120 protein-coding genes (1 of these 120 running past the window's edge) are annotated in these 109,460 nt (G+C 58.3%); 45 read left to right on the top strand and 75 right to left on the bottom strand.

The annotated features are described in order from the left end of the window. Positions 1-591: the 3' portion of a lytic transglycosylase domain-containing protein gene (locus ACR0J7_RS14385; protein WP_480914684.1), read on the top strand. Its footprint begins 1,383 nt before the window's first position; only the last 591 of its 1,974 coding nucleotides appear in the window; its start codon lies off the left edge, out of view; it ends in the stop codon at positions 589-591. Here the strand turns inward: ACR0J7_RS14385 and ACR0J7_RS14380 are convergent. Further along, positions 565-1,434 carry a DMT family transporter gene (locus ACR0J7_RS14380; RefSeq protein WP_480914682.1) on the bottom strand — a complete coding sequence of 290 codons (870 nt, stop codon included), beginning with the start codon at positions 1,432-1,434 and terminating at the stop codon, positions 565-567. The two genes, ACR0J7_RS14385 and ACR0J7_RS14380, sit on opposite strands and share 27 nt — an antisense overlap. Further along, a complete protein-coding gene (mnmC2, locus tag ACR0J7_RS14375; protein WP_480506390.1) occupies positions 1,431-2,096 on the bottom strand; it encodes a tRNA (5-methylaminomethyl-2-thiouridine)(34)-methyltransferase MnmC2 in 666 nt (221 codons plus the stop codon). Before mnmC2 ends, ACR0J7_RS14380 begins: the two co-directional genes overlap by 4 nt. 55 nt (positions 2,097-2,151) lie before the next feature. Between mnmC2 and ACR0J7_RS14370 the strand changes: the two genes are divergently transcribed. Continuing rightward, positions 2,152-3,186 (top strand): NAD(P)/FAD-dependent oxidoreductase, encoded by a 1,035-nt coding sequence (locus tag ACR0J7_RS14370; protein ID WP_480506391.1) that lies wholly within the window; start codon positions 2,152-2,154, stop codon positions 3,184-3,186. Here ACR0J7_RS14370 and ACR0J7_RS14365 read toward each other — a convergent pair. The 4 genes from ACR0J7_RS14365 to ACR0J7_RS14350 all read right to left on the bottom strand — a co-directional run bounded on the left by ACR0J7_RS14365 (position 3,178) and on the right by ACR0J7_RS14350 (position 6,139). Continuing rightward, the gene (locus tag ACR0J7_RS14365) at positions 3,178-3,969 is read right to left on the bottom strand and encodes an HTD2 family dehydratase (RefSeq protein ID WP_480506392.1); all 792 of its coding nucleotides are present in this window, start codon (positions 3,967-3,969) and stop codon (positions 3,178-3,180) included. The genes ACR0J7_RS14370 and ACR0J7_RS14365 overlap by 9 nt on opposite strands. Before the next feature lie 15 nt (positions 3,970-3,984). Further along, complete coding sequence (locus ACR0J7_RS14360; RefSeq protein WP_480914679.1) at positions 3,985-4,527, bottom strand: NADPH-dependent FMN reductase; 543 nt, start codon at positions 4,525-4,527, stop codon at positions 3,985-3,987. Positions 4,528-4,649: 122 nt separating this feature from the next. Then, entirely contained in the window at positions 4,650-5,321 is a 672-nt protein-coding gene (locus ACR0J7_RS14355) for a YiaD family glycine zipper/OmpA-like lipoprotein (RefSeq protein WP_209505259.1), read from the bottom strand. Positions 5,322-5,446: 125 nt separating this feature from the next. Continuing rightward, positions 5,447-6,139 carry a helix-turn-helix transcriptional regulator gene (locus ACR0J7_RS14350; protein WP_480774077.1) on the bottom strand — a complete coding sequence of 231 codons (693 nt, stop codon included), beginning with the start codon at positions 6,137-6,139 and terminating at the stop codon, positions 5,447-5,449. 104 nt (positions 6,140-6,243) lie between these two features. On the opposite strand from ACR0J7_RS14350, the gene ACR0J7_RS14345 reads away from it, so the two are divergent. After that, positions 6,244-6,435: a hypothetical protein gene (locus ACR0J7_RS14345; protein WP_267363584.1), complete on the top strand. Its 192-nt coding sequence runs from the start codon at positions 6,244-6,246 to the stop codon at positions 6,433-6,435. A gap of 2 nt (positions 6,436-6,437) precedes the next feature. On the opposite strand, the gene ACR0J7_RS14340 is transcribed toward ACR0J7_RS14345, so the two are convergent. After that, a complete protein-coding gene (locus tag ACR0J7_RS14340; protein ID WP_267363583.1) occupies positions 6,438-7,085 on the bottom strand; it encodes an RluA family pseudouridine synthase in 648 nt (215 codons plus the stop codon). Between the two features lie 92 nt (positions 7,086-7,177). Here ACR0J7_RS14340 and ACR0J7_RS14335 point away from each other — a divergent pair, with 92 nt between their 5' ends. Both ACR0J7_RS14335 and ACR0J7_RS14330 read left to right on the top strand, forming a co-directional pair. After that, on the top strand, positions 7,178-7,588 hold the full coding sequence (locus ACR0J7_RS14335; RefSeq protein WP_480488637.1) for a nuclear transport factor 2 family protein: 411 nt from the start codon (positions 7,178-7,180) through the stop codon (positions 7,586-7,588). Between the two features lie 4 nt (positions 7,589-7,592). Continuing rightward, positions 7,593-8,306: an SGNH/GDSL hydrolase family protein gene (locus ACR0J7_RS14330; protein ID WP_480488635.1), complete on the top strand. Its 714-nt coding sequence runs from the start codon at positions 7,593-7,595 to the stop codon at positions 8,304-8,306. On the opposite strand, the gene rarD is transcribed toward ACR0J7_RS14330, so the two are convergent. From rarD to ACR0J7_RS14280, 10 genes are all read right to left on the bottom strand, one after another. Continuing rightward, entirely contained in the window at positions 8,297-9,202 is a 906-nt protein-coding gene (gene rarD / locus ACR0J7_RS14325) for an EamA family transporter RarD (RefSeq protein WP_480914677.1), read from the bottom strand. The genes ACR0J7_RS14330 and rarD overlap by 10 nt on opposite strands. A gap of 260 nt (positions 9,203-9,462) precedes the next feature. Beyond that, positions 9,463-11,916 (bottom strand): GcvT family protein, encoded by a 2,454-nt coding sequence (locus tag ACR0J7_RS14320; RefSeq protein ID WP_480914675.1) that lies wholly within the window; start codon positions 11,914-11,916, stop codon positions 9,463-9,465. 89 nt (positions 11,917-12,005) lie between these two features. After that, on the bottom strand, positions 12,006-12,980 hold the full coding sequence (locus tag ACR0J7_RS14315; RefSeq protein ID WP_480488631.1) for a GlxA family transcriptional regulator: 975 nt from the start codon (positions 12,978-12,980) through the stop codon (positions 12,006-12,008). 10 nt (positions 12,981-12,990) lie between these two features. Then, positions 12,991-13,884: a homocysteine S-methyltransferase family protein gene (locus tag ACR0J7_RS14310; RefSeq protein ID WP_480914672.1), complete on the bottom strand. Its 894-nt coding sequence runs from the start codon at positions 13,882-13,884 to the stop codon at positions 12,991-12,993. Between the two features lie 11 nt (positions 13,885-13,895). Beyond that, entirely contained in the window at positions 13,896-14,930 is a 1,035-nt protein-coding gene (locus ACR0J7_RS14305) for an alcohol dehydrogenase family protein (RefSeq protein WP_480774083.1), read from the bottom strand. A gap of 14 nt (positions 14,931-14,944) precedes the next feature. Beyond that, complete coding sequence (locus tag ACR0J7_RS14300; RefSeq protein WP_480914670.1) at positions 14,945-17,398, bottom strand: GcvT family protein; 2,454 nt, start codon at positions 17,396-17,398, stop codon at positions 14,945-14,947. Between the two features lie 16 nt (positions 17,399-17,414). Further along, on the bottom strand, positions 17,415-17,795 hold the full coding sequence (locus ACR0J7_RS14295; RefSeq protein ID WP_480484095.1) for a GFA family protein: 381 nt from the start codon (positions 17,793-17,795) through the stop codon (positions 17,415-17,417). A gap of 4 nt (positions 17,796-17,799) precedes the next feature. Beyond that, positions 17,800-18,423, bottom strand: a complete 624-nt coding sequence (locus ACR0J7_RS14290) for a LysE family translocator (RefSeq protein WP_480484096.1) — start codon at positions 18,421-18,423, stop codon at positions 17,800-17,802. Beyond that, positions 18,423-18,992: a helix-turn-helix domain-containing protein gene (locus tag ACR0J7_RS14285; RefSeq protein ID WP_267365885.1), complete on the bottom strand. Its 570-nt coding sequence runs from the start codon at positions 18,990-18,992 to the stop codon at positions 18,423-18,425. Before ACR0J7_RS14285 ends, ACR0J7_RS14290 begins: the two co-directional genes overlap by 1 nt. 126 nt (positions 18,993-19,118) lie before the next feature. After that, complete coding sequence (locus ACR0J7_RS14280) at positions 19,119-19,493, bottom strand: GNAT family N-acetyltransferase (RefSeq protein ID WP_480492739.1); 375 nt, start codon at positions 19,491-19,493, stop codon at positions 19,119-19,121. A 12-nt stretch (positions 19,494-19,505) separates the two neighbouring features. Between ACR0J7_RS14280 and ACR0J7_RS14275 the strand changes: the two genes are divergently transcribed. Beyond that, entirely contained in the window at positions 19,506-19,643 is a 138-nt protein-coding gene (locus ACR0J7_RS14275; protein ID WP_480492740.1) for a hypothetical protein, read from the top strand. 94 nt (positions 19,644-19,737) lie between these two features. Here ACR0J7_RS14275 and ACR0J7_RS14270 read toward each other — a convergent pair whose 3' ends face one another. Both ACR0J7_RS14270 and ACR0J7_RS14265 read right to left on the bottom strand, forming a co-directional pair. After that, the gene (locus ACR0J7_RS14270) at positions 19,738-20,193 is read right to left on the bottom strand and encodes a GAF domain-containing protein (RefSeq protein ID WP_480488625.1); all 456 of its coding nucleotides are present in this window, start codon (positions 20,191-20,193) and stop codon (positions 19,738-19,740) included. A 73-nt stretch (positions 20,194-20,266) separates the two neighbouring features. Then, entirely contained in the window at positions 20,267-21,439 is a 1,173-nt protein-coding gene (locus ACR0J7_RS14265; RefSeq protein ID WP_480900444.1) for a thiolase family protein, read from the bottom strand. A 101-nt stretch (positions 21,440-21,540) separates the two neighbouring features. Here ACR0J7_RS14265 and ACR0J7_RS14260 point away from each other — a divergent pair, with 101 nt between their 5' ends. The 3 genes from ACR0J7_RS14260 to ACR0J7_RS14250 all read left to right on the top strand — a co-directional run bounded on the left by ACR0J7_RS14260 (position 21,541) and on the right by ACR0J7_RS14250 (position 24,147). Continuing rightward, positions 21,541-21,879 (top strand): STAS domain-containing protein, encoded by a 339-nt coding sequence (locus ACR0J7_RS14260; RefSeq protein ID WP_480484099.1) that lies wholly within the window; start codon positions 21,541-21,543, stop codon positions 21,877-21,879. Positions 21,880-21,900: 21 nt separating this feature from the next. Continuing rightward, positions 21,901-22,350 carry an ATP-binding protein gene (locus ACR0J7_RS14255; RefSeq protein ID WP_267365664.1) on the top strand — a complete coding sequence of 150 codons (450 nt, stop codon included), beginning with the start codon at positions 21,901-21,903 and terminating at the stop codon, positions 22,348-22,350. A gap of 219 nt (positions 22,351-22,569) precedes the next feature. After that, positions 22,570-24,147 carry a gamma-glutamyltransferase family protein gene (locus tag ACR0J7_RS14250; protein ID WP_480900446.1) on the top strand — a complete coding sequence of 526 codons (1,578 nt, stop codon included), beginning with the start codon at positions 22,570-22,572 and terminating at the stop codon, positions 24,145-24,147. A 35-nt stretch (positions 24,148-24,182) separates the two neighbouring features. On the opposite strand, the gene hspQ is transcribed toward ACR0J7_RS14250, so the two are convergent. Further along, a complete protein-coding gene (gene hspQ / locus ACR0J7_RS14245; RefSeq protein ID WP_209504966.1) occupies positions 24,183-24,509 on the bottom strand; it encodes a heat shock protein HspQ in 327 nt (108 codons plus the stop codon). An 80-nt stretch (positions 24,510-24,589) separates the two neighbouring features. On the opposite strand from hspQ, the gene ACR0J7_RS14240 reads away from it, so the two are divergent. Continuing rightward, entirely contained in the window at positions 24,590-25,471 is an 882-nt protein-coding gene (locus ACR0J7_RS14240) for an AEC family transporter (RefSeq protein ID WP_480506411.1), read from the top strand. Between the two features lie 61 nt (positions 25,472-25,532). Then, complete coding sequence (locus tag ACR0J7_RS14235; RefSeq protein WP_209504968.1) at positions 25,533-26,114, top strand: transglycosylase SLT domain-containing protein; 582 nt, start codon at positions 25,533-25,535, stop codon at positions 26,112-26,114. Positions 26,115-26,129: 15 nt separating this feature from the next. Here ACR0J7_RS14235 and ACR0J7_RS14230 read toward each other — a convergent pair whose 3' ends face one another. From ACR0J7_RS14230 to ACR0J7_RS14215, 4 genes are all read right to left on the bottom strand, one after another. After that, on the bottom strand, positions 26,130-26,726 hold the full coding sequence (locus tag ACR0J7_RS14230) for a LolA family protein (RefSeq protein ID WP_209504969.1): 597 nt from the start codon (positions 26,724-26,726) through the stop codon (positions 26,130-26,132). Positions 26,727-26,765: 39 nt separating this feature from the next. Continuing rightward, positions 26,766-29,690 carry a DNA translocase FtsK gene (locus ACR0J7_RS14225; RefSeq protein WP_480900449.1) on the bottom strand — a complete coding sequence of 975 codons (2,925 nt, stop codon included), beginning with the start codon at positions 29,688-29,690 and terminating at the stop codon, positions 26,766-26,768. A 14-nt stretch (positions 29,691-29,704) separates the two neighbouring features. Continuing rightward, positions 29,705-30,886, bottom strand: coding sequence for an aminotransferase class I/II-fold pyridoxal phosphate-dependent enzyme (locus tag ACR0J7_RS14220; RefSeq protein WP_480914667.1), 1,182 nt, complete (start codon positions 30,884-30,886; stop codon positions 29,705-29,707). Positions 30,887-30,994: 108 nt separating this feature from the next. Next, on the bottom strand, positions 30,995-32,323 hold the full coding sequence (locus ACR0J7_RS14215; RefSeq protein WP_480484104.1) for an amidase: 1,329 nt from the start codon (positions 32,321-32,323) through the stop codon (positions 30,995-30,997). Between the two features lie 88 nt (positions 32,324-32,411). On the opposite strand from ACR0J7_RS14215, the gene ACR0J7_RS14210 reads away from it, so the two are divergent. After that, positions 32,412-33,638 (top strand): FAD-dependent monooxygenase, encoded by a 1,227-nt coding sequence (locus ACR0J7_RS14210; protein WP_480914666.1) that lies wholly within the window; start codon positions 32,412-32,414, stop codon positions 33,636-33,638. Here ACR0J7_RS14210 and ACR0J7_RS14205 read toward each other — a convergent pair. From ACR0J7_RS14205 to ACR0J7_RS14180, 6 genes are all read right to left on the bottom strand, one after another. Next, positions 33,635-33,820: a Trm112 family protein gene (locus ACR0J7_RS14205; protein WP_209504973.1), complete on the bottom strand. Its 186-nt coding sequence runs from the start codon at positions 33,818-33,820 to the stop codon at positions 33,635-33,637. The genes ACR0J7_RS14210 and ACR0J7_RS14205 overlap by 4 nt on opposite strands. Next, entirely contained in the window at positions 33,817-34,458 is a 642-nt protein-coding gene (locus ACR0J7_RS14200) for an LON peptidase substrate-binding domain-containing protein (RefSeq protein WP_267364324.1), read from the bottom strand. Before ACR0J7_RS14200 ends, ACR0J7_RS14205 begins: the two co-directional genes overlap by 4 nt. 26 nt (positions 34,459-34,484) lie before the next feature. After that, a complete protein-coding gene (trxA, locus tag ACR0J7_RS14195; protein WP_480914663.1) occupies positions 34,485-35,399 on the bottom strand; it encodes a thioredoxin in 915 nt (304 codons plus the stop codon). A gap of 75 nt (positions 35,400-35,474) precedes the next feature. Then, entirely contained in the window at positions 35,475-36,263 is a 789-nt protein-coding gene (locus ACR0J7_RS14190) for an exodeoxyribonuclease III (protein WP_267364327.1), read from the bottom strand. Between the two features lie 74 nt (positions 36,264-36,337). After that, complete coding sequence (locus tag ACR0J7_RS14185) at positions 36,338-36,730, bottom strand: GFA family protein (RefSeq protein WP_267364337.1); 393 nt, start codon at positions 36,728-36,730, stop codon at positions 36,338-36,340. A 238-nt stretch (positions 36,731-36,968) separates the two neighbouring features. Next, a complete protein-coding gene (locus tag ACR0J7_RS14180) occupies positions 36,969-37,655 on the bottom strand; it encodes a response regulator transcription factor (protein WP_171724917.1) in 687 nt (228 codons plus the stop codon). 162 nt (positions 37,656-37,817) lie between these two features. On the opposite strand from ACR0J7_RS14180, the gene ribA reads away from it, so the two are divergent. Together ribA and ACR0J7_RS14170 are read left to right on the top strand one after the other, a co-directional pair. Then, positions 37,818-38,909: a GTP cyclohydrolase II gene (gene ribA, locus ACR0J7_RS14175; protein ID WP_480539617.1), complete on the top strand. Its 1,092-nt coding sequence runs from the start codon at positions 37,818-37,820 to the stop codon at positions 38,907-38,909. Next, positions 38,906-39,406, top strand: a complete 501-nt coding sequence (locus tag ACR0J7_RS14170) for a L,D-transpeptidase family protein (RefSeq protein WP_480484110.1) — start codon at positions 38,906-38,908, stop codon at positions 39,404-39,406. The genes ribA and ACR0J7_RS14170 overlap by 4 nt, the downstream gene beginning before the upstream one ends. Here the strand turns inward: ACR0J7_RS14170 and ACR0J7_RS14165 are convergent. Both ACR0J7_RS14165 and ACR0J7_RS14160 read right to left on the bottom strand, forming a co-directional pair. After that, on the bottom strand, positions 39,390-40,049 hold the full coding sequence (locus ACR0J7_RS14165; protein WP_480914661.1) for a YggS family pyridoxal phosphate-dependent enzyme: 660 nt from the start codon (positions 40,047-40,049) through the stop codon (positions 39,390-39,392). The two genes, ACR0J7_RS14170 and ACR0J7_RS14165, sit on opposite strands and share 17 nt — an antisense overlap. 99 nt (positions 40,050-40,148) lie before the next feature. Then, on the bottom strand, positions 40,149-41,168 hold the full coding sequence (locus ACR0J7_RS14160) for a porin (protein ID WP_480484112.1): 1,020 nt from the start codon (positions 41,166-41,168) through the stop codon (positions 40,149-40,151). 281 nt (positions 41,169-41,449) lie between these two features. On the opposite strand from ACR0J7_RS14160, the gene ACR0J7_RS14155 reads away from it, so the two are divergent. From ACR0J7_RS14155 to holA, 4 genes are all read left to right on the top strand, one after another. Then, positions 41,450-41,935: a DUF3576 domain-containing protein gene (locus ACR0J7_RS14155; protein ID WP_480484184.1), complete on the top strand. Its 486-nt coding sequence runs from the start codon at positions 41,450-41,452 to the stop codon at positions 41,933-41,935. A gap of 72 nt (positions 41,936-42,007) precedes the next feature. After that, positions 42,008-44,545 (top strand): leucine--tRNA ligase, encoded by a 2,538-nt coding sequence (gene leuS / locus ACR0J7_RS14150; protein WP_480914659.1) that lies wholly within the window; start codon positions 42,008-42,010, stop codon positions 44,543-44,545. Beyond that, complete coding sequence (gene lptE, locus ACR0J7_RS14145) at positions 44,532-45,023, top strand: LPS assembly lipoprotein LptE (protein WP_480484114.1); 492 nt, start codon at positions 44,532-44,534, stop codon at positions 45,021-45,023. Before leuS ends, lptE begins: the two co-directional genes overlap by 14 nt. After that, entirely contained in the window at positions 45,020-46,048 is a 1,029-nt protein-coding gene (gene holA, locus ACR0J7_RS14140) for a DNA polymerase III subunit delta (RefSeq protein WP_480914657.1), read from the top strand. Before lptE ends, holA begins: the two co-directional genes overlap by 4 nt. A 1-nt stretch (position 46,049) precedes the next feature. On the opposite strand, the gene ACR0J7_RS14135 is transcribed toward holA, so the two are convergent. Further along, positions 46,050-47,234, bottom strand: coding sequence for a TIGR03862 family flavoprotein (locus tag ACR0J7_RS14135; protein WP_480539623.1), 1,185 nt, complete (start codon positions 47,232-47,234; stop codon positions 46,050-46,052). 48 nt (positions 47,235-47,282) lie between these two features. Between ACR0J7_RS14135 and ACR0J7_RS14130 the strand changes: the two genes are divergently transcribed. Beyond that, positions 47,283-47,579: an HNH endonuclease gene (locus ACR0J7_RS14130; protein WP_209599595.1), complete on the top strand. Its 297-nt coding sequence runs from the start codon at positions 47,283-47,285 to the stop codon at positions 47,577-47,579. On the opposite strand, the gene ACR0J7_RS14125 is transcribed toward ACR0J7_RS14130, so the two are convergent. From ACR0J7_RS14125 to ACR0J7_RS14115, 3 genes are read right to left on the bottom strand one after another with little or no spacing between them, the layout of a single operon-like run. Beyond that, on the bottom strand, positions 47,580-48,317 hold the full coding sequence (locus ACR0J7_RS14125; protein ID WP_480833092.1) for a VOC family protein: 738 nt from the start codon (positions 48,315-48,317) through the stop codon (positions 47,580-47,582). It abuts the gene before it with no gap. Next, on the bottom strand, positions 48,314-48,922 hold the full coding sequence (locus tag ACR0J7_RS14120; protein ID WP_480914655.1) for an enoyl-CoA hydratase/isomerase family protein: 609 nt from the start codon (positions 48,920-48,922) through the stop codon (positions 48,314-48,316). The genes ACR0J7_RS14125 and ACR0J7_RS14120 overlap by 4 nt, the downstream gene beginning before the upstream one ends. Beyond that, positions 48,919-49,662: an SDR family oxidoreductase gene (locus ACR0J7_RS14115; protein ID WP_480914653.1), complete on the bottom strand. Its 744-nt coding sequence runs from the start codon at positions 49,660-49,662 to the stop codon at positions 48,919-48,921. The genes ACR0J7_RS14120 and ACR0J7_RS14115 overlap by 4 nt, the downstream gene beginning before the upstream one ends. Before the next feature lie 107 nt (positions 49,663-49,769). Here ACR0J7_RS14115 and ACR0J7_RS14110 point away from each other — a divergent pair, with 107 nt between their 5' ends. From ACR0J7_RS14110 to lpxK, 5 genes are all read left to right on the top strand, one after another. Beyond that, positions 49,770-51,317 (top strand): DUF2125 domain-containing protein, encoded by a 1,548-nt coding sequence (locus ACR0J7_RS14110; RefSeq protein ID WP_480914651.1) that lies wholly within the window; start codon positions 49,770-49,772, stop codon positions 51,315-51,317. Between the two features lie 168 nt (positions 51,318-51,485). After that, positions 51,486-52,832: a TldD/PmbA family protein gene (locus tag ACR0J7_RS14105; protein WP_480900463.1), complete on the top strand. Its 1,347-nt coding sequence runs from the start codon at positions 51,486-51,488 to the stop codon at positions 52,830-52,832. Next, positions 52,819-53,619: an inositol monophosphatase family protein gene (locus ACR0J7_RS14100; protein WP_480914649.1), complete on the top strand. Its 801-nt coding sequence runs from the start codon at positions 52,819-52,821 to the stop codon at positions 53,617-53,619. Before ACR0J7_RS14105 ends, ACR0J7_RS14100 begins: the two co-directional genes overlap by 14 nt. Continuing rightward, positions 53,616-54,854, top strand: coding sequence for a 3-deoxy-D-manno-octulosonic acid transferase (locus ACR0J7_RS14095; RefSeq protein ID WP_480914647.1), 1,239 nt, complete (start codon positions 53,616-53,618; stop codon positions 54,852-54,854). Before ACR0J7_RS14100 ends, ACR0J7_RS14095 begins: the two co-directional genes overlap by 4 nt. Next, positions 54,841-55,842, top strand: coding sequence for a tetraacyldisaccharide 4'-kinase (gene lpxK, locus ACR0J7_RS14090; RefSeq protein WP_480506434.1), 1,002 nt, complete (start codon positions 54,841-54,843; stop codon positions 55,840-55,842). The genes ACR0J7_RS14095 and lpxK overlap by 14 nt, the downstream gene beginning before the upstream one ends. A 37-nt stretch (positions 55,843-55,879) precedes the next feature. Here the strand turns inward: lpxK and ACR0J7_RS14085 are convergent, their stop codons facing one another. Next, positions 55,880-56,542 carry a DsbA family protein gene (locus tag ACR0J7_RS14085; protein ID WP_480506435.1) on the bottom strand — a complete coding sequence of 221 codons (663 nt, stop codon included), beginning with the start codon at positions 56,540-56,542 and terminating at the stop codon, positions 55,880-55,882. A gap of 13 nt (positions 56,543-56,555) precedes the next feature. Beyond that, positions 56,556-57,062 carry a DUF721 domain-containing protein gene (locus tag ACR0J7_RS14080; protein ID WP_480539642.1) on the bottom strand — a complete coding sequence of 169 codons (507 nt, stop codon included), beginning with the start codon at positions 57,060-57,062 and terminating at the stop codon, positions 56,556-56,558. 81 nt (positions 57,063-57,143) lie between these two features. On the opposite strand from ACR0J7_RS14080, the gene mutY reads away from it, so the two are divergent. Both mutY and ACR0J7_RS14070 read left to right on the top strand, forming a co-directional pair. Further along, positions 57,144-58,199 (top strand): A/G-specific adenine glycosylase, encoded by a 1,056-nt coding sequence (gene mutY / locus ACR0J7_RS14075; protein WP_480871133.1) that lies wholly within the window; start codon positions 57,144-57,146, stop codon positions 58,197-58,199. A gap of 61 nt (positions 58,200-58,260) precedes the next feature. Continuing rightward, positions 58,261-59,397 carry an alkane 1-monooxygenase gene (locus tag ACR0J7_RS14070; RefSeq protein WP_480871135.1) on the top strand — a complete coding sequence of 379 codons (1,137 nt, stop codon included), beginning with the start codon at positions 58,261-58,263 and terminating at the stop codon, positions 59,395-59,397. Positions 59,398-59,465: 68 nt separating this feature from the next. Here ACR0J7_RS14070 and ACR0J7_RS14065 read toward each other — a convergent pair whose 3' ends face one another. The 4 genes from ACR0J7_RS14065 to ACR0J7_RS14050 form a co-directional block, all read right to left on the bottom strand. Continuing rightward, positions 59,466-60,848, bottom strand: coding sequence for an adenylate/guanylate cyclase domain-containing protein (locus ACR0J7_RS14065; RefSeq protein ID WP_480871137.1), 1,383 nt, complete (start codon positions 60,846-60,848; stop codon positions 59,466-59,468). A gap of 139 nt (positions 60,849-60,987) precedes the next feature. Beyond that, complete coding sequence (locus tag ACR0J7_RS14060; RefSeq protein WP_480484129.1) at positions 60,988-62,091, bottom strand: DNA methyltransferase; 1,104 nt, start codon at positions 62,089-62,091, stop codon at positions 60,988-60,990. Between the two features lie 107 nt (positions 62,092-62,198). Beyond that, positions 62,199-62,816 (bottom strand): ribonuclease HII, encoded by a 618-nt coding sequence (locus ACR0J7_RS14055; RefSeq protein WP_480900471.1) that lies wholly within the window; start codon positions 62,814-62,816, stop codon positions 62,199-62,201. 110 nt (positions 62,817-62,926) lie between these two features. Next, complete coding sequence (locus tag ACR0J7_RS14050; protein WP_480914645.1) at positions 62,927-63,385, bottom strand: hypothetical protein; 459 nt, start codon at positions 63,383-63,385, stop codon at positions 62,927-62,929. Positions 63,386-63,561: 176 nt separating this feature from the next. On the opposite strand from ACR0J7_RS14050, the gene ACR0J7_RS14045 reads away from it, so the two are divergent. The 3 genes from ACR0J7_RS14045 to ACR0J7_RS14035 all read left to right on the top strand — a co-directional run bounded on the left by ACR0J7_RS14045 (position 63,562) and on the right by ACR0J7_RS14035 (position 66,201). Beyond that, positions 63,562-63,849: a hypothetical protein gene (locus ACR0J7_RS14045; RefSeq protein WP_480774108.1), complete on the top strand. Its 288-nt coding sequence runs from the start codon at positions 63,562-63,564 to the stop codon at positions 63,847-63,849. After that, entirely contained in the window at positions 63,821-64,522 is a 702-nt protein-coding gene (locus ACR0J7_RS14040; protein ID WP_267365085.1) for a winged helix-turn-helix domain-containing protein, read from the top strand. Before ACR0J7_RS14045 ends, ACR0J7_RS14040 begins: the two co-directional genes overlap by 29 nt. 104 nt (positions 64,523-64,626) lie before the next feature. Next, a complete protein-coding gene (locus ACR0J7_RS14035) occupies positions 64,627-66,201 on the top strand; it encodes a DUF427 domain-containing protein (RefSeq protein WP_480914642.1) in 1,575 nt (524 codons plus the stop codon). A 76-nt stretch (positions 66,202-66,277) separates the two neighbouring features. Here ACR0J7_RS14035 and ACR0J7_RS14030 read toward each other — a convergent pair whose 3' ends face one another. The 6 genes from ACR0J7_RS14030 to ACR0J7_RS14005 all read right to left on the bottom strand — a co-directional run bounded on the left by ACR0J7_RS14030 (position 66,278) and on the right by ACR0J7_RS14005 (position 69,967). Then, positions 66,278-66,928 carry a DUF1217 domain-containing protein gene (locus ACR0J7_RS14030; RefSeq protein WP_480914641.1) on the bottom strand — a complete coding sequence of 217 codons (651 nt, stop codon included), beginning with the start codon at positions 66,926-66,928 and terminating at the stop codon, positions 66,278-66,280. Positions 66,929-67,068: 140 nt separating this feature from the next. Continuing rightward, positions 67,069-67,470, bottom strand: a complete 402-nt coding sequence (gene flbT / locus ACR0J7_RS14025; protein ID WP_267366588.1) for a flagellar biosynthesis repressor FlbT — start codon at positions 67,468-67,470, stop codon at positions 67,069-67,071. Then, a complete protein-coding gene (gene flaF / locus ACR0J7_RS14020; RefSeq protein WP_480900475.1) occupies positions 67,470-67,844 on the bottom strand; it encodes a flagellar biosynthesis regulator FlaF in 375 nt (124 codons plus the stop codon). The genes flbT and flaF overlap by 1 nt, the downstream gene beginning before the upstream one ends. A gap of 77 nt (positions 67,845-67,921) precedes the next feature. After that, on the bottom strand, positions 67,922-69,133 hold the full coding sequence (locus ACR0J7_RS14015) for a flagellin N-terminal helical domain-containing protein (RefSeq protein WP_209505009.1): 1,212 nt from the start codon (positions 69,131-69,133) through the stop codon (positions 67,922-67,924). Positions 69,134-69,342: 209 nt separating this feature from the next. Beyond that, the gene (locus ACR0J7_RS14010) at positions 69,343-69,702 is read right to left on the bottom strand and encodes a flagellar biosynthesis protein FlgN (protein ID WP_209505010.1); all 360 of its coding nucleotides are present in this window, start codon (positions 69,700-69,702) and stop codon (positions 69,343-69,345) included. Continuing rightward, a complete protein-coding gene (locus ACR0J7_RS14005; RefSeq protein ID WP_267366596.1) occupies positions 69,692-69,967 on the bottom strand; it encodes a rod-binding protein in 276 nt (91 codons plus the stop codon). The genes ACR0J7_RS14010 and ACR0J7_RS14005 overlap by 11 nt, the downstream gene beginning before the upstream one ends. Positions 69,968-70,077: 110 nt before the next feature. Here ACR0J7_RS14005 and ACR0J7_RS14000 point away from each other — a divergent pair, with 110 nt between their 5' ends. From ACR0J7_RS14000 to ACR0J7_RS13990, 3 genes are read left to right on the top strand one after another with little or no spacing between them, the layout of a single operon-like run. After that, positions 70,078-71,322, top strand: a complete 1,245-nt coding sequence (locus ACR0J7_RS14000; RefSeq protein ID WP_480774112.1) for a flagellar hook-length control protein FliK — start codon at positions 70,078-70,080, stop codon at positions 71,320-71,322. 3 nt (positions 71,323-71,325) lie between these two features. Then, positions 71,326-71,988, top strand: coding sequence for a flagellar hook capping FlgD N-terminal domain-containing protein (locus tag ACR0J7_RS13995; protein ID WP_480506444.1), 663 nt, complete (start codon positions 71,326-71,328; stop codon positions 71,986-71,988). Positions 71,989-72,038: 50 nt separating this feature from the next. Then, positions 72,039-72,926 (top strand): phosphotransferase, encoded by an 888-nt coding sequence (locus ACR0J7_RS13990; RefSeq protein WP_480911473.1) that lies wholly within the window; start codon positions 72,039-72,041, stop codon positions 72,924-72,926. Here the strand turns inward: ACR0J7_RS13990 and ACR0J7_RS13985 are convergent. The 5 genes from ACR0J7_RS13985 to ACR0J7_RS13965 form a co-directional block, all read right to left on the bottom strand. Beyond that, positions 72,919-74,223, bottom strand: a complete 1,305-nt coding sequence (locus ACR0J7_RS13985; protein WP_480484140.1) for an NAD(P)/FAD-dependent oxidoreductase — start codon at positions 74,221-74,223, stop codon at positions 72,919-72,921. The two genes, ACR0J7_RS13990 and ACR0J7_RS13985, sit on opposite strands and share 8 nt — an antisense overlap. Next, positions 74,220-75,038 carry an ABC transporter permease gene (locus tag ACR0J7_RS13980; protein WP_480474178.1) on the bottom strand — a complete coding sequence of 273 codons (819 nt, stop codon included), beginning with the start codon at positions 75,036-75,038 and terminating at the stop codon, positions 74,220-74,222. The genes ACR0J7_RS13985 and ACR0J7_RS13980 overlap by 4 nt, the downstream gene beginning before the upstream one ends. Beyond that, positions 75,035-75,925 (bottom strand): ABC transporter permease subunit, encoded by an 891-nt coding sequence (locus tag ACR0J7_RS13975; RefSeq protein ID WP_480559986.1) that lies wholly within the window; start codon positions 75,923-75,925, stop codon positions 75,035-75,037. Before ACR0J7_RS13975 ends, ACR0J7_RS13980 begins: the two co-directional genes overlap by 4 nt. Next, positions 75,925-77,052, bottom strand: coding sequence for an ABC transporter ATP-binding protein (locus tag ACR0J7_RS13970; protein ID WP_480559984.1), 1,128 nt, complete (start codon positions 77,050-77,052; stop codon positions 75,925-75,927). Before ACR0J7_RS13970 ends, ACR0J7_RS13975 begins: the two co-directional genes overlap by 1 nt. 69 nt (positions 77,053-77,121) lie before the next feature. Then, positions 77,122-78,207: a polyamine ABC transporter substrate-binding protein gene (locus ACR0J7_RS13965; protein ID WP_480474181.1), complete on the bottom strand. Its 1,086-nt coding sequence runs from the start codon at positions 78,205-78,207 to the stop codon at positions 77,122-77,124. A gap of 140 nt (positions 78,208-78,347) precedes the next feature. Between ACR0J7_RS13965 and ACR0J7_RS13960 the strand changes: the two genes are divergently transcribed. After that, the gene (locus ACR0J7_RS13960) at positions 78,348-79,031 is read left to right on the top strand and encodes a GntR family transcriptional regulator (RefSeq protein WP_480914639.1); all 684 of its coding nucleotides are present in this window, start codon (positions 78,348-78,350) and stop codon (positions 79,029-79,031) included. Positions 79,032-79,108: 77 nt separating this feature from the next. Further along, entirely contained in the window at positions 79,109-80,506 is a 1,398-nt protein-coding gene (locus ACR0J7_RS13955) for an aspartate aminotransferase family protein (RefSeq protein WP_480488565.1), read from the top strand. A gap of 52 nt (positions 80,507-80,558) precedes the next feature. Here the strand turns inward: ACR0J7_RS13955 and ACR0J7_RS13950 are convergent, their stop codons facing one another. Together ACR0J7_RS13950 and ACR0J7_RS13945 are read right to left on the bottom strand one after the other, a co-directional pair. Further along, a complete protein-coding gene (locus ACR0J7_RS13950) occupies positions 80,559-81,851 on the bottom strand; it encodes a lytic murein transglycosylase (protein WP_480914637.1) in 1,293 nt (430 codons plus the stop codon). A gap of 87 nt (positions 81,852-81,938) precedes the next feature. Then, complete coding sequence (locus tag ACR0J7_RS13945) at positions 81,939-82,652, bottom strand: helix-turn-helix transcriptional regulator (RefSeq protein WP_480484146.1); 714 nt, start codon at positions 82,650-82,652, stop codon at positions 81,939-81,941. A gap of 84 nt (positions 82,653-82,736) precedes the next feature. Between ACR0J7_RS13945 and ACR0J7_RS13940 the strand changes: the two genes are divergently transcribed. Together ACR0J7_RS13940 and ACR0J7_RS13935 are read left to right on the top strand one after the other, a co-directional pair. Next, entirely contained in the window at positions 82,737-83,435 is a 699-nt protein-coding gene (locus ACR0J7_RS13940; protein ID WP_480914635.1) for a glutathione S-transferase family protein, read from the top strand. Further along, positions 83,432-83,818: a DUF1801 domain-containing protein gene (locus ACR0J7_RS13935; protein WP_480914633.1), complete on the top strand. Its 387-nt coding sequence runs from the start codon at positions 83,432-83,434 to the stop codon at positions 83,816-83,818. Before ACR0J7_RS13940 ends, ACR0J7_RS13935 begins: the two co-directional genes overlap by 4 nt. Here ACR0J7_RS13935 and rnr read toward each other — a convergent pair. The 3 genes from rnr to dapE are packed head-to-tail and all read right to left on the bottom strand — an operon-like array spanning position 83,809 to position 87,833. Further along, positions 83,809-86,067 (bottom strand): ribonuclease R, encoded by a 2,259-nt coding sequence (rnr, locus tag ACR0J7_RS13930; RefSeq protein WP_480914631.1) that lies wholly within the window; start codon positions 86,065-86,067, stop codon positions 83,809-83,811. The two genes, ACR0J7_RS13935 and rnr, sit on opposite strands and share 10 nt — an antisense overlap. 47 nt (positions 86,068-86,114) lie before the next feature. Continuing rightward, positions 86,115-86,690, bottom strand: coding sequence for a TIGR04282 family arsenosugar biosynthesis glycosyltransferase (locus tag ACR0J7_RS13925; RefSeq protein WP_480774118.1), 576 nt, complete (start codon positions 86,688-86,690; stop codon positions 86,115-86,117). A 3-nt stretch (positions 86,691-86,693) separates the two neighbouring features. Further along, a complete protein-coding gene (gene dapE / locus ACR0J7_RS13920; protein ID WP_480914629.1) occupies positions 86,694-87,833 on the bottom strand; it encodes a succinyl-diaminopimelate desuccinylase in 1,140 nt (379 codons plus the stop codon). A gap of 209 nt (positions 87,834-88,042) precedes the next feature. Between dapE and ACR0J7_RS13915 the strand changes: the two genes are divergently transcribed. Next, a complete protein-coding gene (locus ACR0J7_RS13915) occupies positions 88,043-89,101 on the top strand; it encodes a transporter substrate-binding domain-containing protein (protein WP_480484152.1) in 1,059 nt (352 codons plus the stop codon). Here ACR0J7_RS13915 and ACR0J7_RS13910 read toward each other — a convergent pair. Continuing rightward, entirely contained in the window at positions 89,098-89,442 is a 345-nt protein-coding gene (locus ACR0J7_RS13910) for a hypothetical protein (protein WP_480914627.1), read from the bottom strand. The two genes, ACR0J7_RS13915 and ACR0J7_RS13910, sit on opposite strands and share 4 nt — an antisense overlap. 115 nt (positions 89,443-89,557) lie before the next feature. Here ACR0J7_RS13910 and ACR0J7_RS13905 point away from each other — a divergent pair, with 115 nt between their 5' ends. Together ACR0J7_RS13905 and ACR0J7_RS13900 are read left to right on the top strand one after the other, a co-directional pair. Continuing rightward, entirely contained in the window at positions 89,558-89,893 is a 336-nt protein-coding gene (locus ACR0J7_RS13905; protein WP_480914625.1) for a cupin domain-containing protein, read from the top strand. Between the two features lie 226 nt (positions 89,894-90,119). Then, positions 90,120-90,524, top strand: coding sequence for a hypothetical protein (locus ACR0J7_RS13900; protein ID WP_480774120.1), 405 nt, complete (start codon positions 90,120-90,122; stop codon positions 90,522-90,524). Between the two features lie 117 nt (positions 90,525-90,641). Here ACR0J7_RS13900 and dapD read toward each other — a convergent pair whose 3' ends face one another. The 3 genes from dapD to ACR0J7_RS13885 form a co-directional block, all read right to left on the bottom strand. After that, on the bottom strand, positions 90,642-91,469 hold the full coding sequence (gene dapD, locus ACR0J7_RS13895) for a 2,3,4,5-tetrahydropyridine-2,6-dicarboxylate N-succinyltransferase (RefSeq protein WP_480914624.1): 828 nt from the start codon (positions 91,467-91,469) through the stop codon (positions 90,642-90,644). 109 nt (positions 91,470-91,578) lie between these two features. After that, a complete protein-coding gene (locus tag ACR0J7_RS13890; protein ID WP_480914622.1) occupies positions 91,579-92,178 on the bottom strand; it encodes a GntR family transcriptional regulator in 600 nt (199 codons plus the stop codon). Positions 92,179-92,222: 44 nt separating this feature from the next. Further along, positions 92,223-93,134, bottom strand: coding sequence for a threonine/serine dehydratase (locus tag ACR0J7_RS13885; RefSeq protein WP_480506460.1), 912 nt, complete (start codon positions 93,132-93,134; stop codon positions 92,223-92,225). A gap of 79 nt (positions 93,135-93,213) precedes the next feature. Here ACR0J7_RS13885 and ACR0J7_RS13880 point away from each other — a divergent pair, with 79 nt between their 5' ends. Together ACR0J7_RS13880 and ACR0J7_RS13875 are read left to right on the top strand one after the other, a co-directional pair. Further along, a complete protein-coding gene (locus ACR0J7_RS13880) occupies positions 93,214-94,056 on the top strand; it encodes an LOG family protein (RefSeq protein ID WP_267363716.1) in 843 nt (280 codons plus the stop codon). A 3-nt stretch (positions 94,057-94,059) separates the two neighbouring features. Next, entirely contained in the window at positions 94,060-95,160 is a 1,101-nt protein-coding gene (locus ACR0J7_RS13875; protein WP_480474197.1) for a cystathionine gamma-lyase, read from the top strand. Here ACR0J7_RS13875 and ACR0J7_RS13870 read toward each other — a convergent pair whose 3' ends face one another. Beyond that, a complete protein-coding gene (locus tag ACR0J7_RS13870; protein WP_267363718.1) occupies positions 95,161-95,544 on the bottom strand; it encodes a hypothetical protein in 384 nt (127 codons plus the stop codon). It abuts the gene before it with no gap. Positions 95,545-95,704: 160 nt separating this feature from the next. Between ACR0J7_RS13870 and ACR0J7_RS13865 the strand changes: the two genes are divergently transcribed. The 3 genes from ACR0J7_RS13865 to ACR0J7_RS13855 all read left to right on the top strand — a co-directional run bounded on the left by ACR0J7_RS13865 (position 95,705) and on the right by ACR0J7_RS13855 (position 98,683). Next, entirely contained in the window at positions 95,705-96,625 is a 921-nt protein-coding gene (locus tag ACR0J7_RS13865) for a DnaJ C-terminal domain-containing protein (protein WP_480774121.1), read from the top strand. Next, positions 96,622-96,960 carry a hypothetical protein gene (locus ACR0J7_RS13860; protein ID WP_480484160.1) on the top strand — a complete coding sequence of 113 codons (339 nt, stop codon included), beginning with the start codon at positions 96,622-96,624 and terminating at the stop codon, positions 96,958-96,960. Before ACR0J7_RS13865 ends, ACR0J7_RS13860 begins: the two co-directional genes overlap by 4 nt. Before the next feature lie 64 nt (positions 96,961-97,024). Then, entirely contained in the window at positions 97,025-98,683 is a 1,659-nt protein-coding gene (locus tag ACR0J7_RS13855) for a U32 family peptidase (protein WP_480900495.1), read from the top strand. Here ACR0J7_RS13855 and ACR0J7_RS13850 read toward each other — a convergent pair. The 5 genes from ACR0J7_RS13850 to ACR0J7_RS13830 form a co-directional block, all read right to left on the bottom strand. Then, the gene (locus ACR0J7_RS13850) at positions 98,680-99,300 is read right to left on the bottom strand and encodes a cytochrome P460 family protein (protein ID WP_480900497.1); all 621 of its coding nucleotides are present in this window, start codon (positions 99,298-99,300) and stop codon (positions 98,680-98,682) included. The two genes, ACR0J7_RS13855 and ACR0J7_RS13850, sit on opposite strands and share 4 nt — an antisense overlap. Positions 99,301-99,586: 286 nt before the next feature. Continuing rightward, complete coding sequence (rlmN, locus tag ACR0J7_RS13845) at positions 99,587-100,774, bottom strand: dual-specificity RNA methyltransferase RlmN (RefSeq protein WP_267363724.1); 1,188 nt, start codon at positions 100,772-100,774, stop codon at positions 99,587-99,589. Between the two features lie 93 nt (positions 100,775-100,867). After that, positions 100,868-101,245: a lysozyme inhibitor LprI family protein gene (locus ACR0J7_RS13840; protein ID WP_480900498.1), complete on the bottom strand. Its 378-nt coding sequence runs from the start codon at positions 101,243-101,245 to the stop codon at positions 100,868-100,870. Between the two features lie 108 nt (positions 101,246-101,353). Next, positions 101,354-101,521: a hypothetical protein gene (locus ACR0J7_RS13835; RefSeq protein ID WP_209505044.1), complete on the bottom strand. Its 168-nt coding sequence runs from the start codon at positions 101,519-101,521 to the stop codon at positions 101,354-101,356. Between the two features lie 164 nt (positions 101,522-101,685). Next, positions 101,686-102,222, bottom strand: a complete 537-nt coding sequence (locus ACR0J7_RS13830) for an invasion associated locus B family protein (protein WP_209505046.1) — start codon at positions 102,220-102,222, stop codon at positions 101,686-101,688. 179 nt (positions 102,223-102,401) lie between these two features. Here ACR0J7_RS13830 and ACR0J7_RS13825 point away from each other — a divergent pair, with 179 nt between their 5' ends. Continuing rightward, a complete protein-coding gene (locus tag ACR0J7_RS13825; RefSeq protein ID WP_480914619.1) occupies positions 102,402-103,400 on the top strand; it encodes an asparaginase in 999 nt (332 codons plus the stop codon). Positions 103,401-103,405: 5 nt separating this feature from the next. Here the strand turns inward: ACR0J7_RS13825 and ACR0J7_RS13820 are convergent, their stop codons facing one another. The 7 genes from ACR0J7_RS13820 to ACR0J7_RS13790 form a co-directional block, all read right to left on the bottom strand. Beyond that, positions 103,406-103,726, bottom strand: coding sequence for a YciI family protein (locus ACR0J7_RS13820; RefSeq protein ID WP_209505048.1), 321 nt, complete (start codon positions 103,724-103,726; stop codon positions 103,406-103,408). Positions 103,727-103,748: 22 nt separating this feature from the next. Continuing rightward, positions 103,749-104,177 (bottom strand): SRPBCC family protein, encoded by a 429-nt coding sequence (locus ACR0J7_RS13815; protein ID WP_480833068.1) that lies wholly within the window; start codon positions 104,175-104,177, stop codon positions 103,749-103,751. Beyond that, positions 104,165-104,494 carry an ArsR/SmtB family transcription factor gene (locus ACR0J7_RS13810; RefSeq protein WP_480506475.1) on the bottom strand — a complete coding sequence of 110 codons (330 nt, stop codon included), beginning with the start codon at positions 104,492-104,494 and terminating at the stop codon, positions 104,165-104,167. Before ACR0J7_RS13810 ends, ACR0J7_RS13815 begins: the two co-directional genes overlap by 13 nt. 41 nt (positions 104,495-104,535) lie before the next feature. After that, positions 104,536-105,414: a phosphoserine phosphatase SerB gene (serB, locus tag ACR0J7_RS13805; RefSeq protein WP_480914617.1), complete on the bottom strand. Its 879-nt coding sequence runs from the start codon at positions 105,412-105,414 to the stop codon at positions 104,536-104,538. A 35-nt stretch (positions 105,415-105,449) separates the two neighbouring features. Then, positions 105,450-106,178: a metallophosphoesterase family protein gene (locus ACR0J7_RS13800; RefSeq protein WP_480914615.1), complete on the bottom strand. Its 729-nt coding sequence runs from the start codon at positions 106,176-106,178 to the stop codon at positions 105,450-105,452. A gap of 120 nt (positions 106,179-106,298) precedes the next feature. Beyond that, positions 106,299-107,894: a phosphoglycerate dehydrogenase gene (gene serA, locus ACR0J7_RS13795; RefSeq protein ID WP_267364308.1), complete on the bottom strand. Its 1,596-nt coding sequence runs from the start codon at positions 107,892-107,894 to the stop codon at positions 106,299-106,301. 97 nt (positions 107,895-107,991) lie between these two features. Further along, the gene (locus tag ACR0J7_RS13790) at positions 107,992-109,146 is read right to left on the bottom strand and encodes a phosphoserine transaminase (RefSeq protein ID WP_480484181.1); all 1,155 of its coding nucleotides are present in this window, start codon (positions 109,144-109,146) and stop codon (positions 107,992-107,994) included. Positions 109,147-109,460 lie beyond the last annotated feature (314 nt).

Below are 109,460 nucleotides of genomic sequence, written 5' to 3'. Positions count from 1 at the left end.
GCCGTGATGATCGCCAAGCGGGCAGCGACCACGGGCACTGTTTTGCCTGCGGCCTATTACCCGGTTCATCCGGTGGCCGACATGCGCCTGCCAATGGCCAAGGAAATGACGCTGGCCATCGCGCGGCGCGAAAGCGAATTTGATCCGGTTGTCGTCAGCGGCGCGGGGGCGCGCGGCCTGATGCAAGTGATGCCTGCAACAGCCAAGCTGGTGGCTGGAGAACTGGGGATACTCAGCGGCCATCAGACCGGTCGGTTGACGTCGGACTGGCAATACAATGCCAAGCTTGGCGCCAACTATCTTTCGGGCCTTGCAACCGAGTTCAACGGGAATGTCGTCATGATGGCGGCTGGATACAATGCCGGTCCAAAGCGCCCGATCTCGTGGATGGAACGCTATGGTGATCCGCGCACCGGTGAGGTGGATATCGTAGACTGGATTGAGACCATTCCGTTCAATGAGACGCGCAATTATGTGATGCGCGTGACCGAAAGCCTGCCGGTCTACCGCGCCCGTCTGGGGCAGCCCGCCCTGCCGGTTCCGTTTTCGCAGGAACTGATCGGATCATCGCTGGCGGCGTTCGCGCCATAAGGTAAACAGACCTGCGGCCACAACAATCGCTGCGCCCGTGACAACTTCGGGGCGCAGTTTTTCACCAAAGATCGAAATCCCCAGAATCGCGCTCCAGACAAGGTGGAAATAGGCGAAGGGTTGGACGGCGCTGGCTTCGGCCATCTCATAACATTTGATCAGCAGCCAGTGCCCCGTTGCCCCGCTGACGCACAGCAACGCCATCCACAGCCAGTCGCTGCGGGCCATTGGCTCCCAGAACCACATTCCAAAAAGGGTCATGGCGATGGCACCAACAACGCCGGTCCAGAAAAAGCTGGTGGCCGTGCTGTCCTGACGTGCGACGTAGCGCGTCAGCAGGCCGTAAATCGCAAACAAAAACGCCGAGATCAGCGGTATGACGGCCCAAGGATCAAAAACACCAACGCCCGGCTGCAGAATGATCAGAACACCAATGCAACCAACGCCGATTGCAACCCAGCGCCGCCATCCAACCTTTTCACCCAGAACCGGACCGCTCAGCGCGGCGACAAGCAGGGGATAGCATATGAAAACGGCCATACTGTCGATCAGACCGAGCACTGTGAAACCGAACACGGCGACGCAGATCTCGGTGGCCAGCAGCAGGCCCCGCAATATTTGCAACCCCATCTGGTTCGTCTGCATGGCTGCCCTTAACCCGCCTGAGGATCGCGCCGCCAGTGCAATGACAAAGGCCGCGAAGAACCAATAGCGGATCATCACCACCATGTAGGTGTTATAGGTTCCGGCCAAATGGCGTGAGATGCCGTCCTGCAAGGCAAAGACAATCGTCGCGCCCACCATCAGCGCGATACCCGCACCTGCATTGTTTTTCTGCGTCATGCCTTGAGCGCCCGCGTCATGTGCCGCTTGCGGCCATAGCCGGATGTACGGGTGACGGTGAAACCGGCATCCTGAAGCCCGCGTCGAACAAACCCGGCGGCCGTATATGTGGCTGCCGTGCCATCGGTGGCGGTGTGCGCCGCCACTTGCTGCATCAGCTCTGCCCCCCACAATTCAGGGTTCTTGGCAGGAGAGAACCCGTCTAGGAACCAGGCGTTGGCCATGCCTGCCCATTGCGGCAGGCTGTTGCGCGCATCGCCGATGATCACGTCGCATTGAAGGGTTTCAAGATTGCACGCGTGACCTGTCCAATGGGCCAGAAACCGGTTGCTCCACGGGTGTAACTCGGGGAAGGCCTCAAGCGCGCGACGCATATCATCCGTGGCCATGGGAAAGGCTTCGAAACTGGTGAACCGAAGTGGCCCTGTTTGGCCGGATCTCTCCCATTCGGACCAAACCGTCAGCAGGTTCAGACCGGTGCCAAAGCCCAACTCGGCAATATGAAACCCCGGCGCAAAGCGTTCTGGCAGACCATTGCCTGCCAGAAACACATGGCGCGTCTCTTCCAGCCCGTTCTGCAAAGAGTAATAGGGATCGTCGAAACGGTCCGAGACCGGTATCTGATCCTCGGTCCACGTCAATTCGGCATGCTGGTCTGCCATCGGGGAATCCTGTAGCTAAGCGGCGCGACACTGAACAAGGAAAAGGGAATTGGCAATGGTCGATGTGACGGTTCGCGGGGCGGGAATTTTCGGCCTGTCCATCGCTTGGGCCTGCGCCCGGCGGGGCGCGAAGGTACAGGTCGTCGACCCTTTTGGGCCGGGCTCCGGGTCCAGTGGCGGTCTGGTGGGGGCCTTGGCCCCGCATGTGCCCGAAAACTGGAATGCCAAGAAAGCTTTTCAATTCGACAGCCTGATCATGGCCGAACCCTTTTGGCAGCAGGTCGAGGGTACCGGCGGCGTTTCCCCCGGCTATGGCCGTCTGGGCCGTCTTCAACCCATTCCTGACACCCGCAGCCTTGATCTGGCCCGGCAACGCGAAGGTTCAGCCGATCAACTTTGGCAGGGGCTGGCAGAGTGGCGGGTGATCAGCACATCGCAGGCCGGATCGTGGTGCCCGCCCAGCCCCACCGGCTTTGTCATCCGCGATACACTGACAGCGCGCATGCATCCCCGGCGGGCCTGCGCCGCTCTGGTTGCAGCCCTTGAGGTGATGGGCGTTCACGTTGTCAGTAACGCTGATGATAAAGGACAGGTTGTCCACGCCACGGGCCTAGCAGGATTACTGGAACTGAACGACGCCTACGGAAAAACCGTCGGAAACGGTGTCAAAGGCCAGGCCGCCCTGTTGCGCTTTGATGCAGGAGAGATGCCACAGCTATTCGCAGATGCGGTCCATATCGTGCCACATGCGGACGGAACGCTTGCAATCGGATCAACGTCTGAACGGGATTATGACGACCCGACCAGCACAGACAGTGCTTTGGACGATGTCATAGACCGCGCCACGCGCGCGCTGCCGCTTTTGCACGGGGCCGAGGTGATCGAACGTTGGGCCGGGGTGCGTCCCCGCAGCAAAAGCCGCGCCCCGATGTTGGGCCTGCATCCATTGCACCAGGGCCAGTTCATCGCCAATGGCGGCTTCAAGATCGGCTTTGGCATGGCTCCGAAAGTTGCCGAGGTTATGGCCGATCTGATGCTGGAGGACCGGGATTCGATCCCCGATGACTTCCGCCCCGAAGTCTCACTGTAATAGGGCCACAGCCTTCATGCATTGCCGCCCGTCCGGGCCGCGCACCCACATGTCCTGACCGTTCCGGCACAGCTGGGCAGTCTCGAAATGCATCAACGGTGAGGTCGCACGGAAAGAAAACGACTTGAGTGGTCCGCCAAGATCAACTGCAAACAGCATCAGAAGCTGCGCCAGAAGTGGCCCGTGCACAACCAGCCCTGCATATCCTTCCACATCACGCGCATAGTCCAGATCGTAGTGAATGCGATGGCCGTTGAAGGTCAGCGCCGAATAGCGAAACAGCAGGGTGGAATTAAACTCGACCGCGCGGATATCCGTTTCATCCGTGCGCGATTGGGGCGGCGCCGGAGCCATCACACCCGGTGCGGGGTCTTCACGATAAACAAGATCCTGCCATTCTGTCAGACAAAGTTGGCCGCCTTGCCGTATCTCGTGCCGCAACGTGACAAAACCCAACGGGCCGGACCGCCCCGCTTTTGCGCTTTGGTTTTCAAGAACCGATGTCCTGTCAGCAGGGACACCCGCGATCAGCGGTGCATGAAATTCCAATTGCCCACCGGCCCACATTCTGCGGGGCAATCCCATATCCGGGATCAGGCCACCCACCTTGGGATGCCCATCCCGCCCCAGCGCGGCAGGTGGTTGCGGCGCCCAGAAATAGAGCTGATGGAAGAATGGCGGCAGAGTTGAGCCTTTGGCAATAGTTGGCTCAGAGCCCAACGCAACCTGAAACGACGCGGCACGGGCCGGGTCAAGAATATCGCTTTGACGCTGTTCCAACATATGGGCAGTCCAAGCTCAGAAACCGGCCTCGGCCCTGAGTTTCTGCATCAGCATGTGCAGTGAATTTTCATATCGCTCGGACAACAACCTTCCCTGATCGTCGAACTCATTCGAACTGTCGGCGAGGTGGATTTCCGGACCCTGCAAGATGCGGGGCTGAAAGGGTACCATGCAGGCGCGCAGGATCATCTGTGCCCTTTCCCCACCCGCGCGGCCACCCGCGGCCGACATCACGGCAACCGGCTTGCCCGCCCATGGATTGCCTTTCGTCCGGCTGACCCAGTCCAGTGCGTTTTTCAGAACTCCCGAAGGCCCTTTGTTGTACTCGGGCGTCGAGATGATCACCGCATCCGCCTGCCCGATCTGGTCGGCCAGCATCTGAACAGATGCCGGTATCCCTTCGGCATCCTCCAGATCGCCATCATAAAGCGGCAGGTTCAGGTCTGCTTCGGTATAGCTGACAGGGTCGAACAACCGGGCCGCTTCGCGCAGCAGTTTGCGGTTCGTCGCGCCCTTGCGCAGGGAGCCGGACAGGCCAAGCAGGGTCGGTTGAGACATCAGGGACAACTCCGTTTCAGTGTTTCCCAATAGTTAGACCGAGATTGGCCCTGACCAAACCCCCATTGACGCACAGTCATTGCGCAACAAGGGCCGGGCCCGAACGGGCCTGCGTTTCAGGATCACGCGTTTCCGCTGGGGACCACAACAATCTCAACCCGACGGTTTTGCGCTTTTCCTTGCGGCGTCAGGTTGGACGCGACCGGGTTGTTTTCACCCTGACCGTAGGTTCTGATACGGCTGTAGCTGACACCATTGGCTTGCAGGATATCCGCGACCGCGTTTGCGCGACGCTCGGACAAACCCTGATTATAAGACGCGTCACCATCGCTGTCGGTATGACCGATGATCTGCACGTTCGAGTTGGGATAGTTGACAAGGTTTTGGCCCACTTTTACCAGATCCGCCCGCAGCGCCGGGCGCACGGTCGAGCTGTCCGTGTCAAACGTAATGTCATTCGGAACAGTCACGATCAGCCGGTCACCCGCATTGACGATAGTAATCCCGTCATTTGCCAGTTGCTGACGCAATTCCGCAGCCTGCTTGTCCAACTGGTTGCCGATCAGACCGCCACCTGTGGCACCAATGGCGGCACCAGCCAGCGCCCCAAGACCCGGGTTCGAATTATTGGCGATCGCGCCGACACCCGCACCGATAAGCCCCCCCAGAACCGCACCCTGCTTGGTATTTTTATTGGGGTCGTTCTGCACGGTCAGGGTGCCCGGATCGGTACAGGCCGTCACGGCCATGATTGAACACAAGCCTGTCGCCAGGAAAAACTTTGAAATCGTCATGATATCACCTTCTGCTCCGGTACCCGTTCTTCGGGCTTGATCCATTTCACCCAGTATATCACTGCGCTTGCTCACAGGCTCAAGCAACAATGCGGTGAAATAGGCGAATACCCGCCAAAGGCCACTCATACCGGTTCCGCAAAGGTGCCCGCGTGCTGTTGCTCCTGCCAGAGATCGCGCAAAGATTTACCCTGCCCCAGAAATCCTTCGTCAGTGTATTCACTGGACCAGATGCGATCGGTTCTGAAATGGCGAAAGCCGTTTCGCATCTCGCACCACCCTGCCAGCAACGAACATTCGACGTGATAGATCAGCGCCAGTGGGCGCACCACGCGGATGGTTTGTTCGCCTTCACCATCTACGTAAGTGATGCGGATTTTCCGTTCTGCCCGAATAGCTTCGCGGTAATGCGAAACAGAAACACACCCCTTCTCGGGATCATCCGCCGGAGCCCCCCAGGGTGAAACCTGCAACCAATCAGTCGGGCTATGCAGCGCATCGATCTTCTGACAGATCCGACTGGCGGCGCGCTGCAGGTGGCTGTCGCCGGTGCGCGCCAGAAGAGACAGGCCAACCCACAGGGCTTCAACCTCTTCCGCGTCGAAATTCAGAGGCGGCAGATCGTAACCGCGCCGCATCATGTAACCGACACCGGCCTCACCTTCGATAGGTGTTCGCTGGGCCTGCAATTCGGCAATGTCACGATAGACAGTGCGGCTGGACACCTCTAGCCGGGTGGCCAGTGCTTCTGCCGTGACCGGCGCACTTGCGGCCCGCAAGATCTGGATGATTTCAAACAAACGGGTCGAACGGCGCATCGCATTCTCCTGACACTCTGCTGACACCCTAGCACACCCCACTGACAACATGCTGTCAGCAGTGACGCGCGATTATGGGGGGATATCACACAAGGAGCCAAGAAATGCCGCACCTCGACAACCACGTCATGATGACACTGAAACTTGGCCAATGGTCACAGGACCACACACTGCGTGCCTTCGAGATTGAACGTGAGATCGCGCAGGAGCGCCATCGCCGCCAATCGGTTTCGACGAAACGAACAAGACGCATTTCGCTGGGCAACCTGAAGATGCTGTGGGCCAGAATTGCCTGAGATCAGAAATCGGGCAGGGCGCGAAACTTCATCGAATGCCCGCCCTCGGGATGCTTCAGGCGCAATTCTTCGGAATGCAGCATCAATCTGGGAAACTCCCTCGCCGCACCTGTTGCATAGAACGGATCGCCCAGGATCGGGTGACCCAATGCCTGCATATGAACGCGCAGCTGATGAGACCGCCCGGTTTTAGGAAACATACGCACGCGAGAGGTCTCGCCCTCATGTTTCACAACGCGCCAATCGGTGACCGCAGGTTTGCCCGTATCATGACACACCATTTGTCTGGGTCGGTTGGGCCAGTCCACGATCAACGGCAGGTCAACCGTGCCGGTCTTTGGCTCCATCCGCCCCCAGACACGGGCAATATAGGTTTTCCGGGTCTGCCGCTTTTCGAACTGCATACTCAGATGCCGTTGCGCATGGGGTGTTTGGGCAAAAACCATGACACCTGATGTGTCCCGGTCCAGTCGATGCACAAGCAACGCCTGAGGGAAAGCCGCCTGCACGCGTGTCAGAAGGCAATCAGCCAGATGATCGCCCCGCCCCGGCACGGAAAGCAGACCCGACGGTTTGTTCACCACAATCAGCTGCGCATCTTCGTGCAGCACGTCCAGCGCGGTTTGTGGGGGGGCATAGGTTTCGCTCATGCGGGCCTGCCTATCTCAGCGCGCTTCTTCCCGCAACGTCGTCCTTGCGCGCCCGGTCATGATCGGTGAACTTCTGCGCAGGAGGACAGGACATGCACCCGACAATTGAACGACTGCAAGAGGTTGTCGCCAAGGGCGATGAGGCGCTGATCCACGATCTGCTGGCCGAAGATGTGCAGTTCCTGCCACCAACCTATTTCAGCACCTGGACCGGGCGCGCACCTGTGGCTGCCGTTCTTGGCCATGTCGGGCAGGTCTTTTCCGACTTCCGGTATCGCCGGATTATGGGCGCTGGCAACGATTGGGCGCTGGAGTTTCAATGCAAGATTGGAGATCTGGACGGCATTGGCGTTGACCTCATTACGCTGAACGAGGACGGTTTGATCAAAATCTTCGAAGTCGCCATGCGCCCTTACAAAACAGTCGGCGCTTTGCGCGAGGCGATGATGGCGCGCGTGATGACTGACGCTCGTTTTCTGGAATTCAAAAACGCCCTGACGTGACCTGATGATGCGCACCCTGATAGCACCCGACCAGGTTCTACGTGTGCCCTTGTTGCCCGTTCTGGCCACGCAAGCCCTTTTGGTGCGCCGTAACGCCCGGCTTTTGCCGGAGCCCACTGGCCCGCGAGAGGGCCGATCAGGGCGTGGCCCCCGCCTGCGTCTGCTGATCACCGGCGATAGCTCGGCGGCCGGAGTGGGCGCGGGAACTCAGGCGCAGGCCTTGTCGGGGCAGCTTGTGGACCGGCTGGCCAGACATCACACGGTCGAGTGGCAACTTGCGGCCACCACAGGGTACACGACGCTGGATACGATCGACCACCTGAGGGGCATAAAGGGCGAATTCGATGCGGTGGTCACGGCTTTGGGGGTGAATGACGTCACCCGCGCCGTCTCTTGCCGCACATTTGCGGATCGCCAGGCGCAGCTTATCAACATCCTGTCAAACGAACTGGGGGCGCGGCGTATAATCATCACCGGCGTTCCGCAAATGAACAGGTTTCCGGCCCTGCCACATCCATTGGCCTGGGTGCTTGGCCGTCAGGCTGCACGGCTGGATAATGCGTTGCAACAGGTTGTGTCCGTCCATCCCCATGTGCAGCACCTGAGGCTTGATCTGCCCGACGACCCGGCCCTGGCGGCACCGGACGGCTATCACCCAAGCCCCCGGGCCTTTGCGCTGTGGGCAGATGCCGCAGCACGCCTGTTGCTTCAGGCCTGAGCCCGCGCCTGCCGGATCAATGGGATCGAGTAAATGACCAAAGCCACCCAGATCAGGGGGAATGCGATCATACGTCCGGTGTCGATCTTCTCACCGAACAGAGTGATGGCTGTAATGAAAATCATAGTCGGCGCAATGTATTGCAGGATGCCCATGGTCGACAGGCGCACCAGCTTGGCTCCGTTCGCATAGACCAGCAATGGCACCGCCGTGACGATACCGGCGCAGGACAACAATGTGGTATCGGACATCGCTGCGCCGAAATGGCCTGTGCCTTGCACACCCAGCCAGGTGACATAGGCCAGGGCCGGGATCAAAAGGATCAGGACCTCAAGCAGAAAGCCCTGGTTGGGACCAATTGGAAGGGATCTCTTGAAGAATGCATAGAAACCCCAACTGACCATCAAACCCAGCGCCGCCCAGGGAAGTCGCCCAGCCTCAAGCACAAGCACAAGAACGCCCAGCGCGGCAAGCCCCACCGCGAACAGCTGGGTCCGCGTCAGGGGCTCACGCAGCAAAATCGCGCCTAACGCGATACTGAACAGCGGGTTTATGTAATACCCCAGCGCCGCGTCCAGCGCGTGCCCTGTCGAGATCGCCCAAACATAAATCGCCCAGTTCACGGAAATCAGCGCCGCCGTCAAAGCCGCCATGGCCAGCATCCGGGGATTGCCCAGTGCAGCTTTCAAGTCCCGGGTGCGCCCCAGCGCGACCAGCAGCAAACCTGCAACCGGAACAGACCAGATAACCCGATGCGCCACCACCTCGACAGGTCCAATGTGATCCATCGCCTTCATATAAAGCGGCAGGAATCCCCACATGACGTACGCCGTGACAGCCAAAGCCAATCCTTTGGGAGTATCCACATTCTGAGGTGGTAATGGCGTGGGTGTCACGAAGGCTCTCCGGTCGATACCGGTTCCGTTTACGGCAGAACTGAACGGATTGAAAACTCTGAAAACAGTGAAGTGTCACATAACGATTTGTGATAAGTTTGCTGACCGCAGCTGTTGCCGCCAAAATTGCGAGGCTCTGCCTCGCGCTCCGGGATATTTAGAGCCAGGTGAAGCAAGGGATCCGCACTTCATCTGGCCCAAAATATCCCGGGGGAGTCGCCCGGCACGGGCGGCGGGGGCAGCGCCCCCTCCCCTGTCTGTCAGACCTTCACCCGTTCGGATTTCGGGTCATACATCGGTTTAAGCGATGCTTCGGCTTTGACCTTCACGCCGCAAACATCGATCTCATAGGTTGAACCCAGAACGTCTGCGGCCTTTTCACCTTCGCACGGGACATAGCCCATTCCGATGGCACCACCGAGGCTATGACCGTAATTGCCGGAACTCAGGTAGCCGACATATTCGCCATCACGCACGATCGGCTCGTTGTGGAACAACAGCGGTTCAGGGTCGGTCAGACGGAACTGTACCAGACGGCTTTTCGGGCCGCTTTCTTTTCGTGCAATCACCGCCTCACGCCCGATGAAATCACAGCCTTTGTCCACCTTGACGGCAAAGCCAAGACCAGCATCAACCACGTGATCCTCACAGGTGATATCGTGGCCGAAGTGCCGGAAACCCTTTTCGATCCGGCAGCTGTCCATCATGTGCATACCACACAGCTTCAGCCCCATGTCCTGACCAGCCTCATGCAGGGTCTCAAAGACGTGGCCCGCCATGTCTGAGGAAATATAGATTTCCCACCCAAGCTCACCCACATAGGTCACGCGATGTGCACGGGCCAGGCCCATTCCGATCTCGATCTGCTGGGCAGTACCAAAGGGGTTGGTCGCGTTTGTGAAATCGTTGGGCGAGACCTTTTCCAGCAGAGCCCGGGCGTTTGGCCCCATGACAGCGAGAACGCCTTCACCCGCTGTGACATCTGTAATGACCACACTGAAATCGCCGACATGGCGCATCATCCATGTCTGATCCGCCAAGCGTGTTGCTGCGGGGGTCACGACCAGATAGGCGGTTTCGGTCAGGCGGGTCACGGTGACGTCTGCTTCGATCCCGCCTGTGCGGTTCAAAAACTGCGTATAAACGATCTTGCCGATAGGGACCGAGTAGTCACCCCCGCCGATGTAGTTCATGAACTTTTCGGCATCAGGGCCTTCCACGCGAATCTTGCCGAAGGAAGACATGTCATACATGCCCACATTCTCGCGCACGGCTCTGTGCTCGGCTGCGGAATTCTCGAACCAGTTCTGGCGCTTCCAGCTGTACTGGTATTCGCGCTCCTGCCCTTCATTCGCGTACCAATTGGCCCGTTCCCAACCAGCGATTTCACCAAAAACGGCGCCCTGTTCTTTCAGGTGATGGTGGAACGGGGTTCGGCGCACACCGCGTGCCGTAGCTTTTTGGCGATAGGGGTAGTGGTCGGCGTAGAGCAGCCCCAACGTTTCTTTTGAGCGTTCATAAAGGTATTTCTTATTGCCCTGAAACGGCTGCATCCGTCCGATATCAACATCGCCCAGATCAAAGGGCTTTTCACCGGTATCCATCCACTCGGCCAGGGACATGCCCGCGCCACCGGCGGACTGGATACCGATCGAGTTGAACCCGGCCGCGACCCAGACATTGTCCATCTCAGGCGCCAGACCCAGGTGATAGGCGTCGTCGGGAGTAAAGGATTCGGGGCCGTTGAAGAAGGTGTGAATACCCGCCTCGGACAGCATAGGCATCCGGTTGCAGGCCGCTTCGAGGATCGGCTCGAAGTGGTCGAAATCTTCGGGCAATTGGTCGAACTCGAAGCTGTCGGGAATACCGTTCATCGCCCAAGGTTTGGCATTGGGCTCGAATGCGCCCAGCATCATTTTGCCTGCATCTTCCTTGTAGTAGGCGCATTCATCTGGCACCCGCAGAACCGGCATCTGGCTCAACCCTTCAATGGGTTCAGAGACGATGTAGAAATGTTCGCAGGCATGCAGCGGCACATTCACGCCAGCCATCTTGCCTACCTCGTGTCCCCACATTCCCGCGCAGTTAACAACCATATCGCAGGCGATATGCCCTTGGGCTTGCCCATCATCACTGACCCAGTCGACACCGGTTGCACGCCGTCCGCGCCGGGAAATCCCGGTCACCTTCACCCGTTCCTTGATCACCCCACCGCGTTGACGCGCACCCTTGGCCAACGCCAAGGCAATATTAGCAGGATCCGCCTGGCCATCGGTTGGCAACCAGACGCCACCTGCCACGCCGTCGAGGTTGATGTGCTCATATCGCTCTTTGACTTCGGTCGGAGAAAGCTCTTCGACCGGCACGCCAAAGGCGCGGGCCATTGCCGCATTTCGGTGAAGCTCCTCCAACCGCTCACTGGTCAGGGCGACCGAAACGGACCCGACCTGACGCAGGCCGGTGGCGACACCGGTCTCTTCCTCAAGGCCCAGATAGAGCTCTGCGGAATAGCGCGCCAGTTTGGTCATGTTGGAAGACGCACGCAGTTGCCCGATCAGGCCCGCCGCGTGCCAGGTGGTGCCGCTGGTCAGTTGCTTGCGCTCAAGCAGAACAACATCGGTCCAGCCCTTCTTGGTCAGATGATACGCGACCGAACATCCGATGACGCCGCCACCGATGATGACCACTCGGGCCTTGCTGGGAAGATCAACCATCCTGAAATCTCCGCTGTGTCAGGTTTGGCGTAAACTGCCACGGAAGATCGACAATAAATGCACCAAAAACGTCACAAGATCCGCATTTTTCACCGATGTGTCGCGGCCCGCTTTTCCCGCCGAACGACAAAGGGAGTGACTCCGAAGAAGCTTTTGTAAACAGAGGAAAACCCGTTCGGAAAACCGCAGGCCAACCCGATTTCGCGAACGCTCATAGTGGTGTTCAAAAGCAGGTTATTGGCCTTGGCCAGCCGCATTTCGCGATAGAATCCGTTGGGTGTGGTGCCAAAGAAGGTTTTGAACTTACGCTCAAGCGAGCGGTTCGACAGTTGCAGCGAATCGACGATCTGATTGATCGGCAGAGGGTCTTCGATATTGGCCTGCATGAGCTTGATGCACTGATCCAGCTTCACATCTCCGGTCGCCGTCAACTTTACCCCCGAGAAAGGCTGCATCGAGGCGAAATCCCGGATGTTTTCATGTAACATGATGTCCGCCACGGTCATCTTTGCAGGCCCTGAGATATGGCGACCGATTACTGCCAGCGCGACGTCTGTTGTCGCCTCCATTCCGGCACAGGTCACAACTGCGCCCTGTTCGGTTGCAATCGACAGTTTGGCTTCAAACCGGGCCCCGCGTTCCCGCAGGAACGAGGCGTTTTCCCAGTGAGTTGCCAAGTCATCTGAACCCTGTTCGTCGATATACCGGCTGGCCGCTTCCGCCAGCAGAAACACCTTGGCATCGCGGAAAGTATAGTCCGACACCACCCGCCCCAAAGACAAGTCCGGGTGATCCGGGTCAGAATTGCCGATCACGAAAAGATAATTCGCCTTGGGCTGGTTCTGCACGGGTTCCGTTTGCACCACCGCGTCGCTGCTGCTGGAGATCGGGCCACCTCTGAGCGACCGATAGGCAAAAGTGAACGGCGGCTTCGGACACACACGATTTGCCAGCCTGAGAACCTCGACCAATGAGGCCAGTTCAAGCAGCACAAATCCGGGTGCGACCAGAATATCGAAATGTTGCTGTATCGCCTGCGGTGATTCAGAAGCAACTTTCCTCATCGCTGTCACCTTAGACGATCTCGTGCCCGGCAGCACGCAACCGCTTGGCCAGCGCTTCGATGTGGTCCGGGCCAATTTCGCAGCACCCGCCGACAATCGTAGCCCCCTGACCGACCCAACGCATGACGTGATCCGCATAGGCATCGGGACCAAGATCATGGCGTTGATCCAACGCATCCACTGTCGGCGCGTCCTTTAGAAACTCATCCGAAATATGTGTAAAGCCGTTGGCGTAAGCGCCATAGGGCTTGTTCATGCCGGACAGGATACCCAGAGCAGCCGGGATCGCTTCGGGGCGCGAACAATTGATCAGCAGCGCGTCAGGCGAAAACTCTTCAACCAATGGCGCGACATCCCTGAGCTGTTCGCCAGACCTGAGGCGACTGCCATCGTCGTCATTGACCGTGAATGACAGCCAGACTGGTTTGCCACATCCGGTCGTTCCACGCAGCGCGCCCTCGGCCTCCTGCACCGAAGATACTGTCTCGATCAGAAACAGATCGACGCGTGCAGCCATCAAGGCCACAAGTTCAGCGAATTTTTCCGCCGCATCTGCCGGGTCGGGATTCAGGTCGGGTCGGTAAGAAGCCAGAAGCGGCCCCAGAGACCCGGCAATCCGCCCCCCGGTCGAAGTACAGGCACGTTCGGCCTGCGTCAGGGCAGTGTCGATAAGGGCGGGCATCTGGTCCTCCATCCCCACCCGCACCAGGCGTGAGCGGTGGACTGCATAAGTATTGGTGGTGGCAATCGTGGCACCACAACGGAAATAGTCGCCATGCACCGCGCTGACCAGATCAGGGTGGTCGATCATCACACGCGTGGACCATAGCGGCGTCGCCCGATCTCCGCTGCGTTTGACCAGTTCCTGTCCGATTGAACCGTCCAACAGAGTGATCTTTGTCATGTCCTTGCTCCTTAAGGCAGCAGCACGAGTTTACCCGGAAGGGTCTTTGCCTGAAAATCAGCCTGTGCGCGGGCGATATCCTTCAACGGGTAGGTTCGGGAAACCAGTGGTTTGATCCGTCCGGTATTCATCAACTCCACAAGGCGGCAAAAGACTTCGGGCGCCTGATGCGTGCAGCCGTGGATGGTGATATCGCGCAAATAGATGTCTCGCAGATCAGCCTCGACAATCGGGCCGGCAATTGCCCCCGAAACGGCGTAGTGCCCGCCGGGTTTCAGGGCAAGGATCAGCGATGCCCATGCGGGCCCGCCCACCACATCTATAACCGCGTCGAACATATCCTGCGGCGGCAGCTCATCCCGGCCAAATGTGCCCAACGCGCCTTGGGATTTGACGACCTCTGCCTTCGCTGCCGCCGTCACACCCCAAACCGACGCTCCGCGCAGCGCAGCAAGCTGCACCGCCGCCAGACCAACGCCGCCTGACGCGCCGGTGATCAGAACCTTTTGCCCTGCCGTCACGCCCGCGCGCGTCAGCAGGTTTTCGGCAGTACCAAAGGCACATGGAATGGCCGCAATTTCCACGTCTGACAGGGGCGATGCACTTACGTCATAAAGGTCATTTGCTTCAACCAGACAGTATTGGGCAAAAGCGCCATCAATCTCAGACCCGAGCGCAATAAAGCCCTGAGGGCTGCCGGGGCGCGGACGCGGCAGGTTGATCGGGCAAGTCACGCGCTGGCCCTTTTTGAACCCCGAGTTTGGCCCAACCTTTTCAACGATCCCGCACAGATCGCCCCCCTGAATGCGGGGAAAGTTCAGTGCGCCACCCCATCCGCCGGCTTCAATATCCTGATCGACGGCATCCGTCGCACCGGTGACATCCGATGAATACCAGCCGACCCGCGTGTTGATGTCCGTGTTATTCACGCCTGCTGCAGCGACCCGAACAAGCACCTGCCCCGGCCCAGGGGCCGGGACAGGGATATCGTCGCGCCATTCCAGCGCCTCTGGCCCGCCATGGCCGGTCAGATAGACGCCAGACATGGTCGCCGGAAGCGTCACGCGCGCAACCGCTCGTTCTCGGGGTCCCAGAGCGGCTGGTCCAGCTCTACCACGGCGCGGCATTTCTGGCCGTAGATTTCGACCTCAAGCTCAGTTCCCGGATTGGCAAGCTCGGCCCGGATCATGCCCAGCGCGATGGATTTACCAACACGGTAGCCCCATGCGCCGGATGTGGTTTCGCCCACGATCTCATCGCCATGCCAGATGCAGGACATATACGGCGCGTCACAATCGCCCGCATCAACGGTCAGGGTGACGAAGGACTTTTTCACGCCTTGCTGCTTTTCGTTCAGGATTGCAGCCTTGCCCGGGAAGTCCTGCGGTTTGTCCAGCTTGACGAAACGCTCCAACCCGCCTTCAAGCAGGGAATAGTCGGTCGACAGATCGCCCTTCCAGGCGCGGTACCCCTTTTCGATCCGCAGCGAGTTCAGCGCATACATCCCGAACGGCTTGGCACCGGCATCGATGATCGCGTCGTAGATCGCAGGCATATCCGCATTTTCAGCGTGAACTTCCCAGCCCAGCTCACCAGCGAATGAGACACGCAGCAGAGCGACCCATCCGCCTTTGATTTCGCTTTCCTGAAAGCTGAGCCACGGCAAGGTCAGATCGGCCTCGGTAACTTTGCTGAGAATGTCCCGAGATCGAGGCCCGGTAACGATCAGCGTGCTCATCCGCGTTGTCCAGTCTTCCAGCGTGAACTCGGCATCGGCAGGTATGTGACGCTCAAGCCATTCACGGTCATGCCATTGCGCGGTCGCTGCAGTGACCAGAACGAACAGGTCTTCGGCCTCGCGCGTGACCGACATTTCGGTCAGGATACGCCCGCGGTCATCTGCGAAGTAAACCAGCCCAACCCGACCAATCTTGGGCAATGCCCCGGCAACCAGACCGCGCAGCCATTCATCAGCACCCGGCCCCTGTATTTTGAACCGCGAGAAGCCCGGCAGGTCCAACACGCCACAATGATCGCGCACGGCCTCACATTCTTCCTTGATCCGCTGTTCCCACGGACCGGACCGTCCCCAGGTGTGGGTCGCGTCGAGCGAGGTGTCATCACCGGGCTGTGCAAACCAGTTGGCGCGTTCCCAGCCGTTATAGGCCCCCATGACACCGCCGTGCGCGATCACCTTGTCATGCACGGGCGACAGCTTCTTGTTTCGTGCGGCAGGCCATTCATGGTGCGGGAAGTGCATGGCATATTCGTTGCCATAAACTTCCATGCCTTTCTGGTTGCAATAATCCTGATCGGTGTAATCGGTATAGCGGCGCGGATCGACGGCCCACATATCCCATTCGGTCGCGCCATCAACGACCCACTCGGCCAGAACCTTGCCTGCGCCACCGCCCTGCGCGATGCCGAAGGTGAAAGTATGCGCCTCGAACGCGTTTTTCACACCCGGCATCGGGCCGATCAGCGGCAGCCCGTCCGGCGCATAAGGGATCGGCCCGTTGATGACGCGTCCAACGCCCGAGGTTGCCATCAGCGGCACCCGCTCCATCGCATCGGTGACGATATCTTCGATGCGGTCCAGATCGTCATTCCACAGCTGAAAGCTGAAATCATCCGGCATCGGATCGTCTTCGGTCATCCAGTGGCCCTTGCAGTTGGGCTCGTAAGGACCAAGGTTGAAGCCGTTCTTTTCCTGCCGCAGGTAGTAAGAGACATCCACATCACGCAGCAGCGGCAGCTTGGCACCGCTTTGCTTGGTCCATGCTTCGATCTCGGGGATTTCATCGGTCAGCAGGTACTGGTGACTCATGACCATTGCCGGAACGGTGCGGCCACCGAAGGGCTTGAACCATTCACCCACACGCTGCGCATAATACCCGGCTGCGTTCACAACATAGTCACAGGCTATATCGCCTTTGTCCGTGTGCACGGTCCAGGTGCCGTCGCCATGCTGCGTCACGCCAGTCGCCGGGCAGAAACGGATGATCTTCTGCCCCATATCGCGTGCGCCCTTGGCCAGCGCCTGGGTCAGCTGCGCCGGATCGATATCACCATCCGTCGGGTCGTAGAGAACACCTTCAAGATCGTGCGTTTCCAGGAAGGGATAGCGCTCTTTCGCCTCTTCCGGGGTCCACATTTCCATCGGGATACCCTGATAGCGGCCCATCGCCATGGCGCGCTCGAACTCCTGCACACGTTCTTTCGAATGCGCCAGTCGGATCGAACCGGTCTGGTGGTAGTTCATCGGGTAATCGACTTCCTCGCCCAGACGCGCATACAGCTCGGTCGAATAGCGCTGCATGTTCATGATCGCCCATGAGGTCGAAAAGGTCGGAACGTTCCCTGCCGCATGCCAGGTCGACCCGGCAGTCAGTTCGTTCTTTTCCAGCAGAACACAATCGGTCCAGCCTTTCTTGGCAAGGTGATACAGCGAGGAAGCCCCCACCACACCGCCACCGATTATGACCACGCGGGCTTTTGTTGGAAAATCACTCATGCGTTTTTGATCCTTGTTACTGTGCCTCTTGAGGCAGATCGTCCGTGATGTCGTAGTAGTCGCCCTTGTCAGCCACAAAGATGTGCTTCGAGAGCGAAAGACCTGTGGGTGCGTCCAGCGCGCCCATGGAAATCGAAATCGTGTCTTCCTGGTTGTGATGCCAGAAGAGGAACGAGCCACATTTGCTGCAAAATCCGCGCCGGGCGATGTCAGACGCGCAATACCAGCTGAGTGTGTCACTGGCCGAGAAACTCAGGTTGTCCTTATGGGTCGAAGTCGAAGCCCAGACATGGCCCGACTGTCTGCGGCACTGTCCGCAATGGCAGACCGACGGCGGCGACAGGTCTCCGTCGATCGTGAACGCGACCGAGCCGCAAAGGCAGGATCCCTTATGCATCTGACTACCCCTTTGTTGCGGGTGTGGTGCTGGTTCCCAACAACACACCGTAGATGACAAAACAGGCCGCCGTGATCCGGCGCACCCAGATATTGAACACCGCGCCCAACGCTGCCTTGCCCATCAAGGCACCCAGCGCCGTAAAGCCGGTGTAGCTGAGTGTGGTGATGACCAGCGCGGTCGGCATGATAACCCCCATCTGCTGCCAGATCGGAACCTCGGGCTGAACGAACTGCGAAAACGCGGCCAGGTATCCGGCGACGCTTTTGGGATTGATCGTGGCCACCGCAAGCGCGTGCAGATAGACATGTCGCGCCGGACGCTCGGAGGCTGGTGCGGGTCTTGTCGCATTCATCCAGCCGCGAATCCCCAACCAGATTAAAAATCCCGCGCCAATCAACTTGGCGACAAAGAACCCGGTCGGCGATGCAGCGATCAGGGCGGTCACACCCAGCGCAGACAGGATCAGAAAGGCGCTGGCCTGCGTGAGAATAGCCAATACGCCTAGCATTGCCCTTGGAAACGGAAGGCTCATCCCGTTCGAGATGCAATTGACCGCGTTCGGACCCGGGGTGGTCACGAAAACCACCCAGAACAACGCGAATATGGTCCAGGCCTCGAACGACATCAATAAACCGGCGGGGCGATAACCCAGATGGCTACAGCGGGCTCATCATAAGGGTTGGCCCATTGATAGGGTTCATGTCGGAATCGAAAGCTGTCACCCGGCCCAACCGTGAACGCGCGTCCCCCGATTGTCAGGTCCAGCTTGCCCGAGATCATGTATCCGACTTCCTGTGTCGGGCGATTGGCCGGTGTCTGCATCTGCGAGTTGGGTTTGAAGGTGGAATGCACCATTTCAAAATCATCGGTCAGATCCGGCGAGAGCAGCTCTTCGATCAACCCTTCCTCGCCCGACCCCATGGGGCGGCGCGAGCCGGCACGCACGACATATCCCTGCTCGTCCGCCGGTGCCGCCGAATGCGCAAACAACATCGACATGGGGACGCCAAGGCATTCGGCGATCTGCCTCAGGTCCGAGATCGACGGCTCGGACATGTCACGCTCAACCTGGCTGAGCCAGCCCACAGACCTGTCCAACCGGATCGCGATATCACTCAGCGTCAATCCTCGCGCCTTGCGCAGCGCGCGGATATCAGCACCGAGTGTCGCACTTTGCGGGGCCTGACTGTTCAAGGATAGCTCCAACGCTCGTGAAAATTTCACCTCTTTTTTCACGATGACTCGATTCCATGAAATTTCCAAGCATTTTTTCACGTGGATCCATATTCCGGATTGGCTATGCCCTGACGGCTCGGTCACTCAGCTAATATGGTAAACATAAATATCGGCGGTGTCCGAGGCGCGCTCCGGCCAAAGCGTAAAGCCTGTTTTTTCCAGAACGCGGGCTGAACCTGGATTGTCACGCCCGACCCCGGCAATGAGACGCACGGCAGGCCCAGGCGTCAATGCGTCCTGCAAGCCTTGCAGCAACTCGGGGGCGTAACCATTCCCCCAAGCGGTTTGAGCAATCAAATAGCCGATGTGAAGGCTTGGAATTGCCTCGGTGTCAGAACTCATGGCCAACACCATGAGGCCGATCAGGTGGTTACCGCGGCTTTGGCGCGCAAGCAGAATATCGCTTTCAGCACGTCTTTCATCAATCCAGTTCGAAATCTCCCGGCCCTGCAACTGCATCGGGGGCGGCAGGTGTTTCAGGACCTCAGGGGTCAGAAGCGTGACAAGATCATCTTCAAGCCGAACCCGCAATCGCGGATCGGCGAGTTCAACCTTCCAGTTGCGAACCGAGAGGCGCGGAGTTCGGAAATGGCCTGGGACCATGGTTAATCCAATACGGTTCGGGCTTTCCTGTTTTATCAAACCCCGAGCGAAATCGAAAAGAGGAAACCGGTAGACGCACCTTGTACAGACCGAAAATCAATCAGGCTTGCGCGAAGGTCTTTGACAGGATCGCGGACAGGTTATCCGCGTCTTCGGTTGAGAACGCGTCGGGTTGATTGCTGTCGATGTCGAAAACTGCAATCAGCTCGCCCGATGCGTTCCGGACCGGCAGAACCAGTTCGGATCGGGTGGACGAGGCGCAGGCGATGTGACCCGGAAACGCGTCCACGTCGGGCACCAGTTGCACTTCGCCGGTGCGCGCTGCCGCCCCGCAGACGCCGCGTTCGAACGGGATGACGAGGCAGCCATGGCCACCTTGATACGGGCCAATTTTAAGCAAGCCCGGTTCTGTCACCCGGTAAAACCCGGTCCAGTCGAAACGATCGTCGGAATGGTGGACCTCGCAAGCAACGGTAGCCATCAGGGCAACCTGATCGTTTTCGCCTTCGGTCAATGCTGCAATTGTACTAGCCAGCGCGCTGTAATCGACGGTCATAGGTTCCAAACCCCTTGGAAAACTCGGGGGCGCCGCCCCCTAACCCCCGGAGTATTTCGAAAAAGATGAAGGGTCAAATGCGTTCGATCGCGATAGCTGTTCCTTCACCGCCGCCGATACAGATTGCAGCAACCCCCCGCTTGAGATTTCGTTTCTCGAGCGCGTTCAACAAAGTGACCAGAATACGGGCGCCAGATGCGCCAATAGGATGGCCCAAGGCGCAGGCCCCGCCATTTACGTTTACCCTGTCGCGCGGCAATCCCATTTCGTGCATGAAAGCCATCGGCACAACTGCGAAGGCTTCGTTGACCTCCCACAGGTCGACATCATCCTTGTTCCAACCGATGCGGGACAGAAGCTTTTGCGCCGCCGGAACCGGTGCAGTCGTGAAAAGTCCGGGCGCTTGAGCATGGCTGGCATGTCCCAAAATCCGGGCCCGAACTGTCAGTCCTTGCGCTTCTGCCGCCTCAGCCGATGCCAGAACAAGCGCCGCCGCGCCGTCGGATATTGACGAGGAATTGGCGGCGGTCACTGTCCCGTCCTTGCGGAAAGCCGGTTTCAGTGTCGGAATTTTCTCGGGACGGGCGGATTTGGGTTGCTCATCAGCGACCTGTACGACCTCACCCTTACGCGTGCGCACTGTGACGGGGACGATCTCGCCCTCGAAAGCACCGCTTTCTTGCGCGGAAAGTGCGTTGGACAAGGATTTCAAGGCATATTCATCCTGCGCTTCGCGGGTGAACTGATACGCCTCGGCGCAGTCTTCGGCAAAGGTTCCCATCAGGCGGCCCTTGTCATAGGCGTCTTCCAGCCCGTCAAGGAACATGTGGTCGATCACCTGACCATGACCGATGCGCGCACCGCCCCGCATTTTCGGCAGCAGGTAGGGCGCGTTGGTCATGCTCTCCATCCCTCCGGCGACCATTGTGTCCGCAAGACCCAATGCGATCTGGTCGAAGGCCATCATCGCCGCCTTCATCCCGGAACCACACATCTTGTTCAGCGTGGTGGCAGGAACCTCCTCGCCTAAACCCGCCGCGAAACCCGCCTGGCGCGCCGGTGCCTGCCCCTGACCTGCGGGCAGGACACATCCCATCAACACCTCGTCAACCGTCTGCGCCCCTGCCTGCTTTAACGCGGCACGAATCGCTGCGCCGCCAAGCTCGGATGCTGCGACACCGTCGAACATGCCCTGAAAACCACCCATTGGTGTTCTGGCAGCACCTGCAATAACAACATCTCTCATCCGGATAATCCTCCTGTCGTCCGGCCCTTGAATACCGAATGGTAAGAATTCGCGTCTAGCGTATTTCTACGACTCATTTTCAGATTGGAGGCAGCCGGACCATGGGGCTGACCAGCACATCAGACGGAACGACACAGATTATCACGGTTCACTCTGACCGGATCGACGCTGCGATGGCCATTCAGTTCAAAGAAGACATGCGCGCAGAGACCGAGGCCTGCGCCGATCGGGTTGTCCTGGACCTTTCAGGCGTCGAGTTCATCGATTCAAGCGGACTGGGCGCAATCGTAGCGTCCATGAAACAACTGGGGCTGAACCGAAGGCTTGATCTGGCAGGCCCGCAGCCCGTGGTGGAAAAGGTCTTTCGCCTGACGCGCATGGATACCGTGTTCAGGTTGTTTGCAACACTGGATGACGCCCTGTCGGAACCAGACAGGTGACAACAGCAGGAGTGCGACAACGTGGAGCCCATTTGTAACGCGACCTGCCTGGAATTGAGCTTTCCCGCAACGGAAACAGAAGCCAGTGCGGGGATTGCGAAACTCAGCGCCGGACTGGCGAAACGAGGGTTGCCGCCGCACAAGGCGGACGATGTCAAGATCGCACTGGCAGAAGCAATCAACAACGTTGTGGAACATGCCTATATGGACGTGGCCCCGGCCGGGGTTCAGGTGACATGCCGATTGGACAGAAACCGGCTGGACATTCTGATTTCGGACACGGGCCATCCATTGCCCGGCTACGAACCACCAGACGGAACGCCGGCACCACTGGGAACCCGCATTCAGGATTTGCCCGAAGGCGGGTTCGGCTGGTTCCTGATTCATCAACTGACCAGCGATATCTGTTATGAGCGTCGCGACGGGTGCAATCGGCTATCCCTGCGATTTAACTTTGACAAGAACGGGTAATCAGCCGCAATTGGCCACAATAACGCCATTTTCGAAACATTGTCGCGCCGCAAATCGCCGCCATACAGTGACTCGTAGCTCAGATAGCTTCCCTCGGCGCCAATTATCACAGCCCCCACCCAGTGAACGGCGCCGAGGATCTCCCCCCAAACTTGAATTGACTGGACAACCGGCAATCAGAGAATAGCTTTCCCCTGTTTGAAGGAGAAAGAACCCACCATGCGTGATCTGCACAAACCTGGCCGGTCGGAAGTTTTTGCAACGCGGGGGATGTGCGCAACGTCGCACCCGCTAGCCGCCAAAGTGGCAATCGATATTCTTGAGCGCGGCGGCAACGCCATGGACGCCGCGATAGCAGGTGCGGTTCTGCTTGGCATCTGCGAACCGCAGATGACCGGGTTGGGGGGCGATTGTTTCGTTTTGTTCAGCCGTGCGGGCGAAAACCGGATACGCGCATTGAACGGATCGGGTCGCGCACCGGCCGCCGCGCGGGCGCAGCCCTTGCGGGACAAAGGCCTGTCGTCTGTACCGTTGAGCGGTCCGGATGCGGTGACTGTTCCCGGTGCCGTGGACGCCTTCTGTCACCTTGCAGAAACCGAAGGGCGATTGGGGCTGGACGCGATTCTGGAACCCGCAATCCACTATGCCGAGGCTGGCGTTCCGGTGGCCCCCCGGGTTGCGTTTGACTGGAAAACCGGGGCGGCCACATTACAGGGTGCTGCGCGTGACCATTATCTGATCAAAGGGCAGATACCAGCTATCGGTCAGATCTTTCGCGCCCCCGGTCAGGCTGAGGTCTTGCGCAGGATCGCCAGTCAGGGACGCGACGCATTTTATTCAGGAGACATTGCCGAGGATATGATCCGGGCCCTGTCTGCACGCGGAGGTGTCCACACCGCCGAAGACTTTCACTGCACCAAGTGCACTGAAACGCAGCCCATGCGCGGAGCCTACAAGGGTGTTGATCTGGTCGAACACCCGCCAAACGGCCAAGGCGCGACCGCGATCCTGTTGCTGAACATTCTAAAACAATTCGATCTGGCCAGTATGGATCCATTTGGAGCAGAACGGGTTCATATCGAGGCTGAAGCCACCAAGCTGGCTTATGACGCGCGCAACCGGTTCATTGCGGATCCCGATCATGTCGCACGGGCCGAGCGGTTTCTTGATTTGGATGTTGCGGTCCGGCTGGCTGCATTGATTGACCCAAAAGGCGCAATGCCCGCAGCAGCACCTTTGACGGAAGCCATTCACAGGGACACGGTCTATATCACGGTGGTCGATCGCGACCTTATGGCTGTGTCGCTGATCTATTCGATCTTTCATGGCTTTGGATCAGGGATCGCATCCGAGAAATACGGTATCTTGCTTCAGAACAGGGGCGCGGGGTTCACGCTTCAGCCGGGTCACCCCAATGAACTGGCTGGCGGCAAGCGCCCGATGCACACGATCATACCGGGGATGTTGACCGAGAATGACCGTGTCACGATGCCATTCGGCGTCATGGGCGGTGCTTATCAACCGACCGGGCACGCGCGTTTCGTTTCGAACCTTAGGGACTTTGGGCTGGAGCTACAGGAAAGCATCAACGCGCCGCGTGCCTTTTTCGATGGGAATGTCCTGAAGCTGGAGCGGGGCTATTCCGAAGAGGTAGCGAAACAATTGTCTGAAATTGGACACAATATTGAAATTCCAGAAACGCCGCTTGGAGGAGCGCAAGCGATCCGAATCCGAAAAGACGGTGTTTTGGAAGGTGCCAGCGACCCGCGCAAAGATGGGTGCGCCCTTGGATACTGATCAGCGGCAGTGCAATGCCGACCGGTTCGCCAAACCTAGTTCAGGTGGAAATGCAGAGGGTAAGCACCGTCTTCAAACGGGCCGAACATGTTGGAGATATCCGGGTGCTCGACCGGCTCTCCAGAATAGTCTGCAACCAGATTTTGTTCTGAAACATAAGCAACATAGAAGGATTGGTCGTTCTCTGCCAGCAGGTGGTAGAACGGCTGTTCTTTCCGTGGACGGCTGTCTTCCGGAATGGCCTGGTACCATTCTTCTGTGTTCGAAAATTCCGGGTCCACGTCAAAAATCACCCCTCGAAAAGGGTGTTTCTTGTGACGGACCACCTGGCCCAATCCGTATTTCGCGCGTGTCTTTAACATTGTTTCGGCCCCCACCGCATTTACTAACGGTTTTTGGCCCGAAATGCCAATCATTGATGTGAAATTCAGGGAAACAGTCTGTGAACCTAATACTGACAGTGTTCGAAATCGTGGCCCCGGTTTTTCTCTTGGCGGCCATTGGCTTTACGTGGGTCAAACTGGGGTTCGAATACCGGCTGCAATTTGTGACACGCTTTGCAACGACGCTGGCAATGCCCAGTCTGATCTTTGTTGCACTCATGCAAACCGACATTCCGGGCGGAGATTTGTCGCGTTTCACGTCGGCAACTCTGGTCGCAAATCTTCTGCTGGCTGGGGTGTTCTGGTTGATTGTTCGCGGATTGAAACTGGATCAGCGCACGTACCTGTCACCGCTGATTTTCGGCAATACCGGCAATCTTGGCCTGCCGCTATGTATCTTTGCGTTCGGGCAGATTGGTTTGGGTTACGCGGTCATCTTTCTGTCTGTAACCGCGCTGTTTTCTTTCACCTATGGGATCTACCTAGTCGCCGGAAAAGGCGCATGGGGACAGGTCTTACGCCAGCCGATGGCTTGGGCGACCATTCTGGGTGCGGTGTTTTTGTGGCAGGGGTGGCAAACTCCGACATTTCTAACCAACACGTTAGAGCTTTTGGGGCAAATGGCTGTTCCGCTGATGTTGGTCACGGTCGGTGTGGCAATCGCCCGCCTGACCTCGCGTAGTCTGGGGCAAGCGCTCTGGCTGTCAGTCCTGAAACTTATCGTCTGCTTTGCGTTGGGCTGGGGGATTGGGGTGTTGTTTGATCTGGACACTGTCGCCTTTGGCGTTCTGGTATTGCAAATTTGTACACCGGTCGCTGTGACCTCATACTTGTTGGCAGAACGATTTGAAGCCGATTCCGATGCCGTTGCCGGCATGGTCATGGTGTCCACCGTACTTTCCGTGGCGGCGTTACCCATAATTCTTGCCATTATTTTATAGCGATTGTGATTTCCTCAGAGCTCAATCTGCGCTAGAATAAACAAAAAAAGGCATGAGGCACATGAGCAGAATTCTTATCGTACTCTTCGGGGTGCTGCTTTTGGCATCCTGTGGCGGCGGGTCAAAACAACCGCCCAGCAAACTGAACGACGCGTGCAGCATTGCGCACGAACGACCGGATTTTATCAAGGCTTTCAAAAGCACCGAGCAGAAATGGGGTGTTCCGGTTCACGTTCAGATGGCCACGATTTATCAGGAAAGCCGATATCGCCACGACGCGCGTACCCCGCACCGTTACGTGCTGGGCGTGATCCCGATGGGGCGGCAAAGCAGCGCCTATGGGTTCAGCCAGGCACTGGACGGCACCTGGGATCAATATCAGCGCGAAACCGGCAAGCGCCGGGCCAAGCGGGATCGCATCCGCGATGCCTCGGACTTCATCGGCTGGTATATGAACAAAAGCTATGAGCGCAACGGCATCCACCCCGGCGACACACGCAATCAATACCTGGCCTATCACGAAGGTCACACGGGGTACGCTCGCGGCACCCACAACAGCAAGTCGTGGTTGTTGAGCGTGGCCAATGACGTGGACGCGCGCGCGCAACTGTATCAGGCACAGTTGGCAAACTGCCGGTATTGACCAGCAAAAAGCGGGTCAGCGGTTGACTGACCCGCGTCTTTCCTTGTTCGAGAAAAGACCCTGATCAAGACCATTGCTTTCGGTCAACGCACCCAAAAGAACGGTGGTCTGGCTGCCGGCGTTGTCATGAATCACCCATTTGCGCAGCTCGACTGGATTATCGGTGAACATCAGTTCAATCCGACCTGCCTCAGGGTTCTTGGGGTCTTGCGCGGTGACCACTGTGGCCGTGCCGTCAAAGCTGTGGCCGACAACCATATTGGCCTGATCAAGATTCACGTTGCGTGCCAGCACAATGGATAGAGGCGTGCGCTTCAGCGGGTATTGCTCGGGCGGCTGGTTCGATTTCGGATCGAAGATCTGAACACTGCCCGAGCGTGCCAGCACCACAGCGCTGTTGGGCGGGTCATATTCGAAACGCATCTTGCCAGGGCGCTGCATCCACAGCTGTCCGGTGCTCAACGAGCCATCATCATTCACCTGCGTGAACGTTGTCTGAACCGTTTTCAATCCGTTCAGATAATTGGAAATCTGTGAAAGCGGCAGTTTTTCCGCCGCCCATGCGGCGGGTGCGGCCAGTGTCAAAGCAAGGGCAAAAGCAATCTGTTTCATGCTGTACAGATAGGCTGTCTGCCCTTGTTATTAAATATCCTATTGCTCGGGGACGAGGATTTCGCGTTTCCCGACATGATTTGCTGACGAAACAACACCTTCGTCTTCCATTTGTTCAACAAGACGCGCCGCCTTGTTATACCCGATGGCGAGTTTTCGCTGAATATAAGAGGTCGAGCATTTGCGATCCTTGATCACAATTGCCACCGCCTGATCGTACAGCGCGTCCTCTCCGTTCGTGTTGCCGCCAGTGTTCAGCCCCAGAACGGCGTCAATGTTGTCGACCTTGTCCTCGGCCGGGCCGTCCAGAACGCTGCCCACGTAATCGGGCGGACCGTATTGTTTGAGGTGGTTGACGATTTCCTCGACCTCTTCATCCGACACAAACGGTCCGTGGCAACGGGTAATTTTGGCGCCACCGGCCATGTAAAGCATGTCGCCCTGCCCCAGCAGTTGTTCGGCGCCCATCTCGCCCAGAATGGTGCGGCTGTCGACTTTCGACGTCACTTGGAACGAAATCCGCGTAGGGAAGTTAGCCTTGATCGTGCCGGTAATCACGTCAACCGAGGGGCGCTGCGTGGCCATGATCAGGTGAATGCCCGAGGCCCGTGCCATTTGCGCCAGACGCTGGATACAGGCTTCGATTTCCTTGCCCGCGACCATCATCAGATCGGCCATCTCATCGACGATGACGACGATATAGGGCATCGCTTCGGGCGCGAATTGTTCCGTCTCGAACGTTGGTTCACCGGTTTCATCGTCAAACCCGGTCTGCACCGTGCGGCTGAACAACTCGCCCTTGGCCAGCGCATCTTTCACCCGGCCGTTGTAGCCCGCGATGTTGCGCACACCCATCTTGGACATCTTGCGATAGCGGTCTTCCATTTCGCCCACGACCCATTTCAGGGCGACAACCGCCTTCTTTGGATCGGTCACAACGGGTGACAGCAGATGCGGGATGCCATCGTAAACCGACAGTTCCAGCATCTTGGGGTCGATCATGATCAGGCGGCATTCATCCGGCGTCAGCTTGTAGAGCAGCGACAGGATCATCGTGTTGATCGCCACCGATTTACCCGAACCCGTGGTCCCGGCAATCAACAGGTGAGGCATCTTGGCCAAGTTCGCCACAACGGATTCACCGCCGATATCTTTGCCCAGCGCCAGCGGCAGCGCCTGATTGCCATCGCCAAAATCGCGGCTGGCCAGGATTTCCCGCAGAACCACCATCTCGCGGTTTTCGTTCGGCAGTTCGATCCCGATCACCGAGCGGCCCGGTAGGGTCGAAACCCGCGCCGACAGCGCCGACATCGAGCGCGCGATATCGTCCGCCAGACCGATCACACGGCTGGCTTTCAGGCCCGGGGCGGGCTCCAGCTCGTACATGGTCACGACCGGGCCGGGGCGTACGCTGACGATCTCACCCTTGACGCCGTAATCGTCCAGAACGTTTTCTAACATCCGTGCGTTTTCTTCCAAGGCCTCATCGCTCAGGTGATGGCGCTGGATACTGGCGGGGTTGGACAACAAGCCCAGAGGCGGAAGTTCGAAGTCAGAGTGCCGTTCCTCGAAGGACAATGCTGGTTGCGCTTCAGCCTGCGCACGACGAGACGGCAACGGTGTCCGGCGCACGGGCTGCGCCACCACAGGCTTGCGCGGTTCAGCCACCGGGATCTTCATCGCTTGACGCGGTTGCGGCGCGGCGTCGGTGACATCCTCGAAAACCGACTCATCATCGATATCCAACTCGGACGCGTAGTCGTATTGTTCTGTCCCGGCCTCATAACCGAACACAGCGGACTCTTGCGCCTCTGGCGTGTCACCAGCGGACACCTGCGGCTCGGGGCGCAGCCCATACGCTGTCATCGGCGGTTCGGGGGGCAGTTCGGACGAGGGATGCTGGTTCAGGATCAGCGGATCGGGACGGCGTCCACGACCTTTGGTCAGCGGCAGGTCGGGATCCGGCTCGGGTGTCATTTCGCCCACGGCAACCTTGCGATTTCGCACGGCGGCCGAGATTTTGGAGCGGATGCGATCTTCGCCGGGCATGTCGTCAAAGCCCGCGATCGGTTCAGGATCCACCAACTCAGGCTCGGGCATTGGATCAGGGCGCCGGATAAGTGACGGCATTCGTGCCAACAGGCCTGATTTGACCGGAGGTTCAGGGCGCCCCAATTCAGGTTCTTCAAAAACAGTGTCGGCATAGACCAGTTCGTCGTCAAACATCGCCTCAGCCGCTTCAGCGCGGGCGAGCTTGCGTTCTTCCCACTGCGCCCGCCGATCCCGCGCGGCTTGCGCGGCCGAGGCCGCACCACGCCCCATTAGCGTCATCAGCATGTCATAAGACATTACAAGGCCCAGGATGAAGGCGCGGAAGCCGCGTTTCACGTCGGCCTTGGTGAAGCCCAGCACAAAAACACCCAGCGTGGTCATGCCGACGGCCATGGCCAGCGACATCATTTTGACCAGAAAATGCGAAGAGATCGGCACTAGCGTCAGCAACGCGCCCATGACCGTGTCGCCGAACAAACCGCCCAAACCGTAGCTATGCGTTGCACGCCACTCGGCACCGGGAACAAGGGTTGCGGCATAGACCGAGGCTACAGCGATCCAGATCGGGGCAAAGATCAGGCGGGCAATGGCCCGGTCTTCACCGAAATGGCCCGCAAAACGCAGACCCCATCCGACCAGAACAAGCGCGATGCCCCAGCTTCCCCAGCCCACGATCATGAACAAGGGGGCTGCAATAGACGCGCCGACCCGTCCCATCCAGTTTTGCACCGGCGCGTCGGTCGAAACCATCCAATTAGGATCATCGGGCGTATAGGACCAGATCATCGCAGCCGCGGCCAAGCCCAACAGGATCAGCGCGATACCGATCAGTTCCTTACTGCGTCGCTCCAGGGCTGCCTGTGTTGTGCTGTCCAGCAATGGGTCGCGGTTTCGCGCGTTATATGATGCCATTTTGCCCTCGTACCTCACGTATAGATGCAGTCGCGGAGTGTGATCAAACCACGCTGCAACTCTGTTTTTGGGGCTACCAATGCAACCCGGATAAAGCTTTCGCCCGGGTTATTTCCCGGATCACCTTGTGAAAGATATGCGCCCGGAAGAACCCGAACCCCGGTATCCTTCCAAACCTTCAATGCTGCGTCCTCGCCGTTCTCGACCGGCAACCACAGAAAGAACCCGGCCTCTGGCGACATGTAACCTTGCACGCCCGCAAACACCTTATCGGCAATGGCGTATTTCTCCTGATAGAGCGCGCGGTTTTGCTCGACATGTGTCTCATCCGCCCAGACGCGCGCGGCGGCGGCTTGCAAAGGCAAAGGCAGTGGGGATCCGGCATAGGTGCGCAGTTTTTTCACCTGGCTGATGGACTTTGGTCCACCGGCAATCAGGCCCGAGCGCAAACCAGCCAGGTTCGAGCGTTTTGACAGGGAGTTAAACAGCGTGATCCGTTCGGGATCAGCCCCTAGTTCCTGCGCGACAGTCAGAACCCCCGTCGGGGCTTGGTCACGGTAAATCTCGGAATAGCATTCGTCGGCAAAGATCCGGAAATCATATGCCTCTGCCAGACGGATCAGGTCAGCCCAATAGTCGCGCGACGCGACTGCACCCTGCGGGTTGGCCGGGGAACAGATATAAGCCACCGCGGTTCGGTTCAGCACATCTTCGGGCAGGCCGGAATAATCCGGCAGATGACCCGTCGCGGCGGTTGCAGGGACAAAATAGGGTTGCGCACCCACCGAAATCGACGCGACCATGTAGACCTGATAAAACGGGTTCGGGCACAGGATGATCGGTTGTTTGCCGTTCTTCTGTTCCGGGCACAGCGCCATGGCCGCATTGTACAGCCCCTCACGTGTGCCGTTCAGCGCCATGACGTTGGCGTCAGGGTCCATTTCGACCCCGTAGCGCCGCTTGATCCAGCCCGTGATTGCGCCGCGCAGGTCTTCCGAGCCTTCGTTCGGCGGATAGCCCTGAAACCCGGCCGCGTTTTCCATGATGACATCCGTCACCCAGGCCGGAAAATCATGCGTGGGCGCGCCAATCGTCATATGAACGACGTCACCGCCCGGTTGATGGTGATCCAACAGGGCGCGCAAACGCGGGAATGCATATTCCGGTAGGTTCGAAAACCGCTCGGGAAAATCCATGTTACTGCCTCAATATCGGGGTCATTTGCGCCCCGTTTTTTTGGCAGATTACAGTCCGCATACCTCTTCGTCCAGACAAAGAGGTTCCGAATCAGTGGATTGTGGTATTCAGGCCAATGCCGATTCTGCCGCTGACCCCAACCGCAACAGGGCCTCTTCCGAGTTCGGATACCCCATCATCATCAGCCCGCAACTGGGCGTTCCGGTGGGCAGAGTCAGCGCTGCAAGCCCCATCAGGTTGCCGATCCGCGTATTGCGAAGGGCCAGCAGGTTTTCTGTCACGTAATAGTCGTGATCGGTCATCAACCGGTCCAGATTGGGCGGCAAAATCGGTGCTGTAGGTGCCAGAACCGCATCGAACCCGGCAGTTGCCGCATCCCAGGCACTACGGCACGCCTTGAGCTTGGCCCAGGCCGCGACATAATCGGGGCCGGAATAGCCCTTACCAATGCGAAACCGTTCCAGGATTTCGGGATACATTGCCCCTGGGTTGGCCTCGATCACATCGCGCCACAACCCATAGGCCTCGGTCGTGTAGACGACGCTGGACAGTGGCATCGCCTCGTTCAGCTCGGGCACGTCCAAGGGAACAATCTCAGCGCCTGCATCTGCAAGTTTCTCGATGGCCTCGTCATAAGCTTCTCGCGGTGCATCGCGCAGGTCGTCCTTGGCAATGTTCTGCAAATCGGCAAAGCGACGGCCTTTCAGCGAAGCACCCCTCAGGTCCGCAGGTGCCCCGCCTTCCAACAAGGCCAGCATATGTGCTGCATCTTCAACAGATCGCGCCAGTGGCCCAACAGTGTCAAACCGCAGACAGAGCGGCACCACACCTTCAAGGCTCAGCCGCCCGGCCGTGGTTTTCAACCCCACCAGATCATTCCATGCCGCTGGAATTCGCACCGAACCGCCGGTATCGGAACCGATCCCGCAGGCTGCCAGCCCCCAGGCAACCGACGCGCCCGCGCCAGATGAAGACCCACCCGGCACCGCCGTTTCATCATGGATACAAGGGGGCGTTTCGGTGATCGGGTTCAATCCAAGGCCGGAAAAGGCCAGCTCGCTCATATGCGTCTTACCCAGACAGACCGTTCCCATCTGGGTTGCGTTGCGTACCACAAGCGCATCCGCATCCGGCACCCGGTCTTTCAGAAGCGCCGACCCGGCCTCGGTCGCGGTGCCGGCAGTGTCGAACAGGTCTTTCCAGCTGATCGGAACCCCATCCAGCAACGATCGCCGCAATCCCATTTTCGCACGTTGCTGCGCGGCTTCGGCCTCGGCGCGGGCGCGGTCATGGGTGACGCGGGCATAGATGCGGTCGCGGTGCGGATGGGCGTCTATTGCGGACAGGTAGGTTTCCGTCAATTCAACCGGATCGATCTGGCCCATCCCAATGCCACGGCCCAAATCACACGCCGTCATGGTCAACCAATCCTGCATCCCGCCCCCTCCTGCTTTTTGGCTTGAAAGAACGGTAGCGACAGGACTGCACATGGACAATCCCGAAAGGGCGCGCATATTGCAGGGCATGACACAGGCATCTGACATTCTGATCGTGGGCGGCGGGTTGAACGGCCCGGCTTTGGCATTGGCTCTGGCACAAACCGGACATTCGGTCACAGTGATTGATGCGCTTGATGTGAAGGTCCGCAAGAATGCGGCGTTCGACGGGCGAGCCTATGCGCTGGCCTTGGCATCACAGCGCTTGTTGGCTGCCATCGGCGTCTGGGACCGTGTTGCGGAACACGCCCAACCGATGCTGGAAATCAAGGTCACGGACGGCCACGCAGGTACAGGCCCGTCACCGTTTTTCATGCATTTCGACCATGCCGAAATAGAAGAAGGTCCGATGGGGTATATGGTCGAAGACCGTCACCTGCGCCGCGCCTTTCTGGACGCTATAGCCGAAGAGCCCCGCATCACTCAGCTGAGTGGCAAGACTGTTGTGTCGCAACAAGCCGGCACCACTGGAGTGACCGTGACGCTGGACGATGGTTCGACGATGAACAGCAGACTGCTGATCGGGTGCGACGGTCGCCGCAGCGGCACTGCGGACCGCGCAGGTATCAAGCGCACCGGTTGGGATTATGGCCAGACCGCACTTGTCTGCGCCATTGAACACGAGCTGCCGCATCACGGCATTGCCCATCAGTTCTTTATGCCACCGGGCCCCTTGGCGATTCTGCCGCTGACCGGCAATCGCAGTTCCATTGTATGGAGCGAACGCACCGAGGCCGCGCACCGGATCAACGCCCTGCCCGAGGATGAGTATCTGCAAGTGCTACGCCCGCGGTTTGGCGATTTCCTCGGTGACATCCACCTGGCTGGTGATCGTTTCACCTATCCTTTGAACCTGACCATCGCCAATTCCTTTATCGCTGATCGTCTGGCACTGGTCGGGGATGCTGCCCACGGGATGCACCCGATTGCCGGTCAGGGCCTGAATGCCGGTTTGCGTGACGTCGGCGCGTTGGCAGAGGTTCTGACCTTGGCAGGACGGCGCGGCGAAGACATCGGATCGCTTATGGTGCTGGAACGCTATCAGGAATGGCGCAGGTTCGACACCGCAGCTCTTGCGATGGCAACGGATGTCTTCAACAAACTGTTCTCGAACGACAACCCGTTGCTGCGCATTGGGCGCGACGTTGGTATGGGAATTGTCGGCGCACTGCCGGGGTTGCGGCGCGGTTTCGTCCGCGAAGCAGCGGGTTTGACCGGGGATTTGCCCAAGCTGTTGCAAGGGCAGCCAATTTAGTCCAGCTGCCGTGCCTCGTCGACCAACATGACCGGAATGCCGTTGCGGATGGGAAAAGCCAGACCTGCGGCCTGTGACACAAGCTCCTGCCTTTCGGCGTCATAGCGCAGGGTCGTTTGCGTCTGCGGGCAGACCAGAGCTTCGAGCATGCGGCGATCAAAGGCGTGTTCAGGGTCAGTCATTGCAGTTTTTCCTCATTCGATCCGCCTCGCATTGCGAATTCTATCAATGTCATCAGCGTCTCGCGCCGTGTGCGCAGGCAAGGGGCCTCTAACAAGGCCTGTTTATCTTCCGGGTCAAAGTCCAGCAACATGGACAGCGAGTTCACCAGCAATTCATCCTCGGCGTCTTTCAGCGAAGCCCAATCGGTGGACAATTGCCGGGACGAAAAGAAGCGTTCCAGCAAAGCCAGGAACTTGGTGCGATTGAACCTGTCGTCGTGTTCGGCCTTGCCCAGATCCCTGTCAAAGCCGTCCCACGAAACTTCGCACCGCCGGTATGGCGTGAAAGCGTCCAACTCTGACACCACGCGGAACCGGGACACACCGGTCAGCGTGATCAGATAACGGCCATCTTCCGTTTCGGAAAACTGGGTCACGCGCCCGACACATCCGATGCGGTGCAGTTTGTTCTCATCATGGGCCGAAGGATTTGGCTGGACCATCGCGATCAGCCGTTCCTTGGTCTTGAGGGCATCGTCCAGCATCTGCAAATAGCGCGGCTCGAAGATGTGAAGCGGCAAGCGCGAGCGGGGCAACAACAGCGCCCCGGGCAAGGGGAAAACGGATACGGTGTCCGGCAAGTCGGCGGGATGCATCATGTCCCAATTCTAGCTCTGATCAGAAATTAGGCAAATATCATCGAGCTGAGTTTGCGGCGACCATTCAGAACGATCGGGTCATTGGGCTTGAGCGCGTCAAAGATCGTGAAAAGCTGGGTCTTAGCGGCCCCGTCATCCCACTCACGATCCCGGCGGAACAATTCCAGCAATTGCGCCACGGCTTCTTCCACTTCGCCGTTCGCGTGCAAGGCCTGCGCCAGGTCAAACCGGGCCTGAAGATTATCGGGATCAGCATCAACGGCCGCTGTCAGATCCGCCACCGGACCTGCATCAGCCGCCTGCTTGGCCAGCTGCAATTGCGCATGCGCAGCCTCGACCTCGGCCGAGTTGGATATTTCGGCGGGTGCACCGTTCAGGATGGCCTCGGCATGTTCCAGATCGCCAGTGGCGATATGTGCCCGCACCAGCCCGCCATATGCTGCCGCGTGGTTCGGGTCTTCGCCAAGAATGGCGGCAAAAGTCTGCGCAGCATCTGCCGCGGCGCCGTCGCTCAGCATTTCTTCGGCGGCAACTACGGCGTCATCCAATTGGCCGCCCGGGCTTTCCCCACCTGACGCCTCGATCACGCGATCCACGAAAGCCTTGATCTCGGACCCCGGCAGCGCGCCCTGAAAACCGTCCACAGGTTGCCCTTTAAAAAACGCATAGACCGTTGGAATCGACTGGATGCGCATTTGCGAGGCGATCATCTGTGCCTCGTCCACGTTGATCTTGACCATCTTCACCGCGCCTTTGGCGGCGGTAACAGCGTCTTCCAGCATCGGGCCCAGCGTCTTGCACGGGCCGCACCAGGGTGCCCAGAAGTCAACAATAACAGGCGTTTCCTGCGAGGCTTCGATCACATCGACCATGAAAGTGGCCTCGGTCCCGTCCTTGATCAGATCGGTGGCTGGGGCGGTTGCGCCGTTCAGGATGTCCATGGCAATCACTCTTTCGTTCGAACTTGCGCCCTATATGCAATCGCTTGTCGCAGAAACCAAGGGCAGAGTTTCAGTTCAAATGTCGAAAGTCGCAAAGACCGGCGCATGATCGCTGGGCTTTTCCCACCCACGCGCATCCCGCAGAATGCGACTGGAATGGCCCGCATTCGAAATATCGGGCGTGGCCCAGACATGATCCAGCCGCCGCCCCTTGTCTGCCGCATCCCAGTCGCGGGCCCGGTAGGACCACCAGCTGAAAAGCTGCCCTTCGGGAATATCCTGCCGGGTGATATCGACCCAACCACCTGCGTCCTGGGTCTCGGCCAGATGTTCCACTTCAATCGGAGTGTGCGAGACGACCTTGAGCAATTGTTTGTGCGACCAGACGTCATCCTCACGCGGGGCAATGTTCAGATCGCCGACGAGGATGGATTTTTCCGGCTTTTCCGCGTGGAACCAATCGCGCATGTCCGTCAGATAGTCGAGCTTTTGGCCAAATTTCTCATTCACTTCACGATCCGGCACATCACCGCCCGCGGGGACATAGAAGTTGTGGATCGTGACACCATTCTCCAGCCGCCCGGCTATGTGGCGCGCGTGGCCGAGATCAGCGAAATCCTTGTCGCCCACCTCTTCTATCGGCAGGCGGGACAGGATGGCGACGCCATTATATCCTTTCTGGCCACGGGCAATCATGTGGGTATAGCCCAGCGCCGCGAACCCTTCGGTCGGAATCTTTTCAACCGGAGACTTGCATTCCTGCAAACACAGAACATCCGGCGCCTCTTCTTCCAACAGTTTCAGCACGATTGGTTCGCGCAGTCGGACCGAGTTGATGTTCCAGGTGGCAAGGGTGAAGGGCATGGTCAGGGAATCCTCTGTCGCGGTTGGGCGGAGGTTAACGCGGTGGGGGATGGGGTACCATCAGAAAAGAAAATCTAGGACGGGTGGCTTTCATTTTGGGGGGCATCATCGCAAATCTCGTACCAGTCCGGTTTTTCCGAAACAAATTCGTGAAACTGAACTTTCTGCTCTAACCCGGTATCCAGTGCATTTGCTGCGATTGGAAAACTATCTGCTTCTGAAATGATTTCGCCCAAAGATGTCCCGCATTTCGTGCAGAAACACCTGCCGTATTTGTAGGGCGGATCGGGCTGGTGCAGCGTTACGTTTTCCCTGCCCCGAACCCACACCAAGTCTTCTTTGTTGACAAATACGACTGTGCTGGCCCCGGCTTTTCTGCATCTTGAGCAGTGGCAGGTTCCCATCACGGATGGTTGAGACTTCAGGTTAAACTTCACCGCCCCGCACAAACAGCTTCCTTCAATCATCACGCGCTCCTCCAACCTTTCGCGAGAAATAGAACATTACAGGAACATTCAGGGTTTCGCAACGCCTGTGACGGTACAGGCGGCACATGATTTCGTCCTTCGGAAAAGAAAAAAGCCGGGCCATTCGGCCCGGCAGTCCAACAGGGAGGTGCATGTCATAACCCGGACATGCGCGGGTTGGGAGTAACCTAATTATGAGTACAGGGTATCACTTTGATCCAAGTCAATCCACACCCAGTTAAGACACCAGCCTATATCCACCGGATTCTGTGACCAAAAGGCGCGCATTTGACGGATCGGGCTCAATCTTCTGACGCAGGCGGTAGATGTGGGTTTCCAGCGTGTGCGTTGTAACACCAGCATTATATCCCCAAACTTCGTGAAGCAGCACATCCCGCGCCACCACGCCGTCGGTCGAGCGGTACAGGAATTTGAGGATGTTGGTTTCCTTCTCGGTCAGGCGGATTTTTCTGTCCTCTTCCGTGATCAGCATCTTCATCGCCGGTTTGAACGTATAGGGGCCAAGTACAAATACTGCGTCCTCGGATTGTTCATGCTGGCGAAGCTGCGCACGGATACGTGCCAGAAGCACCGGGAACTTGAATGGTTTCGAAACATAGTCATTCGCGCCGGCATCCAGGCCCAGGATCGTATCGGCATCGCTGTCATGACCGGTCAGCATCAGGATCGGGCTTTTGACACCCTGTTTGCGCATGAGGCGGCACAGTTCGCGCCCGTCGGTATCCGGCAGACCCACATCAAGAATGACCAGGTCATAGATCGCTTCGCGCGCGCGCTCCATGGCAGAGTGACCGTCTGACGCCTCAAACACGTCAAAGTCTTCGGTCATGACAAGTTGCTCGCTGAGCGCCTCGCGCAGGTCCTCGTCATCGTCCACCAGCAGGATTTTCTTGAGTTGAGCCATTTCCCGGTCCTCCAAACGCTTTTCCATCACTTGCGCGTGGAATATGCAATCAACAAGATTTGCTGCAACCGTTTCACGCCTTCGTGTCAGAGTTCGCGGAAATGTTTCACATTTCCTTTCGAAAGGGCTAGGAGAAAGATTGAGCGTTATAGGGTAACATTGATGAGTCTCATCCCCGATATCACGGAACTTCTCGCCCGGGCCCGGGCCGATCTGCGCATGGGCGTTCCCGTTGCGCTGACCGATGACAGTGGCTTCAGCGTGCTTGCGGTTTCTGCCGAAACGCTCAGCCCGCAGCGTCTGGCCGACCTGAAAAAACTAGGGAATCCGGTGGTGGCCATAACTGGGCGACGCGCTGAAACCCTGAAAGCGCGGGCGTACGACGGGGATCTGGCGCGGGTTTCGATCCCGGCGGATGCAGATATCGCGTGGGTACAGGCGGTTGCTGATCCTTCCGACGATCTGAACGCGCCCATGAAGGGCCCGTTGATGACCGAGCGGCACGGCAATGCCAATCTGCACCGTATCGCAATAGCATTGGCCAAATCCGCGCGCATCCTTCCCGCTGTGGTCGTGGTACCTGTCGAGGACGGCAGGGCATTTGCCGCTTTGCACGGTTTGACCTGCATTGATCACACGCGCGCCACGCCTCATCTGGCGGATCGCAGTACTTTGCACGAAGTCGTCGCGGCCCGCCTTCCGATGGAGGTGTCCGAAGCCGGTCGGTTACACGTCTTCCGACCTGAAGACGGTGGTGAAGAGCACTATGCCGTCGAGATCGGTCGCCCGGACCGCGACAAGCCTGTGCTGGCCCGATTGCATTCTGCCTGTTTCACCGGCGATCTGATGGGAAGCCTGAAATGTGACTGCGGCCCGCAACTCCGCGGTGCCCTGGCACAGATGGGGGCAGAAGGTGCAGGCGTTCTTCTGTATCTGAATCAGGAAGGGCGCGGTATCGGTCTGGCGAACAAGATGCGCGCTTATTTCCTTCAGGATCAGGGTTTTGACACCGTTGAGGCGAACCACAGGCTGGGTTTTGAGGATGATGAGCGTGATTTTCGGCTTGGGTCGGACATATTGAAATCGCTGGGTTTCAACTCTGTCCGCTTGCTGACCAACAACCCGGCCAAAATCGCCATGATGGAACGGACAGGTATCGCAGTAACCGAGCGTGTCCCTCTGAAGGTTGGCGAAACCTCTCACAACCGGGGATACCTGGCGACCAAGGCCAAGAAGTCAGGGCATCTGCTTTGACCCCAAACGATCTTGTTCTAACTCCACGAGGCATCCGGTTTCTTGGCAGGGTGTTCCCCTGTTCCGTGGGCAAAGGCGGGTTGAGCAACGCAAAACGCGAAGGCGATGGCGCGACCCCCACCGGATATCATCGAATCGTCGGCATGCTATACCGGGCCGACCGAATGGCCGCCCCCAGCAAATGGGCCCGTGCCATTGGCCCACGAGACTTGTGGTCTGACGACGTGTCTGAAAGCAGATACAACCACATGGTCAGCGCACCCTATGCATTCAGCCATGAAAAGTTGCGCCGCGCCGACCCCTTATACGACCTGATTCTGTTAACCGACTGGAACTGGCCAAACGCCGTTCCGGGCAGGGGATCGGCAATTTTTCTGCACCAATGGCGCAGACCCGGCTATCCAACCGAAGGCTGCGTTGCCTTTCGCCGGGACCATCTGCACTGGATATCACAGCGCATTGCCCCCGGATCATGGCTGATCATTCCTGAGGTTTAACCCGTTCGCCAAAGATGGCCGAGCCAACACGGACGTGGGTTGCGCCCAAAGCGATGGCCTGTTCGAAATCGTGACTCATCCCCATAGACAATCCATCAAGCCCGTTACGTGCAGCGATTTTGGCCAATAGCGCAAAGTGCAAAGTAGGCTCCTCATCGACCGGAGGAATGCACATCAATCCACGCACGGGCAGATCCAACGACCTGCACTCGGCAATGAAACTGTCCGCGTCCACAGGAAGGATACCGGCCTTTTGGTCTTCCTCGCCGGTGTTGACCTGAATGAACAGGTTCGGGCAGTTTCCCATTTCCTGTGCCAAACGCGCCAGTGTCTTGGCCAGTTTGGGTCGATCTACCGAATGGATCGCATTGCACAGTTCCATTGCGTGACGAGCCTTGTTGGTCTGCAACGGGCCAATGAGGTGCAGATCAATACCCTCGAACTGTTCTTTGAAAGCGGGCCACTTGCTTGCTGCTTCCTGCACGCGATTCTCGCCAAAACATCTGTGCCCTTGCTCTAGAACTGCCTGCACCCTGTCATTCGGCTGCACTTTGGACACGGCAATCAGTTTGACGGAACCTGCCGGTCGGTTCGACTTGGCTTCGGCTTTGGCGATACGTGCGGTGACGTCTTGCAACGACATGGGACCCTCATCCTGTTTTGCGCAGAAAAACACCAAGTCGACACAAAAGAAAAGGGCGAGTCCGAAGACCCGCCCTTAAACCTTGCGGTTCAGATCAGCTTAGAAGTTGAACTGAGCACCGAAGTCAGCAACGAAGGTCGAGTCTGTGCAGCTGTCACAGTCGTTGACACCGATACCACCGCGCAGCGATGCACCGCCGCCCAGGTCGTAGATCGCGCCAAGAGCAACCTGCTGAGTATCAGCAGATGCGTTACCGTCGCCGTAAGCGAAGATCAGGGTTGTTGCGGCGCCAACGTTGTAGGTTGCCGACAGACCCCATGCGGTGCCGTCAGTTGCTGCAACCTGAGTTGCGTCGTCTGCAACAAACAGAGTACCGCCGAAGTCACCCCATTCACCACCCAGGGTCAGAACGGTCAGGCTCGGATCGCTTACACCAGCAACACCAGCGTCGGTCTGGCCGTAGGCCAAAGCAGCTGTGATGTTGTTGAAGGTGTAGGTTGCGCTGATGTCCCAACGGTCTGCGTCCATAGGCACGCCGTTCAGAGCTACAGTCGCTTGGTCGTACGATGCACCAAACGAGAAGTCACCAACCGAGTACTGGAAGAACACGGCGTTCGAACCCGAACCGGTCGAAGTGTAGCCCAGGAAGTTGTAGTTAACACCCGAGTACTGACCAGCGAACAGCTCAAGACCAACTTCGTTGCCGTAGTAGTTTGCCAGGTTGTCGAAGGCACCTGCAACGTTACCGGCGTCAACACGCAGGCCACCGTAGATGACCGAGAAGCGTGCACCGTTCAGACCAGCGCGGTTTGCTTCGCCGTTGCCGCTGTTTTCGTCAGCTTGCAGACGAACGCGGCCTTCGAAACGAACGCCACCGTCGGTTTCTGCAGAACCGTCGATGTTCAGACGGAAGCGCGAAACCAGGATCGCGTCGTCAGTTTGAACAACAGCCGTACCAACGCCTGGCGCGGTACCGGTTGTCTGGACGTTTACAACGGTACCGCTACGATCTTCAACGTAACCAATACCAAAGCGGCCATAACCGCTGAAGTTAACTTCAGCTGCTGCAACGCCTGCGGTCGCAATCAGCGCCGTCGATGCGAAGAGAACTTTTTTCATCTTGTTTCCCTCGGTTTCAAAAGAGTTATCTACTCGACATATGCCTCGGCACATGTCTCAGCACGGACACCGTTTCGCTCTTTTTGCCCCCTTTGCGCAAGCTTGGCATAAAGACGTCGGCGTCATTGAGGTCAAATTGGTGCAAGGATGCCACAGTCAGTTTTCGCCCCGATGCAGCTGATACACTTACATTTCAGAAGAATGGGCTTGTTGCAGCGGGGGTCCTTGGCTAGGAGTATCCCCTGAATACTGTAGAACAAGTGAAACAGGACCTGTTTGCAATGCGCCTGCCGACGATTTTGGGAATGATCCTGCTGACCGCTGCTCTTTCGGCATGTGGGCAGAATCGAAACGCTTCGACAACATACTCCCCCAACATCGCTGGCGGCAATTCGGACGAACAAGAGCTGAATGACCCCGATCGGGCAACTATCTGGGATATCTTTGACCGCAGCACCGCCGAGCAGACCACAAACGTAAACCGGTATCTGTGGGCGGCTTCACTGGATGTACTGAGCTTCCTGCCCGTGCAGGAGGTTGATCCGTTTACTGGCGTAATCGTAACGGGTTACGGCACACCTCCGGGCGGCGGCCGATCCTACCGGGCTACCGTTCATATCAGCGATCCGGCGCTTGCCGCGCGCTCGTTGTCGGTAGCGCTTCAATCGAGCGGAGGGGCCCCGGTGAGTGCGGCAACATCCCGCGCAGTCGAGGATGCGATTCTGTCGCGCGCCCGACAGCTACGCATAGCGGACAACAAGTTCTAGCAACCCGCCGAAAATCACAATATTACCACGCCGGGTTCCTACCCGGCGTTTTCATTCACGAAGGACCGCAAAATGTCGCGCTACTCGGCCACCGAAATCGAAGCAAAATGGCAAGAGGCCTGGGACAAGGCCGGGATCTTCACCGCCAACCACAAGGCGGACAAGCCGAAATACTATGTGCTTGAGATGTTTCCCTACCCGTCTGGCCGAATCCATATGGGGCATGTGCGCAACTATACGATGGGTGACGTCATCGCGCGGCACAAGCTGGCGACGGGCCACAACGTGCTGCACCCGATGGGCTGGGACGCATTCGGGATGCCTGCGGAAAATGCCGCGATGGCCATCGGGGGTCATCCGAAGGACTGGACCTACAGCAACATCGCAGACATGCGCGATCAGATGAAACCACTTGGCCTGTCCATCGACTGGTCACGTGAGTTCGCGACCTGCGACCCTGAGTATTACGGCCAACAACAGGCGCTGTTCCTCGATATGCTTGATGCCGGGCTGGTCTATCGCAAAAACGCTGTGGTGAACTGGGACCCGGTCGATATGACCGTTCTGGCCAACGAGCAGGTTGAAAATGGTCGTGGCTGGCGTTCGGGCGCATTGGTAGAGCGGCGCGAACTGACCCAGTGGTTCTTCAAGATCTCGGACTATTCCGAAGAATTGCTGGACGCGCTGGACACTTTGGACAACTGGCCCGCCAAGGTGCGCCTGATGCAGGAGAACTGGATCGGCAAGTCGCGCGGTCTGCAATTCGGCTTTGAACGCACTGATGGCGGAGAGCCGATCACCGTTTATACAACCCGCCCCGACACGCTGCTGGGCGCATCTTTCGTTGGCATCTCGCCCGATCACCCGATCGCAAAACAGCTTGAGGCCGAAAACCCCGAAGTGGCTGAATTTGTGGCCGAATGTCGCAAAGGTGGCACCACGGAAGAAGCCATCGAAACTGGCGAAAAGCTGGGCTTTGATACAGGCATCAAGGTCAAGCACCCGCTGGACCCGAGCTGGGAACTGCCGGTCTGGATCGCCAATTTCATCCTGATGGATTACGGCACTGGCGCAATCTTTGCCTGCCCTGCACATGACCAGCGCGACCTCGACTTCTGCCGTAAGTACGGCCTGCCCGTGGTCGATACCTTCTTTGCGCTGGATGACGACACGCCGGTCGACAAAATTGCATTCGTCCCGCCGAAAACCGAGAAAGTTCGCTGGGTGAACCATTTTGCAGGTTTGACCGAGGCGACAGGTGACGAGGCGATCAACGCCACCGTCGATTTTGCTGAAAAAGCGGGCTGGGGCGAGGGTGTCACCAAATACCGTCTGCGCGACTGGGGCCTCAGCCGTCAGCGCTATTGGGGGTGTCCGATTCCCGTCGTGCATTGCGAAAGCTGCGGTGTGGTGCCCGAGAAGAAAGAAAACCTGCCGGTCCGCCTGCCCGACGATGTGACATTCGACAAGCCCGGCAACCCGCTGGATCGACACCCGACCTGGCGCGATTGCGCCTGCCCGTCTTGTGGCGCACCGGCCAAGCGCGAGACCGACACGATGGATACCTTCGTCGATTCGTCGTGGTATTTCGCCCGTTTCACCGCTCCGCGTGCGGAAACACCCACCGATCTGGACGAGGCCGAATACTGGATGAATGTCGACCAGTATATCGGCGGCATTGAACACGCGATTCTGCACCTGCTGTATTCACGCTTCTTCGCGCGGGCGATGAACCTCACCGGTCACTTGCCCCAAAAGGCCATCGAGCCGTTCGACGCGCTGTTCACACAAGGCATGGTGACGCATGAGATTTACCAGACGCGCGACGCCAACGGTCGGCCGGTCTATCACCTGCCCGAGGATGTGACCGACGGCAAACTGGCCGATGGTACTGAGGTCGAAATCATCCCTTCGGCCAAGATGTCGAAATCCAAGAAAAACGTGGTCGATCCAGTCAGCATCATTTCAGCCTTTGGGGCCGACACGGCCCGCTGGTTCGTGCTGTCCGATTCGCCACCCGAGAGAGACGTGGAATGGACGGCGGCAGGGGCCGAAGCCGCCTATAAGCATCTGAATCGCGTTTGGAACCTGTGTGACAGGATCGGTGCCATGGAGGCCAATGCAGCGGGCGAAGGCGATGAGGACCTGTTGCGCGAGATGCATAAAACCATCCGTGACGTGACATTGGGTGTTGAAAGCTTTGGCTTCAACGCCGCCATCGCCAAGCTTTACGCTTTCACTAATACGCTGGCAAAATCCAAGGCCGGTGCGGCGGCTCAGAAACAAGCGATCAAAACACTGGCCCAGTTGATGTCACCGATGACGCCACATCTGGCGGAAGATATCTGGGCGCATCAGGGCGGTGAGGGCCTAGTGGCTGTCGCCCCGTGGCCCGTCACGGATGAGGCGATGCTGGTTGATGACACTATCACCCTGCCCATCCAGATCAACGGCAAGCGTCGCGCGGAAATCAGCGTTCCGAAAGATATGGACAAAGCCGAGGTTGAAAATATCGCGCTTAGCACCGAAGCTGTCCAAAAGGCGCTGGATGGCAACGCGCCGAAGAAAGTTATCGTTGTTCCGGGCCGGATTGTGAATGTCGTTGTTTGATCGCAGAACATTGCTTGTGATGCCGCTGGTACTGGCTGCCTGCGGCTTCCAACCGGTTTATGCTCCGGGCGGGTCGGGTTCTGCCTTGTTCGGCCGGGTGGCGGTGTCTGCGCCAAATACCGTCGAAAGCTATCTTCTGGTTCAGAACCTTGAACAGCAACTGGGCCGCAGCGCGGGCTCTGTCAGCGATTACACTCTGGATGTTCAGGTCTCGACCGAAATCCGCGGCGCGGCCATAACCACGACGAACGAGACAACGCGGTACACGATTGATGGACGGGCGCAATACGCTTTGAAATCCAACCAAACCGGGCAAGTCACTGCGTCCGGCACCGTAACCGATTTTGTGGGCTATTCTGCTTCGGGTTCCACCGTGTCGACGCTGGCTGACGAACGCGATGCGAAAGAACGCCTGATGGTGATCCTGTCCGGGCATATCGTGAACCGCCTGTATTCAACACCGGGCTTGTCCAAATGAAGTTGAGCCCGCGCGAGGCTGACGGGTATTTCGCCAAGCCGGATGCGGACAAGACCGGGCTGCTGATCTATGGTGCGGATGCCATGCGGGTGGCGCTTAAGCGGCAACAGGTTCTGGCCGCACTGCTTGGTCCCGGCGCGGAAGAGGAAATGCGCCTGACCCGCCTGCCGGGTGGTGACTTGCGCGGCGATCCGGCGTCGCTGCTGGACGCGGTCAAGGCGGTTGGGTTTTTCCCCGGCCCGCGCGCGGTGTTTGTGGAAGACGCCACCGAAACCGCCGCGCCTGCGATTCTGGCCGCGCTTGAAGATTGGACCCCCGGCGACGCTCAGATCATCGTGACGGCTGGTCAGCTGAAACCAAACTCGAAAATCCGCAAAGCGTTCGAGGGGCATCCCGCCGCCTATGCAATAGGTGTTTATGACGACCCGCCATCGCGCGCAGAGGTCGAGCGGGTTCTGGCCGAAGCACATCTGAAAAACATCCCCCGCGATGTCATGTCTGCCATCAGCGAACTGGCCAACAGTCTCAGCCCCGGTGACTTCACCCAAACCGTTGAAAAACTGTCGCTTTACAAGCGTGGTGACAACTCTGAGCTGACAATGGAAGACCTCGAAGCCTGCGCCCCGCGTTCGACCGAGGCGGCGCTTGACGATGTGCTGAACGTGGTTGCCGAAGGCCGCGCCGGAGAGATCGGGCCGCTGATCCGGCGGTTGCAGGCTCAAGGCACCAACGGGGTAACTCTGTGCATTGGGGCGACCCGGCATTTCCGCACACTTTATGCCTGCGCCTCGGATCCGGGTGGTGCTGCGCAGGGTATCGGTAAGTTGCGCCCGCCGGTTTACGGCAAACGCCGTGACCGTATTCTGCGTCAGGCACAGGGCTGGGGGGCGCCCAAGTTGCAAACAGCGCTGACCGTTCTGACAGACACCGACCTGTCCCTGCGATCCGCCGGACAGACAGCCCCCTCAATGGCTCTGGTTGAGCGTGCTATGATTCGTCTGGCGATGCTTGCGCGGTCGCGCTGAGTTATCTGACCTGATCCAGCCTATCGGCAGCGGCCCGACCGGCCCAGCGACCCGTGGCAAGACAGGCCGTCAAAAGATAGCCCCCGGTTGGCGCTTCCCAATCCAGCATCTCACCTGCGCAGAATACACCCGGAATGGTTTTCAGCATCAACCCGTCATCCAACGCGGATCGTTTCACGCCGCCTGCCGTCGAAATGGCCTCATCCATCGGTCGCAGCCCCGCGTGCAGGATTGGCAGTTTCTTGAGAACCTCCACTTCGCCGGGCAGCGGCAACTGACTGCGTTTTGCCATCTCGTGAAACACGGCAATCTTCTGCGGTGACAGGTTCAACGATTTTCTCATCCATTGCGAAAACGTGGTTTTCGACTTTCTGGACGACCATCTCGCCCGCAAGGATTGCAGGTCCAGATCAGGTGCCAGATCGACATAAAGTGGCTGCCCATTGCGCAAAGCAGGGGTGAGGGTGTAAAGCCCGCCTCCCTCCAGCCCGGTTGCCGAGATTGCGGCCTCGCCGCGGCTATCCTGGTCACCGGCCATCCACCGAACCGATTTCAGCGCCGCCCCGAAATGTGGCTGCATATGAGGGCTCCAGTCCACCGACAGGGCTGAATTCGCAGGTTCGAACCGTGCCAGTTCCACGCCCCTGCTGGACAAGATTTGCGCCCACTGACCATCCGACCCAAGGCGGGCCCAGCTTGCCCCGCCCAGTGCCAGAACGGTTACAGAAGCAATCAGGTTTTGCGGCCCGTCCGGGGTCTCAAATACCAGCGCATCAGCTTCCCAACCTTTCCATCGCCAACGGGTTTTGATCTCAACCCCGGCTGCGTCCAGTCGCGCAAGCCATGCGCGCAACAAGGGCGACGCCTTCATGGTCTCGGGAAAAACCCGCCCGGTGGAGCCCGTGAATAATGTCTGGCCCAATCCACGCGCCCAGTGCTGCACGGCTTGCGCATCAAAGGCGGTGATCATCGGGCGCAACCAGTCCGCCGCATTGGCATACGACCGCATCAGTGTCTCAGGCGGTTCGTCCTTTGTCAGGTTCAGCCCCGATTTACCTGCCATCAGAAATTTGCGCGCAACCGAAGGCTTGGCTTCGGCAACCAGCACGGAATGCCCGGCCTCGGCCAGTTGCTCGGCCGCCATCAACCCTGCGGGGCCTGCTCCGATCACGACTGCCTGCGCCATTCGCACCCTCTTGCCTTCGCCGTCCATCGACGCAAGTTTCAAACCATCATGGCGAACAACGATCCGATCTGCCCGCTCTGCGACCGCCCAATCCCCAGCGGGGGTGGCAGCCTGCATCATCTGATCCCAAAACTCAAAGGAGGCAAGGGCGGACCCACCGTCCTTCTGCACCAGATTTGCCACAAAGAAGTGCATGCCACTCTGACCGAGGCCGAACTGGCGCGCAGTTACAACACGGTCGCAGCCTTGCGCGCGCATCCCAGGCTTGAGAAATTCCTGATCTGGGTGCGTAAACGCCCACCCGGATTTCGGTCGAAAGTTCCGGGCAAGCGACGCAACAGGTGATCAGCCAGGCAGGACCGGATCGCCAAAGGCGTCTTTCAAAGGTGCGGCCAACCCCTCGACTTCTATTCCCTGGTAATCCGGTACGGGCGCAAACTGCGCACCCGCAAGATGCTGGAACTCCAATGTCGTATACGGTCGCTTCCACAACCATTCGCGATTCTCGACGGCCCACAAATCGGGGTTTGGAGGGGTTTCGTCGGTAAAGGCGTAGAAATGCAGATCAAAGCCATGGGGGGCCACCTCCTGCATCGACAGCAAGGACATACCTTGCGCGCGCCAAAACGCGTCCTCACCCGCAATATCACCGGTTCGAAGGGTTATCTGACCGATCCGGGCCTGCGCAAACGGAGCATCCGGATCTGCAACCTGCACCGGTTTGTTACCTTCGAAATCATGTTGCAGCAATTCGACGACAAACCCTTCGGGATCAGCCAGATGGCACATATACCCGATATCCAAAAACTGGCTCGGCGTGCTTACCGCAGTACCCAGCGCGCGCAGATGCGCTGCCGCAAGATCGACATCAGGAACGGTAATTCCGATCTTCCAATATCTTTGGCCCCGGTCATGGGTGTATCCCCCACCACCCGGCAACAGCAGAAGGTCCGCATCTTCCGAGTTGTAGCCGACGCGGCAACCTGACCCCTGCCGGTCAACCCGCATACCCAGAACGTCGCGATAGAATAGGGCCAGTCCTTCCGGGTCAGCGACCCGCAACCGAACGGCCGAAATCCTCATGAACACATCCTTGCGATATCCCTGGCGACAACGGGGTCAGCGTTCACGCTGTCTGCCACAAAGTCACGCGCGGTTTGCATCAGATGATCGGGCTCGACGATCCGGTCAACCAGACCAAAGTCATACGCCTCTTGCGCGGTGATCTTCTGACCTGCCATCAGGATCAATTTGGTTCTGGCCGGGCCCACCAAAGCCGCCAGCCGTTTCGGATCGGACGGTTGCGGCAGGAACCCCAGCTTCATCACCGGATAAAAGAACTTGGCTGTTGGCACCGCAATGCGAAGGTCACAGGCCAAAGCCATGCCATTGGCCCCGCCAGCCAGAGTACCGTTCAATGCCGCAATAGTCAGACAGGGCAATGCGGCGATGGCACCGGACAGTCTTTCCCAGACGTCAGAGGTGGCCAGACCGGCGCGCGCCTCGTCCAGATCGGCCCCGGCGCTGAACACTTTGCCCGCGCCCGTCAGGATCAGCGCCCGCGCGCTGGTTGCGGCCTCGGCAATCCCGGCCAGTTCATTCAGCATCGCTCCGGTCAGGGCGTTTGCCTTTTCGGGATTGTTGATCGTAACGACCCACAGGCCATCCTGTTTCGTCAGGTCGATCATATCAACCCGACCCTTTTTCGGATGTCTTCCAGGCGCAGCGAGATTTCCGTTCCCAAGTATTCGTCCGCGCCCTTGGAACACATCCACAACAGGGCACGTGCTGGCCAATCTGCAGGAATATGCGCTTCCCAATCCAGTTGACTGACCGGATTGATGCCGCTTGCCTTGATGGACCGCTGCATATCCGTGGCAACCGTCCCCGGCGACAGCCCCATTGCGCGAATGCCGTGCTGGGCTTCTTCCAGATGCAGGCATTCCGTCAGCATTTTTGCCCCGGCCTTTGACGCGCAATAATGGCTCCACGCCTCAACCGGGTTGGACGCCGCGCCGGACGAGACGGTCAGAATGCTTCCGCCCCCGGCGGCCCGCATCACCGGCAATGCCGCACGCATCCCGTAGAAAACGCCTTTGAGGTTGATGTCGATGGCTTTGCTCCAGGCCTCAGGATCGGCGTTGGAAAGATGAAAGATCGGATCGATCACACCGGCATTGCCAATCAGAACATCCAGCCCGCCGAACCGATCCACACATGTGGCCACAGCCTGCTCGACCTGCGCGAAATCGCTGACATCGCAGGCCAGCGCGATGGCCTGATCACCCAGTTCAGCGGCCAAGGCATCAATCTGATTTCGGCTGCGGGCCACTAATGCGACATTGGCCCCGGCTGCGGCAAAAACGCGCCCCGCTTCGGCCCCGATGCCACGGCTGGCCCCGGTTATCAGAACTGTTTTCCCCTGCATTCGCCTCTCCTCACGCATTGTTATCGATCCCGGCAACAGCCGTAACGCGGAAACGGGGAAATGGTCCAGCCCTTGCCCCCTTGACGATAGGTGCCACAACCCCGACCATGCGCCGCAAATTGATCAAGAAGGGTTACCTTATGTCCGTTTTCCTCCACCGCAGCTGCGGTGCTGTTCTGGCTTATGCCGTCGCGACCCAGGGCGCGTTCGCCGACCTTACTGCAAATGATGTCTGGTCCGACTGGCAAAGCTATTTCACATCAATGGGCTACACCGTTACAGGTGACGAAAGCATCACCGGTGACGTCACCACTATTTCGAACATGACACTTTCTTTGACCTTTCCGGAAGAAGACGGGCAGTTCCAGATGGTCATGCCTGAAATGACGCTGACCGAAAATGGTGACGGAACCGTTACCATCGGACTGCCCGAAAGCTTTCCCATGGATGTCACGGGAAAAGCCGATGATGAAGAGTTTGCAGCCAAAGTGATTTATTCGCACAGCCAACTGAACATGGTTGTTTCGGGTACACCCGAAGACATGACCTATGACTACACTGCTGACAAACTGGGCATTTCACTGGATTCGATTGAAGTCGATGGCGAACCGCTGCCGAACGAGGTTTTCAGCATCGCGGTCGAGGCAGGTGATCTGGCCGGTCGGTCGCGGATGCAAATCGGCGAACACCGAAACATCACCCAGACATTCAACAGCGATACACTGACCTATGACCTGAACTTTCAGGATCCGGAAAGTGGTGAAAGCGGGCTGATCAATGGCCAACTGGGCCAACTGGCCTTTGAAGGCGAAAACGTGATCCCGCTGGATTTTGACATGTCTGATCCGCAGGCGTTTTACCAAGCGGGTTTCGCCTTTGATGGCACGTTTACCTATGCATCCGGCAGCACCGATCTGAGCGGGACCAGCGAAGGCCAGGCGTTCTCGATGAACAGCACCTCGGAGGGTGGACGCTTTGCCGCCAGCATCGACGCCGAGCGTATCGCCTATGACATCGCGCAGAACAGCACCAAACTGGCGGTTACAACAGCAGACCTGCCATTCCCGATCGAGTTGTCCATGGCCAGCGCAGGGTTGAATTTCGAATTCCCGATCCAGCAATCGGACGAAATACAGCCCTTCGCCTTTGGCCTCAACATGACCGATTTCACCATGTCTGATGTCCTGTGGGGCATTTTTGACCCGGCAGGCGCGCTGCCCCGCGATCCGGCGACAATTGCGCTGGACACGACCGGCACGGCAAAAGTTCTGATGAACATCTTCGATCCAGAAATCGACGTTGAGTCGGACGAAGCTCCGGGCGAGCTGCATTCGCTGAAAATCAGCCAGCTTCTGGTTTCGTTGGTTGGTGCCAAACTGACAGGTGATGGCGATTTCGCCTTCGACAATTCGAACACAGAAGAGTTTGGGGGAATGCCCAGCCCAAGCGGCGTGGCGAACCTGAAACTTGTTGGCGCCAATCAGCTGATCGATACGCTGATCGGCATGGGCCTCATTTCGGATGACGATGCGCTGGGCGCGCGGATGATGATGGGTCTGATGGCGGTCCCCGGCGATGAGCCTGACACCCTGAACTCGACCATCGAATTCACCGAAGACGGCCAGATTTTGGCGAATGGCCAGCGTATCAAGTGATACCTATCTGAAAGGGCCGCGCAGTGCGGCCCTTTCCATTCCTGTGAACCTTGTGCAAAACTTGGTAGCGGCATGGATTAATCACGATCCACACAGCCCAATCCGGTCATAGGTCTTGCGGGGCGGGCAGTGCGAGGCTAGGTCCTTGGCAATCAACCCGGAGACCTCATGACCCGCACGCCAGAAGAAATCAGCCAACAATTGCTCGATGTTGCTCGCCGGGCAGGCGCAGAGGCAGCAGATGCCATCGTTCTCGAAGGGTCCTCGGTCTCGGTCGATGTGCGGGGCGGCGCACTGGAACATGCGGAACGCTCTGAAGGCGCCGATCTGGGTTTGCGCGTGTTTCTGGGTAAACACTCAGCCATTGTGTCCAGCTCTGACAGCCGCCCGGAAACCCTTTCGGCGATGGCCGAACGCGCCGTGGCCATGGCAAAAGAGGCGCCCGAGGACCCCTATTCCGGGCTGGCGGACAAAAGCCAACTGGCCAGTGACTGGGATATTCAGTCACTGGAATTGCTGGACACTGCCCCGGCCCCGTCCGCGGAAAGCCTGATGCAGGATGCGCTGGCCGCCGAGGCCGCAGCACTGGCGGTAAAAGGCGTCACGCAGGTGTCGGATGCTGCTGCAAGCTACGGAACGCACCGGGTGCATCTGGCGGCTACAAACGGGTTTTCCGGTGGGTATGAGCGCAGCAGCCGATCCATCTCATGCGTTGCGATCTCGGGTGAAGGCACCGGGATGGAGCGCGACTATGACGGTGACAGCCGGACGTTTCAATCCGACCTGCGCGACGCGGCTGAGATTGGGCGCACCGCTGGGGAACGCGCTGTGCAACAGGTTGGAGCGCGCAAACCGGCGACCGGCAGTTTCCCGGTGTTGTTTGATGAACGTATCTCGTCTTCGCTGATCGGGCATCTGCTGGCCGCCAGCAATGGGGCCGCTATTGCGCGGGGCGCGTCTTGGCTCAAGGATTGTCTTGGGCAGGATGTTCTGCCCGCGCATCTGTCGCTGATCGAAGATCCGCACCGCCCGCGCATCTCAGGCTCGCGCCCATTTGATGCTGAAGGCTTGCCGACGCAGCGCCGGGTGATTGTGGAAAACGGTGTCCTGACGGGGTGGACGCTGGATCTGTCGAGTGGCCGCAAGCTGGGCATGGGCTCCACGGGCAACGCTGCGCGCGGTGTGTCCGGCCCACCCTCGCCCAGCAACTGGAACCTGAGCCTGACGCAAGGGACCCGCAGTCGCGAAGATCTGCTGCGCGATATGGGAACCGGTTTGCTGGTCACGTCCATGATCGGATCGACGATCAACCCCAATACAGGCGACTATTCCCGTGGTGCATCAGGGTTTTGGGTCGAAAACGGTGTGATCACACATCCTGTCAACGAATGCACCATCGCAGGTAATCTGCGTGATATGTTGCGGCGGATCATTCCCGCCAATGACGCGCGCAGATATTTGTCGCGCGTGGTCCCGTCGCTGTTGATCGAAGGAATGACACTTGCCGGCAACTGATCTGCCCCTTCTGATTGAGGCCGCGATTGAGGCCGGCAAGATCGCTACACGCTATTCCGGAACGCAAGCACAGCGTTGGGACAAACCTGGTGGCGCCGGTCCGGTGACCGAGGCCGATCTGGCCGTCAACGCGATGCTGGAACAAAAGCTGTGCGCTGCGCGGCCGGGCTATGGCTGGCTCAGCGAGGAATCCGAGGATTCGCCCGAGCGGTTGAACCGCAGCAACGCCTTTATCGTCGATCCGATTGACGGCACCCGCAGCTTTACCGAAGGCGCGCGCACCTGGGCGCATTCGCTGGCTGTTGCCGTGGATGGCATTGTGACTGCCGCTGTAATCTACCTGCCGATGCGCGACTTGCTTTATGCTGCGGCGCAGGGTCAGGGCGCCACTCTCAACGGGCAAAAGATCACGACATCGAAAACGCCTGAGCTATTGCAATCGCAGGTTCTGGCCGCCAAACCAAATCTGGACACACAGCACTGGCGCAATCAGAATGTTCCAGCCTTCCACCGCGCATATCGACCCTCGCTTGCCTATCGCATGGCGCTGGTCGCACAGGGGCGGTTCGATGCCATGCTGACCCTTCGCCCCAGCTGGGAATGGGATATTGCCGCTGGCGATCTGATCATCCGAGAGGCAGGCGGCGTCTGTTCAGACCGTTTGGGTCAACCGCTGATATTCAACAATGCCCACCCCAGGCTGAATGGCGTAGTCGCCGCCAGCACCGCGATCCACGCGCAACTATGGGCTCAGCTGGACCCGATCGGGCCCGGAATCGGCGCATGAGCAAACCGCGCTCATTAAGCCTTGCCGCTTATCGGGTGCTGTCCTGGAGAATGCGGAATGGCGTTGGTGTAAAAACCGACCTGCCACGCCCCGAAGGCGAGGTCGTGTGGATGCACGTCGCCACGCCAGACCGCCTGCGGGCGGTGAGTGATTTTTGCCGCCGGTTGCTTCAGTCCCGATCCGAGCTGCACTTTCTACTGACCGCCCCGCCGGACGCGGATCTGTCTGCCTGGCCAGAATGCAGTTTTCCCCTGATCAACCTGCCTCAGGAACAGAGCGGGGCCGCGCGTGACTTTATCGAATACTGGCGCCCAGGTATCGGGATTTGGGTCGGTGGTGATCTCATGCCCAACATCCTAACCCGAGCTGATGAACAGGCCGTACCCTTGGTGTTGTTCGACGCCCAATTTACCGTTGCACTGTCCCGGAACGCGCGCTGGCTGCCAGACATAACCAGAGTGACCTTTAGCTGCTTTCGCAAGATACTGACTGCAAATTCTGAAACCGCCCGGCACATCCGGAGACTTGGCATCCCGTTTTCAACAGTCGAAGAATCGCCACCTTTGCGCATCAGCCCAAATCCAAGACCTTGGCCAGAAGACGAGCTGATCGAAACCAACCACACGCTGGCAGGGCGACCTGTTTGGCTGGCTGCCTGGGTGCAGGACAAAGAGTTCATTTCGGTTCTGACAGCACATCGTCAGGCATTGCGCCTGTTGCACCGGCTGGTTCTGGTACTTCACGTCGCCGACGTTCACGAGGCTGCCCCCCTAAAACGGCGGCTGGAGACGATGGATTTACGCTGTGTCAACTGGGACGATGGTGGCTTGATCGAAGACAGCACGCAGGTCGTTCTGACTGCCGACCCCGAAAATCTGGGGTTGTGGCACCGGGTGTCGGCAGTGACGTTCATGGCCAGTTCACTGGAACGCGGCGCAGGTGGTCAGGACCCGTCCGACGCAATCGCGCTGGGGTCCGCCATAATTTCTGGACCATTCGTGCATCGCCATCACGAGCTTTACGCCCACCTTCAACAGGCAGGGGCAGCCAATGAGGTCAAGTCAGCAACCGAGTTGGGCGATGCCGTCGTACAGCTACTGGCACCAGACCGCGCCGCTGACATGGCTTTGGCTGGATGGCAGATAATCACCGAAGGTGCGCCGCAGGCAGACACCCTCATCGAAATGGTGCAGGATATTCTGGACCGGCGGAGCGCAGATCATGCGGGCACCTGATTTCTGGAACAGTCCTCCGGACCAGCCGGATCTGAGGGCGCGGCTTCTGGCCCCGCTGGGCCGCCTTTATGCTGCGGCGACGGCCCGCAGGATTGCCTCGAAATCAGGGGAAAATCCCGGTGTGCCCGTGATCTGCATCGGCAATCTGAATGCAGGAGGAACCGGGAAAACGCCCACCGTGATCTGGACCCTCGAACAACTGGGTAATGCCTGGCACAAGCCCCATGTCGTGACACGAGGACATGGCGGGTCACTGGAAGGCCCGGTGCAGGTCGATCCGGGCAGGCACTCCGCTGCCGAGGTGGGGGACGAGCCGCTGTTGCTGGCGATGTTTGCCGAGGTCTGGGTTGCCAAGGATCGGGCGGCGGGCGCGCGTGCAGCGGCCGCAGCGGGGGCAACAGTGATCGTTCTGGATGATGGCTTTCAGAACCCTTCGGTCGCCAAGGATTTCTCGATTATCGTTGTGGACGCCCAGCGCGGATTTGGAAACGGCTTATGCCTGCCAGCCGGTCCACTGCGAGAGCCCGTCGATACCGGCCTGCAACGGGCCGATCTTGTACTGTCCTTGGGGGAAGAGGCGGCACAAAAGGTATTTGCCAACAACTGGAAAGGCCGGTTGACCGTTCCTCATGTCACCGGGGCAGTCGAACCCCTGCAAACCGGTATGGATTGGTCAGAAACGCGTGCGTTGGCGTTCGCAGGCATCGGCTATCCCGAAAAGTTCTTCCAAACCCTGCGACGGCTGGGTGTGGATCTGGTACGGGCCGAGGCGTTGGACGATCACCAGCCGTTGACACAAGCCCTGATGACCCGACTGGAAAACGAGGCGCGTTTGCTGGACGCTCAGATGGTCACCACCGAAAAAGACGCCGTTCGCCTGCCCCCCGCTTTCCGAAGCAAGGTGATCACTTTGCCGGTTCGGCTTCAAATTTCAGATGCCGACAGGGTCAGGGACATGCTTTTGAAAGCCGCCCCTTCACCAAAGTAACTCAGGCTGGCCCCCGGCGGGGCCAGCTGGGGTCGAGTCAGCTGCCGAGCTCTGCTTCGATCAGCTTTTTGAAATCCGCGTAGGACTGATTGTCGACTTTCTTGCCGTTCACGATGAAGGACGGGGTTGCCTGAATTCCATCGCGTTCAGCGTTTTCCTGATACCACGCGGCCAATGTCCGCGCCTTGGTGCCATCCTGCAAACAGGCCTCAAGCTGGTCGCCATCGATACCTGCCAGACGACCGATCTTGCGCAGTTCATCGACGATCTCGGCCGGACCTCCTGCGCGCGTCCATTCTGACTGACCTTCATAGATCAGATCGGTGATGCCAAAGAATTTCTCGGGACCGGCGCAGCGGGCCACCATTGATGCCCACAGACCATAGCGATCAAAATAGACCTCACGATAGGTGAACTTGACCTTACCAGTATCAATGAAATCCTTCTTGAGCTGTTTATACGCGCTCTTGTGGAAATTCGCGCAATGCGGGCAGGTGTAGGATGCGTATTCGATGATTTCGACAGGCGCGCCCTCGGCGCCCTGAACCATGTCAATGATGGTAGATGTATCCAGGTCCGCCTCTTGCGCCTCGGCGGCGCTGACCAGCGGAAAACTTGTGTTGGAATTTGACAGCGACACCCAATAGCCGCCTGCGGCCACGGCGACGGCCGCACAGATTACGGTTGCAATACGGCTCATTCTCAGCCCTTTCTCAGCGTTTCTGTTTGGATAAAACGTTGCGCCCAAGACGTTCAAGGGCCGCGCGCAATTCTTCATCATTTACACTGCGTGACACTTTGTCTGCCTCGGCAGCAATTTCAGGTGCAATCTCGGGTTTTGCTTGCTTCGGTTTATGGTCGAAACTGGCCTGCCCCTCGGCAAATCCGGTCGGAGCGGTCTGAGTAATGCGGACACGGCTAATGGCATTGTAACCGTAAACCGCGTTCACTTTACCACGCAGCTGTTCCTTCTGCATTTCCAGCATCGGGGCCTGCGGACCTGTGGTCAGAACGGTCAGGGTCGCGCCGAAACCACCTTTGCCATAGCCGACACTGACTGGGCGCGCGATAGCGGCGGTATCCTGACCCACGATCTCGGCCCAATGGGTCAACAGACGTGACACAGCAAAGCCCCGGCTTTCCCCGGCGCGCCTGATCTGGTCATTCAGCAAAGACGCGGTGCGCTTGAACCCGCGGGTTGACGAACGTCTGCGTTGCATCTGGTTTCCAACTCCTGCACCGCTATTGTAATAGGCAGAACACCGGGTGCCAGCGAAACCTGACAGGGAGACGAATAAAACTTGCGTGATTCCTTTGAATTCACCGTCAGCGCTGCGCTTCTGGAGTGGTATGACCACAACGCTCGCGCCATGCCATGGCGCACAGGACCGGCAGAGCGCGCCGCCGGGGTGCGCCCTGACCCTTATCGGATCTGGTTATCCGAAGTGATGTTGCAACAGACGACTGTAGCAGCGGTGCGGGATTACTTTCTGCGCTTCGTGACACGTTGGCCTACGGTTCAGGCGTTGGCCGCCGCGCCGGATGAGCAGGTCATGGGGGAATGGGCCGGCCTTGGGTATTACGCACGTGCGCGAAACCTTTTGAAGTGCGCCCGCGTTGTGACGCGGGATCACAATGGTCAGTTCCCCGAAACTTATGATGCGCTGCTGAAGTTACCCGGAATCGGCCCTTATACAGCTGCGGCAATCTCGGCCATTGCCTTTGATCAGCCTGAAACAGTTCTGGATGGCAATGTCGAACGCGTCATGGCCCGATTTTACGACATTGATGCGCCGCTGCCCGGCTCGAAACCCCTGCTGAAGGAAAAAGCTTCAGCGCTGACACCCTCTTCTCGGCCCGGTGACTACGCACAGGCAGTCATGGATCTGGGGGCCACGATCTGCACGCCGAAATCCCCGGCATGTGGCATCTGCCCGCTGCGCGATCCATGCCAAGCGCAGCTTGCGGGAACACAGGCTGATCTTCCCCGAAAAAGACCGAAAAAGCCCAAACCCACCCGTCACGGTCACGTTTACATCGCGCGCATGCCAGATGGGGCCTTGCTGCTGGAGCGCCGACCGGACAAAGGTTTGCTGGGCGGAATGCTGGGCTGGCCCGGATCGGAATGGGCTGACGATCCGGTCGAGCACCCCCCGCTTGCGGCAGATTGGAAGATGGTGCCGGGCGAGGTGCGCCACACTTTTACGCATTTTCATCTGATTTTAAGAATCTGGACCGCAGAAACCACCGGTCAAGATGTTCCCGATCATCTGATCGCAGTGGGAAAGCACAGCTTCAAACCCAGCGACCTGCCCACGGTGATGCGCAAAGCCTATGATCTGTGGAAAGGGCAATAACACCGCTGTGCATTCCCTGGCCTCGCGGCTAGGCTGTCCCCATCTAGTAGGAGCACCAGAGATGAGCGCAACAGTCTCGTTGGCACGCTGGCAACCGGCATCACCCTTCTGGGTGTCCCTTCTGTTGATCCCACTGATCTGGTTCACTGCTTTCGCGGGCGGATGGTGGGTTCTGCTGATCCCGATCTCGACCTGGTGGGTCTTTGCCGTGCTGGACCGGATCACCGGGCTCAACGTGGGAAATGCGGACCCTGAGACGCCAGACGATGCTCTGCAACGGTATATCCTGCTGACCAAGCTTTGGGCACCCCTTCAGTTCCTTACCCTGTTTGGCCTGATCTGGTACGCGAGCCACGGCAGTCAGCTTTCGACGCCTGAGAAAATCGGCCTGTTCTTTGGCATGGGTGTTATCACGGGTACGGTCGGTATCAATTACAGCCACGAGCTGATGCATCAGAAAAGCCGTTGGGAACGCTGGCTGGGCGATATCCTTCTTGCCATGGTGCTCTATTCTCATTTCCGGTCCGAGCATCTGCTGGTCCATCACCGTCATGTGGGAACGCCACGCGATCCGGTGACGGCGCGATACAACGAAGGGTTTCACCGCTTTTACCCTAGGGTGTTGCGGCAAAGTCTGATCTCGGCCTTCAACGCCGAGCGCGGAAAACTGGCCCGCAAGGACCGCCCCTGGACCGACCGCTCCAACCCGTTCTGGCGGTATTGGGCGTTGCAAGGGGGGATGCTGGCACTGGCGGCCCTGATCGGAGGATGGTCCGGTCTGGCCCTTTTTCTCTTGCAGGCCGGGGTCGCGATCTGGCAGCTGGAACTGGTCAACTACGTTGAACATTACGGGTTGACCCGGAAATATCTGGGCGACGGGCGGTATGAGCACGTCCTGCCCCGGCATTCCTGGAACGCCTCGCAAAAGGCTTCAAACTGGTTGCTGATCAATCTTCAGCGCCATTCGGATCACCACTACAAGCCAAACCGCCGGTTCCCGCTGCTTCAACACCACACGCCCGAAACGGCACCGCAACTGCCCTATGGCTATCCCGTCATGACTGTGGCTGCGATGATCCCACCGCTGTGGCGACGGGTTATGAACCCGCGGGTCAGGGAATGGCGGCGCCAGTACTACCCCGAGATCACCGATTGGCACGCCTATAACAAGGCCCTGAACCCGGTACCTGATGCGTAAACGATGCGCGCCGGGCGGGCGCATCAGGCCCGGCGCTTTGGGTACTGTTCTGGCGAGGTGTAAGGTCTTCAGCCTTTCATCACCCAGATATCCATCGGTGTTTCCACGCCGCGCACAGATTGATCGGTAAGCTCTGTAAAGCCAGTCATGGCGACAGACGCAGACTGGTTTTCCTCTGCGATCCGCGCGCGCACGGCATCGCTGACCACGATACGCGCCTGCAAATCACGCGTCAGCGCCTCGAACTTGGCCGCGACATTGACGGCATTCCCGATGACAGCAAATTCAAGCCGGTTCGCGCCAATGTCTCCCAGCACGACCGAGCCATAGTGCACCCCGATCCCGACATGGATTTCAGGCTCTCCCACCCGGCGGCGGTCCAGATTCCATCGATCAATCACGCTGACCATCGCGCGTGCGCATCCCAGCGCATTGCTTGCGTCCAGCGGTGTGGGCACCGGGGTGCCAAAGGTCGCCATCAGGCCATCCCCCAAATACTTGTCCAGGGTTCCGTGGTGGCGAAAAACTTCGGTTTCCATGCGGGCGTGAAAGCCCCGCAGCACTTCGATTACGTCATAGGGGTCGCGCCCGGCGGCGTATTTTGTAAACCCGACGATGTCGATGAACAGAACGGCCACATTCTCTTTTCGGACCTGTTTCAGCGGCTCGTCATTCTGGCTCAGCTCCTCCACCACGTTGGGCGAGAAATAGCGTGACAGGTTGGCCCGTTCCCGTTCCAGCCCTGCATTGCTCATCAATAGCCGGTTCAGCCGCTGCATCGAAAGGCCCAAAGTCACGGCCACCATCATGAAAACGATCACCTGCTGGATGCGCTGAGGCGCCATGAAACTGTTCGGATCCAGAAGCTCGGCAACATCCGGGTAGCCTTGCAAAGCAGTCGCAACTTTTTCGCTGATCCCGGGAATGGGCGTTGCGACCCACCAGGCAACGATCCACCCGATCGTCCACATCATCGCCGTCCAGGTCCCGATGGCGATCACGGTCCGCCAGGAATAGGCCAATGTGCCTGCCGCCAGAATGATGAAGAAGTACTGAAAGTTGTCGAACCGGTATTGCATGGCCAATGGCCTGACATCATCGCTGAAGGGATTGGGTACGATCATCCCAAGTGTCATGATCAGCAGGTCGACGAAAATCAAAAACAACTCGCCCCGCGATTGCCCGACACGACCTGCACGGCGGATCAACCACCCGTTGCCGCAGATCAGCAGCAGAATGAAGTGATACCAAAGCACCTCCCATTGCGGGTTCAGAAAAACCAGCAGCACCGCAGTCAGCGCCATCGCCACCCATCGCGCACGCACAGCCAATTCCAGACCCTCGCGCTTGTGCCGTTCCAACGCGGCCTCGGTATATTTGTTGTCCAGATCAAACGCATCGGGCTGGGTGAAAAACAGGCTTCGGCGGGGCTGTGCGGTCGTCTCGGTCATGGCCGTGGTCTTTCTTGCGGAGGCTAGGCAGCCTTATGCAATCACTGTTGAAGGCAAAACAAAAGACCCCGCCGGTTGATCGGCGGGGCAAGGCATAGTGCCATGTGTCAGGCCACAGGCACCGGCGGTGTTCGTGAATTCAGTTGTGCATCTCTGCGCGGATCTGTTGCCGCAAGATGTCAATCGGTACGGTCTTGCCGTCCCGTTTGAAGCACCAGTATGTCCAGCCGTTGCAGGACGGGGCGTTTTCCAAATGCGCGCCGACCTGATGGATTGACCCTTTGACATTGTCACCTACCAGCGTTCCATCCGCACGCACCTTTGCCTTGTGGCGCTGGTTCATGGAATAAAGCTCTTCACCCGGGCGCAACATCCCGCGTTCGACCAGTTGGCCGAATGGCACGCGTGGCTCGGCACGTTTGCTGGCACTGACTTCCAGAGCTTCGCGATCAAACTTGCGGACCTTGGCGATGCGTTTTTCAGCCACCTTGCGATAGCTTTCCTCTCGCTCGATACCAATGAACTCGCGCCCCAGCATCTTGGCGACGGCCCCGGTGGTGCCGGTGCCAAAGAACGGATCCAGCACCACATCGCCAGGGTTGGTCGAGCCGACCAGCACGCGGTGCAACAGCGATTCCGGTTTTTGCGTCGGATGCGCCTTGTCGCCGTTTTCATCCTTGAGCCGCTCATGCCCGGTGCAGATCGGCAGCACCCAGTCGCTGCGCATTTGCACACCCTCGTTCAGGGCTTTCAGCGCCTCATAGTTGAAGGTGTATTTCGCGCCTTCGCGCTTGGACGCCCAGATCATCGTCTCATGCGCATTGGTGAACCGTTTGCCGCGGAAATTCGGCATCGGGTTCGACTTACGCCACACAACGTCGTTCAGAATCCAGTATCCGGCGTCCTGCAGCGCTGACCCCACGCGGAAAATGTTGTGATAAGACCCGATCACCCAGATCGCACCATTGGGTTTCAGCAGACGATGCGCCGCCTTCAGCCATTCGCGTGTAAACTGGTCATACGCCCCGAAGCTTGCGAACTGATCCCAGTGATCATCCACCGCATCGACCTGGGAATTATCCGGACGATGCAACTGACCTTTCAATTGCAGGTTATACGGCGGGTCCGCAAAAATCAGATCCACTGACGCCTCGGGCAGACTGTTCATCACATCGATGCAGTCCCCGGATAGAATCGTGTTTAAAGGGAGCGCTCTTGCGCCCTTTTTGGTGGTTGTTGTCATATCACTGCCTCAAGTGTCCACGGCGCTTTTGCGCTCATTTGGTTGAGACAAGGATGAGTCAAAGTCGATTCGCCGTCAAATTCTTTTTTGAATCAGCAGCTTACGATTTACTCTTGATACAAGATATTGTGCACCGGTTTGAACGAACGCCTATGGTGTGGGGTCACGCCAAGATTTCGCAGCGCTTCCTTGTGTTGTTTTGACGGATAGCCTGCGTTGGTTTCCCACCCATAACCCGGATGCTGTTGCGCTAAATCCACCATCACCTGATCGCGCCAGTTTTTCGCCAGGATCGAAGCAGCCGCGATCGACACCGATCGTGCATCGCCCTTCACAACGGCCTGTGACGGAATTCTCAGACCCTGCGGTATCAGGTTGCCATCAATCAGCACAAAATCAGGTGCCGAGGTCAACGCCTCCACCGCGCGCATCATCGCCAAGTGCGACGCCCTCAGAATATTGACCTCATCAATTTCGGCGACAGAAGCTTCGGCCACCGCGAACTCAGCAGTGTCCCGAATCTCGGCGTCCAGCACGGCCCGGCGTTTTGCGGTCAGCTTTTTTGAGTCATTCAGGCCATCAGGAAAGTGCTGCGGGTTCAGAATCACGGCGGCAGCCACAACCGGCCCGGCCAATGGGCCGCGCCCGACCTCATCCACACCTGCGATACGGATGTGGCCCATGTCCAGCAGCGCCTGCTCAAGTTCGAAGTTTGGCATTGTCATGCCCTTGGCAAACCGCGTTTCGCGTAGCACCGCAAGAAGAAAAGAGAGGGCGGCGCACACCACCCTCTCTCTCACGGCACTTCTTTGGCGCCGTTCCTGCTCAACCCGAACTACTGATAAACGACGCGGTATCCCTTCTGGCGCAGGCATGCAGGTTCATAGGCCCGCCTGACCTTTTTGCCATTCCAGAAACCGACCTTGCACTCTTGCGGCAGGCTATTGGCATGTTTGTAATGTTTCTCGAGGCATTTCGGCCCAAGCAGCGGATGGTCCTGCGAATACCCATCATAGGAGCGCAGGCAGCGCTGGGGCAGGTCGTAACGCGCCACATGCGGCGGCAACGGACGCACCGGCTGCGTCACATGTGGTGTATGGGTATAGGTCTGTTGACGCGTCGCCCGATCCTTTTTCTTTTCCTTGTTATAGTAATGAACGCCGGCACCGATAATAGCGATGGCCGCCAGCCCCCCAAGAATGTCCTTTGCGTCGGCCGCCTTCGCCTGAGAAGCCGACACACCGGTAATCGCAACCGCGGTCGCAATGATCAAAGCGATGAATTTCTTATGCATGTTGCCTGTCCTTTCGGATGTTCGTGCGACCGTATGACGGACCGCGTGCTGATTGCCCTGAAAGTGGGGGCACCTGCCCAAGACAAGCAATAACGGCCCGGTGTTATCGGATATCAGGGGCAGCAAACCCCTTGGGTTATTGAATATCGCGGCAACTCATGCGCAGGATGCGGCCTATGAAACAGATCCTCTCTTCTCTGACCTTTGCGGCCCTGTTATCGCTTGGTTCTGCTGCGACAGCGGCAGATTGTTATGCGGACTACAAAGCCAAGAAGGACAACCCGCTGCGTTTGCATTACGGCGTCATGCAGGTCACAAGTTGCGACAAGGGGCAGGCCCGGGCAGATATCGCCCAGCGCCTGAACGCGTCAGGTTGGACCTTGCTTGAAGTGCAGTCCGTTTTCGGGCCGGAAGGGTTGGATCAGAGGAAAGGCAATGCCGGACAATTCTATCTCCGTTTCTGATGCACGCCGGTCGGGTGTCCGTCTGGTTGTGCTGGGCATCGCGGCCATTGTCGTCATTCTGATCACCGCTGCCGTTTTCCTGTTCTGGACCTTGCCGGACGCAAATGCGTTCAACGCACGTGTCGAGCGGCTGTTTGTCGAGGCCGATCTGACGTCACAGACCGAGATTCGCCTGCTTGAAATTCTGGCCCAGTCTGGCACCGCCTTTGCTGACACCCTGTCCAGTTACCGGATGGTAATCTATGTGCTGCTGGTTTTTGCCAGTGCGATGATGATCTCGGCACTGGTCTTTTTGGTGATGCTGGTCTTGTTGAACCGGCGCATGGCACAGATCGAACGTACCGGCATTCAGGTAACGTCGCTGCTGATCAGTCGCGAAGAAAACACTGTCTACCTTAACAACATGGATTTCAAACTGACGCCCGCCGCGATGGAAACCTTGTCGATTCTGGCGGAATCCCGGTTGGATGACGAGGTATTGTCCGGCGCCCAGATCGAGGCCATGATTTCCGGTCGCGATGCCGCCGATTGTGACGAAGCCGCGGGCGCAACACGGATCAAGCGGTTGCGCGACGCGCTTGGCAACCAGATGGTCAGCGAACTGCTGGTCAAGAATATTGCCAAGAAGGGGTATATGCTGTCGATCGAGAAGGACGTCATTCAAATGGTCTGACGTTTTGGCGCGTCGCTCGCGCCCGGTAAATTCCCGTTGCAGCCTCTTGGAATGTCAGGTGGAAAGCCCCATTCTAAACAAACCCCAGGCAGAGGAGGTCGCTTATGAACGTCCACGCCGCGCCACAGATGAATGGATATGGAATCTCAGTTGAGCCGCTGGAAGGCAGGATTGCCATTTACCGGAACGACATTCTTCTGGCTGAAAGCACAAACGCAAAGGTGATGTATGAAACGCGTTTGCCGCCAACGATTTACGTTCCCCGCGCAGATGTATGTGTGGATCTGAGCGAAGAAACAGACCTGCAAACATTCTGCCCGTTCAAAGGCACCGCCACTTACCACGACATCCAACTGGCCTCGGGGCCCCTGACCAATTCCGTCTGGGCTTATGAACAAGCCCTGCCGGAAAGCGCGGACATCCGGGGCTGTATCGGGTTTGTGTCCGGCGCCTACACCCGGATTGACCTGGGCAACAATCGCCTGCGCGAGCCTGACGACGGCAATATCAGCGGACCACTGATCGACTGGCTGATGCGCGGTGCTTCCGCCGCGACCACGCCCGAAAGCTTTACCAAGGCATTGGCCGAAAAGATGCTGGAGCACGGCATCGCCATCCAGCGGCTGAGCATTCTGGCCTGGTCCTTGCATCCTCTGATCGCGGGCAAACACTATATCTGGGAAAAGGGTCAGGACGAGATACTGACCCGCGCCCCGACCTACGAAATCTATGATCACCCGGCTTTCATCAACAGCCCGTTGCGCCATGTCTCGAACGGTTTGGGCGGCGTACGGCAAAGACTGAACCACGAAAACCCGCAAAACAGCTTCCCGATCATGGAGGAGTTGCGGGCCAAAGGTGCCACCGACTATGTCGCGATGCCGTTGCCCTTCTCTGACGGGCGAACGAACGTTCTGACCCTAACATGTGACCATCCCAACGGGTTCACCACCGAGAATCTGGGCCTTGTGTTCGAATGCTCCTCGGTGATCGCCCGCTTTTACGAAGTGTTCATGCAACGCGAGAATGCGCAGGTTTTGCTGGAAACATATGTTGGAAAACGCTCTGGCGCACGCGTATTGGGGGGCGAGATCCGGCGCGGTGACGGGGATGAAATCGACGCTGCAATCATGTTCTGTGACCTCCGCAACTCGACAAGCCTAGAAGAGAAACTGGGGCGGGGCGCATATATCAGTGTTTTGAACGAGTTCTTTGAAACCGTCTCGGGTATTGTTCACGAAAATGAAGGCGAAGTTCTGAAATTTATTGGTGACGCTGTTTTGGCGGTATTCCCGGCAGCCGATGAAAACGCCAGCGCGGCCCGTGCCAATGCCCAGCGCTCGGCAATCAAAATCGTCGAAACGTTGGGAGAGTTGCGCAAAGCAGGTACCGACATACATTGCGACTGTTCGATTGGCGTGGCTTATGGGCGTGTCACATATGGCAATGTGGGCTCTCGTGAACGTCTTGATTTTACGGTTATTGGACAAGCAGCTAACATTGCTGCGCGCTTGGGCGAATATGGGAAAACCGAAGGGCATCGCATAGTCGTTTCCGAAGATATCGAGCCTGCCTGTTCTAACGCTATACCGTTAGGCGCGGTCAACCTGCACAACGTGTCTCGACCCGTTGTATGCTACGCTTTGCACACCACAGCCGACGAGATTTTGAACAGTTAACTTTTGCTTTATGCAGGTCGAACGAGAGACGTCGGATACTAGATTGCGACCCAGGCTTTTGCCCTGCGTCTTCTGATCACACAGTCCCAAGCAAGATCAAAGCGGTCTGCACTGGCGATATCGTACTCTGAAGGCCCGCGATTTGACTTCTGGCCAGATAGGCGTCAGTCAGTTTCTCAACTGCCTTCTGGTCCGAAAACTGTGCCAGATCATCCGATCCGGTAAGGCGGAAAAGCCGACTTTTAAACTCGACCAATTGTTTGTCGATATCCAGTTGGGCGAATGACTGCGGCAGCCCAAGCGCCGTTTCCATCATTTTGCGCAGTGGTGGCAATCCCATTAGATCGAACCATTTCGTGTCTGTACTGTTTCCACTTTTCGCCAGGTCAGACAGCTCGCGCTGGGCATAGAGCGAAATGAGCATCGTTTCATCCGACTGTCCGACCGCAATCTCAAACCGCGCAGACAGATTGGCCTGAGCTATCTTTTCCATATTGGTTACCAGCACCGTTTTTCGAACAGCCCCTGGCCCAAACCCGAAAGCATCTGAAAATTCCCGGTACCGTTTATCCGCCAAACGATTGGACAAAGCGTCATCCGCCCGTGTTCCATCCTCCAGGATTTTCCGGATAAAGAACCGGTTATCCACATCCCCTTCCAGCCCAAATGCACCCAAAGCGACCTGCAACAATCTGCGGTCCGAAACCAACTGTTCGGCGGTCTTCACTTTCCCGATGTTGTCCAGGAAATACCTTGTCTCCCTCTCATTCACTGCCGAAGACGAGAAACTTTGAAACTGACCTTGATAAGTACGTTGCAGAAACCGCCAGCCGACGATTCCGCCAGTCGGAATGACAGGTTGAAAGCTCATTGCTGATAGGCCATCAACCGTTCTTCGCGCGGAAGAAGCGAGCGAAGTGACTTGAGGCATTTATAGTATTGCTCGGCCACCAGCGCGTCTGTCGCCTCGGACAATACACGACGGCTGTCTGTATCCGTAAAAACCTGGCTTAGCTCTTCTACGCTGCGCAACAGGTGTTGACGCGCCCGAGCCGGATCCATGTCTCCGGACAGAACAAGTTGCGCGGCATAGCAGACACGGCGCACCGGAGTATTTACTTCATCCGGATGTATCGCATCGCGCAACCGCAGGACATTGGCCTGCGGCGTCATGATCGAAAACCGGCCGCGGCGGTCGCCGTTTTCAATCACAACACCATTGATCAGCACCCTTTCCTTCGGGGCGAGTTTCAAAACCAGCCCGCTCATCAAGTTGCCCTCATCTGGCGCAATCCGCGCAAAATCGCTGTGTTTATTTCAAGCAATGGTTCGATGGACGCGCCGTCCGTTAAAATGCGGCTGCTGTGCAGTTCCGTAAACTCGGCAAGGTAGAAAATCCTGGCGCGAATATCGTTCGGCAAAGCGTTTGCCGAATCCGCGACACCTGTCGCCAACACCCCCCATAACCGGCGGTTCTCGTGCACGGCCTGAACAAACGCCGAGAAATCCGTTGCCTTGCGCGCCGTGGCCGCCTTGAGACGCCGTGTAATTCTGGAAATTGCCTCATATTCAGTGTCACGGGGCGTTCGCGTCGGCGCGGCGGCTTGCGCATAGGTGTATTGAGCGAGGGTTTGCGGGGTCACTTGAAATCCTTCCAAAAAGCCGTCGTCAGATAGTCACGACCGGGGCGCGAAAACCGCGCCCCGGACCGCGTTGCGTATTAGCGGAACAGCGACAGGATCGACTGCGGCGCCTGGTTGGCGATCGAAAGCGACTGTGTTGCCAGCTGCTGCTGCACCTGAAGGGCCTGCAAACGCGCCGAGGTTTCTTCCATGTCAGCGTCGACCAGCGCACCGATACCGGATTTGAACGAGTCAGAGAGATTCGAAATGAACTCTTTCTGGGTCTCGATACGACCCTGCGCCGAGCCAAAGGCGGCCGAGGCATCAATCGACGTGTCGATAAGCGATTCGACAGCCGCCAACGCAGCGGTCGCCCCCGCACCTGTCGACACATCAATACCTGCCAGCGCGCCCAAACCACCGGCACCCGCATTCACGAACTGAGCCGAGAACGAGATGTCAGATCCTGTGCCGTTTGTAACCGACAACGTACCCGCAGTGCCGGAGTCGTAATCGACAGTCAGACCGGTAATTCCCAGCTCTTCGATCTTCGATTTCAATCCGACAGCAACAAGGTCACCGGTCGTCGTCGCGGCAGCGTCTTCCGCGGAAACGGTATAGGAAACAACCTGATCGTTAATGGCGACGACAACCTTATCTCCGGCCGCGAAAGCACCGCTGGATTCATCGGTCACCAACGCCGTCGCGGCCGTTGCACCATTGTCAATGGTTGCCCCCACGCGGTCATTGCCGGTCGATGCGCCGGTAGAGCCGTCGAAAACCTGTTTGGTGACATATCCACCGGTCGACAGGTTCTGCCCCGAGACTGAGATTGACGACGCAGTCACCGCCCCGGTGTTGTCCCGATCCAGCGATGCGAGGATCGATGCAGAGCCGGTCGAGCCGTCGACAAGGTTCAGACCGTTGAACTGGGCCGCGCTGACAACCGATGCGATCTGATCCTTAAGTGCGGTCACATCGTCATTGATCTTACCGCGGTCAACGTTGTCTTCCTGCGCCGCGACGATCTTGCTTTTCATCTGAGTCAACAGGTCGGTGACTGTTTCAGACGCATTTCGCGCAACCGCAACAGTCGATTCGCCCAGCGCGAGGCTGTCTTTGATCGCGTTGAAGCCCTTGACGTCGGATTCCATCACCTTCGAGATCGCCCAAACCGCCGAGTTGTCCTTGGCAGTCGCGACGTCCTTGCCGGTCGAAATCGCGTTCTGGGTCATTGCCAGGTTCTTGTTGACCGACTTGAGAGTTTGCAGCGCAACCATCGCGCCATTGTTTGTCAGAATGCTGGACATTGCCTTTTCCTTTTGCCTTCGGGCCATTTTCGCCCATGTTCACCCCGCTGTATCTGCGGGCATTGGTGTCTTTCTGACTTGTGCGACGCGCCGCGTGGCTGTTCGCGCCACCTGATGTTTTCAGGTGCAGCATCACTTTTGAGCCCGATCCCCTAACGGAGTGCTAAAACGCCCGGACCAGAAGTTTCAGATTTGAATTAAACCCAGGCCTATGCGCGTTTTTCCAGCTTTGGCGTGTTACGAACGGGAAACTCACTTCGTTGCCCATCAGCGCCGTAAGTACTGAACTCCTGCCGAACCCGCCGCAGTTCAGCCATGCGGCTGGCGACGGCCCGAATCCCCTCGGCGGCACTGTTCAGCAATGCCTGGTTGCGTTCGACTTTCTGCTGCACTCGAACCAATGCATCACTGTCAAGCACCTGAAGGTCGTTGATCGCGCCGATCAGTTTTTCTTTTTCCGGCACCATATGCGTCAGACGATCCAGATCACCCTGGACAAGCGCGGCACGCTCCAGATCCAAAACTTCTTCCAGAGATTTGATCAGTGCCATGTCGACTTCAGATGTCATCGGTTTTCTCCATCAGTGATTTCAGCAGAATTTCTGACAAACCCACCCCGCCAGCCCGGGCCAGTTCGCGTGCCTGATGCTGAACAAGAAACGAAGAAAACTGATCTTCACCGGCTCCTCCTCCAAAAGACTGGCGCGTTTTGCCCAATCCGGCCGACTTCATCATTTCGCTGAGGAATGCGGCCTCCAACTCGATGGCCGCGTCTTTCAGTCGTGTCTGGGCCAATGGCGTTTGAGCCACCTGGGGAATTGCTGAGACGTGCATGGTTTTCTCCGAAAATGCTTCGAACTTTCTCGATCAAAGGTGAAAGCGGTTAAAATAAACGTAACTTCCTGCGGGCAGAGTTCTGATCAATCACACGGAGCCAGAGCAAAATGCCCAACCCACTAACGCTGGCAGCCGCAGCGCCAACAGCAACTGCGAAACCCAGTTCGCCCGCCAAAGATCCGGGTCGTACTGCCGGGTCGGACAGTTTCGAGGACATCCTTGAACAGGGAAACCAAACACATCCTCTCCCCGGCACCACGGCTTTGGCCACTTCTATCGAAACCACCGACGAAACTGCCGAGATTGAGGTTGAGGCCGTTCTGTCAAACACGGCTGAGGCATCTGTCGAGGCGATTTCACCTCGGGCACCAGAGTTGGCAAACAACATTTCGTCGCAGACCGAGATGGCCGGGACATCCGAAACGCCTGGGGCAGATACAGTGCATCCCGCGCCGTTTGTTCCTGCCGCAGCGGATATCCCCGCAACGGGTACGACAGAACCGGAACAAACCGTTGCGTCAATGGGTTTGCCCCGTCAGACCGACATTCAACCCTTTGTGCCCGGGCAACCAATCGAAGAGCAGGTTCACACCGCTTCTACCCAGGTCACGCCAGCCCAAAAACCCTCAGAGGCTTTGCCTGTGCTGAGCCAGCCAACCCGATCAAAGGACCAGACAGCCGGGTTGAAAGCCGAACCCCTCCTTGAAAGCGCAAAGACGGCGCCCGAGACAGCGGAAGTCGCTGCCACGCCCAATCCGACAAGTCCAAACCGCGCGACACCCGTTGCGCAGCTTCAGCTGATCCTCAACTCAATCGAAGCGGAACAGGCGGCACCGGTTCATGAGGTTGACTCTGTGCCCATCGCCTTAGACGAACCCGTTCAGCAAGCCCCCCGCGAGGTGGCACAACACTCGGCGATGCCCTCTCCGTTCGCCCGTGCTGAAATTGCCCGTGCCATAGCCGGGCAATTGGCGGCAACGATTCAGACCCGACCGGGAACCGGCATCATGGAAATCTCGCTAAGCCCCGAAGAATTGGGGCGCGTATCCATTGTGCTGAACGGTCGGGATGACGGGCTCCAGATGACAATCGCCACCGAACGCCCGGACACGATGGAACTTTTGCGCCGCCACCTGTCCGTTCTTACGGAGGAGTTTCAGAAACTGGGCTATGGGAACCTGAACATCGATCTGGGGACTCCGTCGGATTCAGGTGCACGGGATCAGTGGACAGATGAATTCGACGCTCAGGCCGCACCGGAATCCGAACCGGTTCAGAACGTACACCTCGCGCAAGCCACGCCGCTACCACAAACTCCTGCTCCGGTCAGGGGCATCGATATGAGATATTGAAAAATGATCACACCCGTCACCGCCACACAGGCTGCCACCTCTCAGCAAACTGCCGGTCCGTCCCGGAGTTCTGCGATCACCTCGGATTTCGAAACGTTTCTGCTGATGCTGACCGCGCAGGCCCAGAATCAGGACCCGCTGGAGCCGATGGATTCAACCGAATACGCATCGCAACTTGCGCAGTTTTCGATGGTTGAACAACAGGTTCAAACCAATGACCTGCTTTCCGCCCTGACCAGCACGCTTGGCAGTGTCAATCTGAACGACCTTGCAAGCTGGGTCGGAATGGACGTCCGATCTGCATCGGGGTTCCATTTCAACGGCCAGCCGGTGACCCTGTTCTCGAACGCGGATTCTGACGCGGACGCAACCAGACTGGTGATCCGTGATCATGAAGGCACAGTCGTCGACACGGTTTCTGTTCCCACAACAGCGACGGAGTTTGCTTGGGCAGGTGTGAATTCCTCAGGCGATCCGATGGCCGCTGGCAACTACACCGCGACGCTGGAAAGCTATAAGAATGACCGGCTGATTTCCGAGAAACCGGTTGCTGCCTATAACCGCGTCGTCGAAGCGCAGGTGGGAGAGGATGCTGTTCTGCTGACCCTGCAAGGTGGTCAAGTGATTTCCGCAGATCTGATCACTGCGGTCCGAACGGGCGCTTGATCTGTCAGGCAGTACGGGCCAAAGGTTGGCAACTCGACTCGCCAGAAGAAGTGAAAAGACCTCTGCCCGACCTGCCTGCCCCCCCTCATGATCTGGTTGAACACCTCAGCACTATGGGGTTGGTCAACATGTACGCGCAGTTCGAAATCCTGTATGGTGGTCGGACCAACAGGGTGTGGAAAGTGCTGGGGGACAACGGCGACAAAGTACTGAAGCTCTACAGCCCGACCTTACGCAACCCCTTGTTTCGAAATGATGCAAAGCTGGAAGCTCTCTGCCTCAAGGCGCTTGGACCGACCGGATTTGTACCAAGGCTGCGCGCCGCAGGACAGCACAGGAACGCGCATTGGGTGTTTTACGACCACGCACCCGGAACACCTTGGCGGAATGGGTCGGACAAGGTTGGTGAACTGCTGCGCAGGTTGCACTCGCTGCCCAACACCATTCCAGCGCCCGCCGGGTGTAACGGCAGCGCGGATCTGATGGCCCATGGGCACAGAATTCTGCAAGGGTGCAGGTCAGAAACCCGAAACGAACTGGCAAAACTGCAACCTTCGATATCTGTTCCTTCCACGACCAAGACTTGCCTGATCCATGGCGACCCGGTCGCTGGAAATATTCTGGTCGCGTCCCGCGGCCTGACCTTGATCGACTGGCAATGCCCGGCCTTTGGCGACCCGTGCGAAGACCTTGCGCTGTTTCTGTCCCCGGCAATGCAAAGGTTGTACCGGGGCTCACCATTGTCGGACGCGGAAGAAGTTCAGTTTCTGTCCGCCTATCGCAGACCCGAGATTGTTGCCCGTTATCAACGGCTCAAGCCATGGTATGCTTGGCGCATGGCCGCTTATTGCCTGTGGCGCGCAGAAAACGGTGCACCCGACTATTCCGAAGGGTTGAAACTGGAAATCGAAATCCTGAAACCGATTGAGTTTACCTGAGGTCGGAAAGCGCAAAGAGGGCGTATGCCGGTGGCATCAATGCGCGACGCCAGCGGCCCATCGGAAACCGTTCAGGAGTTTGCCTCATCGGGGCTGGCAAGTGGGCCTCTTTGCCCAATGCCAGCCGCGCCAATGCGCGCCCGCTGTAAGTCCCCATAGCGACGCCGTTGCCATGATACGCAAATCCGGCAAACATGCCTGGCTGCTTGGGCACGGCACCGACATAAGGCATCAGGCTTCGCGAAAGGCACACCATCCCCGACCAGATATGAGTCGCCTCAACCGCTGCCCAGGCCGGGAACATGCGTTTGAAATCCTGTTGAACCTTTGCCCGGATCGCGGCCTCGGACCGGGGCGACGACAACAAGCCGCCTCTCATTCCGAACAAAAAGCGCCCATCCGGCATCAGGCGAAAATAGTGCAGAAGATTGCGCGTGTCGTAACATATCTGGTCCGAGTTCCAGCCCTGCGCCAATAGTTCTGCCTGGCTAAGTGGGCGTGTTACCATAACCGTCGATTGCGCAGGCAAATAGCGTCCGGACATCCAATCGGGGATGTCTTCGCTGGAATACCCGTTGGTACAAATCAGCACGACCTGTGCGTTAACCTGCCCCGCGCTTGTTTGCAGCCTGAAGCCGGACGTCGTTTTTTCAATGTTCAGAACGGGGCTGTTCTGGAAGAAATTCGCTCCCGAAGCTGCCGCAGCGCTTGCCAGCCCGAACAGGTATTTCCGGGGATTGAGCCCGAAGCCAACCGGCAGAGTATACCCACCGAAAAATGCACCACCCATACCGAGCGCTGGTAATTCAGCGGCTTGGTGCAGAATGCCGGTCTCGTCCGCGTATCGGCGCAGGACATCCATCGCATGCCGCGAATGGGCCAGTTGAGTCTCACCGTTGGAATGCGTATCGGCGTCAATCCGATGCCGCGCCAGCAGATCGGCAACAAGCTGGACCGCATCCTGTTCAGCCGTCTCATAGGCTTGCGCCGCTTCGCGGCCATAGCGGCGCACCATAGACTTTTGCCCAAGCTTCGATCCGCCAAGACAGCAGAAACCGCCATTGCGACCTGATGCGCCCCACCCCGGCGGGCCTGCCTCGAACACAGCTACCGAGGTCGCGTTTTCGGCCAGATGCAAAGCCGCTGAGACCCCTGTAAAGCCGCCACCGACGATGGCAACATCAACGTTCAGATCGCCCTGAAGCTCTGGCCAGTTCGGGTTTGCAATGGTTTCGTCCCACCAGCAACCACCACGAGGACCTGCGCCATAGGTGTATTCGGGAAATATCCGTTTCATTCGGTGCGCGCAGCGGCCTGCTCGTCCTGCCGTTGGCGCATCATCGCGCGTTTGGTCACAAGTGAGGCCGTGATCACCCCAACCGTCACGACCGCGATCATAATCGTCGACAGCGCGTTTATCTCGGGGCTGACGCCCAGCCGCACGGCCGAAAAGATCTTGATCGGCAGGGTCGTCGCCGACGGGCCCGATGTGAACGACGCGATAACCAGATCATCCAGCGACAATGTGAAAGCCAGCAGCCAGCCCGAGATCACCGCAGGCGCGATGATCGGCAGGGTGACCAGACCAAAGGCCTGCGCGGGTGAACAACCCAGATCCAAAGCGGCTTCTTCCAGCGACTTGTCGAATGTCACAAGCCGTGACGAGACGACGACCGACACAAAACACATCGAAAAGGTCGTGTGGGCCAGAACGATGGTCAGGATACCCCGGTCCAGCCCGATCCCGATAAACAGCAACAGCAGGGACAGGCCGGTGATCACCTCGGGCATCACAAGCGGTGCATAGATCATGCCGGAAAATAATGTCCGGCCAAAGAACCGCTTGCCCCGAACCAGCACATAAGCGGCCGCAGTCCCCAGAATCGTTGCCAGTGTCGAGGAAAACACCGCAACCCGGACCGTGACCCATGCAGCATCCAGAAATGCCTCGTTCTGAACCAGTTCGCCATACCATTTGGTCGAAAACCCGGCCCAGACCGTGACCAGCTTGCTTTCGTTAAAGCTGAAGATGATCAGGATGATCATCGGAATATACAGGAACGCAAAACCCAGCGTCAGCGAAACCGTATTGAACCAGCTTAATCTGTTCATCCGTCAGCCTCCGCCTGTTTCTGCTGGTTGCGCTGGAACAGCACAATGGGAACGACCAGAATTAGCAACAGCACGATCGCGACAGCACTTGCCACGGGCCAGTCTCGGTTCGAGAAAAATTCTTCCCACAGAACCTTGCCGATCATCAACGTGCCGGACCCACCCAATAGTGACGGGATCACAAACTCACCGATCACGGGGATCATCACCAGAAAACAACCTGCGATGATGCCCGGTCTGGACAGTGGAATGGTGACCAGCCAGAAGGCTTGTGCCCTCGAGCAACCCAAATCCTCGGCCGCCTCGATCAGCGAACCATCCATGCGTTCCAATGACGAATAAATCGGCAGGATCATGAACGGAAGATAAGTGTAGACAATACCGATATAGACGGCAGTCGAGGTGTTCAGGATCGTCAAAGGCGTCGAAATGATGCCCGTCCACAGAAGCAGTTGGTTAAGGTATCCTTCATTCGACAGAATGCCCATCCACGCATAGACCCGGATCAGGAATGACGTCCAGAAAGGCAGGATCACCAGCATCATCAGCGTTGGGCGCCATTCCTCGGGCGCGCGGGCCATACCGTAGGCAATGGGGTAGCCAACCAGCAAAGTCAGGAAGGTTGAGATCAAAGCGATCTTGACGCTGGACAGGTACGCTTTCCAGTACAGGTCGTCCTCGGTCAGCCAGACGAAGTTTTCAAGATCAAGTTGGCTGAAGAACTCTTTGATCCCCGCCCAACCAGCTGAAAAATCCAGTGTCGGTGTATAAGGCGGGATCGCAAGCGCGGTGTCCGACAGCGAAATCTTCAGAACGATGAAGAACGGCACCATGAACAGCGCCAACAGCCAGACATAAGGTATGGCGATCAGAACAGCGCGGCGCATCAGTCGGCCAGCAGAACCGCAGCCGTGGCCGTCCAGGACAGCCAGACCGGGTCTTCCCAGGTGAACGAACGGCGCGAGATGCGGCGGGTGTTGGCCGTCTGCGCCTTGATGATTGTGCCGTTTGCAAGTTCAACGTGATAAGTGGAGAGATTGCCCAGATACGCGATGTCATGAACCTTGCCTTGCACCGCATTCACTGCATCCGCCGGACGCTCGGCCGAGATCGTCACTTTTTCCGGGCGGATCGCCAGATGACACAACTGAGCGTTTTCAAAGTTTTTCGCTGACGCGGCGGTCAGCGGCGCTTGCCCTTCGGCCCAGTCTACCTGATAGGTATCCTCTCCGACAGATGTCGCGCGCCCTTCAATGATGTTCACGTCCCCGATGAAATCAGCGACATAGACCGAGGCGGGGTTCTCATATATCCGGTCCGGAGTGGCAACCTGCATAAGCTGGCCCTGATCCATCACCGCCACACGGCTGGCGACTGTCATGGCCTCTTCCTGGTCGTGCGTAACGATCACGAATGTAGTGCCGGTTTTTTCCTGAATATCCATCAGTTCGAATTGGGTGTCCTGGCGCAATTTCTTGTCCAGCGCGCCCAGCGGTTCATCCAGCAGCAAAAGCTTGGGTGCCTTGGCAAGCGAGCGCGCCAGTGCCACACGCTGCCTCTGCCCACCTGAAATCTGATGCGGTTTGCGGCGGGCGAACTGTTCAAGCCGGGTCAGGCGCAGCATCTCTTCGACCCGGTCTTCCAGATCGTGTTTGGGCATTCTGTCCCGGCGCAAGCCAAAGGCGATGTTTTCCCAGACGCTAAGATGCGGAAAAAGGGCATAGGACTGGAACATCATGTTCACGGCCCGCTTGTTGGGCGGGATCGGGTCGATATCCTTCCCCCCAAGCAGGATTTGGCCTTCGGTCGGTGTTTCGAACCCGGCCAGCATCCGCATCATCGTCGTTTTTCCACATCCCGACGGACCAAGCAGGGCAAAGAACTCTCGCTCGAAGATATCCAAAGACAGGTTGTCGATGGCAGTAAATTCACCAAAACGCTTGGTCACGTTTCGGAACTGGATCAAGGGTTTCGCCTGCGGGTCATCCCATGGCGCAAAGACGTCAGAATTCACTACGGCCCTCGTTCGAATAGCTGGAAAGAGAGGCAAGGCGGCGGCGCCGCCCTGCCGGTGCAATTCGGATCAGGTGCCCGATTTGACCTTGGTCCACAGACGCGTCACGACCCGCTGTGTTTTCGCCGGATAAGGTGTCGTGATGTACAGGTTCTGCATCGTGGCATCATCCGGATAGATGGCCGGATCGCCGATCACGTCCTCTTCCAGAAATTCCTGAGACGCTTTGTTGCCATTGGCGTAATACACATAGTTCGATGCCGCCGCCATGTTGTTGGCGTCCAGAATGAAGTTAAGGAACGTGTGCGCGCCTTCGGGATTTGGAGCATCGACAGGAATTGCCATCTGGTCGAACCACATCAGTGACCCTTCGGCGAAGGGGTGATACTCGATCTCCACCCCGTTATCTGCCTCTGCGGCACGGTCGCGTGCCTGAAGGATGTCACCCGACCAGCCAACAGCAACGCAGATGTCGCCATTTGCCAGCGCATTGATATATTCCGAGCTGTGGAATTTCTGGATATGCGGGCGGACTGCTGTCAGAACCGCTTCGGTCTTGCCGATCACGTCCGCGTCGTGGCTGTCAGGGTTTTCTCCAAGGTATTGCAGCACCATGGGAATGATCTCGGCCGGGGCATCCAGGAAATGCACACCGCAAGTGGCCAGCTTTTCCATGTTCTCGGGTTTCAGGACCAAGTCCATGCTGTTCAGGGCAATGTCGTCGCCCAGAACCTCTTTGACCTTACCGACATTCACGCCGATCCCGGTTGTTCCCCACATATAGTTGATCGAATACGCGTTGTCCGGGTCATAACCGGCAGTTCGCTCTTCGATTACATCCCAAAGGTTTCCGGCGTTCGAAAGCTTGCTTTGGTCCAGCTGCTGAAACGCGCCGGCCTGGATCTGGCGCTGAAGGAATGTACCTGACGGTACAACCACATCATAGCCCGAGCCACCGGCCAGCATCTTGGTTTCCAGAACCTCGTTGCTGTCGAACACGTCATAGATCAGGGTCAGACCTGTTTCTGCTTCGAACTTGCTCAGCAGTTCTTCGTCGATGTAGTCGGACCAGTTGTAAACACGCACCTCTTCGGCAAATGCCGCCGAAGTCCCCAATGCGATGACCGCTGTCATGGTCAGCGTTTTGATTGTCATATTCTTCTCCCTGCAAGTGTACGGGTATTTTCCCGTTTTTTTGGATTTGATCAAGTTTTGCGTTTTCCCTCGATCCAGCGTATGGTTTCACGTGGCCAGTCACCTGACAAGTCAGGCTTAGTCGAAATAGGAAGAACCAATTGGATTTGATCAAAAATAAGGCATATGCGCCGTCGACCGAAGGGGGCAAACAACCCGCGCATGAGCAGGTTTACCAAACACTCAGATCACAGATTCTGTTCGGTGAACTGGTCCCAGGTCAGCCCGTCACAATCCAGGGTCTGACTGATTCGCTGGGTGTTGGGATGACTCCGGTCCGCGAAGCGATTCGCCGGTTGATCTCGGATGGAGGGTTGGTTTTCCAGGGCAATCGGCGCGTCAGTGTACCGCTGCTGAACTCGAACGATATTGAAGAGATGATCTTCGCCAGAATTTCAATAGAATCAGAGCTTTCCAGACGTGCAACCGCCAACCTGAAGGCGCAGGACATTGATCACCTGGAACGCCTGGACAGGCATTTGGATCGCATGATCGCCGATGGTGATGTCGGTGGCTATCTGCGTTTGAACCAAGCTTTTCACGAAACGCTGTATTCTTACGCAAACGCGCCGATCCTCAGTGATCTGGCCGAAAGACTTTGGTTGCGGTTTGGCCCCTCTTTGCGTGTTGTCTGCGGGCGCTTCGGCACACAAAGCCTTCCGGATCGGCACAAGGACATTATTGCCGCTTTGCGCGCCGGTGACGCAGAAATGACCGCAAAGGCAACCGCTCAGGACATCGAACAGGGTATGGACCTGATGGCAGAGGCATTGACGTCTGTCTGATCTAACTTGATTCGATTGACAGGAAAAAATTTGATCATATTGTGTTCGCCAACTGCGTTCTTGTAGGAGATTCTCCGATGTCTACCATCACCAACCACATGCCGACCGCCGAATTGCAGGCGCTGGATGCCGCGCATCACATTCACCCTTTCTCGGCCAATGGTGCGCTGGGGAAGGAAGGGGCGCGCGTGATCACACGTGCCAATGGTGTTTATCTGACCGACAGCGAAGGCGAGGAAATTCTGGATGCAATGGCGGGCCTGTGGTGCGTCAATATCGGATATGGGCGTGATGAGCTGGCCGATGTTGCCGCGCGCCAGATGCGCGAGCTGCCCTATTACAACACCTTCTTCAAAACGACCCACGTCCCCGCGATTGCTTTGGCCGCCAAGATTGCCGAACTGGCCCCGGGCGATCTGAACCATGTCTTTTTCGCAGCAGGCGGGTCCGAGGCAAACGATACCAATATCCGCCTCGTGCGCACCTACTGGGCCCAGAAGGGTCAGCCAGACAAGAACATCATCATCAGCCGCAAAAACGCCTATCACGGCTCATCCGTGGGCTCGGCCTCGCTGGGTGGTATGGCCGGGATGCACGCGCAGGGCGGCATTCCGATCCCGAATATCCACCACATCAACCAACCCAACTGGTGGGCCGAAGGCGGCGACATGTCGCCCGAAGAATTCGGTCTGGCCCGCGCGCGCGAGCTGGAAGAGGCGATTGAAGAGTTGGGCGAAGACAGGGTCGCCGCCTTTATCGCCGAGCCGGTTCAGGGCGCAGGTGGTGTAATCGTGGCGCCCGATACATACTGGCCGGAAATTCAGCGTATCTGCGACAAGTACGATATCCTGCTGATAGCTGACGAGGTCATCTGCGGATTTGGCCGGACAGGCAACTGGTTCGGGTCGCAAACCGTTGGTATCAAGCCGCATATCATGACCATCGCCAAGGGCCTTAGCTCGGGCTATGCGCCCATCGGCGGGTCCATCGTAAACGACGAAATTGCCGAAGTAATCGGCGGTACCGAATTCAACCACGGCTATACCTATTCCGGCCACCCGGTCGCGGCCGCCGTGGCATTGGAGAACCTGCGCATCCTCGAAGAAGAGAAGATCGTTGAGCATGTGCGCGATGTTGCCGCCCCCTATCTGAAAGAGAAATGGGAGGCACTGGCAGATCATCCGCTGGTGGGTGAGGCCAAGATCGTTGGCATGATGGCCTCCATCGCGCTGACCCCGGACAAAGCAAGCCGCGCCAAATTCGCATCCGAACCCGGCACGGTCGGCTATATCTGCCGTGATCGGTGCTTTGCCAATAACCTGATCATGCGCCATGTCGGCGACCGGATGATCATCTCACCCCCGCTGATCCTGACGCCTGCGGATATCGACGAGATGTTCGTGCGGATCTACAAGTCGCTGGACGAAGCACAGGCCGAGATCATTGCGCAGGGGCTGATGAAAGCCGCATCCTAACTCAGCGATTTATGCATCTTAAAAGGCGGTCCATATGGGCCGCCTTTTTTTGTCATCGCAACCGCTCCAGCAGGTTTGGCGTGGGGTATCCGTCCGGGACCAACCCTTGCGCCAGTTGATACGCTCGAACCGCGTTGATAGTATTTGGCCCAGTGCGCCCGTCGACACCCTTTGTGTCAAAGCCCGCATCCGTCAGACGTGTCTGAAGTTCCTTTTTCTCGGCAAAGCTCAGCACCCGATCGCCGCGCGGCCAGTCAGATTGAAACGGTGCGCCCCCCGCAAGCCGGTCGGACAGATACCCGATGCCGATCACATAGGCATCGGCCCCGTTATACGCCTCGATCACGCTGAAATTTTCGAAAATCATCAGCGCAACGCCCTGACTTCCCGCCGGAAGCAGGATAGCGGCCTTCCCATGATCCGGCACGACGGTACCATCCCGCGCCACGACACCCCTTGCAGCCCATTCGGACGGCATCAGCGTAAAATCGCGACGGGCTGAGGCGTAATCGAAATCGGCGGGCAAACGCACCTCCACGCCCCATGGCTGACCCCTGGTCCAACCATGCCGCGCCAGATAAGACGCCGCCGAAGCCAGCGCATCCGTCGGGTCATCCGACCAGATATCCCGTCGGCCATCACCGTCAAAATCCACCGCGTGATCCAGATATGACGTGGGCATGAATTGCGTATGCCCCATTGCGCCCGCCCAACTGCCAAGCATGTTGCCGGCGCTGATATCGCCAGCCTGCACGATCCGCAGGGCAGCGACCAACTGCGTTTCAAAGAATTGTGCCCGCCGCGCATCAAAGGCTAGCGTTGCCAATGAACGAAGCGTTGGACTGCTGCCGCGATAAGACCCGAAAGAGGTTTCAAGCCCCCAGATGGCAGCGACCACCTCTTTTTCGACACCGTATTCAGCCTCGATCCGGTTCAACACCTGCCGATGCCGCTGCAGGGCGGCGCGCCCGTTCGACAGGCGCGTTTCCGACACTGCGGTTTCAAGATACTCCCAGATGGGTTTCGAAAACTCAGCCTGATTGCGATCCCGTTCCAGGACATCTTCGTCATAGCTCATCCCCGAAAACACCTGAGTCAGTGTTCCCTGCGAAATGCCCTGCCGCCGCGCGCGTCCCTGAAAGGCGCCAAGCCAGGACTGAAACCTTGCCGTTGTCGCAGAAGCCACGGGCAAGGCCTCAATCAACGGGCGCGGGACCGGACGGATCGAAACGGTCACATCCGCCGAAGCCAGTTGCAGCGCTGCGCGTGAAATCCCGCTGTCTGCCCATCTGGTGTTTTCTGTTGTTTCCGCCTGCACTATGGATGCCCACAATGCGACGGTCATGACGCCGCCTACGCATTTTCGCATTCCGTTTTTTCCTGATTACTGCTCGACCACAGGGTAGCGCAGAATCAGAAATTCACAAAGTGCTCAGACGTTCGCCTCTCGCTCCTGCGCAGCACGCTCTGCCCGAATGCGTTCCAATGCCTCGCGCAGCAGGGGCACGCGGTTCGGCCTGAAACTTTGTTCCGTCACTGACATGTCCTGTAAGCGATCCAACCGGAAAACGCGAAAATCCTGTCGCAGGTGGCACCAGCCCAACAACACGTTCGAGTGATCCAGATAGACGATGCTCAAAGGGTTGACGCGCCTGTGCGTAGCGTCGCCTTTCGCGTCCGTATAGAAAAACTCGACCGCGCGCTCATCCCACGTCGCCTGCCGCAGAGTGGCCACGTCAATCGTGGGCTCAGGCGGGCGGTTGAACCGCGTAGCAGCCAGAACCGCGTGGCTGAGCCGATGGGACTGGCGTTGCGGCAAGCGTCCCTGAAGTTTCCGCAGGGCCGTACCCGCTGCGCCCGACAAAGCCGGATCGCCAATCACCTGAACTTCGCGCAAGCCCAGAACCAACGCTTCAAGCTCATCGTCAGTGAACCCCAATGGCGGCAGGGTCGCGTCCTCGATCAGCGTAAAGCCAAACCCCGCTTCGCCATCGATCACGGCACCCAGTCCGCGCAATGCATCAATATCCCGATGAATTGTTCGGGCCGAAACACCCAGATCCTGCGCCAACTGTTCGGATGTTCTGGGCGAAGGGCCAGAACGCAGGGCTTGCATCAGTTGGAACAATCGGGCGGTGCGGGACATGATGTACAATAGCTTACCTCTAATGACAGAAACTGTCATTAGGTCCCGATACTCAGTCAGCACACAATGACACGGAGCCTCATAATGCTGACCCTTCTCACCTTCCCCTCTGCCTTCGGCCTGTTCAGTGCCAGCCCCTTCTGCGTCAAGACAGCATTGATGCTTCAGCAATCCGGCCAGACCTGGCAACGCTCGGACATGCTTGACCCCCGCAAGATGCCCCACCAGAAACTGCCCGTTTTGCGAACGCCGGAACGCCTGGTCCCGGACAGCGACCTGATCCGCGATTGGTTGGAACAGCAGGGCGCGGATTTCGACAAAGGGTTGACGGATGTCGAAAAGGCGCAGTCCCGCGCCCTGGTGCGCATGGCCGAAGAGCATCTGTATTTTCACATCGTTCTGGATCGTTGGGGCAATGACGAAGTCTGGCCGATCTTGCGTGATACGTTCTTTACCGGAATTCCGGCGTTGATCCGGAAACCGTCATCCAATGCGATCCGGAAATCCGTTCTGAAGGGGATTACGTCACAGGGAATCGGGCGGTTTTCGCTGTCCGAACGGCTGGACCGGATCGAACGTGACCTCGAGGCGATCTCGGCCTATCTGTGGCAATCCTCTTTCCTGCTTGGGGACCGTCCGACATCGGCTGATATGAGCGTTGGCCCTATGCTTGCCGCGATGCGCGCCACACCTGCGGACACCCCCCTGACCCGCCGGATCAAACAGGATAACCTGCTGAACAGTTACGTGGATCGGTTGGAACAGGCGATACCAATTGCATGAAACCCTTTGAGAACCCTTTGGTCGCTTCGGCCTTTGAGACCCTGCCCCCGCAAACCCGTGCGGGGGCTCTGGCCTTGCGGGCGCTTGTGTTTGACACGGCAGCCTCTCTGCCTGCTGTCCCCACGGTGCAAGAGGAACTGCGCTGGGGTCAGCCCGCCTATCTTGCGCCCAAAGGGTCAACGATCCGGCTGGGCGCGCACAAATCGGCAAGTTTCGCCTTGTTTGTGCACTGTCAGAGCCGGTTGATAAGCGATTTCACTTCCGCCTTTCCGGGCGAGGACCGGATCGATGGGACCCGTGCCGTTCTGTTTGATGACACCGCACAAATCGATCCGACACGCCACGGATGGCTGATTGCCCGCGCGTTGACCTATCACCTCTGACGGCGCCTGCGTTCGACCTTGCGCTTGATCTTGTCTTTCTTGCGCTTGGTGCTGATCGCTTTGCGCCGGGATGATCGCCCTTTTGGCCCATGTCCACGCGGCAGGGCCTGGTCGTCAATGGACAGCAGCTCCAGCTCCAACCCACCGGTCACAGGTGTCGCTTCGGTCAGTCGAACGGTGACACGTTGGCCGATGGCGATAATCAGCCCCGTGTCCGCCCCCATAAGTGTCCCGGCCTCGCGGTCGAAATGGAAGAACTCGCGCCCCAATGATCGCACCGGAACCAAGCCATCCGCGCCGGTTTCGTCCATTTTGACAAATGCACCAAACCGGGCAATGCCGCTGATCCGGCCTGTGAACTCATTGCCAACCCGCTCGCTGAGATACGCGGCCAGATAACGGTCAGTCGTGTCCCGTTCAGCCATCATGGATCGGCGTTCGGTATCTGAAATATGAGTCGCCGTTTCTTCGAGCCGGGTAATCTCGTCTTCGGTCAAACCGTCCGTGCCCCAACCGTGGGCTGAGATCAGCGACCGATGCACGACCAAGTCGGCATAGCGCCGGATCGGCGAGGTGAAATGCGCGTAGTTCCGCAGCGCCAGCCCGAAATGGCCGAAGTTTTCTGGGTTGTAATAGGCCTGTGCCATCGACCGCAGGGTGGTCAGGTTGATCAGTTCCGCATCCTCGGTCCCGGCGGCGGCGTTCAGCAGCGCATTCAGGTGGCTGGTTTGCAGCACCTGCCCCTTGGCAAGGTTCAATCCGGCGGCCTGCGCCGTTTCACGCAGGCTTTCCAGCTTCTCGGGCGCGGGTTCCTCGTGCACGCGAAACAGCAGCGGACGGCGCTTGGCGATCAGTGTCTCGGCAGCCGAAACATTGGCGAGGATCATGAACTCTTCGATCAACCGATGCGCATCCAACCGGTCGCGGAACGCCACGCTTTCAACATGACCCGTCTCGCTGAGCACGATCTTACGCTCGGGCAGGTCCAGTTCCAGTGGCTGTCGCACAGCCCGCGCTTTCTTTATCGCGGCATAGGCGGCATAAAGCGGTTTCAAGACCGTCTCCAGCAATGGCCCAGTGCGGTCGTTCGGGTTGCCGTCGATGGCCTCCTGCACTTCGGCATAGTTCAGTGACGCAACCGAACGCATCAACCCCCGCACAAAACGATGACCAATCTTGTTACCGTCCGCGTCAATCTGCATCCGCACAGCGACACAGGCGCGCGGGACACCTTCATGCAGGGAACACAGATCACCCGACAGCCGATCAGGCAGCATCGGCACCACACGGTCAGGGAAATAACTTGAATTGCCCCGCTTGCGCGCCTCGCGGTCCAGGGCCGAGCCGGGCAGCACATAAGCAGCAACATCGGCGATAGCGACCCAGATCACATGTCCACCAGGGTTCTTGGGGTCTTCATCCGCGTGCGCGTAACAGGCATCATCACGATCGCGCGCATCCGAAGGGTCGATGGTCAGCAGCGGCATGTCCCGCAGGTCCTCGCGGCCCTTCAGGCCAACGGGTTTGGCATTGTCTGCTTCAGCAATGACCTTGTCGGGAAAGTCATCCGGGATACCGTGCTGGTGGATCGCGATCAGCGAAACAGCCTTGGGCGCGGTCGGATCACCCAACCGTTCAACAATGCGCGCACGCGGCAGGCCCATGCGATTTTTCGGCCCGGCCTGTTCGGCCTCGACCAATTCGCCGTCTTTGGCACCATGCACCGCGCCATCGGCAACCAGCCATTCAGTCTGGCCCGCCTTGTCGATAGGGACGATTCTGCCCCCTTCGGCCCCTTTGCGGAATATGCCCACGATCTTGCGCGGGTTGGTCCCGATTCGGCGGATCAGGCGGGCTTCGTAATTGTGATCTTCTTCGTGCACGACGGTCAGGCGGGCCAGAATGCGGTCACCCTCACCCAGGGCCGGGTCGCTGGCCCGCGCGATGATCAGAACGATGGGCTCGACGCCTTCGCCATGCCATTCCAGTGGGCGGGCAAACAGATCACCATCGGCATTCGGGGCCTTCACCTGCAAGACACTGACAGGTGGAAGACGGTCTGGATCGCGATAGCTGCGCTTGCGTTTTTCAAGGTGTCCTTCGGCCTCAAGCTCTTTGAGGATGCGCTTGAGGTCAATGCGATCCGCGCCCTTGATACCAAAGGCTTTGGCGATGTCGCGTTTCGAGGTCAGGGTGGGGTTCGCCGAGATCCAGTCAAGGACCTCCTGCTTGGTGGGGATGCGAGTCATGCTTCCGGCGTAGCACGCGTTTGCGACCGCGTCATGACCAAAAAACCTCAGGGTTTCAGATCAGCAACTGTATCCACATCGCGTAGCTGGTCCAGCAGGGTCACACGGCAGTTTGGGATTGAGGCAAGTGTGTCGCCCAAAGCATGTTCTGTCGACCAGCGCACATCGTGGAACAGACCTGCGGGCAGCGCGCCATAACGCTGCGCACCGACCAGCCAATAGCCGCCATCCGGCGCGGGGCCGAACACCATCTGGGATCGCCCAAGCGCACCAAATGCACGGGCAATATGTGCACACGAAATACCCGGAATATCCGCACCAATCAGGCAAACCGGCCCCTTGGGCATTCCGCCCAACATCCGCTTCATCCGGCCACCCAGGTCGCCGGACCCCTGCGGCGCGCGTGGCAGGTCAACGGGCCAGACGCGGCTTACAAGGCCCTCCGCATCGGGCGACACGGCCAGCACAATCTGCCAACGGGGATCACGTAGCCTGCGGATCAAGGCGCGGGTCTGATGCCGAAACCACCACGCGGCACCAACCATGCCGATATCGCGCCCCAGCCGCGTCTTGACACGACCCGGTCTGGGTTCCTTGACCATGATCACCAATGTGCGTTGCATGGATCAGGCGAAATAATCCGTCAGGATACGGGTATAGATCGATTTGAGCTGCTCGATCTGCGCAACCTCAACACACTCGTCCACCTGATGCATCGTGCGCCCGACCAAGCCGAACTCCACCACCGGACAATGGTCTTTGACAAAGCGCGCATCCGAAGTGCCCCCGGTTGTCGACAGTTCGGGTGTTACGCCGGTCTCGGCTTCGACCGCTTTGGCCACCAGATCCGACAAAGGCCCTGGTGGGGTCAGAAAACTTTCACCCGAAATACTGATCGTGACACCGATTTCGACACCGTACTGAGCTGCCACCTGATCCGCTTCTGATTGCAACCAATCACTCAGGCTTGCCCCGGAATGCAGATCGTTAAAGCGGATATTGACCGCGCCGCTGCATTGCGCCGGAATCACGTTGGTCGCGGCGTTTCCAGTGTCGATGGTGACAACAGCCAGCGTGGAGGCGTCGAAATGGTCCGTGCCCTGATCCAGTTCATGGCTGGCAAGCCGGTCCATCAGCCGCGCCATTGCGGGCAGCGGGTTTTTGGCCCGATGGGGATAAGCCGAATGCCCCTGCACACCTGTAATCTTAAACCACGCAGTCATTGAACCCCGGCGACCGATCTTGATCATCTCACCCATTTTGTTCGGACATGTTGGCTCTCCTACCAGACAGACCGACATACGCTCACCCGCGCCTTCCATGTAATCGAGAAGCGCAGTGGTGCCGTCCAACGCATCGCCTTCCTCATCACCGGTAATTGTCAGGACAATTGCCCCATCCGGAGGGGTGTCACGCACGAAATCCATTGCGGCAGCCGCAAAAGCCGCAACTCCGGATTTCATATCGGTGGTGCCGCGCCCATACATCACACCATCCCGCACTTCGGCCCCGAAGGGCGGCGCAGTCCAGGCAGCTTCGTCGCCGACAGGGACGACGTCCGTGTGACCATTGAATCCGAAACTGCGCGCATGACCTTTCTGCCCCCAACGCGCGAAAAGGTTGCTGATGCCGCCGCGATCAACGCGCGTGCATTCGAAACCTGCCTCCGACAGCACCGCCTCAAGCAAAACAAGTGCTCCGCCTTCTGAAGGTGTGACCGAAGGGCAACGGATCAGTTCGGCTGTCAATTGGACGGGATCAGTCATGCGGGGGCCTCTGGAACTGTGTCTGACGCGGGTTCGCGCACAGATTCAACGATTTGGCCGGTTTTCCAACCCCAATCCGTAAAAAAACGGTCATCCGAATATTTAGATATCAAAGCGACACCCCAATAAAACATGACACTTTACCCTGCGACCACCTTGCCGCCCGCCACAAATTCGCGTTACAGGGCCGCGAAACAGGTGAATTGAATATGAAGCGCGCCTTCTTCGCACTGATCTGCCTGACTTTCGCCGTCATCGCACAGCAAAGCCTGGCACAGTCCCTTTCGGTCACAACCGTGACCCGCCCGCCATTTTCCTATGTCGAGGATGGCGACGAAACCGGCTTCTCTATGGATTTGCTGGCGGCTTTGGCCGAGGCTCTGAACTGGGACTACACGGTCAACCGCGTCGAGGCGTTTTCTGACATGTTGGGTGCCGTGCAGAGCGGATCTGCAGACCTTGCCATCGCCAATATCTCGATCACTGCGCTGCGTGAAACGCAAATGGATTTCTCTCAGCCGATCTTTGAGGCCGGTCTTCAGATCATGGTACCCTCGGACGCGGTACGAAAACCATCGCTGTTGCAGGCCCTGCTCTCGAAAGAACTGTTCATCGCCATAGGGCTGGCCTTTGCCATTCTCCTCGGTGGCGGCATGTTGATGTGGAGCTTTGAACGCCGCGCCCAACCCTATTTCGACCGCGACCTGAACGAAGCGTGGTTCCCATCGTTCTGGTGGGCGCTGAACTTGGTTGTGAATGGCGGCTTCGAAGAGCGGATGCCGCGCACTCCGTTCGGTCGAATGTTGGGTGTCGTGCTGGTGGTGTCATCCTTGTTCATCGTTTCAGTGTTCACCGCCCGTATCACCTCGGTCATGACCGTGGACGCCATTACCGGCAGCGTGAATTCGGTGAACGACCTGTACGGCAAGACTGTCGGGACAATCTCGGGGTCGACTGCGGCCAGTTTTCTGAACCGGCGCGAGATCGAGTTTACCAGCTATCCGGGGTTGAATGAGATGCTGGACGCTTTCAAGGCCGAAGATCTGGATGCTGTCGTGTTCGACGCGCCGATCCTGTCCTATTTTGCGGCCCATGAAGGCCGGCGGATTGCGTCGATGACAGGCGGTGTTTTCCTGCGCGAAAATTACGGCATCGCTTTCCCGACCGGATCACCACTGGTCGAGGATGTAAACCAGGCATTGCTCGGCTTGCGCGAAGACGGAACCTATGACGAAATCTATCGCAAGTGGTTCGGATCGCGAAACTAGGCTTGTGCCTCGTCTTCGAAAAACGGTGTCATCTGCGCGACGATCACTGCGTTTTCATCCAATGCTCTTTGCATCAGCGCACGTTCGTCCGCCTCGATATCGTGACCTTGCGCTTCACGCTCGGCCAATGTGCCGTATCCGGTGACATCCAGCGGTGCAGTGTCGGCCTGCTTCAGGATCGCGACCGTCTCACGCACGGCCTCGGCCTCATCCACGCCGCTGGCATAGCACATCAGCGCCGCGCCGGTCGCCCCATCGGGCAGCCCGTCGCCCTCCTTGCGGCCAATCTGGACCAGAAGGGTATAGACTTGCTGACGCGAGGGTTTCTTTTGCTTCTCCATGCACCGGGCCATAGCCCCGCGCCGGTTCGCGGTCAAGCAGCCAACAATTGCAGGAGCCCCGCCTTGCGCCCATAGTACCCGGAATAAACCGATCCCGGATACAAAGGACGTCTTCATGCCCTACCCAGATTTCATAGCGAGTTTTCCCAGCCTCGACGTACCGTTCCCCGACGACGTGGTGCAAACGGCCGTGATCCGGTCGGATGCAGGATTGGTGGCGTTCTTCACGTTTCTTCAGGATTTCGAATTGCCCTTACATTCTCACAAAGCCCAATGGGGCACAGTGGTGGAGGGTGAGATTGAATTGACCATCGACGGGCAGACCCGGACCTACCGCCCGGGCGACAGTTATTCGATCCCGTCAGGCGTGGAACATGGCGGCAAAATCAAGGCTGGCACGCGAGTCATCGATGTTTTCGAGGAACCGGACCGATATCCGATCAAGGGATAAGCTGGGAGAAAGACTCAGTGAACGCGGGTCTCGACCTCCCCCATTGATTGAAGGCCTCCGGCCTGAAAAGCTGTTGAGTTGAATCCGGCACTTTTGCGCCAGTCTTCCTCTTCATTTTGGGCCAATTCCCGCTAGCCGGGACACGACGCCAGCAATTCACAACTAAGCGTCGATGCCGGCCCTACGCTGCGGGTACTGCATAAGTCATTTTCAAAGGAGAGTTGAGATGAGTGTTCTGTCCAGATTGATGACAACAACAGCAAGCGTGATTGTACTTTCCGGTATACCGGCTGTTGCAATTCTGTCCTTTGTAACAAGTGATGCTGCTTATGCCCAAGAAGCGGGCGGTGAAGGCGGCGAAACCACCGGTGGCGGCGAGGCCGAAGGCGGCGCGCAGACCGAAGGCGGAGGTGAATCCGGCAGCGATGGTGAGGCCGAAGGTGGCAGTGACACCGAGGGCGGTAGCGATTCCGAAGGCGGTAGTGAGGCCGAAAGCGGAGGCGAATCCGGCGGCGATGGTGAATCCGGAGGTGGCAGTGAAGCCGATGGCGGCGGCGAGGCCGAAGGCGGTGGTGCGGAAACCAATGCAGGAAGCACAGAAGTGGAAGCCATGCAGGGTGAGAGCCGCTAAGCAGCACTTCAAGGCAGGCTAGGACCACAAGCTTGGTATCTGCCTTAGCCGACCTGACCCAAAGAACAAATAAGGCCGGAGCGTAACTGCTCCGGCCTTATGACATTCCCAGAACGATCAGTCCCGCAGCAATTCGTTGATGCCCGTTTTCGAGCGGGTCTTTTCGTCGACCCGCTTCACGATCACAGCGCAATAGAGGCTGACGTTGTTCTTCGACGGCATGGAACCCGCGACCACAACCGAATAGGGCGGAACCTCGCCATACATGACTTCTCCGGTTTCGCGGTCCACGATCTTAGTGGACTTACCAATGAACACGCCCATCCCCAGAACCGAGCCTTCGCGGACGATACATCCCTCGACCACTTCCGAGCGCGCGCCGATAAAGCAATTGTCTTCAATGATGGTGGGGCCAGCCTGCATCGGCTCAAGCACTCCGCCAATACCAACGCCGCCCGACAGGTGCACATTCTTGCCGATCTGTGCGCAGGATCCGACGGTGGCCCAGGTATCAACCATCGTGCCTTCGTCAACATAGGCCCCAAGGTTCACGAAAGACGGCATCAGCACCACGCCCGGTGCAATATATGCCGACTTGCGAACCACACAGTTTGGAACCGCGCGGAACCCGGCAGACCGCCACTGGTTTTCACCCCAACCGGCGAACTTGCTGTCCACCTTGTCCCACCAGCCGCCGTCCTGCGGACTGCCAGGCTGGATTTCCATGTCCTTGATACGGAAGCCCAGCAGAACCGCCTTTTTGGCCCATTGATTCACCTGCCAGTCACCGGTTTCCAGCTTTTCCGCCACGCGCAGCGAGCCACTGTCCAGCGCATTCAGCGTATCCTCGATCGCCTCGCGCTGCTCGCCTGCGGTGGCGGGCGTGATTGTCTCGCGTGCCTCCCAGGCGGCTTCGATGGCGGCTTCCAGTTGCGCGTTGGACATGGGGTGTCTCCCTACAGAATCTGTTCACGTTGATTTGGCCTATACGCAAGCCGGACCCATGGCGCAATGCGACGTAGACGGGCCCAATTGCGTCTGAAGCAGAGGGTCATCAGCTTGCGCGCCGAATATGGCGGGTCAGGATCGCCGTTGCTGTGGCCATTTCCTTGCGCTTCAAAGCCCGCACAATGGCCGCATGATCCGTGTCAGCCCGTTGCACCCATTTAAACCGCCATTGCGCGAACAGATGGCGCGCGCTTGCGATATGCAGATCGTCGATTGCATGCAAAAGCCGAGGCAGCCCGCAAGGCGTCAGAATGGCGCGATGGAACGTTCTGTTCAGAGCCTCCCATTGCGGCATCGACTGCGCCTTGTCACAGGCGATGCGTGCGTTTTCGATCTTTTCCAACGCGACCGGAGACATGTTTTGCATCGATTGCTGCAACGCCAGCGTTTCCAACGCCACGCGCATTTCGATCACCTCCCGAACCTCTGCCGGGTCCAGCGCCGTAACCCGCATTCCCTTGCGTGGTTCATGCCGGGCCAATCCATGCGCCTCAAGCCGCAACAAGGCTTCACGCACCGGAACATGGCTGGTATTGAAGGTTCGGGCAATATGATCCTGCAGTAGCTTTTCACCGGCTGCCAGCTCTCCGGTGATGATCCGCTGGCTGAGGCTTTGGTAAATCGTGTCGGAAATCATTGCAGTCATGGATTATAGATAAAATCCACCATCCACATCCACAACCCGATAATTCACCCAGCGAACGGGTCCGGCGCGATATTTGCACCGCACACCAGAACACCCACGCGTTCACCCTGTTCAGGTCGGTACGCACCCGAGGTCAAGGCGGCCAATGCGGTCGCGCCGGCAGGTTCTACCAGAATGCGATGCGCGCGCCAAAGCGCCTGTTGTGCCGCCGCGATGGCATCGTCTGACACCAGAACCGAACTCATACCCTGCGCCAGTTCAAAACAGATTTCGCCGATCCGCCGCGCGCCCAGCGCGTTTGCGGCGATGCCCGACACGGAAACATCAACCGGCTCACCAGCGCACAACGCAGCATTCAACGCACAGGACGTTTCCGGCTCGACCGCCACAACCTTGCGCACGCCACCGAACCAGGCCAGCGCCCCGGCGATCAGCCCGCCGCCGCCAACAGCGACCAGTACCGTATCCGCCTGCAAGCCCTGGGCGTCCCATTCGGCAAAACAGGTCCCTTGCCCCGCCACCGTGGCCGGGGCGTCATAAGCATGGATCTGCATTGCACCCGTCATTTCCTCATGCTCTTGCGCTGCGGTCAGCGCGTTTGCGTATTCACCGGAAACAACGCTCAGGTCGGCACCGGTTTGCCGGATCAGTGCGATCTTGGACGGACCCGCCAGTTCCGGCACAAATATCTTTGCAGGATACCCCAGCGTCTGCGCTGCATAAGCTGCCGCCGCACCATGATTGCCACCGGATGCGGCGACCACACCCGCAGCCGACACATCCGAGCTGAGCAGCGTATTGAACGCACCCCGCGCCTTGAAACTGCCGGTATGCTGCATGTGCTCGAGTTTCAGTTCAACCGGATAGCCGGGAATGTTGCTTTCCATAACCGGGGTCACCTGCGCATATCCCGCGATGCGGTCCCGTGCTGCCGATATTTCACTTTTCCAATTCATTCTCGTCTTTCCGTGACTGGCACTCTGCCCGCGAACCCTATAGCTGTTTGTCAAACACGCAAGCAGGGATCGATCACCGATGAGAGAAGACCGCCACAGTCCGTTTCGCGATGCGCAGACCGACCGCTCGACCGCAAAAGAGGTTCCGGACACACCGCAAACACGCTCTCCGGCCTACCGTCTGGCTTTCGCGGATGACGAGTTTCTGTGCCGGGACGAGCTGCGCCCTGTACGGTTGCAGCTTGAGTTGCTGAAACCCGAAATGATCATGACCGAGCGGGAGATCACGTCGACCATCGTCATGTTCGGCGGCGCCCGCATTCCCGAACCCTCGCAAAAGCACACCGCGCGGACAGAAACCCTGGCCGGTCTGTCGAAATATTATGATGAGGCACGCGAATTCGCGCGACTGATGACCGTGAAATCGAAAGAAACCGGATGCCGCGAGAATGTGATCGTCACTGGCGGCGGCCCCGGTGTGATGGAAGCTGGCAATCGCGGTGCACACGAAGCAGGCGGGTGCTCGATCGGGCTGAACATCGTGCTTCCGCACGAACAGGCACCAAACAGCTTCGTGACGCCAGATCTCAGCTTTAATTTCCACTATTTTGCGATCCGCAAAATGCACTTCCTGATGCGCGCCCGCGCCATCACCATCTTTCCCGGTGGGTTTGGGACGCTGGATGAACTGTTCGAATCCCTGACCCTGATCCAGACCGGCAGAATGGATCGTGTGCCTTTCCTGCTGTTTGGCCGCGCGTTCTGGGAAAAGGTCATCAACTGGGACGCACTGGCGGATGCCGGTACGATCTCGGACGAGGATCTGGACCTGTTCCGCTTTGTCGATACCGCGCAGGAGGCGGCCGAGATCATCGAGAACTGGGAACCCGCCCCGCCCCGCGACGAAATTCCGGGGCGCTGAGCGATGAAAACTCCAAAGACAGGCGAAATGCTCCACCTGCGTGGCAACGCGTTGTCAAAAGGCGAACCCGTCGCCCTTCCACTGACGCAAAGCAGCATGTTCCATCTGCCCGGTGCGCCGGACGGCCACCCGACCTATGGCCGTGTCGATAACCCCACCTGGGTACATCTTGAGCATGTTTTGTCGCATCTGGAAGACGCGCCTTGTCTCAGCTTCCCGTCCGGCATGGCCGCGATTTCTGCGGCTCTGTTTGCAACGGTGCAAGCCGGGTCGCGCCTTCTGATCCCTTCGGACGGGTACTATGTCACCCGTCTGCTGGCGGACCGATTCCTTTCGCGTCTTGGCGTGACAGTTGAAGAGCGCCCGACCACAGCGTTTGCCGCAGGTGGTTTTGATGAGTTTGACGTTGTGTTCGCCGAAAGCCCTTCGAACCCCGGTCTGGACATGATTGACCTGAAAGTTATAGCCGAACAGGTGCGGTCTGCTGGCGGGGTGACGATTGCCGACAATACGACGATGACACCGCTGGGTCAGCGCCCGTTGGATTTGGGCATCGACGTGGTCGTGTCGTCCGACACCAAGGCGATGGGCGGGCATTCCGACATGCTGATGGGTCACGTGGCCAGCCGCAACAGTGACATCATGGAACGGGTCGAGGAATGGCGGAGAGTCTCCGGCTCGATCCCCGGACCGCATGAGGCATGGCTGTTGCATCGCGGGTTGGAAACGCTGGATGTCCGGTTCGACCGGATGTGCAACTCGGCTCAGGTAATAGCGGAACGGTTGGCAGGTCACCCGGCGGTCAAGCAGGTCCGCTATCCCGGGCTGGCCGAAGATCCATCACACACACTGGCGCAGGCACAAACGGCACGGTTCGGATTTCTGCTATCCTTGACTTTGGAAAGCGAAGACAAGGCCGAGGCCTTCATCAACACTTGCCCGCTTTTGCGCCCCGCCACCTCCTTCGGTGGTGTTCACAGCTCGGCCGAGCGCCGCGCGCGCTGGGGCGATAGTGTCGACCCGGCCTTCATCCGCCTGTCCGTTGGATGCGAACCGGTGGACGAACTGTGGAAGGCGATCGAGGCCAGCCTGAACGCGCTGTGATTACTTCTTCGCGGCACGCAGGTCCTTGAAAACGTAGATCGGCAGTACCACGCTGGCGATCAGCGCCCCCAGCCAGACAAGCAGCGTCGCCGCCAGCAGGTTCGAGATACCGCCAACGGTCAGCCCCGACGCGATGAGGTCGGTCACCAGCAGGCCCACAAATGTCACGACCAGGGCGATCCCGCCTTTCAATGCGGGCGCTTTCTTTTCGCCAAGCTTTAGTATCAAGGGCTCGGCGATCACCTGAACGACGGTGAAAACAATCACAACCACGATAAATGAGATCGGTTTGATCGCGAAACCGGACAGTATCAGCGAAGCCAGCAACAGCCCGATGGCATTGCCGGCCAGCAGGGCCAAAGCGGATTTGATTCTGCGCGACATGGGATGGCCTCCGTCAATCTACAATCAGAAATATGAAGATATTAGCAGGCTTCTGAGTTTTTTCGAGACAATTCAATCGCCTCTTCCTTTTGACCCGTTGAAAACACGTGGTAGAACACATTCATCAAGATCAGACCTGTCCCTGACCCGTGAGTGTGAGATGAGCGACGATCCCTATTCCGTCCTTGGCGTATCGAAAGACGCCAGTGCCGACGAAATCAAGAAAGCCTACAGGCGTATTGCTAAGGAGTGCCACCCGGACCTGAAACCCGGCGACGCCAAGGCCGAGGCCAAATTCAAGGCCGCCGCCGCTGCGTATGACGTGTTGAAAGATCCTGAAACCCGCGCCCGTTACGACAATGGCGAAATCGACGCATCGGGTCAGGAACGCCCGCAACAACACTATTACCGGGACTATGCTGAGGCCGCTGGAAACCCCTATCGCGGGCGTCAGGCGGACCCGGACGACATGTCGGACATCTTTGCCGAATTCATGCGCGGCCGCAGTGGATTTGGCGGCCAGCAAAGGCATGAGTTTCATGCGCCAGGGCATAACCTGAACTATTCCCTGCAAATCAGCTTTCTGGATGCCGTGTTTGGCGCTAGTCAGAAACTGACGCTACCAGACGGCAACCGGATCGAGGTCAAGATCCCCGCCGGGATAACCGAAGGTCAGACCATCCGCCTGCGCGGCAAGGGTGCTCCGGGTTATGGCGAAGGCCCTCCGGGGGATGCGTTGGTGACCGTCACGGTCGCCAAACATCCGGTGTTTGACCGTCAGGGCGACGACATCCATATCACGCTGCCGATCAGCATCGATGAGGCCATTCTGGGCGGGAAAGTCGCCGCCCCCACCATCGATGGCGGTGTGAACGTCAATGTTCCGGCGGGCACAAGCAGCGGCAAAACCCTTCGCCTGCGCGGCAAGGGGGTGAAGAAACGCGGCTCGTCCCTGCGCGGCGACCAACTGATCGAATTGACTGTCTCGATGCCCGACAAGATCGATGATGATCTCAGGCAGTTCATGGAGACATGGCGCGAAACGCACCGCTACGATCCGCGGAAAGGAATGCCGTCATGACCCTGACCGAAAAGGAACTGATCGAAACCGTCTCGCGCCTGACCTCGGACCGCCTGACCGAGTATCTTGCGGCCGAGATCGTGATCCCTGAACAATCGGAGCAGGGGCTGGTCTATCACAGTATCGACGTTGCCCGGCTGGAACTGGCTTGCGAGTTGCACGAGCAATACGACATGGAGGCCGATGCGCTGTCGATGATGATCTCGCTGATTGATCAGATGCATGGGCTGCGCGCCGAACTGCGTGAGGTTCTGAACGCAGTCGAGGCGCAACCCGAGCCGGTGCGCCAACAACTGATCGAAGTTATCGGCACAGCGCGGTTCCGTCGCAGATAACAGGGTTTTGGGCGCAATGATTATGGCGTAGAAGGCCGCCTTGATCCTTTGTCAGGTAGCTTCCATGACCCAGCCCAGATCCGAGTTGCTGATGCCTGCGGGCAATCTGCGCAAACTTAAACTCGCCATCCTCTATGGGGCAGACGCCGTGTATCTGGGCACGCCGGATATGTCGCTGCGCACCAAGTCCGAGTTTTCGCTGGACGAGGTAATTGAAGGGGTCGAGTTCTGTCACAGCCATGGTCGGCGCGCCTACCTGACACTGAACTTGTTCTCGCATAACAAAGACATCCCGAAGCTGGACGAATACATCGACACGGTGCGCAAGGTGCAGCCCGACGGGTTGATCATCGCCGATCCAGGCGTGTTCCAATACGTCCGCGAGCGCGCGCCCGAACTGCCGCTGCATATCTCGACCCAGGCCAATATCTGTTCGTGGCTGTCGGTGAAGTTCTGGCAGGATCAGGGGGCCGAGCTGGTGGTTCTGGCGCGTGAGGTTTCCTATCCCGAACTGGTCGAGATCCGTGAGAAGTGCCCTGATATCAAGCTAGAATCCTTCGTGCACGGTGCTATGTGCATGACCTATTCGGGCCGTTGTCTGCTGTCGAATTTCATGGCCGAACGCGGGGCCAACCAGGGCAACTGCGCCAATTCCTGTCGCTGGAACTATGGTCTGAAACTGCGCCTCAAGGATGGCACACATCAGGAGCTGCGTATCACCGAGGAAAACGCCGACCTGTTCGAATTCCTGCTGGAAGAAGGCTGCCGCCCCGGTGACCTGATGCCCATCGAAGAGGATGATCGCGGCTCGTACATCCTCAACTCACGCGACCTCTGCATCATGCCGAAGCTGGATGAGTACCTGAAAATCGGTGTCGACAGCCTCAAGGTCGAAGGGCGCGGCAAATCGGAATACTACGCCGCGATCGTCGCACGGGCCTATCGTATGGCGATAGATGACTATTTCGCGGACCCCGAAAACTGGGACCCCAAGCCTTACATGCGTGAGCTCGAAACCGTCGGGAATCGCGGCTATACGCTGGCCTTCCACGAAGGGCGGCTGACCAATTACGCCCATGATTACGAACACACCGCATCCATCGCGCAATGGGAATATGCCGGGATCGTCACCGAAGTGACCGAGGATGCCTTTCTGGTCGAGGTGAAGAACAAGCTGGAACCGGGTGATGTGCTGGATTTCGTCTCGCCAGTTGCGCGCGACACGGTTCTGCTGCGGGTTTATGATTTCGAACGCGCCCATGATGGCGCACGGCTGGACGTCGTGCATGGCAGCACAAAAACCATCATTCGGATGCCTTTCACCCTGTTCGATCACGAGGATATCGACGATCTGCGCGCCCGTTTTCCGGTCTATTCAGTGCTGCGCAAGGAACGCGCCCTGACCGACGAACACTGGAGCCGCATTCGCTTTGACAAGCTCGTGCAGGGATTGGAAACCACCGGTCGCGACAACCCAACTGCCTATGCACGCCGTCGCGATGATCTGGTTGAAAAGATTGGCCAAGACGGTAACGAACGCCGGTTCAAGACAAACCGCATCGGCACGGAAGGATGCTGCGGCAAGGGCTGCAACGGATGCCTGATCTTCTGGCAAGATGACAAATACGCGTTGGCCCGCGAGGTGCTGTCCAAACGGAAGCAAGGCGAACAGCTCAGCCGCCGTGAGGCGACAGAACTCAAGCTGCCGGGTGAACCGGCTTAGTTTCCCACCCGATATTCTTCGGGGATAAAGAACGTATAGTCGCGATCCGCCACTTGTTCGTGACAGACGTGGCAATAGGCAACTTCGCTGGCACGGGCGCCCATGGTATCGCCAAACAAGGACCCGTCCGGCAGCACCATGATATAACGCCAGTCAGCGGTGTTCGGGCTGGTACCCTCTGGCAGTTTTTCCATTATGAACATGGCACCGGGATGTATGTGACCTTCATCGGTCACCGTCATGCTGTCCTTGGCAAGCACCGATCCCACGGGCAGTTCTTCGCCCTGTCGCAATGTCCCATAGTTGTGCGCCATTCGGTTGGCATACGTGTTGACGAAACGCTGTCCGTGTGTGGCCGAGATATATGGCGCGTCGTTGAAAAGCGGCCAGCTTTGGTAGTTTAGAACCAGATCCAGTTGCGCCGCAGCATACCCCCGTGCCATGCGGCGGCTGAGCGAATGGTAGTGGGCCGCGGCCTCATCCTTGCTTAGCTCTGCCGGGTTTTCGATCGCTATGTGGGCGTTGTGACCATCTGCCGTTGCCAGTCCTGAAGAAATCAGAAGTATCGCGCACGCAATGGCCTTGTGCTGGAGAATTATTCGAAGATACGAGTCCATTATTACGACCCACCTGAAAATCAGTTCGCCTGAGCGCCACGTGACGACAGTGTTCTTATTCTAGCGGCTCCGGGAACTCTTACCAGCTCAGGTCCCGGAATCTCACCGCCTTGTGCATCGATTTGAACCTGCATCCTGCGGCATTGAATCATTAAAATATAGCAAATTATGCATATTGAATCAGCATCTGAAACATTAAGTTTACAGGCACACTTCATGCGTGCAGGCGGTCATCTTGGACAATCAAAGCACGACCACCCGATCCATGATGAACCGAACAGAAAAACTACGGGGTTAAACCGGCTTCGGACTCAATTTGTTTGCGCGATTTGCGGGCACGTTCGGTTGCCGATTTCAACTGACCGCACGCCGCCATGATATCCTCGCCCCGTGTCTTGCGAATGGGAGAGGCGTAGCCTGCCTGATAGATGATGTTGGCAAAAGCGCGGATGCGGTTGTTCGAGCTGCGCTTGTACGGCGCGCCGGGCCATTCGTTAAACGGGATCAGGTTGATCTTGGCCGGAATTTTGTGACGCTTGATGTGGTCGATCAAACGATGGGCATCCGCGTCGCTGTCATTCACACCGTCCAGCATCACGTATTCGAACGTGATCCGCTCGGAGTTCGAGGCATTGGGATAGCTGGCCAGCGCCTGCAACAACTCCTCGATATTCCAGCGTTTATTGATTGGAACCAGAACGTCGCGGGTTTCATCCGTGGTTGCATGGAACGAGATCGCCAGCAGACAGCCGATTTCCTCAGCCGTGCGCGCAATTTCGGGTACCACTCCACTGGTCGACAGCGTAATGCGGCGGCGCGACAGGGAAATCCCCTCGGGGTCCATCGCGATCTTCATCGCATCGCGGACGTTTTCGAAATTGTAAAGCGGCTCGCCCATTCCCATCAGAACGATGTTTGACAGAAGGCGCGTTTCATCCTTTGGCGCACCGGGGGTCGGCCATTCGTCAAGATCGTCGCGCGCCATCATGATCTGCCCGACAATTTCGGCAGATGTTAAATTACGTACAAGCTTCTGGGTGCCCGTATGACAAAACGAACATGTCAGTGTACATCCGACCTGAGATGAAATGCACAGCGTACCGCGATCTTCTTCGGGGATGTAGACCACCTCGACCTCGTGCCCGCCCGCGATACGGCACAGATATTTGCGGGTGCCGTCCTCGGATACCTGTCGGGTCACCACCTCGGGTATCTCGACCACAAAGTTTTCGGCCAGTTGCGCACGGTACGCTTTGGCGAGATTCGTCATCTGGGAAAAATCGCGCACGCCCCATTGATAGATCCACTGCCAGATCTGACCGGTACGCATCTTTGCCTGCTTTTCGGGCGTACCATGTTCGATCAGGACCTCGCGCAAACGGTCGCGGGTGAGACCGACAAGGTTCACCTTCCCCTCGGGCAATTTGCGAGGGAGGGTCATGACGTCTTGAGTGATCGGCGCTTTGGGCGACATTGTGGTACCTGCTGAGGCGTATCTTCAAGGATTCTGGCTTGGGATGCGCCTCTATATAGGAACCTGTGCAAAGATCAAAAGGAATCGTTTCAGTCAGTCTGCAAAACTCAACAGTTCTTCAACGCGTGCCCGCCCCAAATTCACCCGGCATGATGTGATTGCGATACCTGTACCCGATCCGCCACCAAACGACGCGCCGACGGCGGTGCAATGCGTATCGCGATAGGTTTCCCAGGCCTGTTGCGCCGCTATGAGGGCAGGTTCAGCCACTATCCGCCCGGTGACCTCGTCCAGCTCGTTGGCAGATTGTACCGCCAAATCAAAACTCACCTGCAGCGCGCGCGAGACCCGTGCTTCCATCTCTCCGACGCAGGATCCGATTTCGACTTGTGATCCGGCGTCGGAACATTCCAACGCCGGGTCGGCGGTTGCGGTGGCTGGCAAAAGCAGCGCGATCAAGATCAGACGCATGGCCGCCTCATTCATCCATTCAGCTGGGGTCAGGCCAGAGTAACATGTTTTGCCAGAAAGGTTTAGATGCCGGTTGGCCCCCTAAACCAACGGAAATGCAGTTCCGCGTCAGACACCCGCGGGTGGGATATAGCAATCTTCGGCATCCAGGGTCTTGACCGGATCGTTCGGTCCGCATTGTTCGCCGGTTACAGGATAAGTCTCGCCCTTGTTTTCGCAGGCACTCAGCAGCATGGCTGATATCATCATCAACGCGACAAGAGATTTGTTCAGCATGGTGGCAACTCCTTGGTTTCTCTTGAACTGATTAGTTCGGAAATCGTCAGAGCTCACATTGATACGGATCAAGTAAACGGGTTGATCCTGCGTAAAGGTACAGGGGAGCGTAAAAACAACAAAAGCCCCGCCAAAGACGGGACCATTTGCTTAGGTCGGGGTGCTTACTTGGTGCAGCGCTTTTCGGCGTCTTCGATTGCTGCGGTAAAGCCCAGCAGCGAGAAGGTGTCCTTGGTTTGTGTGCCGCGTTCGGACCGGGCAGTCAGAACAGCCTCGGTTCCGCGTTTCAGCGCTGTGACGATCTTGGCGTCATCTGCATCTGATGCGGGCCAGGCCCACTCACCTTCGGTGAACAGTTCAAACTCGGACCCGTCGACATTCAGGTTCACTGTCGATCCCGGTGCAAACGGATAGCCGCCGGTAAAGGTCACTTGCCCTTTGACCTCGGCATTGGGGCGATAGAACACAAACAACAGGATGTCGCTGCGCCGCACGGATACGACGCGCCCGCCCCGGGTGTTCACGGTTTCCTTGGGGGCCGAAACGCTCCAGCATTCGGTGGGATCATCTTCGACAAAAACGCTCCAGTCCGTTTTTGCAGCAACCCGGTTTGTGCTTGTCGCCTGTTGGGCGAGTGCAGACGTTGCGGCGATGCCTGCCACACACAGGCCCGCGATCGTACGAACGAGCATTGATCCCATTTGTCCAGCCTCCTAGCTCGACCGATACCTCAAATCCATCGGACATGGCTGCGAACCCTTCCGGCCCGTCTATTCCGTTGCGCATTCCGATGATTGCCGACATACACACACTAACGCAGGTTTCGCCACAGGCGAAAGGGCGATTGGCAGAATTTTGCGCATAAATTTCGGAGGTCCAGATGACGCAGCCCGTAGCAATGACAGAACTGTGGCGTGGCAACTTGCTGGAAAGCCTGCATTTGGGTCACGCGGTCATCTGCGACGACACCGGCCAGATCGTGCGCAGCTGGGGCGACCCGCAGGCGGTTATCTATCCGCGCTCATCCGCCAAGATGATTCAGGCGCTTCCGCTGGTCACGTCGGGAGCCGCGGCAAAATACGGATTGAACAGCGAACATCTTGCGCTGGCCTGCGCGTCCCACAATGGGGCCGCGATCCATACCGACCGCGTGACAGCGTGGCTTGATCATCTGGGGCTGAGCGAGCACGACTTGCGCTGCGGGCCACAGGAGCCAGCGGACACTGCCGCGCGGGATCGGCTGATTCTGGCGGATGACACCCCGTGCCAGATCCACAACAATTGTTCCGGCAAGCATTGTGGTTTCCTGACACTGGGTCAGCATATGGGCGCAGGACCGGAATATCTGGAAATCGACCACCCGGTGCAGCAGGCCTGCCTGTCTGCCATCGAAGAGACGTCAGGCGAAACCAGCCCCGGTTACGGTATTGACGGCTGTTCCGCCCCGAATTTCGCCGTGTCGCTGGCCGGGCTGGCCCGGTCGATGGCGTGGTTCGCAAGCGCCTCGGATCGGTCCGACCGTTCCAGCGAGGCGGCGGTTCAGTTGGTGGCAGCCATGGTGAAACATCCGGAACTGGTTGCCGGTGAGACCCGTGCCTGCACCGAACTGATGCGCGCCATGAACGGGCGCGTCGCCATCAAGACCGGGGCCGAGGCGGTGTTTGTGGCCATCATCCCGGAAAAACGCATGGGCGTTGCGTTGAAGATCACCGATGGCACCACGCGGGCCAGCGAATGTGCCATCGCCGCCATTCTGGTGAGCCTTGGTGTGCTGGAGGCCGATCACCCGGCCACCCGCAAATTCATGAACGCCACGCAATACAGCCGCCGGGGGCTGGAATGCGGCGTGATCAAACCTGTGCAGGGTTTCCCCGGCTAAGGCCGCTACATCTCGATCTCGTGCACCTCGGCCACCTCGACCGAGCCCGAACCGTTGACAACCATCGGACAGCCCTTGGCCATCTCGGTCGCGGCGTCGATGCTGTCGGCCTTGATCACGGTAAAGCCCGAGGCCGGGTTTGCACCGCCATTGTCGACAACCCCGCTGCTGCTGACCGTATAGGATTGTCCGACCGGGTTGCCGGGGATCTCTAACGCTTCGGCCATACCCTGAAACCATGCGCCCCAAGCGGCCATGGTCGCCTCGATCTCGGCGGGGTCGGTCGGGGTGTGTCCCCCGTGATAGACAAACAAATATTGGGGCATATCGCTCCTCCCTGATGAAACGTTATTTGCACTTCGCTTCGAGTTTGCGCAGCGAAGACGTCCAGCCCTGATTGTGGTTCGCGGCTGCTTCGGCATCGGCCAGTTCGCGGTGGTCCAAAACCAGGCGTGACCCCGTGCCTGTCGCTGTGACTGTAAAGATGACGTGGCTTTCGGCCCCGCGCTGATCCTGATCGTCATGCCAGCCCCAGGTAAACCCCACCGAGTTTGGCGGGTCGACATGCGTGACGTGGCCCGAGACCTTGTATTGCTGGCCCTCGCCGTTTTCCATGACCGAATACCACGGGCCGGTGCGCGAGAAATCCAGATTGTGTTCAGGCACGTGCATCCCTTCGGGCCCCCACCATTGCAACAACCGGCTGCCGTCGCTGATCCATGCAAACAGGTCTTCTGGGCTGACGGGGAAGTCCCGTTCCAGTTTCAGGTCGGCCATGAATTCTCCCTTTCGATGATATCACTGAGGCGATCGAGGCTGCTTTCCCAGAATTGCCGTTTGGAGATCGTCCAGTCGGCAATCATCCGCAGCCCGTCGGGCCGGATGGAGTACATCCGTTGGGTGCCCCGCACGCGCTGTTCAACCAGCCCGGCTTCGCGCAATACTTTCAGATGGCGCGAAATCGCAGCGCCGGACATTCCGCGCCCTTCGATCAGGTCACCGGCGGGCAGTTCGCCCTGCTCCATCAGTTGCTCGACAATCGAGAACCGGGTGGCATCGGACAAAGCGGAAAAGGTGGTCAGAAGCGTGCTCATGACCTGTATTTAACATAAATGTTAAATAATGAAAAGCCCTGTCAGGATTCGACAAAATCCGCGCGACTGTACCCTTGCAGGTAAAGCAGTGCCGTCAGGTCGCCGTGATTCACCCGCACGTCGCATTTCGCAGCCACCGACGGTTTGGCATGAAGGGCAACGCCGGTTCCGGCCCGCCCCAGCATGCCCAAATCATTGGCCCCGTCGCCGACAGCGATCACGTCAACTTCGGACAGGCCAAGGCGAGTGGAGATCTGTTCAAGCGCCTCGATTTTGGCCTGACGTCCCAGAATAGGACGCGCCACATCGCCCGTCAGTTTGCCATCTGCGGCCAGCAGAGTGTTGGCGCGGTTTTCATCGAACCCCAGCAGCTCTGCCACCCGCGCGGTGAAGGCGGTAAAGCCACCGGACACCAGTGCAGCATAGGCTCCGTTAGCCCGCATCGTTGCCAGCAACGCCTGTCCGCCGGGCATCAGGGTGATCCGTTCGCGCAGGACTTTGCCAATGACGCTTTCATCCAGATCCTTCAGCAGACCAACCCGTTCGATCAGGGCACCTTCGAAATCCAACTCTCCGTTCATGGCGCGGGCGGTGATGTCCTTGACCCTTTCGCCGACGCCAGCCTCATCCGCCAGTTCATCAATGCATTCCTGCTGGATCATGGTGCTGTCCATATCGGCCAGCAGCATCTGTTTGCGCCGCCCCTGTGCGGGCTGCACAATCAGGTCCACGCCCATGCCCTGCAAGTCTGCCCAAACGTCCCAGCGATTGGCGGGCATGTCGCGCAGGTCAAACTCGACCGCCTCGTCCGGGCTGAGCCACAGGACATCCCCACCGCCCCACGCGTTGCGCAGCGATTCCGGCAAGGCACGGTCCAGTGAGGGTGCAGCCGGGTTGGTCAGCAAAGTGGCGACATACATATTAAATCTCCAATGTCATACCCAGGCGAGCAGACTCAGGGCGTCAACGGTGTTCGACCCTGTTCGGTCAGTTCCCAGCAATTCTGTCCCTCGAATGCGGCGACGCCCGTCGGGCGTCCGTACCCGGCCCCCGTGTCCAGATTGATCCGGTTGCCATAATGCGTCGCCTGATCCACAGGCGTGTGTCCATGAACGATCAGTTTGGGATGCGGGCCTTGGTAGTCGTGGAAGTCCTGTCTGATCCAGATCAGATCACTTGCCTGCTGTTCATTCAGTGGCACACCCGGACGGATACCCGCGTGAACAAAGGCAATCTCGGGCGTCTGATGCATCACCACCAGATCGCGCAGAAAGGTCAGGTGCGATTTCGGCACGGCTGCCTGTGCCATCCGGTGCAGGTTTTCAAGGCGAATCTGACCTTCGAATTCCACCCCATAGCTGCGCAGGGTGTCGATCCCGCCCAACCTGTCATGCAGCCAGTGGTATCCCACCAACAAATGCGGATCGTGGCGCGGAGTGTCCTCCATAAACCAGGCAAACATGCGGTCGTGATTGCCCAGCAGAGTGATCCAGTTTCGGCCAGCATCACGCCCGGCAATCAGGCGGTCGATCAGCCCGCGACTGTCAGGGCCGCGATCCACGTAATCACCCAGAAACACGATCTGAGCGTCGGGGCCGCCATCGCTTTGGATCAGGGACAGCGCGCGCTCCAGCTCGGCCACCTGCCCGTGCAGATCACCAATAACATAGACAGGCTGTGTCATAGAAATACTCCGGATGTAATTTTCGCTTGCTTTTGCCCCAGATCGCTATCGGAGAGAACAATTGACCCGATCGCAGGTGCAACCGGGTCGTGAACTGTTCCTCAAACTCAACAGCCCCAATCAGGCGACGTCGAATTCCAGCGGCTTGATCTGCGTGAACAGGCCTGTTTCGGCAAGCTTCGCCCGCGCTTCGGCCGGGACCGGTTCGTCGACATAGAGCAATGCAATCGCTTCGCCTCCGGCCTCGGATCGGCCGAGGGTAAAGTTGGCGATGTTGACGTTGTTTTCACCCATGGTTTGACCCAGCGTGCCGATGATGCCGGGCACGTCTTCGTTGGTGGTGTACAGCATATGAGCGCCGACCTCGGCATCAATATTGATGCCCTTGATCTGGATAAAGCGCGGCTTGCCATCGCTGAACACCGTGCCAGCGATCGACCGTTCACGCTTGTCCGTTACGACCGTGACTTTGATATAGCCATCAAAAACACCCGACTTGTCCTGATTGGTGGTCGAGATTTTGATCCCGCGCTCTTTCGCGACCACAGGGGCCGAGACCATGTTCACCTCGGGGTTGAACTTTTTCATGATCCCCGCGACCACCGAACAGTTCAGCGCGGCCAGGTTCATTTCAGCGGCCACACCGTCATAAAGGATGTTGATCGCCTTGACCGGCTCATCCGTCATCTGGCCGATGAAGCTGCCCAGATGACCTGCCAGCTTGATCCACGGCCCCATCAGCTTGGCTTCTTCCGCGGTCACGCTGGGCATGTTCAGCGCGTTCTCGACCGCGCCTGTCAGCAGGTAGTTCGAAATCTGTTCAGCCACCTGCAAGGCCACGTTCTCCTGCGCCTCGGTCGTCGCCGCGCCCAGATGGGGCGTGCAGACCACGTTGGGCAGGTTGAACAATGCGTTGTCCTTGGCGGGTTCCTCGCTGAACACGTCAAAGGCCGCTCCGGCAACATGGCCGGATTGCAGCATCTCGGCCAGCGCCACTTCATCGACCAGACCGCCACGGGCACAGTTGATGATCCGTACACCCTTTTTGGTTTTGGCCAGATTCTCGCGGCTCAGGATGTTGCGAGTCTGATCCGTCAGCGGCACATGCAGGGTGATGAAATCGGCACGCGCCAGCAGTTCATCCAGCTCGACCTTTTCGACGCCCATCTTAGAGGCTTTCTCTTCGCCCAGATAAGGATCATAGGCGACAACCTTCATCTTCAGGCCCAACGCACGTTCGCACACGATGCCACCAATGTTGCCGGCACCGATCACGCCCAGTGTCTTGTTGGTCAGCTCGATCCCCATGAACTTGGACTTTTCCCACTTGCCCGCATGGGTCGAGGTGCTGGCCTCGGGGATTTGCCGCGCCACGGCGAACATCATCGCGATGGCGTGTTCGGCGGTGGTGATCATGTTGCCGAAGGGCGTGTTCATCACGATCACACCTTTTTTCGAGGCTGCCTCTTTGTCGACATTGTCGGTGCCGATCCCGGCGCGACCGATGACCTTCAGCCTGTCGGCTTTTTCCAGAAGGGTCGGTGTGACCTTGGTGGCCGAACGGATGGCGAGACCATCATATTGACCGATCACCTCGGCCAGCTTGTCCTTGTCTTTGCCCAGCTCGGGCATGAAATCCACGTCGATGCCACGGTCGCGGAAAATTTGCACTGCGGTTTCGCTGAGCTTGTCGGATACCAGTACTTTGGGAGCCATTTTGCTTGGTCCTTTGAATTCTTCAGGGGGATAGCGGGCTGACGCCCGCCCTATGTCGGTGATGGGGTAGGCCGGGCTTCAGCCCGGCACATGAAACTCAGGCAGCCTGCGCCTGCGCTTTGATCTCGGTCGCAAAGGCCCAGGCCAGCCAGGGCAGCATCGCCTGAATATCCGAGGTTTCAACCGTACCGCCGCACCAGATGCGCAGGCCTGCTGGCGCGTCGCGATAGGCGCCGATATCCAGCGCGATATTCTCGGTCTCAAGCCGCTTGGCGACTGCCTTGGCAAAGGCTGCACCGTCCTGAATACGGGCATCGGTGAACTTCAGGCAGACGGATGTGTTCGAACGCGTCGCCTCATCCTCGGCCAGATTGGCAATCCAGCCGTTCTGGTCGCAGAACGCGTGTACCGCACCCGCATTGGCATCCGCACGCGCGATCAACCCCTGCAATCCGCCCACCGAGCGGGCCCAGTCCAGCGCAAACAGATAATCCTCAACCGCCAGCATTGACGGTGTGTTGATCGTTGCCCCGGTAAAGATGCCCTCGATCAGCTTGCCACCCTTGGTCAGGCGGAAAATCTTGGGCAGCGGCCATGCGGGGGTATAGCTTTCCAGCCGTTCAACAGCACGCGGGCTGAGGATCAGCATCCCGTGGGCTGCTTCGCCGCCCAGCACTTTCTGCCAACTGAAGGTCGTTACATCCAGCTTGTCCCAGGGCAGATCCATCGCAAAGGCCGCCGAGGTTGCATCGCAGATCGTCAGGCCCTGGCGATCATCGGCAATCCAGTCGCCATTGGGCACCCGAACACCCGAGGTGGTGCCGTTCCACGTAAAGACCACGTCATTTGCGAAATCAACCGAAGCCAGATCAACGATCTGCCCGTAATCCGCGGTTTTCACCTCGGCGTCGATCTTCAACTGCTTGACCACATCGGTCACCCAGCCGGACCCAAAGCTTTCCCAGGCCAGCATCTCGACCTTGCGCGCACCCAGCAAAGACCACAGCGCCATTTCAACCGCGCCAGTGTCCGAGGCGGGAACGATACCAATGCGGTAATCCGCCGGAATGCCCAGAATCTCACGCGTGCCTTCGATGGCCGCCTTCAGCTTGTCCTTGCCGACAGCGGCGCGGTGCGACCGGCCCAATGCGGCATCGGCCAGTTTTGTCAGGTCAAATGTGGGGGGTTTGGCACAGGGGCCCGAAGAAAAGCGCGGATTTGCCGGCCGCGTCGCCGGTTGTTCGATCGTCATGTGTATTACCCTTCCAGATACACGCCCCTCGTTGGGGAGGGGTGTCCCACGGACAGACCTAGGGGGCCTTCGCACCTGCAGCAAGCGGAAAAGACGCTTTACCGGGTAAAAACGACATCTGAAACGGGCACAAATCAGAACACGCGTTTCCGATTGGCGAAAAACCCCGCCGATGTTTCGGCGGGGTTTGTCTGTGTTACTCTGCGGCGTCTTCGTATGCGTCCATTGGTGGGCATGTGCAGACGAGGTTTCGGTCGCCGTATGCGTTGTCGACGCGGTTGACGGGGGACCAGTATTTGTCGACGCCCATGGAT

It is taken from the genome of Ruegeria sp. O4 (assembly GCF_056535125.1).
The sequence above is the reverse complement of the archived record's forward strand: the minus strand, read 5'-3'. Positions and strand labels throughout refer to the sequence as shown.

Bases quoted from the DNA above. Each gene is read 5' to 3' on its own strand.
- ACR0J7_RS14135 (WP_480539623.1), bottom strand. From the start codon at position 47,234: ATGGCGCAGGCAGTCGTGATCGGAGCAGGCCCCGCAGGGTTGATGGCG.
- flbT (WP_267366588.1), bottom strand. From the start codon at position 67,470: ATGAGCGGGCTGGTTTTGAAACTCGCCCCGAAGGAAAGGGTGCTGATC.
- ACR0J7_RS13865 (WP_480774121.1), top strand. From the start codon at position 95,705: ATGAGCGACGATCCCTATTCCGTCCTTGGCGTATCGAAAGACGCCAGT.
- ACR0J7_RS13945 (WP_480484146.1), bottom strand. From the start codon at position 82,652: ATGTCCCGCACCGCCCGATTGTTCCAACTGATGCAAGCCCTGCGTTCT.
- ACR0J7_RS14230 (WP_209504969.1), bottom strand. From the start codon at position 26,726: ATGAAACAGATTGCTTTTGCCCTTGCTTTGACACTGGCCGCACCCGCC.
- leuS (WP_480914659.1), top strand. From the start codon at position 42,008: ATGTCGCGCTACTCGGCCACCGAAATCGAAGCAAAATGGCAAGAGGCC.
- ACR0J7_RS14155 (WP_480484184.1), top strand. From the start codon at position 41,450: ATGCGCCTGCCGACGATTTTGGGAATGATCCTGCTGACCGCTGCTCTT.
- ACR0J7_RS14050 (WP_480914645.1), bottom strand. From the start codon at position 63,385: ATGCATAAGAAATTCATCGCTTTGATCATTGCGACCGCGGTTGCGATT.
- mnmC2 (WP_480506390.1), bottom strand. From the start codon at position 2,096: ATGGCAGACCAGCATGCCGAATTGACGTGGACCGAGGATCAGATACCG.
- ACR0J7_RS13850 (WP_480900497.1), bottom strand. From the start codon at position 99,300: ATGGACTCGTATCTTCGAATAATTCTCCAGCACAAGGCCATTGCGTGC.
- ACR0J7_RS13935 (WP_480914633.1), top strand. From the start codon at position 83,432: ATGAAACCCTTTGAGAACCCTTTGGTCGCTTCGGCCTTTGAGACCCTG.
- ACR0J7_RS13790 (WP_480484181.1), bottom strand. From the start codon at position 109,146: ATGACGATCGAACAACCGGCGACGCGGCCGGCAAATCCGCGCTTTTCT.
- ACR0J7_RS14165 (WP_480914661.1), bottom strand. From the start codon at position 40,049: ATGTCGTTGCAAGACGTCACCGCACGTATCGCCAAAGCCGAAGCCAAG.
- ACR0J7_RS13985 (WP_480484140.1), bottom strand. From the start codon at position 74,223: ATGAAACGGATATTTCCCGAATACACCTATGGCGCAGGTCCTCGTGGT.
- ACR0J7_RS14320 (WP_480914675.1), bottom strand. From the start codon at position 11,916: ATGGTTGATCTTCCCAGCAAGGCCCGAGTGGTCATCATCGGTGGCGGC.
- ACR0J7_RS13885 (WP_480506460.1), bottom strand. From the start codon at position 93,134: ATGAATTGGAAAAGTGAAATATCGGCAGCACGGGACCGCATCGCGGGA.
- ACR0J7_RS14065 (WP_480871137.1), bottom strand. From the start codon at position 60,848: ATGACCGAGACGACCGCACAGCCCCGCCGAAGCCTGTTTTTCACCCAG.
- dapD (WP_480914624.1), bottom strand. From the start codon at position 91,469: ATGTCCAACGCGCAACTGGAAGCCGCCATCGAAGCCGCCTGGGAGGCA.
- ACR0J7_RS14225 (WP_480900449.1), bottom strand. From the start codon at position 29,690: ATGGCATCATATAACGCGCGAAACCGCGACCCATTGCTGGACAGCACA.
- ACR0J7_RS14360 (WP_480914679.1), bottom strand. From the start codon at position 4,527: ATGTCTCAACCGACCCTGCTTGGCCTGTCCGGCTCCCTGCGCAAGGGC.
- ACR0J7_RS13955 (WP_480488565.1), top strand. From the start codon at position 79,109: ATGTCTACCATCACCAACCACATGCCGACCGCCGAATTGCAGGCGCTG.
- ribA (WP_480539617.1), top strand. From the start codon at position 37,818: ATGAGTCTCATCCCCGATATCACGGAACTTCTCGCCCGGGCCCGGGCC.
- ACR0J7_RS14070 (WP_480871135.1), top strand. From the start codon at position 58,261: ATGAGCGCAACAGTCTCGTTGGCACGCTGGCAACCGGCATCACCCTTC.
- ACR0J7_RS13980 (WP_480474178.1), bottom strand. From the start codon at position 75,038: ATGAACAGATTAAGCTGGTTCAATACGGTTTCGCTGACGCTGGGTTTT.
- ACR0J7_RS13915 (WP_480484152.1), top strand. From the start codon at position 88,043: ATGAAGCGCGCCTTCTTCGCACTGATCTGCCTGACTTTCGCCGTCATC.
- ACR0J7_RS14365 (WP_480506392.1), bottom strand. From the start codon at position 3,969: ATGTTGGAACAGCGTCAAAGCGATATTCTTGACCCGGCCCGTGCCGCG.
- ACR0J7_RS14000 (WP_480774112.1), top strand. From the start codon at position 70,078: ATGCCCAACCCACTAACGCTGGCAGCCGCAGCGCCAACAGCAACTGCG.
- ACR0J7_RS14335 (WP_480488637.1), top strand. From the start codon at position 7,178: ATGCACCCGACAATTGAACGACTGCAAGAGGTTGTCGCCAAGGGCGAT.
- ACR0J7_RS13835 (WP_209505044.1), bottom strand. From the start codon at position 101,521: ATGCTGAACAAATCTCTTGTCGCGTTGATGATGATATCAGCCATGCTG.
- ACR0J7_RS13815 (WP_480833068.1), bottom strand. From the start codon at position 104,177: ATGGCCGACCTGAAACTGGAACGGGACTTCCCCGTCAGCCCAGAAGAC.
- ACR0J7_RS14085 (WP_480506435.1), bottom strand. From the start codon at position 56,542: ATGAGCCGTATTGCAACCGTAATCTGTGCGGCCGTCGCCGTGGCCGCA.
- ACR0J7_RS14005 (WP_267366596.1), bottom strand. From the start codon at position 69,967: ATGCACGTCTCAGCAATTCCCCAGGTGGCTCAAACGCCATTGGCCCAG.
- ACR0J7_RS14215 (WP_480484104.1), bottom strand. From the start codon at position 32,323: ATGCAGGATTGGTTGACCATGACGGCGTGTGATTTGGGCCGTGGCATT.
- ACR0J7_RS14120 (WP_480914655.1), bottom strand. From the start codon at position 48,922: ATGATCGACCTGACGAAACAGGATGGCCTGTGGGTCGTTACGATCAAC.
- ACR0J7_RS13940 (WP_480914635.1), top strand. From the start codon at position 82,737: ATGCTGACCCTTCTCACCTTCCCCTCTGCCTTCGGCCTGTTCAGTGCC.
- ACR0J7_RS13950 (WP_480914637.1), bottom strand. From the start codon at position 81,851: ATGACCGTCGCATTGTGGGCATCCATAGTGCAGGCGGAAACAACAGAA.
- ACR0J7_RS13905 (WP_480914625.1), top strand. From the start codon at position 89,558: ATGCCCTACCCAGATTTCATAGCGAGTTTTCCCAGCCTCGACGTACCG.
- ACR0J7_RS14015 (WP_209505009.1), bottom strand. From the start codon at position 69,133: ATGTCCAGCATTCTGACAAACAATGGCGCGATGGTTGCGCTGCAAACT.
- ACR0J7_RS14340 (WP_267363583.1), bottom strand. From the start codon at position 7,085: ATGAGCGAAACCTATGCCCCCCCACAAACCGCGCTGGACGTGCTGCAC.
- ACR0J7_RS13975 (WP_480559986.1), bottom strand. From the start codon at position 75,925: ATGCGCCGCGCTGTTCTGATCGCCATACCTTATGTCTGGCTGTTGGCG.
- ACR0J7_RS14265 (WP_480900444.1), bottom strand. From the start codon at position 21,439: ATGAGAGATGTTGTTATTGCAGGTGCTGCCAGAACACCAATGGGTGGT.
- ACR0J7_RS13820 (WP_209505048.1), bottom strand. From the start codon at position 103,726: ATGCCCCAATATTTGTTTGTCTATCACGGGGGACACACCCCGACCGAC.
- ACR0J7_RS14180 (WP_171724917.1), bottom strand. From the start codon at position 37,655: ATGGCTCAACTCAAGAAAATCCTGCTGGTGGACGATGACGAGGACCTG.
- rlmN (WP_267363724.1), bottom strand. From the start codon at position 100,774: ATGTCGCCCAAAGCGCCGATCACTCAAGACGTCATGACCCTCCCTCGC.
- ACR0J7_RS14095 (WP_480914647.1), top strand. From the start codon at position 53,616: ATGAGCAAACCGCGCTCATTAAGCCTTGCCGCTTATCGGGTGCTGTCC.
- ACR0J7_RS13925 (WP_480774118.1), bottom strand. From the start codon at position 86,690: ATGCAACGCACATTGGTGATCATGGTCAAGGAACCCAGACCGGGTCGT.
- ACR0J7_RS14330 (WP_480488635.1), top strand. From the start codon at position 7,593: ATGATGCGCACCCTGATAGCACCCGACCAGGTTCTACGTGTGCCCTTG.
- ACR0J7_RS13830 (WP_209505046.1), bottom strand. From the start codon at position 102,222: ATGGGATCAATGCTCGTTCGTACGATCGCGGGCCTGTGTGTGGCAGGC.
- ACR0J7_RS13810 (WP_480506475.1), bottom strand. From the start codon at position 104,494: ATGAGCACGCTTCTGACCACCTTTTCCGCTTTGTCCGATGCCACCCGG.
- ACR0J7_RS13900 (WP_480774120.1), top strand. From the start codon at position 90,120: ATGAGTGTTCTGTCCAGATTGATGACAACAACAGCAAGCGTGATTGTA.
- ACR0J7_RS14055 (WP_480900471.1), bottom strand. From the start codon at position 62,816: ATGACAATGCCAAACTTCGAACTTGAGCAGGCGCTGCTGGACATGGGC.
- dapE (WP_480914629.1), bottom strand. From the start codon at position 87,833: ATGACTGATCCCGTCCAATTGACAGCCGAACTGATCCGTTGCCCTTCG.
- ACR0J7_RS14110 (WP_480914651.1), top strand. From the start codon at position 49,770: ATGCGCCGCAAATTGATCAAGAAGGGTTACCTTATGTCCGTTTTCCTC.
- ACR0J7_RS14035 (WP_480914642.1), top strand. From the start codon at position 64,627: ATGAACGTCCACGCCGCGCCACAGATGAATGGATATGGAATCTCAGTT.
- ACR0J7_RS14080 (WP_480539642.1), bottom strand. From the start codon at position 57,062: ATGCAACGCAGACGTTCGTCAACCCGCGGGTTCAAGCGCACCGCGTCT.
- ACR0J7_RS14045 (WP_480774108.1), top strand. From the start codon at position 63,562: ATGAAACAGATCCTCTCTTCTCTGACCTTTGCGGCCCTGTTATCGCTT.
- serB (WP_480914617.1), bottom strand. From the start codon at position 105,414: ATGTATGTCGCCACTTTGCTGACCAACCCGGCTGCACCCTCACTGGAC.
- ACR0J7_RS14040 (WP_267365085.1), top strand. From the start codon at position 63,821: ATGCCGGACAATTCTATCTCCGTTTCTGATGCACGCCGGTCGGGTGTC.
- ACR0J7_RS13880 (WP_267363716.1), top strand. From the start codon at position 93,214: ATGAGAGAAGACCGCCACAGTCCGTTTCGCGATGCGCAGACCGACCGC.
- lpxK (WP_480506434.1), top strand. From the start codon at position 54,841: ATGCGGGCACCTGATTTCTGGAACAGTCCTCCGGACCAGCCGGATCTG.
- ACR0J7_RS14290 (WP_480484096.1), bottom strand. From the start codon at position 18,423: ATGTCGTTCGAGGCCTGGACCATATTCGCGTTGTTCTGGGTGGTTTTC.
- ACR0J7_RS14200 (WP_267364324.1), bottom strand. From the start codon at position 34,458: ATGATGCATCCCGCCGACTTGCCGGACACCGTATCCGTTTTCCCCTTG.
- ACR0J7_RS14350 (WP_480774077.1), bottom strand. From the start codon at position 6,139: ATGCGCCGTTCGACCCGTTTGTTTGAAATCATCCAGATCTTGCGGGCC.
- ACR0J7_RS14105 (WP_480900463.1), top strand. From the start codon at position 51,486: ATGACCCGCACGCCAGAAGAAATCAGCCAACAATTGCTCGATGTTGCT.
- ACR0J7_RS14220 (WP_480914667.1), bottom strand. From the start codon at position 30,886: ATGGATTTTCCCGAGCGGTTTTCGAACCTACCGGAATATGCATTCCCG.
- ACR0J7_RS14355 (WP_209505259.1), bottom strand. From the start codon at position 5,321: ATGACGATTTCAAAGTTTTTCCTGGCGACAGGCTTGTGTTCAATCATG.
- ACR0J7_RS14370 (WP_480506391.1), top strand. From the start codon at position 2,152: ATGGTCGATGTGACGGTTCGCGGGGCGGGAATTTTCGGCCTGTCCATC.
- ACR0J7_RS13890 (WP_480914622.1), bottom strand. From the start codon at position 92,178: ATGACTGCAATGATTTCCGACACGATTTACCAAAGCCTCAGCCAGCGG.
- ACR0J7_RS14210 (WP_480914666.1), top strand. From the start codon at position 32,412: ATGACACAGGCATCTGACATTCTGATCGTGGGCGGCGGGTTGAACGGC.
- hspQ (WP_209504966.1), bottom strand. From the start codon at position 24,509: ATGTTAAAGACACGCGCGAAATACGGATTGGGCCAGGTGGTCCGTCAC.
- lptE (WP_480484114.1), top strand. From the start codon at position 44,532: ATGTCGTTGTTTGATCGCAGAACATTGCTTGTGATGCCGCTGGTACTG.
- ACR0J7_RS13860 (WP_480484160.1), top strand. From the start codon at position 96,622: ATGACCCTGACCGAAAAGGAACTGATCGAAACCGTCTCGCGCCTGACC.
- ACR0J7_RS14315 (WP_480488631.1), bottom strand. From the start codon at position 12,980: ATGAGGAAAGTTGCTTCTGAATCACCGCAGGCGATACAGCAACATTTC.
- ACR0J7_RS14060 (WP_480484129.1), bottom strand. From the start codon at position 62,091: ATGACAACAACCACCAAAAAGGGCGCAAGAGCGCTCCCTTTAAACACG.
- ACR0J7_RS13875 (WP_480474197.1), top strand. From the start codon at position 94,060: ATGAAAACTCCAAAGACAGGCGAAATGCTCCACCTGCGTGGCAACGCG.
- ACR0J7_RS14125 (WP_480833092.1), bottom strand. From the start codon at position 48,317: ATGAGGATTTCGGCCGTTCGGTTGCGGGTCGCTGACCCGGAAGGACTG.
- ACR0J7_RS14260 (WP_480484099.1), top strand. From the start codon at position 21,541: ATGGGGCTGACCAGCACATCAGACGGAACGACACAGATTATCACGGTT.
- ACR0J7_RS14235 (WP_209504968.1), top strand. From the start codon at position 25,533: ATGAGCAGAATTCTTATCGTACTCTTCGGGGTGCTGCTTTTGGCATCC.
- ACR0J7_RS14205 (WP_209504973.1), bottom strand. From the start codon at position 33,820: ATGACTGACCCTGAACACGCCTTTGATCGCCGCATGCTCGAAGCTCTG.
- trxA (WP_480914663.1), bottom strand. From the start codon at position 35,399: ATGGACATCCTGAACGGCGCAACCGCCCCAGCCACCGATCTGATCAAG.
- ACR0J7_RS14010 (WP_209505010.1), bottom strand. From the start codon at position 69,702: ATGACATCTGAAGTCGACATGGCACTGATCAAATCTCTGGAAGAAGTT.
- ACR0J7_RS14190 (WP_267364327.1), bottom strand. From the start codon at position 36,263: ATGCCCTTCACCCTTGCCACCTGGAACATCAACTCGGTCCGACTGCGC.
- ACR0J7_RS14250 (WP_480900446.1), top strand. From the start codon at position 22,570: ATGCGTGATCTGCACAAACCTGGCCGGTCGGAAGTTTTTGCAACGCGG.
- ACR0J7_RS13965 (WP_480474181.1), bottom strand. From the start codon at position 78,207: ATGACAATCAAAACGCTGACCATGACAGCGGTCATCGCATTGGGGACT.
- ACR0J7_RS14300 (WP_480914670.1), bottom strand. From the start codon at position 17,398: ATGAGTGATTTTCCAACAAAAGCCCGCGTGGTCATAATCGGTGGCGGT.
- ACR0J7_RS14310 (WP_480914672.1), bottom strand. From the start codon at position 13,884: ATGACAAAGATCACTCTGTTGGACGGTTCAATCGGACAGGAACTGGTC.
- ACR0J7_RS13870 (WP_267363718.1), bottom strand. From the start codon at position 95,544: ATGTCGCGCAGAATCAAATCCGCTTTGGCCCTGCTGGCCGGCAATGCC.
- ACR0J7_RS14115 (WP_480914653.1), bottom strand. From the start codon at position 49,662: ATGCAGGGGAAAACAGTTCTGATAACCGGGGCCAGCCGTGGCATCGGG.
- ACR0J7_RS14305 (WP_480774083.1), bottom strand. From the start codon at position 14,930: ATGTCTGGCGTCTATCTGACCGGCCATGGCGGGCCAGAGGCGCTGGAA.
- ACR0J7_RS13910 (WP_480914627.1), bottom strand. From the start codon at position 89,442: ATGGAGAAGCAAAAGAAACCCTCGCGTCAGCAAGTCTATACCCTTCTG.
- ACR0J7_RS14380 (WP_480914682.1), bottom strand. From the start codon at position 1,434: ATGACGCAGAAAAACAATGCAGGTGCGGGTATCGCGCTGATGGTGGGC.
- ACR0J7_RS14345 (WP_267363584.1), top strand. From the start codon at position 6,244: ATGCCGCACCTCGACAACCACGTCATGATGACACTGAAACTTGGCCAA.
- ACR0J7_RS14295 (WP_480484095.1), bottom strand. From the start codon at position 17,795: ATGCATAAGGGATCCTGCCTTTGCGGCTCGGTCGCGTTCACGATCGAC.
- ACR0J7_RS14270 (WP_480488625.1), bottom strand. From the start codon at position 20,193: ATGACCGTCGATTACAGCGCGCTGGCTAGTACAATTGCAGCATTGACC.
- ACR0J7_RS14185 (WP_267364337.1), bottom strand. From the start codon at position 36,730: ATGATTGAAGGAAGCTGTTTGTGCGGGGCGGTGAAGTTTAACCTGAAG.
- ACR0J7_RS14160 (WP_480484112.1), bottom strand. From the start codon at position 41,168: ATGAAAAAAGTTCTCTTCGCATCGACGGCGCTGATTGCGACCGCAGGC.
- serA (WP_267364308.1), bottom strand. From the start codon at position 107,894: ATGGCTCCCAAAGTACTGGTATCCGACAAGCTCAGCGAAACCGCAGTG.
- ACR0J7_RS13855 (WP_480900495.1), top strand. From the start codon at position 97,025: ATGACCCAGCCCAGATCCGAGTTGCTGATGCCTGCGGGCAATCTGCGC.
- ACR0J7_RS14130 (WP_209599595.1), top strand. From the start codon at position 47,283: ATGGCGAACAACGATCCGATCTGCCCGCTCTGCGACCGCCCAATCCCC.
- holA (WP_480914657.1), top strand. From the start codon at position 45,020: ATGAAGTTGAGCCCGCGCGAGGCTGACGGGTATTTCGCCAAGCCGGAT.
- ACR0J7_RS14280 (WP_480492739.1), bottom strand. From the start codon at position 19,493: ATGCAGTTGCAGGGCCGGGAGATTTCGAACTGGATTGATGAAAGACGT.
- ACR0J7_RS13840 (WP_480900498.1), bottom strand. From the start codon at position 101,245: ATGCGTCTGATCTTGATCGCGCTGCTTTTGCCAGCCACCGCAACCGCC.
- ACR0J7_RS13800 (WP_480914615.1), bottom strand. From the start codon at position 106,178: ATGACACAGCCTGTCTATGTTATTGGTGATCTGCACGGGCAGGTGGCC.
- rnr (WP_480914631.1), bottom strand. From the start codon at position 86,067: ATGACTCGCATCCCCACCAAGCAGGAGGTCCTTGACTGGATCTCGGCG.
- ACR0J7_RS13825 (WP_480914619.1), top strand. From the start codon at position 102,402: ATGACGCAGCCCGTAGCAATGACAGAACTGTGGCGTGGCAACTTGCTG.
- ACR0J7_RS13995 (WP_480506444.1), top strand. From the start codon at position 71,326: ATGATCACACCCGTCACCGCCACACAGGCTGCCACCTCTCAGCAAACT.